The 115,343-nt window shown below is 36.5% G+C and carries 108 protein-coding genes, 1 other RNA gene and 1 pseudogene (1 of these 110 running past the window's edge); 86 read left to right on the forward strand and 24 right to left on the reverse strand.

Translation table 11 applies throughout. From position 1 onward, the window contains the following. The 27 genes and pseudogenes from ACSQ7D_RS04870 to ACSQ7D_RS05000 form a co-directional block, all read left to right on the forward strand. Positions 1 to 3,238, forward strand: a 3,238-nt coding sequence (locus tag ACSQ7D_RS04870) for a fibronectin type III domain-containing protein (protein WP_437135562.1), incomplete at its 5' end; no start/stop codon positions are given. A 5-nt stretch (positions 3,239 to 3,243) separates the two neighbouring features. Beyond that, the gene (locus ACSQ7D_RS04875; RefSeq protein ID WP_437135563.1) at positions 3,244 to 3,693 is read left to right on the forward strand and encodes a hypothetical protein; all 450 of its coding nucleotides are present in this window, start codon (positions 3,244 to 3,246) and stop codon (positions 3,691 to 3,693) included. Positions 3,694 to 3,830: 137 nt separating this feature from the next. Continuing rightward, the gene (locus ACSQ7D_RS04880; protein ID WP_437135564.1) at positions 3,831 to 4,172 is read left to right on the forward strand and encodes a hypothetical protein; all 342 of its coding nucleotides are present in this window, start codon (positions 3,831 to 3,833) and stop codon (positions 4,170 to 4,172) included. A 241-nt stretch (positions 4,173 to 4,413) separates the two neighbouring features. Beyond that, a complete protein-coding gene (locus ACSQ7D_RS04885; RefSeq protein ID WP_437135565.1) occupies positions 4,414 to 4,818 on the forward strand; it encodes a hypothetical protein in 405 nt (134 codons plus the stop codon). A 374-nt stretch (positions 4,819 to 5,192) separates the two neighbouring features. Then, on the forward strand, positions 5,193 to 5,591 hold the full coding sequence (locus tag ACSQ7D_RS04890; RefSeq protein ID WP_437135566.1) for a hypothetical protein: 399 nt from the start codon (positions 5,193 to 5,195) through the stop codon (positions 5,589 to 5,591). Positions 5,592 to 5,608: 17 nt separating this feature from the next. Beyond that, on the forward strand, positions 5,609 to 6,049 hold the full coding sequence (locus tag ACSQ7D_RS04895; protein WP_437135567.1) for a hypothetical protein: 441 nt from the start codon (positions 5,609 to 5,611) through the stop codon (positions 6,047 to 6,049). Positions 6,050 to 6,252: 203 nt separating this feature from the next. Beyond that, positions 6,253 to 6,450: a deaminase domain-containing protein gene (locus ACSQ7D_RS04900; RefSeq protein WP_437135568.1), complete on the forward strand. Its 198-nt coding sequence runs from the start codon at positions 6,253 to 6,255 to the stop codon at positions 6,448 to 6,450. Positions 6,451 to 6,461: 11 nt separating this feature from the next. Further along, positions 6,462 to 6,701 carry a hypothetical protein gene (locus ACSQ7D_RS04905; protein ID WP_437135569.1) on the forward strand — a complete coding sequence of 80 codons (240 nt, stop codon included), beginning with the start codon at positions 6,462 to 6,464 and terminating at the stop codon, positions 6,699 to 6,701. 28 nt (positions 6,702 to 6,729) lie between these two features. After that, positions 6,730 to 6,912: pseudogene (locus ACSQ7D_RS04910) on the forward strand (deaminase domain-containing protein); the annotation flags it as partial. 6 nt (positions 6,913 to 6,918) lie between these two features. Then, entirely contained in the window at positions 6,919 to 7,164 is a 246-nt protein-coding gene (locus tag ACSQ7D_RS04915) for a hypothetical protein (protein ID WP_437135570.1), read from the forward strand. Positions 7,165 to 7,553: 389 nt separating this feature from the next. Further along, complete coding sequence (locus ACSQ7D_RS04920; protein WP_437135571.1) at positions 7,554 to 8,264, forward strand: hypothetical protein; 711 nt, start codon at positions 7,554 to 7,556, stop codon at positions 8,262 to 8,264. Between the two features lie 350 nt (positions 8,265 to 8,614). Further along, a complete protein-coding gene (locus ACSQ7D_RS04925) occupies positions 8,615 to 9,841 on the forward strand; it encodes a hypothetical protein (RefSeq protein WP_437135572.1) in 1,227 nt (408 codons plus the stop codon). Positions 9,842 to 9,909: 68 nt separating this feature from the next. Further along, entirely contained in the window at positions 9,910 to 10,737 is an 828-nt protein-coding gene (locus tag ACSQ7D_RS04930) for an ADP-ribosyltransferase (RefSeq protein ID WP_437135573.1), read from the forward strand. A gap of 1 nt (position 10,738) precedes the next feature. Continuing rightward, on the forward strand, positions 10,739 to 11,002 hold the full coding sequence (locus tag ACSQ7D_RS04935) for a hypothetical protein (RefSeq protein WP_009421318.1): 264 nt from the start codon (positions 10,739 to 10,741) through the stop codon (positions 11,000 to 11,002). A gap of 317 nt (positions 11,003 to 11,319) precedes the next feature. Then, positions 11,320 to 11,520 carry a hypothetical protein gene (locus tag ACSQ7D_RS04940; RefSeq protein ID WP_437135574.1) on the forward strand — a complete coding sequence of 67 codons (201 nt, stop codon included), beginning with the start codon at positions 11,320 to 11,322 and terminating at the stop codon, positions 11,518 to 11,520. Positions 11,521 to 11,526: 6 nt separating this feature from the next. Then, entirely contained in the window at positions 11,527 to 12,081 is a 555-nt protein-coding gene (locus ACSQ7D_RS04945; RefSeq protein ID WP_437135575.1) for a hypothetical protein, read from the forward strand. 40 nt (positions 12,082 to 12,121) lie between these two features. Continuing rightward, complete coding sequence (locus tag ACSQ7D_RS04950) at positions 12,122 to 12,619, forward strand: ADP-ribosyltransferase (protein WP_437135639.1); 498 nt, start codon at positions 12,122 to 12,124, stop codon at positions 12,617 to 12,619. Beyond that, on the forward strand, positions 12,619 to 13,104 hold the full coding sequence (locus tag ACSQ7D_RS04955) for a hypothetical protein (protein WP_437135576.1): 486 nt from the start codon (positions 12,619 to 12,621) through the stop codon (positions 13,102 to 13,104). Before ACSQ7D_RS04950 ends, ACSQ7D_RS04955 begins: the two co-directional genes overlap by 1 nt. After that, positions 13,067 to 13,474: a transporter gene (locus tag ACSQ7D_RS04960; RefSeq protein WP_437135577.1), complete on the forward strand. Its 408-nt coding sequence runs from the start codon at positions 13,067 to 13,069 to the stop codon at positions 13,472 to 13,474. Before ACSQ7D_RS04955 ends, ACSQ7D_RS04960 begins: the two co-directional genes overlap by 38 nt. 42 nt (positions 13,475 to 13,516) lie before the next feature. Next, positions 13,517 to 13,924: a hypothetical protein gene (locus ACSQ7D_RS04965; RefSeq protein WP_178977516.1), complete on the forward strand. Its 408-nt coding sequence runs from the start codon at positions 13,517 to 13,519 to the stop codon at positions 13,922 to 13,924. Positions 13,925 to 14,009: 85 nt separating this feature from the next. After that, positions 14,010 to 14,384: a hypothetical protein gene (locus tag ACSQ7D_RS04970; RefSeq protein WP_437135578.1), complete on the forward strand. Its 375-nt coding sequence runs from the start codon at positions 14,010 to 14,012 to the stop codon at positions 14,382 to 14,384. Next, positions 14,384 to 14,932 carry a hypothetical protein gene (locus ACSQ7D_RS04975; RefSeq protein WP_437135579.1) on the forward strand — a complete coding sequence of 183 codons (549 nt, stop codon included), beginning with the start codon at positions 14,384 to 14,386 and terminating at the stop codon, positions 14,930 to 14,932. The genes ACSQ7D_RS04970 and ACSQ7D_RS04975 overlap by 1 nt, the downstream gene beginning before the upstream one ends. A gap of 83 nt (positions 14,933 to 15,015) precedes the next feature. Next, positions 15,016 to 15,357: a hypothetical protein gene (locus ACSQ7D_RS04980; RefSeq protein WP_437135580.1), complete on the forward strand. Its 342-nt coding sequence runs from the start codon at positions 15,016 to 15,018 to the stop codon at positions 15,355 to 15,357. Continuing rightward, complete coding sequence (locus ACSQ7D_RS04985; RefSeq protein ID WP_437135581.1) at positions 15,354 to 15,743, forward strand: hypothetical protein; 390 nt, start codon at positions 15,354 to 15,356, stop codon at positions 15,741 to 15,743. Before ACSQ7D_RS04980 ends, ACSQ7D_RS04985 begins: the two co-directional genes overlap by 4 nt. A gap of 226 nt (positions 15,744 to 15,969) precedes the next feature. Continuing rightward, positions 15,970 to 16,287: a hypothetical protein gene (locus ACSQ7D_RS04990; protein WP_437135582.1), complete on the forward strand. Its 318-nt coding sequence runs from the start codon at positions 15,970 to 15,972 to the stop codon at positions 16,285 to 16,287. A 7-nt stretch (positions 16,288 to 16,294) separates the two neighbouring features. Beyond that, positions 16,295 to 16,846 (forward strand): hypothetical protein, encoded by a 552-nt coding sequence (locus ACSQ7D_RS04995; protein WP_437135583.1) that lies wholly within the window; start codon positions 16,295 to 16,297, stop codon positions 16,844 to 16,846. A 106-nt stretch (positions 16,847 to 16,952) separates the two neighbouring features. Then, positions 16,953 to 17,522 carry a hypothetical protein gene (locus ACSQ7D_RS05000; RefSeq protein WP_437135584.1) on the forward strand — a complete coding sequence of 190 codons (570 nt, stop codon included), beginning with the start codon at positions 16,953 to 16,955 and terminating at the stop codon, positions 17,520 to 17,522. A gap of 125 nt (positions 17,523 to 17,647) precedes the next feature. Here ACSQ7D_RS05000 and porV read toward each other — a convergent pair whose 3' ends face one another. After that, the gene (gene porV, locus ACSQ7D_RS05005) at positions 17,648 to 18,751 is read right to left on the reverse strand and encodes a type IX secretion system outer membrane channel protein PorV (protein ID WP_437135585.1); all 1,104 of its coding nucleotides are present in this window, start codon (positions 18,749 to 18,751) and stop codon (positions 17,648 to 17,650) included. Between the two features lie 569 nt (positions 18,752 to 19,320). Here porV and ACSQ7D_RS05010 point away from each other — a divergent pair. Both ACSQ7D_RS05010 and ACSQ7D_RS05015 read left to right on the forward strand, forming a co-directional pair. Further along, positions 19,321 to 20,658 (forward strand): PKD domain-containing protein, encoded by a 1,338-nt coding sequence (locus tag ACSQ7D_RS05010; RefSeq protein ID WP_437135586.1) that lies wholly within the window; start codon positions 19,321 to 19,323, stop codon positions 20,656 to 20,658. 3 nt (positions 20,659 to 20,661) lie between these two features. After that, positions 20,662 to 23,106, forward strand: coding sequence for a TonB-dependent receptor (locus ACSQ7D_RS05015; RefSeq protein WP_437135587.1), 2,445 nt, complete (start codon positions 20,662 to 20,664; stop codon positions 23,104 to 23,106). A gap of 53 nt (positions 23,107 to 23,159) precedes the next feature. Here the strand turns inward: ACSQ7D_RS05015 and infB are convergent, their stop codons facing one another. From infB to rimP, 3 genes are all read right to left on the reverse strand, one after another. Further along, complete coding sequence (gene infB / locus ACSQ7D_RS05020; protein WP_437135588.1) at positions 23,160 to 25,994, reverse strand: translation initiation factor IF-2; 2,835 nt, start codon at positions 25,992 to 25,994, stop codon at positions 23,160 to 23,162. Between the two features lie 117 nt (positions 25,995 to 26,111). After that, a complete protein-coding gene (gene nusA, locus ACSQ7D_RS05025; RefSeq protein WP_437135589.1) occupies positions 26,112 to 27,344 on the reverse strand; it encodes a transcription termination factor NusA in 1,233 nt (410 codons plus the stop codon). Positions 27,345 to 27,354: 10 nt separating this feature from the next. Next, complete coding sequence (gene rimP / locus ACSQ7D_RS05030; RefSeq protein ID WP_437135590.1) at positions 27,355 to 27,822, reverse strand: ribosome assembly cofactor RimP; 468 nt, start codon at positions 27,820 to 27,822, stop codon at positions 27,355 to 27,357. Between the two features lie 448 nt (positions 27,823 to 28,270). On the opposite strand from rimP, the gene ACSQ7D_RS05035 reads away from it, so the two are divergent. Beyond that, entirely contained in the window at positions 28,271 to 29,098 is an 828-nt protein-coding gene (locus ACSQ7D_RS05035; protein ID WP_009422677.1) for a universal stress protein, read from the forward strand. Between the two features lie 70 nt (positions 29,099 to 29,168). On the opposite strand, the gene ACSQ7D_RS05040 is transcribed toward ACSQ7D_RS05035, so the two are convergent. Then, positions 29,169 to 29,705: an isochorismatase family protein gene (locus tag ACSQ7D_RS05040; protein WP_437135591.1), complete on the reverse strand. Its 537-nt coding sequence runs from the start codon at positions 29,703 to 29,705 to the stop codon at positions 29,169 to 29,171. A gap of 42 nt (positions 29,706 to 29,747) precedes the next feature. Beyond that, on the reverse strand, positions 29,748 to 31,763 hold the full coding sequence (locus ACSQ7D_RS05045) for a M3 family metallopeptidase (protein WP_437135592.1): 2,016 nt from the start codon (positions 31,761 to 31,763) through the stop codon (positions 29,748 to 29,750). Positions 31,764 to 32,116: 353 nt separating this feature from the next. On the opposite strand from ACSQ7D_RS05045, the gene ACSQ7D_RS05050 reads away from it, so the two are divergent. From ACSQ7D_RS05050 to ACSQ7D_RS05070, 5 genes are all read left to right on the forward strand, one after another. Beyond that, positions 32,117 to 32,644, forward strand: coding sequence for a YqiA/YcfP family alpha/beta fold hydrolase (locus tag ACSQ7D_RS05050; protein WP_437135593.1), 528 nt, complete (start codon positions 32,117 to 32,119; stop codon positions 32,642 to 32,644). A 59-nt stretch (positions 32,645 to 32,703) separates the two neighbouring features. Further along, positions 32,704 to 33,690 (forward strand): porphobilinogen synthase, encoded by a 987-nt coding sequence (gene hemB, locus ACSQ7D_RS05055; RefSeq protein WP_181831658.1) that lies wholly within the window; start codon positions 32,704 to 32,706, stop codon positions 33,688 to 33,690. A 182-nt stretch (positions 33,691 to 33,872) separates the two neighbouring features. Beyond that, positions 33,873 to 34,373: a c-type cytochrome gene (locus ACSQ7D_RS05060; RefSeq protein ID WP_437135594.1), complete on the forward strand. Its 501-nt coding sequence runs from the start codon at positions 33,873 to 33,875 to the stop codon at positions 34,371 to 34,373. 162 nt (positions 34,374 to 34,535) lie between these two features. Next, entirely contained in the window at positions 34,536 to 35,786 is a 1,251-nt protein-coding gene (locus ACSQ7D_RS05065) for a hemolysin family protein (protein WP_437135640.1), read from the forward strand. 1,281 nt (positions 35,787 to 37,067) lie between these two features. Beyond that, on the forward strand, positions 37,068 to 37,406 hold the full coding sequence (locus ACSQ7D_RS05070) for a transcriptional regulator (protein WP_437135595.1): 339 nt from the start codon (positions 37,068 to 37,070) through the stop codon (positions 37,404 to 37,406). 236 nt (positions 37,407 to 37,642) lie between these two features. Here ACSQ7D_RS05070 and purL read toward each other — a convergent pair whose 3' ends face one another. The 13 genes from purL to ACSQ7D_RS05135 all read right to left on the reverse strand — a co-directional run bounded on the left by purL (position 37,643) and on the right by ACSQ7D_RS05135 (position 56,442). Continuing rightward, positions 37,643 to 41,311 carry a phosphoribosylformylglycinamidine synthase gene (gene purL, locus ACSQ7D_RS05075; protein WP_437135596.1) on the reverse strand — a complete coding sequence of 1,223 codons (3,669 nt, stop codon included), beginning with the start codon at positions 41,309 to 41,311 and terminating at the stop codon, positions 37,643 to 37,645. 43 nt (positions 41,312 to 41,354) lie between these two features. Then, positions 41,355 to 42,152, reverse strand: coding sequence for a Fic family protein (locus ACSQ7D_RS05080; protein ID WP_009422679.1), 798 nt, complete (start codon positions 42,150 to 42,152; stop codon positions 41,355 to 41,357). Positions 42,153 to 42,653: 501 nt separating this feature from the next. After that, the gene (gene uvrC / locus ACSQ7D_RS05085) at positions 42,654 to 44,444 is read right to left on the reverse strand and encodes an excinuclease ABC subunit UvrC (protein ID WP_437135597.1); all 1,791 of its coding nucleotides are present in this window, start codon (positions 44,442 to 44,444) and stop codon (positions 42,654 to 42,656) included. 98 nt (positions 44,445 to 44,542) lie between these two features. Next, the gene (locus ACSQ7D_RS05090; protein ID WP_437135598.1) at positions 44,543 to 45,913 is read right to left on the reverse strand and encodes an OmpA family protein; all 1,371 of its coding nucleotides are present in this window, start codon (positions 45,911 to 45,913) and stop codon (positions 44,543 to 44,545) included. A 204-nt stretch (positions 45,914 to 46,117) separates the two neighbouring features. Continuing rightward, on the reverse strand, positions 46,118 to 50,359 hold the full coding sequence (gene glgP, locus ACSQ7D_RS05095) for an alpha-glucan family phosphorylase (RefSeq protein WP_437135599.1): 4,242 nt from the start codon (positions 50,357 to 50,359) through the stop codon (positions 46,118 to 46,120). Between the two features lie 484 nt (positions 50,360 to 50,843). Next, positions 50,844 to 51,170 (reverse strand): plasmid encoded toxin Txe, encoded by a 327-nt coding sequence (locus ACSQ7D_RS05100; RefSeq protein ID WP_437135600.1) that lies wholly within the window; start codon positions 51,168 to 51,170, stop codon positions 50,844 to 50,846. Next, a complete protein-coding gene (locus ACSQ7D_RS05105; protein ID WP_016478597.1) occupies positions 51,155 to 51,457 on the reverse strand; it encodes a hypothetical protein in 303 nt (100 codons plus the stop codon). Before ACSQ7D_RS05105 ends, ACSQ7D_RS05100 begins: the two co-directional genes overlap by 16 nt. Before the next feature lie 143 nt (positions 51,458 to 51,600). Continuing rightward, the gene (locus tag ACSQ7D_RS05110; RefSeq protein ID WP_053581648.1) at positions 51,601 to 52,665 is read right to left on the reverse strand and encodes a hypothetical protein; all 1,065 of its coding nucleotides are present in this window, start codon (positions 52,663 to 52,665) and stop codon (positions 51,601 to 51,603) included. A gap of 14 nt (positions 52,666 to 52,679) precedes the next feature. After that, a complete protein-coding gene (locus tag ACSQ7D_RS05115) occupies positions 52,680 to 53,366 on the reverse strand; it encodes an anti-sigma factor (protein WP_437135601.1) in 687 nt (228 codons plus the stop codon). A gap of 3 nt (positions 53,367 to 53,369) precedes the next feature. Continuing rightward, the gene (locus tag ACSQ7D_RS05120) at positions 53,370 to 53,909 is read right to left on the reverse strand and encodes an RNA polymerase sigma factor (protein WP_437135602.1); all 540 of its coding nucleotides are present in this window, start codon (positions 53,907 to 53,909) and stop codon (positions 53,370 to 53,372) included. Between the two features lie 87 nt (positions 53,910 to 53,996). Continuing rightward, a complete protein-coding gene (locus ACSQ7D_RS05125) occupies positions 53,997 to 54,464 on the reverse strand; it encodes a DUF192 domain-containing protein (protein WP_437135603.1) in 468 nt (155 codons plus the stop codon). A 157-nt stretch (positions 54,465 to 54,621) separates the two neighbouring features. Then, positions 54,622 to 55,443, reverse strand: coding sequence for a carboxypeptidase-like regulatory domain-containing protein (locus ACSQ7D_RS05130; RefSeq protein ID WP_437135604.1), 822 nt, complete (start codon positions 55,441 to 55,443; stop codon positions 54,622 to 54,624). Positions 55,444 to 55,449: 6 nt separating this feature from the next. Continuing rightward, positions 55,450 to 56,442, reverse strand: coding sequence for an outer membrane beta-barrel protein (locus ACSQ7D_RS05135; RefSeq protein WP_437135605.1), 993 nt, complete (start codon positions 56,440 to 56,442; stop codon positions 55,450 to 55,452). A 170-nt stretch (positions 56,443 to 56,612) separates the two neighbouring features. Between ACSQ7D_RS05135 and ACSQ7D_RS05140 the strand changes: the two genes are divergently transcribed. The 3 genes from ACSQ7D_RS05140 (at position 56,613) to ACSQ7D_RS05150 (ending at position 58,487) form a co-directional block, all read left to right on the forward strand. Beyond that, positions 56,613 to 57,575 carry a transporter gene (locus tag ACSQ7D_RS05140; protein WP_437135606.1) on the forward strand — a complete coding sequence of 321 codons (963 nt, stop codon included), beginning with the start codon at positions 56,613 to 56,615 and terminating at the stop codon, positions 57,573 to 57,575. A gap of 116 nt (positions 57,576 to 57,691) precedes the next feature. Next, on the forward strand, positions 57,692 to 57,823 hold the full coding sequence (locus ACSQ7D_RS05145; RefSeq protein WP_437135607.1) for a hypothetical protein: 132 nt from the start codon (positions 57,692 to 57,694) through the stop codon (positions 57,821 to 57,823). Between the two features lie 103 nt (positions 57,824 to 57,926). Next, a complete protein-coding gene (locus tag ACSQ7D_RS05150) occupies positions 57,927 to 58,487 on the forward strand; it encodes a hypothetical protein (protein WP_437135608.1) in 561 nt (186 codons plus the stop codon). A gap of 3 nt (positions 58,488 to 58,490) precedes the next feature. Here the strand turns inward: ACSQ7D_RS05150 and ACSQ7D_RS05155 are convergent, their stop codons facing one another. After that, positions 58,491 to 59,300, reverse strand: coding sequence for a helix-turn-helix domain-containing protein (locus tag ACSQ7D_RS05155; protein ID WP_437135609.1), 810 nt, complete (start codon positions 59,298 to 59,300; stop codon positions 58,491 to 58,493). Between the two features lie 262 nt (positions 59,301 to 59,562). Here ACSQ7D_RS05155 and ACSQ7D_RS05160 point away from each other — a divergent pair, with 262 nt between their 5' ends. Together ACSQ7D_RS05160 and ACSQ7D_RS05165 are read left to right on the forward strand one after the other, a co-directional pair. Continuing rightward, positions 59,563 to 60,405, forward strand: a complete 843-nt coding sequence (locus ACSQ7D_RS05160) for an aldo/keto reductase (RefSeq protein WP_437135610.1) — start codon at positions 59,563 to 59,565, stop codon at positions 60,403 to 60,405. A 133-nt stretch (positions 60,406 to 60,538) separates the two neighbouring features. After that, on the forward strand, positions 60,539 to 60,961 hold the full coding sequence (locus ACSQ7D_RS05165) for an organic hydroperoxide resistance protein (RefSeq protein WP_009417696.1): 423 nt from the start codon (positions 60,539 to 60,541) through the stop codon (positions 60,959 to 60,961). Between the two features lie 84 nt (positions 60,962 to 61,045). On the opposite strand, the gene ACSQ7D_RS05170 is transcribed toward ACSQ7D_RS05165, so the two are convergent. The 3 genes from ACSQ7D_RS05170 to ACSQ7D_RS05180 all read right to left on the reverse strand — a co-directional run bounded on the left by ACSQ7D_RS05170 (position 61,046) and on the right by ACSQ7D_RS05180 (position 62,952). Next, on the reverse strand, positions 61,046 to 61,465 hold the full coding sequence (locus ACSQ7D_RS05170; RefSeq protein ID WP_264860905.1) for a SlyB protein: 420 nt from the start codon (positions 61,463 to 61,465) through the stop codon (positions 61,046 to 61,048). A gap of 75 nt (positions 61,466 to 61,540) precedes the next feature. After that, positions 61,541 to 62,620 carry a winged helix DNA-binding domain-containing protein gene (locus ACSQ7D_RS05175; protein ID WP_437135611.1) on the reverse strand — a complete coding sequence of 360 codons (1,080 nt, stop codon included), beginning with the start codon at positions 62,618 to 62,620 and terminating at the stop codon, positions 61,541 to 61,543. After that, entirely contained in the window at positions 62,620 to 62,952 is a 333-nt protein-coding gene (locus ACSQ7D_RS05180; protein WP_048746967.1) for a MerR family transcriptional regulator, read from the reverse strand. The genes ACSQ7D_RS05175 and ACSQ7D_RS05180 overlap by 1 nt, the downstream gene beginning before the upstream one ends. A gap of 99 nt (positions 62,953 to 63,051) precedes the next feature. Here ACSQ7D_RS05180 and ACSQ7D_RS05185 point away from each other — a divergent pair, with 99 nt between their 5' ends. From ACSQ7D_RS05185 to ACSQ7D_RS05330, 30 genes are all read left to right on the forward strand, one after another. Further along, positions 63,052 to 63,279: a hypothetical protein gene (locus ACSQ7D_RS05185; protein ID WP_437135612.1), complete on the forward strand. Its 228-nt coding sequence runs from the start codon at positions 63,052 to 63,054 to the stop codon at positions 63,277 to 63,279. Then, positions 63,276 to 64,052, forward strand: coding sequence for an SDR family NAD(P)-dependent oxidoreductase (locus ACSQ7D_RS05190; protein ID WP_437135613.1), 777 nt, complete (start codon positions 63,276 to 63,278; stop codon positions 64,050 to 64,052). Before ACSQ7D_RS05185 ends, ACSQ7D_RS05190 begins: the two co-directional genes overlap by 4 nt. A gap of 960 nt (positions 64,053 to 65,012) precedes the next feature. Further along, positions 65,013 to 65,831, forward strand: coding sequence for a hypothetical protein (locus tag ACSQ7D_RS05195; protein ID WP_437135614.1), 819 nt, complete (start codon positions 65,013 to 65,015; stop codon positions 65,829 to 65,831). Between the two features lie 219 nt (positions 65,832 to 66,050). Beyond that, positions 66,051 to 66,453: a transfer-messenger RNA gene (gene ssrA / locus ACSQ7D_RS05200) on the forward strand. A 1,114-nt stretch (positions 66,454 to 67,567) separates the two neighbouring features. Beyond that, on the forward strand, positions 67,568 to 67,948 hold the full coding sequence (locus ACSQ7D_RS05205; protein WP_016478621.1) for a hypothetical protein: 381 nt from the start codon (positions 67,568 to 67,570) through the stop codon (positions 67,946 to 67,948). Then, positions 67,929 to 69,428 carry a relaxase/mobilization nuclease domain-containing protein gene (locus ACSQ7D_RS05210; RefSeq protein ID WP_278589942.1) on the forward strand — a complete coding sequence of 500 codons (1,500 nt, stop codon included), beginning with the start codon at positions 67,929 to 67,931 and terminating at the stop codon, positions 69,426 to 69,428. The genes ACSQ7D_RS05205 and ACSQ7D_RS05210 overlap by 20 nt, the downstream gene beginning before the upstream one ends. A gap of 1 nt (position 69,429) precedes the next feature. Beyond that, positions 69,430 to 70,068 carry a ParA family protein gene (locus ACSQ7D_RS05215; protein WP_278589941.1) on the forward strand — a complete coding sequence of 213 codons (639 nt, stop codon included), beginning with the start codon at positions 69,430 to 69,432 and terminating at the stop codon, positions 70,066 to 70,068. 9 nt (positions 70,069 to 70,077) lie between these two features. Beyond that, entirely contained in the window at positions 70,078 to 70,611 is a 534-nt protein-coding gene (locus ACSQ7D_RS05220) for a hypothetical protein (RefSeq protein ID WP_437135615.1), read from the forward strand. Between the two features lie 36 nt (positions 70,612 to 70,647). Further along, positions 70,648 to 70,971, forward strand: coding sequence for a DUF4134 family protein (locus ACSQ7D_RS05225; RefSeq protein ID WP_009419755.1), 324 nt, complete (start codon positions 70,648 to 70,650; stop codon positions 70,969 to 70,971). Positions 70,972 to 70,985: 14 nt separating this feature from the next. Further along, on the forward strand, positions 70,986 to 71,294 hold the full coding sequence (locus ACSQ7D_RS05230; protein WP_009419756.1) for a DUF4133 domain-containing protein: 309 nt from the start codon (positions 70,986 to 70,988) through the stop codon (positions 71,292 to 71,294). Positions 71,295 to 71,296: 2 nt separating this feature from the next. Beyond that, complete coding sequence (locus ACSQ7D_RS05235; RefSeq protein ID WP_203093437.1) at positions 71,297 to 71,737, forward strand: DUF3127 domain-containing protein; 441 nt, start codon at positions 71,297 to 71,299, stop codon at positions 71,735 to 71,737. A gap of 18 nt (positions 71,738 to 71,755) precedes the next feature. After that, the gene (locus tag ACSQ7D_RS05240) at positions 71,756 to 74,788 is read left to right on the forward strand and encodes a TraG family conjugative transposon ATPase (RefSeq protein WP_278589939.1); all 3,033 of its coding nucleotides are present in this window, start codon (positions 71,756 to 71,758) and stop codon (positions 74,786 to 74,788) included. Next, positions 74,769 to 75,434 (forward strand): hypothetical protein, encoded by a 666-nt coding sequence (locus ACSQ7D_RS05245; protein ID WP_278589938.1) that lies wholly within the window; start codon positions 74,769 to 74,771, stop codon positions 75,432 to 75,434. Before ACSQ7D_RS05240 ends, ACSQ7D_RS05245 begins: the two co-directional genes overlap by 20 nt. Next, positions 75,434 to 76,135 carry a hypothetical protein gene (locus ACSQ7D_RS05250; protein ID WP_016478629.1) on the forward strand — a complete coding sequence of 234 codons (702 nt, stop codon included), beginning with the start codon at positions 75,434 to 75,436 and terminating at the stop codon, positions 76,133 to 76,135. The genes ACSQ7D_RS05245 and ACSQ7D_RS05250 overlap by 1 nt, the downstream gene beginning before the upstream one ends. Then, a complete protein-coding gene (locus ACSQ7D_RS05255) occupies positions 76,132 to 76,812 on the forward strand; it encodes a hypothetical protein (protein WP_016478630.1) in 681 nt (226 codons plus the stop codon). Before ACSQ7D_RS05250 ends, ACSQ7D_RS05255 begins: the two co-directional genes overlap by 4 nt. 32 nt (positions 76,813 to 76,844) lie before the next feature. After that, on the forward strand, positions 76,845 to 77,687 hold the full coding sequence (locus ACSQ7D_RS05260) for a hypothetical protein (protein ID WP_016478631.1): 843 nt from the start codon (positions 76,845 to 76,847) through the stop codon (positions 77,685 to 77,687). A 4-nt stretch (positions 77,688 to 77,691) separates the two neighbouring features. Next, on the forward strand, positions 77,692 to 79,023 hold the full coding sequence (locus ACSQ7D_RS05265; RefSeq protein ID WP_016478632.1) for a hypothetical protein: 1,332 nt from the start codon (positions 77,692 to 77,694) through the stop codon (positions 79,021 to 79,023). A gap of 15 nt (positions 79,024 to 79,038) precedes the next feature. Further along, on the forward strand, positions 79,039 to 79,653 hold the full coding sequence (gene traK, locus ACSQ7D_RS05270; protein ID WP_009419764.1) for a conjugative transposon protein TraK: 615 nt from the start codon (positions 79,039 to 79,041) through the stop codon (positions 79,651 to 79,653). Position 79,654: 1 nt separating this feature from the next. Then, positions 79,655 to 80,092, forward strand: coding sequence for a hypothetical protein (locus ACSQ7D_RS05275; protein WP_278589937.1), 438 nt, complete (start codon positions 79,655 to 79,657; stop codon positions 80,090 to 80,092). Then, entirely contained in the window at positions 80,089 to 81,303 is a 1,215-nt protein-coding gene (gene traM / locus ACSQ7D_RS05280; RefSeq protein ID WP_016478633.1) for a conjugative transposon protein TraM, read from the forward strand. Before ACSQ7D_RS05275 ends, traM begins: the two co-directional genes overlap by 4 nt. Then, positions 81,293 to 82,174 (forward strand): conjugative transposon protein TraN, encoded by an 882-nt coding sequence (gene traN / locus ACSQ7D_RS05285; protein WP_016478634.1) that lies wholly within the window; start codon positions 81,293 to 81,295, stop codon positions 82,172 to 82,174. Before traM ends, traN begins: the two co-directional genes overlap by 11 nt. A 25-nt stretch (positions 82,175 to 82,199) precedes the next feature. Beyond that, the gene (locus tag ACSQ7D_RS05290) at positions 82,200 to 84,194 is read left to right on the forward strand and encodes a type IV secretion system DNA-binding domain-containing protein (protein ID WP_278589943.1); all 1,995 of its coding nucleotides are present in this window, start codon (positions 82,200 to 82,202) and stop codon (positions 84,192 to 84,194) included. A gap of 35 nt (positions 84,195 to 84,229) precedes the next feature. Then, positions 84,230 to 85,036, forward strand: a complete 807-nt coding sequence (locus ACSQ7D_RS05295) for a M23 family metallopeptidase (RefSeq protein WP_278589936.1) — start codon at positions 84,230 to 84,232, stop codon at positions 85,034 to 85,036. Between the two features lie 7 nt (positions 85,037 to 85,043). Beyond that, a complete protein-coding gene (locus tag ACSQ7D_RS05300; RefSeq protein ID WP_002678111.1) occupies positions 85,044 to 85,244 on the forward strand; it encodes a hypothetical protein in 201 nt (66 codons plus the stop codon). A gap of 6 nt (positions 85,245 to 85,250) precedes the next feature. After that, positions 85,251 to 87,383, forward strand: coding sequence for a type IA DNA topoisomerase (locus ACSQ7D_RS05305; RefSeq protein ID WP_437135616.1), 2,133 nt, complete (start codon positions 85,251 to 85,253; stop codon positions 87,381 to 87,383). Continuing rightward, entirely contained in the window at positions 87,380 to 87,670 is a 291-nt protein-coding gene (locus ACSQ7D_RS05310; protein ID WP_437135617.1) for a hypothetical protein, read from the forward strand. Before ACSQ7D_RS05305 ends, ACSQ7D_RS05310 begins: the two co-directional genes overlap by 4 nt. 12 nt (positions 87,671 to 87,682) lie before the next feature. After that, positions 87,683 to 88,381: a hypothetical protein gene (locus ACSQ7D_RS05315; protein WP_437135618.1), complete on the forward strand. Its 699-nt coding sequence runs from the start codon at positions 87,683 to 87,685 to the stop codon at positions 88,379 to 88,381. 20 nt (positions 88,382 to 88,401) lie between these two features. After that, complete coding sequence (locus ACSQ7D_RS05320; protein ID WP_437135619.1) at positions 88,402 to 90,159, forward strand: hypothetical protein; 1,758 nt, start codon at positions 88,402 to 88,404, stop codon at positions 90,157 to 90,159. Between the two features lie 15 nt (positions 90,160 to 90,174). Next, positions 90,175 to 90,843, forward strand: a complete 669-nt coding sequence (locus tag ACSQ7D_RS05325; RefSeq protein ID WP_437135620.1) for a hypothetical protein — start codon at positions 90,175 to 90,177, stop codon at positions 90,841 to 90,843. A 9-nt stretch (positions 90,844 to 90,852) separates the two neighbouring features. Next, positions 90,853 to 96,918 carry a toprim domain-containing protein gene (locus tag ACSQ7D_RS05330; RefSeq protein WP_437135621.1) on the forward strand — a complete coding sequence of 2,022 codons (6,066 nt, stop codon included), beginning with the start codon at positions 90,853 to 90,855 and terminating at the stop codon, positions 96,916 to 96,918. A gap of 49 nt (positions 96,919 to 96,967) precedes the next feature. Here ACSQ7D_RS05330 and ACSQ7D_RS05335 read toward each other — a convergent pair whose 3' ends face one another. Further along, on the reverse strand, positions 96,968 to 97,570 hold the full coding sequence (locus ACSQ7D_RS05335; protein WP_278589929.1) for a hypothetical protein: 603 nt from the start codon (positions 97,568 to 97,570) through the stop codon (positions 96,968 to 96,970). A 335-nt stretch (positions 97,571 to 97,905) separates the two neighbouring features. Here ACSQ7D_RS05335 and ACSQ7D_RS05340 point away from each other — a divergent pair, with 335 nt between their 5' ends. The 16 genes from ACSQ7D_RS05340 to ACSQ7D_RS05415 all read left to right on the forward strand — a co-directional run. Then, complete coding sequence (locus tag ACSQ7D_RS05340) at positions 97,906 to 98,973, forward strand: PKD domain-containing protein (protein WP_437135622.1); 1,068 nt, start codon at positions 97,906 to 97,908, stop codon at positions 98,971 to 98,973. Between the two features lie 25 nt (positions 98,974 to 98,998). Further along, the gene (locus tag ACSQ7D_RS05345; protein ID WP_437135623.1) at positions 98,999 to 101,464 is read left to right on the forward strand and encodes an AAA family ATPase; all 2,466 of its coding nucleotides are present in this window, start codon (positions 98,999 to 99,001) and stop codon (positions 101,462 to 101,464) included. A gap of 6 nt (positions 101,465 to 101,470) precedes the next feature. Further along, positions 101,471 to 102,955: a hypothetical protein gene (locus tag ACSQ7D_RS05350; protein WP_088595062.1), complete on the forward strand. Its 1,485-nt coding sequence runs from the start codon at positions 101,471 to 101,473 to the stop codon at positions 102,953 to 102,955. 16 nt (positions 102,956 to 102,971) lie between these two features. After that, positions 102,972 to 103,592 (forward strand): hypothetical protein, encoded by a 621-nt coding sequence (locus ACSQ7D_RS05355; RefSeq protein ID WP_437135624.1) that lies wholly within the window; start codon positions 102,972 to 102,974, stop codon positions 103,590 to 103,592. A gap of 38 nt (positions 103,593 to 103,630) precedes the next feature. Further along, positions 103,631 to 104,263 (forward strand): C40 family peptidase, encoded by a 633-nt coding sequence (locus ACSQ7D_RS05360; RefSeq protein WP_437135625.1) that lies wholly within the window; start codon positions 103,631 to 103,633, stop codon positions 104,261 to 104,263. Between the two features lie 61 nt (positions 104,264 to 104,324). Next, complete coding sequence (locus ACSQ7D_RS05365; protein WP_437135626.1) at positions 104,325 to 105,263, forward strand: type VI secretion system baseplate subunit TssG; 939 nt, start codon at positions 104,325 to 104,327, stop codon at positions 105,261 to 105,263. After that, entirely contained in the window at positions 105,260 to 106,228 is a 969-nt protein-coding gene (locus tag ACSQ7D_RS05370; RefSeq protein WP_203095042.1) for a TssN family type VI secretion system protein, read from the forward strand. Before ACSQ7D_RS05365 ends, ACSQ7D_RS05370 begins: the two co-directional genes overlap by 4 nt. A gap of 53 nt (positions 106,229 to 106,281) precedes the next feature. Continuing rightward, positions 106,282 to 107,433 carry a hypothetical protein gene (locus ACSQ7D_RS05375; RefSeq protein ID WP_437135627.1) on the forward strand — a complete coding sequence of 384 codons (1,152 nt, stop codon included), beginning with the start codon at positions 106,282 to 106,284 and terminating at the stop codon, positions 107,431 to 107,433. A gap of 30 nt (positions 107,434 to 107,463) precedes the next feature. Further along, on the forward strand, positions 107,464 to 107,985 hold the full coding sequence (tssO, locus tag ACSQ7D_RS05380; protein WP_198467762.1) for a type VI secretion system TssO: 522 nt from the start codon (positions 107,464 to 107,466) through the stop codon (positions 107,983 to 107,985). Positions 107,986 to 108,010: 25 nt separating this feature from the next. After that, positions 108,011 to 108,571 (forward strand): hypothetical protein, encoded by a 561-nt coding sequence (locus tag ACSQ7D_RS05385; RefSeq protein ID WP_002678166.1) that lies wholly within the window; start codon positions 108,011 to 108,013, stop codon positions 108,569 to 108,571. A 14-nt stretch (positions 108,572 to 108,585) separates the two neighbouring features. Next, entirely contained in the window at positions 108,586 to 109,284 is a 699-nt protein-coding gene (locus ACSQ7D_RS05390; protein WP_437135628.1) for a hypothetical protein, read from the forward strand. A 103-nt stretch (positions 109,285 to 109,387) separates the two neighbouring features. Continuing rightward, positions 109,388 to 112,945 (forward strand): type VI secretion system Vgr family protein, encoded by a 3,558-nt coding sequence (locus tag ACSQ7D_RS05395; RefSeq protein ID WP_437135629.1) that lies wholly within the window; start codon positions 109,388 to 109,390, stop codon positions 112,943 to 112,945. Between the two features lie 5 nt (positions 112,946 to 112,950). Continuing rightward, positions 112,951 to 113,469, forward strand: coding sequence for a hypothetical protein (locus ACSQ7D_RS05400; RefSeq protein ID WP_437135630.1), 519 nt, complete (start codon positions 112,951 to 112,953; stop codon positions 113,467 to 113,469). A gap of 36 nt (positions 113,470 to 113,505) precedes the next feature. After that, complete coding sequence (locus tag ACSQ7D_RS05405) at positions 113,506 to 114,021, forward strand: hypothetical protein (protein WP_437135631.1); 516 nt, start codon at positions 113,506 to 113,508, stop codon at positions 114,019 to 114,021. A 10-nt stretch (positions 114,022 to 114,031) separates the two neighbouring features. Continuing rightward, entirely contained in the window at positions 114,032 to 114,385 is a 354-nt protein-coding gene (locus tag ACSQ7D_RS05410; RefSeq protein ID WP_198467747.1) for a DUF4280 domain-containing protein, read from the forward strand. Positions 114,386 to 114,483: 98 nt separating this feature from the next. After that, positions 114,484 to 115,343: the 5' portion of a hypothetical protein gene (locus ACSQ7D_RS05415; RefSeq protein WP_437135632.1), read on the forward strand. Its footprint extends 43 nt past the window's final position; only the first 860 of its 903 coding nucleotides appear in the window; its start codon is at positions 114,484 to 114,486; its stop codon lies beyond the right edge, outside the window.

Below are 115,343 nucleotides of genomic sequence, written 5' to 3' on the forward strand. Positions count from 1 at the left end.
CAAAGGACGCGCGATGATACAAGTGCGACGCTATTCACCCCCTGTGCTTACAATGCCCCAAAAAGGAGAAGTGCTTACCAAAAAGAACGCTTTTCAGCATATTGTTTTCCAATGGATGCCTCGCGATATAGCCCCCTTTATGCAGTACGAGTTCACCCTCAAAGAAGTATGGGACTTGGCATTGGTGCCCGAAGAGGCGTTTATGACGGGACGATTGGTGTACCAAACTAAAACCTTTTCACCAGCCTTGGCATACACTAATATGATGCCTATACTGTTGGAAAACAAGCGCTACGTATGGCAGGTACGAGCTTTTACAAATAACCCCAATAACCCTAACGAACAGTCGTACTTTAAAAACAACGGCAATTCCGAGACATTTTACTTTGATTTAGTCTCTCATTGTGAAGCGCCGAAGTTTCTCACTGCGATAACTGAAAGCACCTCAGCACAATTGCGATGGAGTGCTCAGGCGATGATGCCTAATCAGGAATACCCGTACAAGGTGATGTACCGCGAGAAAGGCAAGACGTGGAAATCGCAAAAGGTGAGTATGCCCTATGCCAAGCTCACGAACCTCAAACGGGGACGTACTTACATCTACAAAGTGGGGGTAGCTTGTGGCTTAGAAACAGCCTATAGCACCTCAGTTTTTGGTGAAGAAAGCTATATGTATAGCACCGAACAGGAGTTCACTACCACTGAGCAGATAGACGAAAAGAGTCAAGTGCAATGTGGGGTAAAACCTGAGATACGCATCAAGAACACCGAGCCTTTGCAGGACAACCTCTATCCTAACACCACTTTTATGGCAGGTGATTTCCCAGTAACGGTGCTCAACGCTACAGGCAGCAATGGCGTATACTCAGGTGAAGGCTATGTGAAAGTACCTTATCTGCAAGACACTAAGATAAAGGTAGTGTTTAACGGCATCAAGCTCAACACCGAACGGCAACTCATAGACGGAAAACTCGTAACCACTTATGATGAGACCGAGAGGAATGTGGTGGAAGTGCCTATTATTAAAACACTTAATAAGTTATTTGATGTCAATTCTTCTATAGATGAAATATATAAAGATGGTGAATTAACTGCAAAAGAAAAAGATATTTTAAAGAAAAAAGTAGAAGAATTAGCAGAAATAAGAACTAAAATAGAGCAACAGCCCTCTTTAACAGAAGAGGAAAAAGATTTTGCCGAATCTCTAAAAGAAAACGAACAGAATATCAATAACTTTCTATCAGAAACACAATCTAATACAACGAAGGATACAAAAATACCAGACACTTTAATCACTTCACAAGAGAAAGTGAAAAACAATATTCAAGTAACAATTGTTAGTAGTGGTGGAGAAAGTTTAGAATTGGAAGAAAATGTTTTTGTTCCAAGTTATTCAGGTGTCCCTTTAAAAATAGCAAATGTAAATAGTATTGTACTAGATAATAGAGGTGCTATAACCACTATAGTAACTAAGGAAAATAAACATTATCAAGCTACTACTTATCAAGGTAGATTTTTTGGCTATTTTCCTAAAAAGGATTTGGATAGTCTAAGAAATGATAATAAACTGCTATTAACAAATGAATTGAATAAATTCTTAGACAAAGAGAAGTTTAAAGACTACTCAGTTGCTCAAAAAGGAGATAAAGTTTTTACTGTTTCTAAGCGAATTGAAGGAAAAGGAATAGCTTTAGACTGTTTGTGTGAGTTTCATTGGGAAGAACAAAATACACGTAACTCTCTTGAGATAAAAGTAAACACTGATAAGAGCGTCGTTCCTTTGGGGGCAAAGTCTCGAAACTGTAAAGGAGTAGCTTGTAAAACGGACGTGAAAAACGCATTAGGAAGTATTCTCTTCGTAGCATTAACAAATAATACAAATCTAAAAACATTATGGCAAGAGAAAGCTAATCTTAAAAAGTTAGAACAATTACAGCACTACTTAGATGATAAAACAGAAGGAAAAGAATACGCTTTGTATGATACAGATTATCTGAAACATATAGGAGCAAAAAGCAACTCACAATATATAAAATATTTTGAGAAAAATCGTATTTTTGATGTAGAAACATTTAAAAAACACTTTCCTTATGAGAATTATTCACGAGATGTTTCTATCATTCTGTCAGAAGTAGATTTACGTAAAGAAATTCCAAGCAATTACAATCAAAACAGCCAAGACTTTCATCGCAAAGGAAAGAAATATGAATATTCTTTCTCTGATTTAGTAATTAGATATGAGTACTTATACTTATTAGAAAAAGATAATGAAAAATCTATTTTTGATAGCAATACAATAACCCGTATCATATACAAAAATGAATCAGAAGGCACAGCAATGCCTATTAGTATTCCTGATGGATGTGAACAATATATCGCATTATATGGAACTAAAAGTGCTGTATTCTTTTGGATGGTTAATTTCTCGGAGATAGCATTAATGCCTCAAGCACAATATGCACAGAGGTTAGCTACTTCTGTATTCAATAATATAAAAGCATTGAAACGTTTTACAAAAGAAAGTATTCAAGTAAAACGAATATTGAGTGAAGCATTTAAGAAATGGAGCAAAAATAGTACTTCTTTTGACATAAGTCTTGCTAACAAACAAAGAAAACTTTGGGAAGAATTAGGCTTTTCTGTAGAAAATGCCAAGAAGCTCCCCACAGAAATTGACGATTTAAAGAATATAGGAAAAGAAACAAATATAGTACAAAGAGTAGCAAATTTTGCTAATAAAACATTAGACGGAAAGTTAAAAGAAATAGACGATGCTTGGAAAAAATATTATCCAAAGCATTTTGCTGAACGTGAATTTTTTGAAGACTTAATGGCAAACTATCGTTATAAAACAACAGAAGGTTGGAAGCGTACAAGAGAGATTGCTAAGAACTTTAAGGCTGTAGATTTTTATAAAGATTTCTTTGAGTTAGATAATGTTATCTCTACAAAAAAAGCAGTTTCAATGAAAACTACTAAAGTCAAAGATGTAAAACAATGGTTAATCTCTGAAGATATTAGAAAGAATATTCGCTTTTTGGAGGAAGGAAAAGGAGAGGGCTTTATATCAAATGGTAAGAGATTTAAGATAACAGAAGAAGCAAAAATAGATGTTTATATGCCTAAAGAAAATATAACTGATGATTTGTTGAAAACTTGGGGAAAAGAGCTCTCTAAAAAAACAAGAGAAACAGGAATCAAATTTGAAATTAAATCATTAGAAGATTTTATAAAGTAGAAAATATGAAAGAAGTAGAAAAACTAAGAGAGTTATACATAGCAAAAAATTGTTTTAACTCTATTGAAAGTAAAAGATTAAAAGAATTAGATAAAAACAAATGGGAACATTATATTAATATTAATACAGATTTTGTATGGTATGAAGATACAGAAAAAGGGAAAAATATCTTAAGGAATATAGATTCTATCCCAAATGATTTTAGAGATAGTTTTTTATCTTTATTTAATCATACAAGCTGTTTTTACAATTATAATAATAAAAAGAATTGTTATAATGTTGGTTTAATTTTCCATAAGGAACTAAAAAGGATTACGATCCATTTTGAAAGAAAAATAGAAAAATTAGATTTAGAAATACTTTTTTCTATGGCAAATTACTTAGATGCGCTATTATTAATAGATGGAAAAACAGTAATTGACCAGCAATTTATTGAAGAATTGGAGAGAAAATAATAAAATCTATTTATATGCCTAAGGAAAATAAAACGAATGATTTGTTAACATTTTGGCAAAAAGAGCTCTCTAAAAAACAAGAGAAACAGGAATTAAATTTGAAATTAGAGCATTAGAAGATTTTATAAAGTAAAAACATGAAAGAAGTAGAAAAACTAAGAGAGTTATACATAGCAAAAGAAAAAAATGATTTTTCTAAAAAAAATACAAATAGAGTAGACTATCAAAAATGGGTTGAATTTGTTGAAAAAAATAAAGAAACCTATACATGGTTTGAAGATACACAAAAAGGGAAAAATATCTTAAAGAATATAGATTCTATTCCAAATGATTTTAGAGATAGTTTCGTTAGCCTATTGAAAAAAGTTCGTTGTTTCTATAATTATAGAAATACAGAATATGACTATTCTATAGGGTTTTCTGAGCAAAGTGATAAAATTATGATATCTTTTGAAAAAAAATTACTCATAAAGAACTAAAGTCTTTTTTGGATATGGCAAATTACTTAGATGCGCTATTATTAATAGATGAAAAAACAGTGATTGACCAGCAATTTATTGAAGAATTGGAGAGAAAACAATAAAAGCTATTTATATGCCTAAAGAAAATATAACTGATGATTTATTGAAAACTTGGCAAAAAGAGCTTACCAAAAAATCAGGAGAGACAGGAATTAAATTTGAAATTAGAGCATTAGAAGATTTTGTGAAATAGTCTGATATGAGAATAGGTAGAAATAATTTTATTAATATTAAAGGAAACAATGAGCAAATAGATTTCCAAAAATGGATAGCTTTTATAGAAACCCATAAGGATTATTTCATCTGGTATGAAGATACAGAAGAAGGGAAAGAGGTGTTAAAAAATATAGATGAAATTCCTGAAGACTTTAAATCAAGAGTATCTTATTCTCTATCCAAAACAAATGCTTATTGTACAAAAAAACTTTCTAAAAACTTTGGGGATTGCATAGTTAAATATGCTATAAATGAAGTCTCTGTATCTTTAGAAAAAAAAATCACTAAACCAATAGCTGAAATTCTATTAGAAATGGCTAATTATTTAGAAGCTAAAATTATCATTGATGATAAGAAAGAGTTTATTAGCTTAGAACAATTAGAATGAAACTAAAGAACAATGCTCTCAACGAAGATATTATGGTTGCCGTAGCTAAAAAAAGCTGATAACGATGAGGTTGAGTTAGTTTACAAAAACATAAATGATATAGCCCCTAACAAGCTTTATATTGCCACAACTATCGACAACAAACCCAAGCCTTTTTAGATGAAACTAAAAAACAGTTAGACCTTCATTCTATAAACACTCAGTTAGATAACTTAGGAAAAGCTGGCGAAAAAGCTAAAGATTTAAACGAAATAGAAAAAAGAATAGCAATTTTTACCTCTAAGACATTAGACGGAAAGTTAAAAGAAATAGACGATGCTTGGAAGAAATATTACCCAGATGTTTTTGCAGAACGCAAATTTTTCGAAGACTTAATGGCAAACTATCGTTATAAAACAACAGATGGTTGGGCACGCACTAGTAATATTGTTGAAAACTTTAAGGGGGTGGATTTTTACAAAGATTTTACAGAAGTAGGAAATGACATATATGCAAAGGCAGCTGTATCTATGAAAACAACTATAGTTAAGAATGTAGAAAATTGGCTAAATTCGACCCCCATAAGAAATAACTTAAATAATTTAACTAAAGGGATTTCAAAAGGTATTAAATGGAATAGCAAAACTCTTTTTTATGAAAAAGCAGAATTACATATTTATATGAAAAAATCAGATATAACACCTCAATTAAAATCAGAGTGGTTAGAAAGATTAAATAAGGATTATCCTCAAATAAAATTTGAAATAAACTCTCTTGATGATTTTATTAACTAAAGAAAAGAATATTAGAAATGAAAAAGATAAAAGACCTTTATATTGCTAAAGAAAAATTTAATAATATAAATAAAATTGAAAAAAAAATAGACTATGAAAAATGGAAAAAATTTATTGACACACATAAGGATTATTATATTTGGAATGAGGACACAGAAGATGGTATTTTTAGAAAAAACAATATAGATAAAATTCCTGATTGGGCAAAGGAGGGAATCTTAAGAAGTTTGAATAAAACAGAGTCTTATGCCGAGTTCAATAGTGAAAAAAAATACTATGAAATTCGCATCTGTTTCATCGAAGAATTAAATGTTATATCAATAACTTCCCAGAAAAGAATAACTTTAAAACATCTTAAAATGCTTTTAAATATGGCAAATCACTTAGATGCGCTATTATTAATAGATGGAAAAACAGTAATTGACCAGCAATTTATTGAAGAATTGGAGAGAAAATAATAAAATCTATTTATATGTCTAAGGAAAATAAAACGAATGATTTGTTAACATTTTGGCAAAAAGAGCTCTCTAAAAAACAAGAGAAACAGGAATCAAATTTGAAATTAAATCATTAGAAGATTTTATAAAGTAGAAAATATGAAAAAAGTGGAAAAAAGAGAGCCTCAAATATTCAAAGCCATTGAAGTGGAGGAAGAAGCTGGTTGAGAAATACTGATAGTGAATACAAAATGCTCAATAAACTTGCAGAAGATTTAGGAGGTAAATATAATCCTGATATAAAAGGAGAAATTAAAATAATTTCTGAACTCCCTTATTGTAATTCTTGTACAGGGGTAATACAACAATTTAACAAAATGTTTCCAAATGTAAAAATAACTTTAATCGATGGTGTAAAATAAAAAGTATAGATATGAATTATAAAAAAGTGACTTTTAGTATTATTTGTGATGATGAAAAACATTTAGAAGAAGTTTTAAATTGGTACAATAAGACCTATGATACTGATTTTAAAATTGAAAACATAATTTATGATGAAGTAAATTTTGTTGATATTTCATCAACAAAATTTACTTTAACAGATATTTTTGATATCGGCTATCATTTTGGAATGGAAATACAAAAACTTCGAGAAAGACGAAAAATAGATTAGTAGTACTTGGCTATGAAATACTGATAGTGAATATAGAATGTTGAATAAACTAGCAGAAGATTTAGGAGGCAAATATAATCCCAATATAAAAGGAGAAATAAAAATAATATCAGAATTAGAGTATTGTAAATCTTGTACAGGTATAATAATACAACAATTCAATGAAATGTTTCCAAATATAAAGTTAATATTAGTAGATGGTGTAAAATAAAATATTATGGAAGAAAATAAAGAATTAAATTTTAGGATAATGGTTACATCACCAGATATATTGGAAAAAGAAATTAAAAATTATAATCTGTTTTTTGAAACAGATTTTAAAATTATCAATATAATTGATGATGATGTACCTTTTTGTGATATTAAGGAAACTAAATGGAAAATTCAAAATATATTTGGATTAGGATATAGCTTAGCTGTTTTAGAAGATAAACTTAGACAAAATGGAGAAATAGACTGGTAATTCTTGACTATGAGATATTGATAGCGAATATAAAATGCTTAATAGATTGGCTAATGAATTGGGCGCAGAAAAAGGAAGAGTATATGGAAAAAAATAAACTATACAGGAGAGATTAAGATAAAACCTAAAGAAGAATTTAATATATGCTGTGTCGAACTAAAAGCAGGTAATTTAACCTATAACGCAAAAGAGACAAACCAAATATGGTTCCTAAATGACAAAAATATTTATACAGCGAAATTAATTTTCAGTTCAAAAGATGATATTGATTTAGTTTGGAAATACTATTATATCAAAAACAAGAATGAGACTAAAGAGAATGTGATAAAAGAATATGATAAGATCCATAAAACTAATTTTTATAATCTAATCCTTAGGAAGGTAAAAAAATGAAAAAAAGAATAATTACATATAGCTCTATTATATTAATAATAGCTTTTTTCATAGTTAAATATATTGAATTCTTAGATGTACAATTCAATGTCATTTATATAGAAAATAGTTTATTATACAAAAATTATAATGATCTTTATGCAAGTCAAGGAGGCAATCCCTCATATGAAACTTTTTTAAAAGTAATGCAGAAAAAAGATAATAGGATTTACCATCTTTTAAAAGAAGGTAAACTTCGTTTGCAAAAAGATGATAAAGAAAATGTAACATTTATTTGGTTTAGAACTAATGAGGGTGAAACTGTAAGAAATAGTGACTTAACTTTTTTTAAATACTTATTTTTTAAAAAGAATATATTTATAAACTTTAATTTTAAAGAGTATTTTGATTACAAAGAAAATATAATTTATAAACTCAATGAGAACTCTTTTATAGCAACTGACCCCCTGAACACAAATAAAATTCAGTTACAATACGCTAATAAAATCAACTGCAAACCGTGTAAAATTTTTGTTGAGGACTATTTTGCACAACACACTTATTTACTAATCCAAGCTAACAATATAAAGTTTATTAATTCAACTTTTAGTAATTATAGTAAAGAAATTATCTACCAAACATTTAAGGATATGTATAAGAATAATAAAGATACCTTTCTAATAAATCTTTGTTATTACAATATAGAGGATTTAGAGTGTTTAGATTAATTTTTTTTCACGTTCTTTGACATATTGAACCTTTTGATATTAGCGACCAACTCAAAAACGGCACTTTGCCCACAGAAAACGAGTTTGGCGACCTTTCTACCTATAGCCCTGAACAAAATGCAGTCATCGCTAAATTTACAACCAGCAGAAAGCCAAAAGAGAACACTTATTACATCTTTTTGGTAAACGACGGCACAGGCAATCACGGCTATATGCGATTAGGTAGGCAATACGGCTTTGTTTACAGCACCAATGCACGCACTATAGCCCACGAACTGGGGCACGGTATCTTTAAACTCGAACACCCTTTCAAAGGTAAAAATACCGACAAAGGTAAAACTACCGCCCTAATGGATTACAATGAGGGGCAAGACTTTTTCTACCGTGACTGGAAGCAAATCAACGACCCTAAAGTAAAATTGTACGCTTTCCAAGGACAAGGGGAAGGAGAGTATTTAGTTTACTCATTACAACAAATATTAGATTTCCTTAGAAGCAATAAGAATAAAGAAGTAAATTTTCCTCCTGCTAAGCAAGATTATAACTTAGAAAAATATTCCTCAGAAACTCGTTTAGATGAATATTTTACAAATAAAGAAAATAAGAAAGTAAAAATAGTAGGACTTTATTGCAATGATAAAAAGGGAAAATTGAACTTATCTACTGTAGGGAATATTGTAGGAAGAACAGGATACTCTGTAGAATTTAACGAGTATAATGCTGTTTTCTCTATGTATGTTTACTATGCCCAAGGAAAAGAGCCTGCTATTACTATCAAAACAAAAGGATATCACGCATTAAAAGAAATCCTTAATTACATTGGCTTTGAAATTACAGGGGAAAGCAAAAGACATATAGCTAAACTATACAAAGAGGCATTTGGAAAAGCTGGTTATGATTATAACAAAATAGATGCTTTGCTTGAGGATATTCCAAGTTTTATTGTTTCTGAACTTTCAGATGAGACACTATGGAAATATTTGCAATCACTTTCTAAAGGAAGTATTGATAAGGCAGGAACGAACGAAGAAAGTGCTATCTTTAATGTTATCAATAGCTTTAAAGATGATAAGTATTTGTATAACCAATTGTATAATCATCAAGAAGTAGTCTATGATTTATATTCAGGAATAGATGGAGATAATGTAATGCGTTATCTCAATAAACTTCTTCAATTAACAGATAAGTATAGTAAAGCAGAAGAACAAAGTCTCAGACATTTTTGTTTTTTAGGGCTATTTAAGACAGGTGATTATAGATTCTTTACAGAGATCAAAAATATTAAAGAACATAATCGTTCTAAATTTATAAAATCTTGGAAAGTTACAGTATTAAATAAAGGAATCCCATCAGAATTAGACGTCTCTGACTTAAGTAATTTTTCAAAAGAAAATTTATTAGATGTTGCAACTGTTTATCTTTACAAAAATTCAACAACACCTAAAGTTGATGTTTTACCTATTATATATATTTATCATTTATCAAAGGAACAAAATCAGGAAGACCTTTTAAAAACAATAGAGATAGCATCTAACTTCTTAGGGGTATATGGAGCTTCAAGAGGAGACTATTTGTAAAGGGAGCAAGTGTAATACTGAAAACAGCAGCAACCATTGAAATAGTAAATTTGTCGTTAAATGCCTATATGCAAAATGAATCCCATAGAAAAGAAATAGAAAATATGGGAGCTGGAGGCAAGTGGTTTGTGGAGAATTGGAGTACTATAAGTACTCTTACTGATTTAGCGACCTTCTCAGTAGCTATATTAGATGATTTGCCTAAAGTAAGTGCTAAACTGCAAAAAGAAGGAGTAGACACCAAAGAACTAGATACTTTTGTTGAAAAAGCAAGACGAGAAGTAGGAAAAAGAACAGCAGAGTCTTCAAGAAGTCTTAAAAGACTTCTTACTAACGAAGATTATAAGAGAATATACAACGATTTTGTAAGTGGGAAAGTAACGAGAAAATTTACTAAGGAGCTTTCGTTAGAGGAAGAAGCTGTATTGAGATTTTATACAACCAAAGAGGGATATAAGAATTTTAATAGAGCTCTAAGAGGTGAAATACCTATGACTGATTTTTATATCTCTCAAAAAAAACTAATGAATCAGGCGTTGAAAAAGTTACCAACATCTAATCATAATAATAGTCTTTTATATAGAATTGAAGATTTATCTGAAGATAAAATTTCAGAATTATATGTTCAAGGTTCCATAATAAAAACAAAAGGATTTACTTCTGCAACATATTCAGAAGATGCTGTTATTGAAGCTATGAGGAATAGACCTTATACTGTGTTAATAAGAATAGAAGGAAAGGATGGAAAACTAATAGAAGGGCTTTCAACATTACCATCTGAAAAAGAAATATTATTTAAGTCTGAGACGATATTTAAAGTGGAAAAAGTAGGTTTTTCTCCTAACCCAGAAGATTATATGATTCCTATAAAAACAATTTGGTTAAAAGAATTATAATATGAAAGATTATCAAAAAGAACTTCTTTTATTAAAAGAGAGGAAAGACCAACTTATGAAAACAATTAATAGTCACTCATTTTCAAGTGAAAAAGAATATAATCTTTTTGTAAAGAAAAATGTAAATATGTTTGTTGAATTAATAAAGATAACTAAGGAAATAAAAGATATTCAATGGAAACTTATGAATGATATAGAGAGACAAAATTATTTAGATTATTTGAAAGAATTAAAAGAAAAATTTAATGAGACAGAATCTTATTGAATTTAGGTTATGCTAATTTTACGGAGGAGAATTATTGTTAGAAATGGCAATATAATTGAATATACTTATCCTGCACGAAAAATATTGAGATGGAGTGAACAAAGAACGAAGGATTAGAAGAATGCTATTCAAGTAGCAAAAAGATTAAATAACACTAATGTTAATAATATAGGTAAATAACAGAAGGTAAAGTAGGAGAGTTTGTTAAAAGTAGAAAAGAAGTATTAGGATTTGGACAAAAAATAGAACCAAACATCACAGATATAGACGTTTCTACATTAGATGAAATAATTGAGGTAAAAACATCTTTTAGTGCTGTGAAAGAAAATCAATTTGATAAATTCTTAAATAGTAAGTTGGATAATTTTTGTAATCCAGAACAAAAGAAAGTGATTTTATATATAGACAAACCTATGTCTGAAGCCACAAATACGCAATTAAATATGATTAATGGAATCAAACAGAAAAATGTAATCATAGTAAATTCATTAGATGAACTAGGAAAAATAATAAAGTAACTTGTTATGGGAACTCTTTCAAAAATTTATGTAAAAAATGATAATATAGATAATATTATTAATGAGTTTAAAACTTTCTATTCTATAAAAAGAATAGAATTTTTAGATACTCCAAAGTGGTGGCTCTATGCGCCCAAAGAGACTATTATTATTTCATCTGAATATGAGAATTGGATAGAAATAGAGGTGCAATTCAATTATTCACTATACATTTATGATGAGTTCTTGAGAAGGTTGTCAGAGAAGTATCTAACTATTATTTTATTAGTATATTATCAATCAACAACGGGAGAAGGTAGAGTGGCTACATTTCAAAGAGGTAGAATGAATTTATCTATTGTTCAAAATTATGTTAGAGAAGAGAATGTAGATAAAATTGTTTTGACAGATAATTTTGGTTTGTCTCTCTCTTTAAAAAAGAAATTTCAAATTCCTAATCTATATGATGAATGTTATATTTTTGACTATGATTTTATAAATTACTTTTTGGAAAAAGAAGGGGTCTTTTCTCTATTAAAAGAAAAAAAACATCATTATATACATATAGAGAAAATTAATTAAAAACAAAATATTACTAAATGGGAAAGTAACGAGGAAGTTTATTAAGGAGCTTTCGTTAGAGGAAGAAGCTGTATTGAGATTTTATACAACCAAAGAGGGATATAAGAATTTTAATAGAGCTCTAAGAGGTGAAATACCTATGACTGATTTTTATATCTCTCAAAAAAACTTAATGAATCAAGCATTAAATAAATTACCTAAGTATAATAAACCTGTATATAGAGGCTTAGGTAAAGAGGGATCTAAATATTTTTCATCATTAAAAAAGGGAGATAAAATTACAGAAAAAAGTTTTCTTTCTTCTTCATTAGATGAAGATGTTGCAGAATTATTTATGAATAGAAATAATGGGAATACAATCCTAATTATAGAGCATAAGTCTGGTGTTTCAATAGCTAATATTTCACAATCAGGTTTTGAAGGAGAGATATTATTAAAGTCAGATAGAACATTTATAATAGAGAATAAAACATTTAAGCCACGATTTGATGAATCAGATCCTTTGATTCAAGAAATTTATCTAAAAGAAATTGAATAATGAAGAATTTAGAGGAAAAAACAGAGTTTTTAAAGGAACAAAAAGTTCCTCTTGAAGAAATTAGACTCCTTGAAATTTTAAAAAAAGAAGAAGAGTGGAATTTATTGTCAAAAAAAGAGAAACAGAACAAACGAAAATTTGCAATATCTTTTTTAGAAAGAGAATCTCATAAAAATATCAATATAGAATATGAAAGAAATATTATTAAACTATATGATATAGGAGAGAATATTATTCATAATACAATGTATACAGATAAAATTTATCTGAAACGACTTTGTATATTAATTAATATACAACAAGATTTTATAGATGAAATGGATATAAATAATCTTTATAAAATAAGAAAAGTAGATATAAATATCATAGAAAATCTATTTAAAGAGATAAGACAAGAAGATTCTCAAGAATATCATAGTCTTAATCTCAATAACTATTTAATCCTATTTGAAAAAGTTTGGAAAAAGAAAGAATATTATATATAAAATAGTACTTATGTTTTTAAAATGTAATGATAAAAAAATTGAGTTGCACCCTATTGTGTGGGAATATTTATATCCCTATCTTCTAAGATTTTCGATAAAACACAATATTGATTGGACTATCTGGAAAACAAAAGATGTAGTGTATATACCAGAAGATAAGAAAGAAGAGTTAATATCTATGTTAGAATATATTTTTGAAGAACTTATGGCAGAATGTTATAAAGAACCTACACAAAGACAAAGAACAAAACATTCTACAAGGTTTGAAAAGGTGTTTTTTAAAAATAAGAAATATATCTTAAACTATGTAACAGATATTGTAGGAATCATTGGTTATTGGCTTATATATATGATAAACATTTTGTCTTAATACAACTTGTTATTATAAATTATTTAATATATAGTAAAGAATATGATTAAAATAGAAAGAAATACCAAACCTTTTTGTTTAATTAAAGAAAAAACGATGGATTGGGGCGAAAAATATGATGAATATTCTCCAATGTTTAATATCATATTAACATCTAATAATTATTCCCTTGAGGAATCTATTGTGTTCTTTGGGGAAAACAATTTTAAAAAGCAATTGTTTTCATTGTATAATGTTATAAATAACAAAGAGGAACAAGAGCGAATTATAAATTATAATAATGAAAGAATTGAGAATCGTCCATACATATTAGATTTAATAAAATTCTATATTGAAAAGAATAAAGACATTCTATCTCCTTGGGAAAAATATGATTTAGGACTTGAAGAACTTGACTTTATTAAAATAATTATTTATGAAATGGAGAAAGAGCTATATTATGTGAATTAATAAAGAAAAGAGTTCGTTTCTAAGTTAGTTAAAAAAATAGGTGATTACGAAGTTTACGAAAAAGGAGAAGTGTTTTTATAGGGTTATGACAAAAACAGATTTAGAAACACTAAAAAGTACAGGAAAATTAACAGCTTCTTCTGAAACATTCACTTCTCCAACTCTTACATATATTAAAAACACTGGTTATAATGGGACTATTGTAAAGTTTCAGATGAAAACAGGAACAATAGAGAAGCTAAAAAGAATAGGTACAGTAAAAAAATCAGATTCTGGAAGGGAATTAATGAAAGATTTTGGAGATTTATCGATAAATAAAAAAGACTGGATACAAGGAAGTACATTATTCAAAATAGAAGGTACTAGGTTAGGAACTCCTCAAGTAAATATTGGATTGGGAAAAGGTAAAGGAGTAGAAATATTTAATGAAAACATCATCAATTTTCAAATAGTAAAATAATGAAAGCATACACAAAAGAGCAGTTAGAAATTATAGAAAAGGTATTCATTAAGAGACTACCTGAAAGTGCTTTAATAAAAAACGACATTAAATTATTGGGTTATAAAGAATTGCAAGAAATATTAGACTGGTATATAGCTAAAAATGATTATATCTCATTTGAAACTATTTTTTGGTTTTTCTCGTTAAAGTTGGATATCAAAGAAAGGGAAAAGTTGTATCAAAAATATATTTTAGAACAATCTCATTATGCTCACGAAGAGATGGCAAGTGCCTTTCAGACTATTTTTAACAACAATACTGAAAACATTCCAATCCTATTAAAAGCATTAAAAAATATTCCTGAGTATTTAGAAGACGACGACTTCAAATATCCTTATGTACGAAAAATCATTTATGCTATAGGAGCTCAACCACAGCCTGAGAGTCTTTTAGCATTAGAAAAATTGGCATCTGAGACTAATGATATAAAAATAAAGGAATTGGCTTTACATCAGCTAGAAAAGCGAAAGGAATTAGGACGATGGGAGTATGAAAAGAATAGATGATTAGAGTTTAAACTATTGTATTTCTTGTCAAGGAGTTATTTTTATGAGTCAAAAAGTTTAAGATAAACTTTTGAACAAATAAAATGCGGGCTACAGGAGAGACTACTACCTCACCTAATATGGCTTTTTCAGAAGGCTATGAAGGAATATTAGTTCAGTTTAAGGTAAAAAGAGGTACTATTGATGAACTAAGAGAAATAGGTGTTACTGATGGTAACCCTTTAGTTGAAAGAAAATTTTGGAAAATGCCTACAGCAAAAGATATTGGTGGAAATTGGAATCAAACACGCACTCGTTTTAAAGTAGAAACATTAAGAAACTCAAATACAAAACAAATTAATATCGCTTTAGGTCAAGGAAAAGGTTTGAATCAATTCAATAATAATATAATTGAATTTCAACTTATAAAAATTATTAAAAAATGACACAAATAGAAAAAGATACTATCTTAGATTTTGCTTCCTCAGATATATCATTAAACGAATTTTATAAGAAATTGCCAAATTATCAAAATGATAATTTTATACTTCAAAAATATTTAGAAGCTATTAAACTGAAAAATAAGGAATATCTTAGTTATCTAAGACTTGTTCCTATAAATAATATTTCTCTATTTGAAGGTATTAATAGGGAATTATTATGTGAAAAATGGCATATAGAAAATGAAGATATAGTTACTCTATTTCAATTTACATGGAATAACAATATTGAGAATATACCTATTTTACTAAAAGCAATAAATAATATTCCTGAATATTTACAAGATGAGATTTCTAAATATTCATATATAAAAAAATCATTTATGCTATAGGGGCACAACCACAGCCTGAGAGTCTTTTAGCATTAGAAAAATTGGCATCTGAGACTAATGATATAAAAATAAAGGAATTGGCTTTACATCAGCTTGAAAAAAGAAAAGAATTGGGACGATGGGAGTATGAAAAGAATAGATGATTAGAGTTTAAACTATTGTATTTCTTGTCAAGGAGTTATTTTTATGAGTCAAAAAGTTTAAGATGAACTTTTGAACAAATAAAATGCGGGCTACTGGAGAGACTACTACCTCACCTAATATGGCTTTTTCAGAAGGCTATGAAGGAATATTAGTTCAGTTTAAGGTAAAAAGAGGTACTATTGAGAAATTAGAGAACATAGGTATAGCAAGTGGGAATCACGCTGATATATTAGAATTGCACGCTACTTTGAAGAAAGATATTTCTCCTTGGAATGAAAAATATGCAAGATTTAAACTTGAAAAAGGACAAGTGAATATTGCACTTGGAAAAGGAGAAGCATTGAAAATATTTAATGATAATATCTTAGAGTTTAAGTTTGTAAAAGAAATTAAAAAATAACAATGAAATGAGAAATATAAACAAGATTACAAATATATTCAATTTGTATTATTCAAAAAAAATTACAAGAGAAGAAAGATTAACAATGTTAAAAAACAGTATAAGTATTGAAGATTTTAACGAAGCTATTTTATTATTGGAAGATGGTAAAAGTTTGGAAGATGTTCGGAATGTTATCCTAACGGGGTGGTTGTTAAATTGTTTTAATCCCTCTAACGAAGAACCTTTAAGGAGATTGCTTTTATTGAATTTTCATAATTCCCACGAAGATATTGTTGATTTATTTCAAACAATGTGGAATAATAGTACCAAAAATATACCCATTCTATCAAAAGCGATAGATAGTATCCCTGAGTATTTAGAGCCAGAAGATTTCAAATATCCTTATGTACGAAAGATCATTTATGCTATAGGAGCTCAACCACAGCCTGAGAGTCTTTTAGCATTAGAAAAATTGGCATCTGAGACTAATGATACCGAAATAAAGAAGTTAGCCTTGCACCAGTTAGAAAAAAGAAAAGAATTGGGGCGATGGGAACAATCAATTGACAAAGTTTAAAACTATCCATTACCTTTGCCGTCACAAGTGTTGTTTTTGCATCATATTGTAGGGATGTTTTGCAAACGTCTACGACGAAAAACGACAATTTGTCATAACAAAACAAATGAAAAACATAAATCAAAAGGATTATGAGTTAATAAAAGATTTGTATCATTGGAAAATTGACACAAATGATTTTAAAAAAAAGACAGATTTTAAAGCCAATTTTCAAGAATTGAGATCTTTGTTATATAGTGTTAAAGATTGTATAGATGAAGAAGGATACAATCAATTTTTTAATTCTATACTATGGGAATTACCTAAAAAATTAAGTGAAAAGGATTATGAAGCTTTATACCAAGAGTTCTCGCTATGTAATTTTCATAATGAACACGAGAATATAGTAAGTGCTTTTCAATCTATTTATAACAATAATATAAAAAACATACCTATTCTATTAAAAGCATTAAAAAATATTCCTAAGTATTTAGAGCCAGAAGATTTCAAATATCCTTATATACGAAAAATCATTTATGCCATAGGGGCACAACCACAGCCTGAGAGTCTTTTAGCTTTAGAAAAATTGGCATCTGAGACTAATGATATAAAAATAAAGGAATTGGCTTTACATCAGCTTGAAAAAAGAAAAGAATTGGGACGATGGGAGTATGAAAAGAATCTTAAATCAAAATGATGTTTGATGTTTAGATAAATGTTCCTCCGCCTTATCATATTAATTCTCTGTTCATTACTTGGTTTTACACTTAAAGCTAAAAAACGGGAAGAGATGTGATGGTGCAGAAGATGATTGTAAAATAATCACTGTTGCCCAAAGCGGTAAATTAGGTTAATTTTAAAGGTGTTGAATGGATTGTTATAGGTGGAGAATGAAAAAGGATAAGCTATGTCCATTTGCCAATTGTTAAAAGCAAAACCTGCTCCTATGGATAGGAACTTTCGGTCGCCTTTGTCCTTGTGTTGGTAGAAGAATCCTGAGCGCAAGAAAAATGATTGGTTATACTTGTATTCCAAACCTACTGCCCAATTAATCTCGTGAAACTCTTCACGGAAACCATTAGGAGCATCGTAGAAAGAGGTTATTAAGGCTTCTATAATATCTTTGTCGGGGACGCCTTGCTCATTAGGGGTAGGCACAAGGTATTTCTGAGCTTCTATTGAGAGTTCCCACTCGTTATAACTATCGGTTTGCAATAAAAAACCTGCTCCTAATTTCAGTTGGGTGGGAAGATAGAAAGACCTGCCCAAGTCGTCGTACTTCACCTTTGTTCCCACATTAGAAAGTTGGAATCCCCAAGTGTATCGGTATAACAAACTACTAATAAAGTGCTCTTGTGAATAAAAATAGCCTGCTATATCAAAAGCTAATGCTCGGGCTACACTCTTCCCTTGCGAAGGAATAGATAGTTGTGAACTTAAAAAACGAGAGGTAACCCCCATAGCGAACGATTGACTTAATTGCAAACTATAAGAGCCCTCCAATGAAAGCTCAGTAGGCTTGAAAGTGCCTAACATATACGATTGTTGCCCTATGTCTTGGGTTAAGTTGACATCACCGATACTGAAATATGAGAAATTTGCCCCGAAAGCATCGCGTATTCTCTTTTTGTAAAAAGTAATCCCCCCTAAAAACACATCGCGCACAGCTCTATGAGTGAAGGGCATATAATTAATGGCTACTGCTGAAGAAGTAGGTAGAAAGATATATTTGGAAGCATTCACTCTTTGGGAAAACACATCGGGAGAGGAAGCTACCCCTACTTCTCCTTTTCCTGCTGATATAGCATCAGAATTAAGGATTAAGAACGGAAAAGCGGTAGAAATAGACTTTTCTTCTTGACAAAAGAGGGGTGTTTTCGCAAACAGAAACACACAGAGGAAACAAAATAACCGAGTGCAGTTCATTTTAATAGTATTTTTGCAAAGATACATCAAATAGTTGAATTATACAATTTTTTGTAAAAGAGGAGGAGAAAATTATAAAATTAGAGAATTAGAAAATGAGGAAATGAGGAAATTAGCAAAAGGGTAGTGATAAAAAAGGTTTTTTAATAGGTTTTACTTGTTGGACAAATTGGACTGGTCTGAGTTATCGGAGGAAAACGAAAAATATAAAAAGTGGATTGGGAGGTTTTTGGGAGAAAAAAGGCTGTGAGGAGGGTGGGGTTAGCTTATAGAGAGCTTATAGGAAGCTTATACGAATCTTGGACGATTGGTATAGAAAGGGTATATAAGTAATTGATTAATAATATAGTACAACAATGCAAAAAACGGTAAAAACCGGGTTTCGAGGCGAAAGAAAGAGAAAAGATAAGAGTCACACAGACAGGTGTGAATCATAGGGTAGGGGGGATTAGCAGATTTTTTAGTTCTTAGAGGGTTAAGAATGACATATTAGACTTAAAAAAGTAAATGTTTTTTAGGTTTATTCTGTAAAAAGTATTACTTTTGTAGCCGTTTTAGAATATGATACAATGCGTTTAGTTTTAAAGATAGTAATTTGTTTAGCACTATGGTTTTGCTTTGCTTGTGAGCAAGAGCAAAATATGCCTATTGAGGGTGATTTTAGCATTGCAATGGTAGATGATAATTACAATGTTCCAGCACAAGTGCGCATCATAAACAAAATCACAGGAGCTGATGCTTTTCAGTGGGAATTTCCTAATGGCAGTTATACTTCTTCTAATGCCTTTTATCCTGAGGATATTCGTTATACCGAGCCTGGTACTTATACTATTACAGCACATACCACCAATTTAGACGGTGAGGCGCGCACTTTCCAAAAATCGTTTACAGTTTACCCTGAGTTATCAGCTTTGTTTAGTTTTACTCAACAAGGGAGTGATATAGCACCTCTTACGCTTACTCTTAGCAACCAAAGTGAGGGAGCGACTACTTATCAATGGTCGTTTGAAGGAGGAACGCCTGCTTATAGTTCGGAGAAAAATCCTACGGTAACCTTTGAAAAAGGGGGAATATTTACATTGCGATTGGAAACGAGTAACCACTCTCAGCGTCGGGTAATGGAGAAAACAGTAGTAGTGCGTGCGCCTTTAGTTGTTGCTTTTGAAATGACGAATGAATACCCTCATAATACACAAGCTCCTGTACGTATATTTTTGAAAAACCAATCGGTAAATGCCACTGCTTATCGTTGGAAAGTAAGTAGCGGGGCTTTTCAGCAAGAGAGCACTGATGAAAATCCGTCGTTTATACTTCCTACTGCAGGAACGTATCAAATAGAGCTTACAGCTAATAACGACAAGCAAACTTTATCTGAAAGAAAGAACTTTACGGTAACAGCAGGTGATAATCTTATTACCTTTACAGATATAAAATTAGGCATCAATACTAATAAAACAGTAGGTTGCTATTTTTCTTCTTTTTTAGGGGAAGTACTAAAACCTAATGAAGTAACAGCGGAGAACGGCAGGCTTATTGATTTTGTGTATTTCGGGCAGAGCACTTCTTTTGCTTATAATGTATTCTTATCACCTGATGAAGCACAAACAGCTGTTTTTGACCCTATTCCCAATGCTACAAAAAGTTACTTTATCAACAAACAAGAGAATAAGGGGCAGGTGTTTTTCTCAGTAGCTGATTTTGATGCGCTTTCTTCGGGAGCTACTCTATCTTCTTTGTCTATTACATCTAATAGTAACAAAGCTCCCTTCAATAAGGAAATGACAAACAGAATTGTGCTTTTTGAGACAGCTAACGGGCGAAAAGGAGCTATTAAGATAAAGGAATACGTAAGCAATGGTGCAGAATCTTACTTAGTTGTTGATATTAAAATGCAAAAAAATCATTAATCAATGGCGCGAACTTACCTACTTGTATTCTTTGTATTACTTTCTCTACCTCTTTTAGCTCAGCAGGTAGATTTAGAGAATATAGATACTCAGCTGAAAGAAAAACTCAAGAAGAAACCTTTTTCTATCTCCGGGAGTGCTTCGGTAAGTGGTGTGTATAACCAGGCTTCTGATAGTGCTACTAATGAACCTTTCTTGTATTTCTTCAATGGTAATATTACTTTGGGCTTTTACGATTGGACGATGCCTATCAATTATCGATACACTAATCAAGGAGATGCTTTAGACTACCAAATTCCTTTTAAGTTTAATCGCCTAAGTCTGCACCCTAAATACAAATGGATTTTAGCCCATATAGGCGATGTGAGTATGAGCTTTTCTCCTTATACATTCAACGGTTTACAATTCACAGGAGGAGGCTTAGAGCTCACCCCTGAAAAATATCCTTTAAGAGCTTCGTTTATGGGAGGTAGACTTGCCAAAGCAACTGAATACGACGGTCGCCCTCAAACCATACCTACCTATGAGCGTTGGGGTTACGGCACGAAGCTCTCTTATAAAAAGGAAGATTTAGAAATAGGCGGAATTTTTTTCTTTGCTAACGATAAAGCTAATTCTCTATCGGTACCTATTCCTGATGAGAAGAAAATATATCCACTATCCAACCAAGTGTATTCAGGATTTGCTAAATATAAACCTCTGCATTTTGTAGAAGTGTTTGGTGAATATGCTTTAAGTCTTTTGGGCAATACTCAAAGCCAAAAGCAGGATTTTACAGCTTACAATGCAGGTATTAACTTTATTTTCACGAAGGCGAGTGTAGGGGTGCGTTACGAGAAAGTAGACCCCGATTACAAGACCTTAGGGGCTTACTATTTTGTAAACGATATGGAGAATATCACCCTAAACAGTTCGTTGAATTTATTTAATGGCAATGTGTCAATAGCTACTAGCATAGGACGACAACACGACAATTTAAATCAACAAAAGCCTAAACAGTCCAACCAGTGGGTAGGCTCAGCCAATGTAAATGCCAAGGTTACGTCTAAACTATCTCTTTCAGGAAGTTATAGCAACTTTACGATGTTTACTAATAAACTTATCAATCCTTTTGATAGAATTAATAATCCGCAACTCTATGAGCATCCACAAGACTCTATCAACTACCGACAAGTATCACAGAACACAAATGCCAACATAGTTTATGCTATAAATGAAAAACAGAATATAACTCTTTCATATTCTTTTAACGATGTGGTGAATAAACAAAATGATATAGTACGCAGAGGAGGTATTTCGCGCTTTCACAACGCGGGTGCGACTTATATACTACAATTCCCTGAAAGCAAACTAAGTTTGTCTCCTTCGTTCAACTACTCGTACAGTATTGTCTCAAGAGAAAAAACACAAGTGATGGGACCTTCGCTTACAGTAGGTAAAGGGTTTTTTGAAGACAAACTCAACACGACACTGTTAGGAAACTATAGTATTTCACAATCGGATACCTCCAAAGGTAGTACAGCTAATGTGCAACTAAATGTAAACTTCCTTCCTTGGAAAAACCACCAGTTTACCTTGAGTGCCTTACAGTCATTCCGCAATGCTGAAAGTGACACTCAAAACACTTCGGCACAAAGTACTAATGTGAGTGTAGGTTATACCTACCATTTTGAAAAGGTAGAATTGCCTTTCCCATCGTTTAAGTTTAAGAAAAAGGAAAAAACTCCTAAAGAGAAAAAGCCTCGTAAGGAGAAAAAGCAAAAAGTTGAAAAAGCAGAAGATCTTGAGAGAGCTAAGGATACTATTTCATTACAAGAGGAAAAAGTAATGCCAGAAGTTCCTGCAACTACCGAAGAGCCTATTGAACAAGCAACTCCAACTACTGAAGAAATGGTAGTTATAAAAGATATACCTGAGCTTTCAAATATCACTGATTTGAGTTTTATGGGAGAGCTGAATACTCAAATTGCAGAGGTACACCGTCAGTTGCAAGTAAGTGCTAAGAAAGATAAGAAACGTTTGTTACAAGAACAAAAGCTACTTGTAGAAAAAGCTAAGAAGCAACAAGCTGACTATCATTATTTTGTATTCCGTTGTTTAAAGAATTTGTATAAACAGGCATTGGAGAGTGATGACAAGTTTAAAGCAGACCTCTTTGCTAAGAAACAAGCCTATGACTCGAATAATACTGCTGAAAATCAAGAATTGCTATACAAAGCAGAGGAAGGCTATCAGGCACATCTTTGGATGCTTAATGAGCTGAAAGATATTACTATGGAACATTTGATTCAAGAAAAAGGACTGTTGAGCAACTTTGCTGAACAACATAAAGAAGAGATTTATCAAACCATTGCTCAAAAGCTATCCCCTCAGCAAAAAATGGATGCTATCTCAGTGTTATTAGCTGATTTTTACCACAAAGCTTTTTTCAATAACAGTAGTAATTAGTTCAGAGATATAAAAAAGCGCCTTTTAAGGCGCTTTTTTTATTATATCACTTTTTACAGTTTCTTCTTTACAGCTACTTCTTGGAAGGCTTCTATCACGTCTCCTTCGTGAATATCGTTGTAGTTCTTGATTTGCAAACCGCAATCATAACCTTTGCTCACCTCTTTTACATCGTCTTTGAAACGTTTAAGTGAAGAAAGTTCGCCCGTATAAATCACCACATTGTCACGCAATAGACGTATCTTAGAGTTGCGGTAGATTTTACCATCGGTTACCATACAGCCCGCAATGGTTCCTACTTTAGAAATCTTGAAGAGTTCGCGTATTTCTACAGTACCGGTAACCTCTTCTTTGAAGACAGGAGAAAGCATTCCTTCCATTGCGTCTTTGAGGTCGTTTATAGCGTCGTAGATGATAGAGTAGGTACGGATATCGATAGATTCTTTCTCTGCCAAGGCACGTGCGTTAGTCATTGGACGAACGTTGAAACCAATGATAATAGCATCGGAGGCAGAAGCCAATAATACATCAGACTCGGTAATTGCTCCCACGCCTTTATGAATGATAGACACTTGTATCTCTTCAGTAGAGAGCTTTTGGAAAGAGTCGGTAAGTGCTTCTACTGAGCCGTCTACGTCACCTTTAAGAATAATATTCAACTGTTTGAAGTCACCGAGAGCAATGCGTCGCCCTATCTCGTCGAGGGTGATGTGGCGTTGCGTACGTACTGATTGTTCGCGTTGTAATTGAGCGCGTTTAGCTACAATCTGTTTGGCTTCTTTTTCGTCTTCGAATACGTAGAATTTATCACCTGCTTGTGGAGCTCCGTCCAATCCTAAGATAGAAATAGGAGTAGAGGGGCCTGCTTCTTTTACCTTCTTACCTCGTTCGTCGTGCATAGCACGTATTTTACCAGAGTTGGTACCTGCCAGTACATAGTCGCCTACGTGCAACGTACCCGATTCTACCAATATAGTAGATACATATCCACGACCTTTGTCAAGAGCTGCTTCCACTACAGTACCTACCGCCGGTTTGTTTGGATTTGCTTTCAGTTCGAGGATTTCAGCTTCTAAGAGTACTTTTTCCAATAGTTCAGATACTCCAATACCTTGTTTTGCCGAAATATCCTGCGACTGTATTTTACCGCCCCATTCTTCTACGAGGAGGTTCATAGTCGCCAAGTGTTCTTTAATTTTATCGGGGTTCGCATTCGGTTTATCAATCTTGTTAATAGCGAAGATAATAGGTACTCCTGCGGCTTGTGCGTGACTAATAGCCTCTTTGGTTTGAGGCATTACATCGTCGTCGGCAGCCACCACAATAATAGCGATATCGGTTACCTTGGTACCACGAGCACGCATAGCAGTAAAGGCTTCGTGACCAGGAGTATCGAGGAAAGTGATACGTTCACCACTTTCTAATTTCACGCTGTAAGCCCCAATGTGCTGAGTTATACCTCCGCTTTCGCCTGCAATTACATTTTCTTTACGAATGTAGTCTAAGAGCGATGTTTTACCGTGGTCTACGTGACCCATTACAGTAACAATAGGTGCGCGAGGTACTAAATCTTCAGGTTGATCCTCTTCGGTATGGATAGCTTCTTCGATGTTAGCTGTTGCAAATTCCACTTCATAGCCAAACTCATCAGCTACTATCGAGAGGGTTTCGGCATCGAGACGCTGGTTCATTGTTACCATAATACCGAGAGACATACACGCACCAATCACCTTATTGATAGGTACGTCCATCATTGTAGCCAGTTCGTTTACTGTTACAAACTCGGTTACTTTTAGTATTTTCTCTTGTTGTTCTTGTTCAGCGAGCTCTTGTTCTACCTTTTGTCGGTGTGTTTCTCGTTTTTCTTTGCGGTATTTAGCCCCCTTAGATTTTGTACCTTTACCTTGCAAACGCTCGAGGGTCTCGCGCACTTGTTTTTGTACTTCTTCTTCGGAAGGTTCTATTTTCGCAATAATCTTGTTTTTCTTTTCTTTCTTCGTGTTGTCACCACCTTTAGCCACATTCACTTCATCTTTGCGAATGCGTTTGCGTTTGCGTTTTTCGCTGTCGCCGGTAGCATCAGTAGCGCTATTAGTAGTAATTTGAGTCTCTTTATCCTTGTCTTTGTGACGGTTGCGTTTGCGCTTTTTCTTCTTTTTCTCAAACTGACTGAGGTCTATTTTCTCACCCACTACTTTAGGACCTGTGAGCTTTTGGTACTGAGTTTCAATTACACCTGCAGGAATCTCAGAGGTGAGTTCTTCCTTAGAGTTATGGTTCTGTTGTTCCTTCTTCTTTTGCGTAGCAACGGTTTGTGCTAATGGATTTTGATAAGCAGATTTATTCTTTTGAGCGTCGGGTTTGTTGTTGTCTTTTTTCTTGTCCTTAGCAGGCTGAGATTGCACTGTTCCAGGAGTTGCTTCTTGCTTCGAGGTTGTTGTCTTTGTTTTAGAAGTAGTTACTTCCTGTTTTGAAGTAGTAATTTCTGGTTCTGGTGCTTCTTGAGTAGGAGCTGTCCCTTCTTTTTTATTACCTTCTTCAAGGTCTATTTTACCCACAGGTTTGAGCCCAGCCAGTTGAGCTTTAGCTTTTATTACTTCTTGCTCCTGCTGTTTGCGCTTTTCTTGGTTTTCTTTCTCTTGCTCTATGCGGATAGCCTCGCGCTCTTTGCGCTTGTCTTCCACTATCTCTTTTGAAACCTCACGCTTACTCTTGTCGGCGTTAAATTTGTTCGAAAGGAACTTTACAATATCTTCTGTAATAGAAGTATTAGGGTTAGATTCTATTTCTATCCCTTTCTCCTTCTTCAGATATTCTACGGCTGTTACCATAGAGATATTGAACTCCTTTAAAACTTTGCTTAATCTTATTTTTTTTCCCTCGCTCATATATGTTTATTAAAATCCATTCTCCTTTTAAGAAGAAAGGATACATTATTCTTTGTTTAAGTTGTAAGGAATCTACCTCCCTCATATACTCTGCTCTTGCAGATTTTTCCTTTTATCCTATTCAAACTCTTCTGCCAAAATGCGAAGCACTTCGTTTACGGTCTCTTCTTCGAGGTCAGTGCGTTGCATTAGTTCTTCGGCAGAAAGTTCCAATACACTCTTAGCTGTATCAAGTCCTGCTTTTTGCAGTTCTTCAATCACCCATTCTTCAATTTCGTCGTTGAACTCGCTAAGCTCGATATCTTCTTCGGTTACTCCTTCGCGATATACATCGATTTCATAACCTGAAAGCTGACTTGCCAAGCGAATGTTATAGCCCGATTTACCAATGGCTTTCGAAACTTCTTCATTTGCTAAATACACATCAGCACGTTTTTCTTCTTCGTTGATAACCACTGAAGATACACGCGCAGGAGCCAAAGCACGAGTGATAAGCAGTTGTGGGTTATTGGTGAATGGTAATACATCGATATTCTCATTGCCCAACTCGCGCACAATACCGTGAATACGAGACCCACGCACACCTACGCACGCACCTACCGCATCAATACGATCGTCGAATGAATCTACAGCCACTTTTGCTTTCTCTCCTGGGATACGTACCACCTTGTTAATAGTGATAAGCCCGTCGGCAATCTCGGGGATTTCTTGTTCGAACAAACGCTCCAAGAATAGAGGAGAGGTACGCGACATAATAATGGTAGGTTTGGTACTTTTCAACTCTACTGATTCGATAATTCCGCGCACGTGCTCGCCTTTCTTAAAAAAGTCCGATGGGATTTGTTTTTCCTTAGGAAGGATAATCTCATTGCCTTCGTCGTCTAACAAGATGATAGCTTTGTGACGGATATGGTGTATTTCGGCTACGTATAGCTGACCTATCAGGTCTTTGAAACGCTGATAAATAGTCATACTATCGTATTCGTGAATTTTAGAAATCAAGTTTTGGCGCAATGCCAATATAGCACGGCGACCCAAGTCATCAATTTTAATTTCTTCTGAAACGTCTTCCCCCACCTCAAAGTCGGGTTCAATTTTGCGAGCTACCGAAAGTTCAATTTGCTGATTGTCATTCGTTACTGCACCGTCTTCCACTACCACACGGTTACGGAAGATTTGTAGGTCGCCTTTATCGGGGTTGATAATAATATCGAAATTATCGTCAGAGCCATATTTCTTTTTTAGGGTATTGCGGAAAACCTCTTCCAAAATAGCCATCAAGGTTTCGCGGTTGATGAGTTTATCATCTTTAAACTCCGAGAATGATTCGATTAATTCAAGACTATTCATATACGTTTAATTAAAATTTAATGATTATTTTAGTTTCTTTTATATCGGTGAGCGCAAACAAGTGCTCTTTTTTTACAGTGATTTTACCTTTGCCTACGGGCTTCGGTTCACGAGTTTCAGTTTCTATAATCACATTGCCCTCAGCAATGCCTTTTAGTAAGCCTTCGTGCGTTTTACCGTCGAGTGTCGTGACTTGCACAGTTCTACCTGCATTTTTGGCGTATTGGCGTTCCATTACAAAAGGTTCAGTAGCGCCAAACGAAGTAACCTCCAAGGCAAAATCCACCGTCTCGCGGTCTAAAGAGTTTTCAATAGCACGGCTAAGCTCTATACAATCGTCAATGCCCACGCCCTTATCTCCGTCGATGGTCACGCGAATAGTATTGTCAGCTCCTACGCTTAAATCGGTTAGAAACAGTTCAGGGCGCTCGCTTAAAGCCTTATTAACTAACTCTTTAACTTGATCTTTGAAATTCATTTGCTATAAAAAGAGGGGACTTAAATGTCCCCTCAAGTATTACTTTTCGGTGCAAAGATACGACGATTTTTCTAAATAACAAGAAAAAAAGTAAAAAAAGTTTGGAAGTTATAAAAATAAGTAGTACCTTTACCACGTGAAATTTAACTAATATATAAAGCTATCAATATTTGTATAGATAGGCATCCGGCAGTCCATAAAGACATTTAAAGTGCTAATAAACGGATTGTTAAGAATAATAAAACAGTAATTTACTGCCGTTGTAACACCTTTTTTCTTGATTAAAAACACCTGATAAAAACCGTTGTGAATAAATGCTTTATATACCCTTTGTATAACAATCGTCCAAGGTTCGTATAAGCTTTGTATAAGCTAAACCTAATTATTTTAGAGTAGGTCGCTTTCATAACTCTAAACTCATAACTTTTAACTAAAAAAATAGATTCTTATGAAAAACATTTTAGTAACCACCGATTTTTCAGAAAAGTCAATCGCTTCACTACACGTTGCGATTAACTTAGCTAAGCAACACAATGCCAAAGTATATGTGTTGCACGCCATTGAACTTCCTATCCGCTTAATGACCGAAAGTCAAGTATCGGTACCCGAAGCAATGTATTTTCTCAACCTTACTAAACAGCGTTTCAACGACCTTAAAAAGGAAATTGATACCACTGTCGAAGTGATTGACCTTGTTGAAACTGCTCCGCTACCCGAAGCTGTGGAAGAAGTTGTAAAAAAATACCATATCGACCTCGTGTTTATGGGCTCTAATGGGGCTTCAGGCGCCAAAGAACTCTTTATAGGCTCTAATGCTGAAAAAGTAGTCCGCTCTGCCTCTGTGCCTGTATTGGTAATTAAAAATCCACACGAGAAGCTCAAAATTAAACATATGATGTTTGGTTGCGATTTCTCTAAACGATTTTTAAAACCTTTTGAAAAGGCACTGAAACTTGCTAAAGTATTTGGTGCTAAGGTTGATTTGGTGTATGTTAATACTCCTTACCAGTTCCTTACTACTTCCGAAATAAACAAACGTATGGAAGAGTTTCTTAAAGAAGCTGAACACTCTCATCAGCATTTTGAAACACACGTTTATAACGATATTCGTGTAGAAACAGGAATCTTAAACTATGTGAAGGAAAACAATATAGACCTTATCTGTATGTTCCCTAACGGACGTAAGGGTATTGCTCACTTCTTCAATGGAAGTATCAGTAGTGACCTTGTAAATCACTCCAGCACACCTGTGCTCACTATTAAATTAGAAAAGTAGGAGAATGTTAATGTAAAAAGGCTGTAAGAAAACTCTTACAGCCTTTTTATTAATCATTAGCCATTAATCATTATTTTACTAATCTTGCTATTTCCTTAAATCGCGGGTGCTCGGCAGTGCGCAAGAGAGCAAAGAGTGCAGCTTCGGTGCTTAATAGAGTAGCTCCTGCATCACGTAGCATTGTGAGCCCGATGTGCTTATTGCTTTCGGTACGCGAAGATACCGAATCAGCAATTACGGATACTTCATAACCTTCAGCGAGCAAATCGAGCGCAGTTTGGTAAATACAGATATGGGTTTCAATACCTATAAGCAATACGTACTTGCGATTGTTAGCCCTAAGCTCTTTGCGGAACTCAGCATTGCCCCAAGCTGAAAAGCTACTTTTCTTCACGGAGGTTTTGCCTTCTAATATTTCAGCAATCACAGGGTGAGTAGCACCCAACTTATCGGGTATTTGCTCCACCCAAATGATAGGAAGCTCTAAGAGCTTGCTTCCCTCAATAAGAATCCTGCTGTTGTGTAACACCTCTTCCGATTTATAAACGATTTGCGATAACTTTCCTTGAATATCAAGGATTACCAATTGTGTATTTTCTGTTGTCATAGTATTGATTATTATTAATTGATACTGATCTTCTATCTTATTTTATCTCTTATCTAAGTCGAATCCTGCTCTTCTCATTAAAGCATCTATAGAGGGTTCTTTTCCACGAAAGCGTTTGTAAAGGGTCATTTCCTTCTCACTACTGCCTTTGCTGAGCACTTCTCTACGGAAACGAGTAGCTACCTCAGTATTAAAAATACCTGCTTCCTTAAAAACTTCAAAAGCATCAGCATCTAACACTTCCGACCATTTGTAACTATAATACCCTGCGGCATAACCTCCACTAAAAATATGTGAAAAGGCGGGCGAAATACACATCGCTTCCACAGTTGGATAGAGTTGAGTTTCTTTGGTAACTGTTTGTTCAAAAGTGCGAACATTTTCAAGGCGTTCCAAATGAGGGTAGGTATGCCACGCCATATCTAAGAACCCAAAATTTAACTGACGCACACTTAAAAGTCCTTCCATAAAAACACCAGCTTCTTTTATTTTTTGTACCCATTCTATGGGCAAAGGCTCACCTGTTTGGTAATGTGTTGCAAAAAGGCGCAAGGTTTCTTTTTCGTAACACCAGTTCTCCATCAGCTGGCTGGGAAGCTCTACAAAGTCGCGGGCTACATTAGTACCGCTTAGAGAAGGATACGTAACCTTAGAAAGCATACCGTGAAGAGCGTGCCCAAACTCGTGAAAGAGAGTCGTCAGTTCGTTGAAGGTGAGCAAGGAAGGAGCCGAAGCAGTAGGGCGCGTGAAGTTACACACTATGGAAATGTGTGGACGCGAATCCTTCCCCTCAGTATCAGTGTATTGCTCTTTGTAAGAGGTCATCCACGCACCATTGCGTTTGCCTGTACGTGGAAAGAAATCGGTGTAGAAAAGGGCGAGATATTCTCCTTTATCATCGGTTACTTTGTAGGTTTGTACTTCGGGGTGATACTTTTCTACCTCATCGGTAAGGGTGAAGTGTAAACCATAGAGCTTATGTGCTACTGCAAACATTCCTTCCACTGCTTTATCCAAAGATAAGTAAGGTTTTAATAGAGAATCATCTATTTGATAGCGCTGTTGTTTCAGTTTTTCGGCATAATAAGCAAAATCCCATTGCTGAAAGTCATCAAGTCCTGAAAAGGCTTTTAGCTCTTCCAATTCTTTGATTGCTTGCGGTTTGGCTTTAGCTAAAAGTTTATTCAAGAAATCCATTACCTTTTCTGATGTTTCTGCCATACGCTCTTCTAATACCAAAGAGGCATAATCGGGATAGCCCAATAGTGAGGCACGTTGTGCACGTAACTCAGCGATACGCAACACATTGGCTTCGTTATTATAAGCACTATTACCTGCACAACGGCTGTGATAGTCAATAAAAAGTTTACGGCGCAACTCACGGTTATTAGCATATTTCATCACGGCGGTATAGACGGGCAGGTCGAGGGTAATCACCCAGCCTTCTTTATGATGCTTTTTGGCTTCGGTAGCGAGCATCTCTAATACAAAGTCGGGCAGACCGCTGAGCTCTTCTTTATGGGTAATCACCCATTGGTAATGCTGTGTTTCAGCCAATACATTTTCTGAAAACTTCAGTTTGAGGCGTGCTAATTCCTTGTCAATTCTGCGCAAATGCTCTTTATCATTCAATGATAAATTTGCACCATTGCGAGTAAAACTCTTATAAGTCTTTTCAAGGAGAGTATGTTGCTCTGGTGAAGCGGAAAGGTAATTGCGGGTTTTGTAAACTGTTTCTACACGTTTAAAAAGTGCTTCGTTCAAACGGATATCGTTACTGTAATCGGTGAGCAGAGGCGAGATGCGTTGAGCTTCTGCTTGCAGGGTTTCGTTAGTTTCGGCACTGTTCAAGTTGAAGAACATTGCCGTAAGTCGGTCGAGTTCTAAGCCCACATAAGCCAAAGGCTGTATTGTATTCATATAGGTAGGCACTTCTGGATTATGAGCAATGGTATCGATTTCTTTGAGGCTTTTGGCAATAGCTTTTTGGATGGCTGGTAGATAGTCGGTAGGAGCAAAGCGCGAAAAGGGCGCTGCGTTATAAGGTGTTTGGAACATATAGGTTGTCTTTTATTATGAGAGTGCAAATATATATCTTTATGCGGGAATTAGCAAATTAGCAGAAGAGAAAACAGATAGATGATGCTAAATTTTTCAGTGAAAAGAAAAATATTGAAATATAAAGGTAGAAAAAGGAAAATGATTTTTGAAGCCTTCTGAGACGAACCTAAAGCGAACCTAAGGCGAAGGTAAGGCGAAGCTAAGACGAAGAAAAGGTGCTTTTAAGTTGATTTTGAGGTGGTAAGAAGAGGGTTTTAAGTTGAATGAAGTTTTAAATTTTGTTAAAGTCAATTTTCTAAACGAAACATTTCTGACTATAGCCAACAGAAGACAAATTTGTCAATTAAAAAATGTTTTGTACCTTTGCACTCATTATGAAAATACTCTATTTACACGGTCTCGATAGCTACTTACAAGACGATAGGCGCGCAGTGCTCACCCCTTACGGTGAAATCTTCGCCCCTACGATTGACTATCGGAATGCGCCTAACCTCTTTGCTGAGTTACAAAAAGAGTATGCTGAGGTTGATGTGCTTATAGGTTCGAGTCTTGGAGGGCTCATTGTATATTACCTCGCTCAAAAGCTTGAAAAACCTTGCTTGTTATTCAATCCTGCGCTTACCTATCGACACGAAGTGCCTTTTAACACCCAACCCAACCCTAATTACCGCGCTTATATGCAGATAGTTATCGGTTTGCAGGACGACGTCATTACACCGTGGGAGTCGCTATCAGTTCTCCGAGGAGATATGAGTCCTCAGCAAAATATAGAAATTCACCTCTTGAATACTATGGCACACACTTACCCCATAGAGATTTTTGAAAAAGAAGTGAAGGAGTTTTTTGAGGTAAAAGGAGGGAGCCACACTGGCAGATAGTAGGTAAAAAGATAAATAAGGACTAAATATTAATCATTAAAAATTAATAACTAAATATAATGTATCCACTCAGAAGAAACCGCCGTTTGCGCGTAAGCGATACGGTACGTAGTTTGGTAAAAGAAACGATTGTTACCCCTGATGATTTTCTTGTACCTCTCTTTGTAGTTGAAGGTACTGGCGTAAAAGAAGAAATAGCCTCTATGCCGGGTTATTACCGTTATAGCCTCGACCTATTGGCAAAAGAAGTAAAAGAGCTCTGGAGCTTAGGACTCAAATCGGTATTACTGTTTGTGAAAGTGCCTGACGCTCTCAAAGACAACAAAGGCGTAGAAGCAGCCAACCCCAATGGTTTGATGCAACGCGCTATTAAAACTGTGAAAGAAGCAGTACCCCAAATGCTCGTAATGACTGATGTAGCGCTCGACCCTTATTCTATTTATGGTCACGATGGTATTGTGGAAAACGGGCGCATTGTGAACGATGCTACTGTAAATGCTCTTTGTACAATGGCACTCTCACACGCTCAGGCAGGTGCTGATTTCATTGCGCCCAGCGATATGATGGACGGGCGTATCCTCGCCTTGCGCGAGACCCTTGAAGACAATAGCTTTGAGCACGTAGGTATAATGGCTTATAGTGCCAAATACGCCTCAGCTTTCTACGGACCTTTCCGCGATGCACTCGACAGTGCTCCCGTAGACCAACAGGATATCCCTAAGGATAAGAAAACTTACCAAATGGACTATCACAACCGCCTCGAAGCCTTGCGCGAAACCCGTATGGATATAGAGGAAGGCGCTGATATTGTGATGGTAAAACCAGGGCTTTGCTATTTAGACATCGTTCGCGAGGTGAAGAATATGAGCGAAGTGCCCGTAGCTGTTTACCAAGTATCGGGTGAATACGCGATGCTGAAAGCTGCTGCTGCCAACGGTTGGCTCGATCACGATGCTGTAATGATGGAACAAATTGTGAGCATCAAGCGTGCTGGTGCCGACCTTATCGCTAGCTATTTTGCTAAGGAAGTCGTAAAACTTTTATAGGCAACAGTCTCCCTGAGGGAGATAAATTGAACAAATCACACCAAATCAAACAGGGAATCTATATCTTTGTTTAATTTTCTTATTGGTTTTTGTTTAATTTCTATGACTTTAGTCATACCTCTTTACAAAACAAGAATACTTAATTAATTTTCATAGCGCAAGCTATATTTCTTTATACACTAATGAAAAAACACTTTTTAACATTCGCCACTATGGCACTTTTAACCGCTTGTGGTGGCGGAACGAACAACAATAACACCACCACCGATAGTACTACCCAAGAGGCAACAACTACTGTACCTGCCTCTTCAAACAGTGCACCAGAGCCCGATTTTCCCGATTGGCAAAACAACAAAGGGATAGGTCCTGTGAAGACCATCACCCCACCCTTAGCCGATACCCCCGATGCAGCAATGGCAGCTAAAGGGGAAGAAACTTTCAATACCTATTGCACCGTGTGCCATCGTCCTAAAAAGCGACTCACAGGGCCTGCGATGATAGGTTTGCTCGACCGCCGTACGCCAGAGTGGGTGATGAATATGATTCTCAATCCCGATGTGATGGAGAAGCAAGACCCTATCGCCAAGAAGTTGGTAGAAGAGTACAACACCTTAATGCTCAACCAGCGCTTGAACGAACAGCAAGCTCGTGAACTTTTGGAGTACATCAGAACAATAAAATAAGAAATAATTGTTCATTATTTATTTTTTTGTACCTTTGCCGAGTGAATAACTTAAAATAAGAATCACTAATGAAGAAGCTTGCACTCAGCTTAGCTATTATAACAAGTGTTACACTTATATAAAAGGCAGTTGGTAGCAACTGCCTTTTTCTATTATACCCTTATGGAACCTATTTCTGTAATAATTATTCTTACTACACTCGTGCTTTCAGCCTTCTTTTCGGGGTTTGAAATCGCTTACGTGTCGTCTAACAAAGTACACTTAGAAATCCTTAAAAAGCAAGAAGGAATGATTGCTAATGTGCTTACCAAACTCACCCGAAAGCCATCTAAACTACTGGCTACTATGCTTGTGGGCAATAACGTAGCCCTTGTAGTGTATGGGTTTGAAATGGGAAAGGTAATGACAGTTCTTTTGCCTCCTTTCTTCCAAAATGTCCTTTGGCATACCATTATCTCTACCCTCATAATTCTCATCACGGCAGAGTTTATGCCCAAAGTGTTCTTCCAGATTTATGCAAACCAACTCCTAAAAGTATTTGCTATTCCTGCGTACTTTTTCTATCTGCTGTTCTATCCGTTTTCCAGTTTTGTGATGTGGATATCCGATTTTGTCTTACGCGTATTCTTCAAAACGAAAGGCGATTATGTGCCTCTTTCGTTCTCTAAAGTAGAGCTGGTAGATTATATCTCCGAACAGATGGAAAACGCTCCTAAAAAAGAAGAGGTAGATAGTGAGGTGCAGATGTTCCAAAACGCCTTGGAGTTCTCGGGCGTAAAAGCACGTGAAATAATGATTCCGCGTACTGAAATAGTAGCCGTGGAGCTCAATGAATCTATTGAAAATCTTATTGCTACCTTTGTATCATCAGGGTTTTCCAAAATATTAATATACAACGAAAATATAGATGATATTTTGGGCTACGTGCACTCTTTCGATATGTTCAAGAAACCAAAAACTATCAAAGAAGTGCTCATTCCTATTGTGAACATCCCTGAGACTATCCAGATAAACGAAGTGCTAAACATTCTCACCCGCAAACGCAAGAGTATGGCAGTAGTGCTCGATGAGTATGGAGGTACTTCGGGCATTGTAACCTTAGAAGATATCGTAGAAGAACTCTTTGGCGAAATAGAAGACGAGCACGACAAAGATAAGTTTATAGAAGAACAAATATCCGATACTGAATACCTTTTTTCAGCGCGTTTGGAGGTCGAATACCTCAATGAAACTTATCATTTGGATATCCCAGAAAGCGAGGAATACGAAACGCTTGGCGGTTTTATAGTGCTTCACAACGAAGGAATTCCTACTCAAGACGAAGTGATAGTGATTCCTCCTTTTACCTTCACTATCGAAGCCTGCTCACAGACTAAAATAGAAACCGTAAGACTTACCGTGAATAACGAATAGCGAAAAGAGATTAATCCCCTTTAAAAATAGTGTATTGACCCCTGTTAAAGAATTAAGGTACAGGGTCGCAAAAGGATTACTGCAATACCTTATTAACTATTAATCACTAATCATTAACCATTAAAAAAAGACCCTCCCTTTCGGAAGAGTCTTTTTTCACAATGCATATAAATACTACTACTAACTCCAAAATGAATACTTTTAAGTTGATAAAATTTTATGAACTTAAAAGTATTTGTTTTTTCTCATAAAATTTTGTCTTTAAATAGCCTAATAAATGACTTTGTAATTTAGTTTTTTCAGTCTTTGCTTCAATGATTCAATGTTTCTTATAGTAATTTTGATTAACAATGTTTATTTTAGCAATCTCTGTGTCTTCTCAAAATCTTGTTTCAATGAATAATTTTTATCTAACAATGTTTCTTATAGCAATTTTTCAGTAATTTTGTTTAATTCAGTTTTTTCAAGCAATTTTTAGTGTCATCATTTATTATGATTTAAATGCACTTGCAAGTTTTACTAACATCCCGTCTGTCAAACTTACATTATCTATATTGAAAATAGCGTGCCAAAAATGATAAAGTAGCCTTTTTTATACTCAAATAGCTTATTATCAATATCTAATACTATTTTAGATTCTTTGCTTCAATATCCCTAAAATCTCTATTTTGTGTATACGCTACACGATTAACCTGTATAATATTCTCATTTTACACGGCTCATTTTCAGTTTTCTCTTGCACGAAAAAGAAGCAGTATCAAAATTCTCACTAAACAAGATAATTGATATTATTCTATTTCTTCAGTTCTTAATACCATCGTCTTACCGCCCTCTTAACTTTCCTTATTTGTCGATTTATTTCCCTCAAAAATCCATTTTATTCTTCATTTTTAGCTATTCATTATCAACTGTTTATATAGCCTTTCTATAGCAATCTTCCAAGATTCGTATAAGCTTCCTATAAGCTCTCTATAAGCTAAGCATACCCATTTTACCCTTCATCTTTCACCTTTTACCTAACTCACCTCCTTCGAACTTCTTCGTTATCTTCCGGAAGTCCAAATCCATTTCTGATATCTCAAAGTTTTTCTCATATTTTCTAAGTCTCTCTGAGATTCTTCAAGTCTAAAATTTAAAAATCTTCTTGCTTTTCAGGAAAAAATCAGTATCTTTGTAAAAAAAATAATAGAATTATGAACATTGCAGTATGAACATAGAATCCAAATATCCAGTTTATAACCGACCGATAGTACGGGAAACTATAAAATAGTTTAAGACATAATGAACACCTTACTTTTTACTTCTGAAGAAATCAACCTCAACCCTCGTGCATATTGGGGAGAGCTTTTGCAAATAACTTTTGTAAATAAGGAGCAATATTTTTCTATAAGCAAATTGGCTTATGAGGAAGAACTCTATTTTGAATACAATGAGCAAACTCATTATATTTATGCCTTGTGCCAAGATGTAGTTTTTAATTTGAAAGCCAATGTCTTGCATATTCATATCACAAAGAAGCTAAAAGGTAATTGCCCTTTCAGTACTATTACAATACAATTACCTTCTTTTTCTGTTGATTTAGAAGAAGTGTTGCAAGAATTAAAAAAGAAAGTCCGATAATTCTTTTATCGGACTTCTTCATTAACCAACCAAAACTTTAAATTATGAAAACTATTATTTGAAGTTTACAATGAGCTACCACCCTCATTGCGATGCAAAGGTACGAATAAAACAGTACCTGTCAAGTGTATTTTTAAGTTTAACAAAAGTTTAATATAAAAGGGGCTTATAGAGCCCCTTTTTAGCGTAATTTTAATACTTACGACACTTATTCTTTAAGATTTTATTTACCATTTTTATTTGGCATTACGCGCTTCAATCCACTTGCGAGCATTGATAAATGCCTCTAACCAAGGACTAACTGCTGTTTTTTCACTCGGATAGTATGCCCATTGCCAAGGAAAAACTGAACGCTCTATGTGAGGCATCGTTACCAAATGGCGCCCTGTTTTGTCGCATAACATAGCCGTGTTGTAATCAGAGCCGTTAGGGTTGGCAGGGTACTCCTGATAAGCGTATTTACCTACGATATTGTACTGATTTTCTGCCAATGGCAAGTGGAATTTCCCTTCGCCGTGTGATATCCATACCCCTAAAGTACTACCGGCAAGGGTGGAGAGCATCACCGAGTTGTTCTCTGGAATAGTTACTGATACAAAACCACTTTCGTGCTTGCCACTATCATTATGCCACATCTTGCCGTGCTCAGTGTGCTCAGGATTGATGACTTCTAATTCCATAAACAACTGACAGCCATTGCAGATACCTACTGAAAGGGTATCGGGGCGAGCAAAGAAGTTATCCAATGCTTTTTTAGCCTGCTCGTTGTAGAGCAAAGCCCCTGCCCAACCTTTGGCACTGCCTAACACATCCGAGTTAGAGAAACCGCCTACAGCTCCTATAAATTGTACATCTTCTAAGGTTTCGCGTCCGCTGATAAGGTCGGTGGTATGCACGTCTTTCACATCAAAGCCTGCCAAGTAAAGGGCATTTGCCATTTCGCGCTCGGAGTTGCTACCCTTTTCGCGTATCACTGCGGCTGTAGGGCGTTTGCCTGCGGGGCGTACGGGTTTTTCACCCGTGAAATGCGCTGGGAAAGTGTATTGTAAAGGCTGTTCGGAGTAGTTTTGATAACGCTCGGTCGCCTTGTTGTTTTGCGTTTGTTGTTTGTCTAACAGGTAAGAAGTGAGGTACCACACATCGCGCAATTCGTGGATGTTGAAATGGTACGATTTTCCGAAATGGTGAATAGTAAGTTCTTGTGAAGTAGTTACTTCGCCTATATTAGCCCATTCTAAGAAGTTTTCTTCTAAAGTAGCTTCAATGCTGCTATCGGCTTGAATTACTACCCCTGCGTTTTCGGCAAAGAGGGTTTTGATAAGGTCTTCATCGGCTGAGAGTCCGCTCAAATCGATGGTAGCTCCTAAGTCGTTTTCGGCAAAGCACATCTCTAAAAGCGTTGTGATAAGTCCGCCACTACCAATGTCGTGCCCTGCTTGTATTTTACCTTCTTTTATGAGTGATTGAACAACATTGAAAGCTGTTTTAAAACCTTCGGCATCTGTTACGGTAGGGGCTTTATCGCCTATTTTGTTTAATACTTGGGCAAAAGCCGAACCTCCTAATTCAAAATGAGCACCCGAGAAGTTGATATAATAAATGTTGCCTCCATTGCGTTTGAGTACAGGTTCAACTACTTTTTGCACGTCAGTACAATGGGCAGCCGCCGAAATAATCACCGTACCTGGGGCAATCACATCACCTCCTTCGGGGTATTTTTGTTTCATTGATAGGGAATCTTTACCGGTAGGGATATTGATACCCAATTCAATCGCAAAATCAGAAGCCGCTTCTACAGCTTCGTACAAACGCGCATCTTCTCCTTTATTACGGCACGCCCACATCCAGTTGGCGGATAGCGATACACTTTGTAAGCCGTCTTCCAGTGGCGCCCAAACAATGTTAGTCAGTGCTTCGGCAATAGCATTGCGGCTGCCTGCGGTAGGGTTGATGAGTGCTGTAAGAGGCGAATGACCTATGCTGGTAGCGATTCCTTCTTTACCATTGTAGTCCAAAGCCATCACCCCTACGTTGTTCAAGGGGAGTTGTAGTGCGCCTGCACATTGCTGTTTGGCGACTTTGCCCCCTACACAACGGTCTACCTTGTTAGTAAGCCAGTCTTTACAAGCCACACTTTCTAATTGTAGCACCTGTGTTAAATAGTTCTGTAACTGACTTGCATAGTAGTGTAGCTCTTCGTAGTTAGTAATTACTGTTTCATCGGTCATTACGGTTTTTGGTGAACTACCAAAGAGCGCGCTAAGGTCTAAATCCATTGGGCGGGTACCTTTCTTTGCAGAGGCAATGCTGAAATGCTTGTCATCGGTAACTACGCCCACCTCGTACATAGGCGCACGCTCGCGGTCGGCAATGGTTTTTAGTTTGGCAATAGCCGAATTGGGCAATACCAATCCCATACGCTCTTGAGATTCATTACCTATAATTTCCTTATCCGATAGGGTAGGGTCGCCTACGGGCAGTTTGTCTAAGTCGATTTTACCACCGGTTTCTTCTATGAGTTCTGAAAGGCAGTTGAGGTGTCCGCCAGCCCCGTGGTCGTGTATAGAAACGATAGGATTCTCGTCCGATTCTACCATTGCGCGAATTGCATTGGCAGCGCGTTTTTGCATTTCGGGGTTAGAACGCTGTACTGCATTGAGCTCGATACCTGCGCCAAAAGCGCCAGTATTGGCAGATGATACCGCAGCACCTCCCATACCTATGCGGTAGTTTTCACCGCCTAAGATAACTATTTTGTCACCTTCTTGTGGGGTGTGCTTTATGGCTTGTGAGGCTTTGGCATAACCTACGCCTCCTGCTTGCATAATCACTTTGTCGAAGCCTAATTTGCGTCCGCCCTCTTCGTGTTCAAAGGTGAAAAGTGAACCCGTAATGAGTGGTTGACCGAATTTATTACCGAAATCGGTGGCTCCGTTAGAGGCTTTGATGAGGATATCCATTGGTGTTTGGTAGAGCCATTGGCGTTCTGCCATTCCTTTTTCCCAAGGGCGGTCTTCTTCTAATCGGGGGTAAGCCGTCATATATACCGCCGTACCTGCCAAAGGCAAAGAACCTTGTCCGCCCGCCAAGCGGTCGCGTATTTCACCTCCCGAACCTGTAGCCGCCCCGTTGAAAGGCTCTACCGTAGTGGGGAAGTTGTGGGTTTCGGCTTTGAGTGAGAGTACAGCCTCAAAAGGTTTTACCTCGTAGAAATCGGGTTTATCGGCACTTTTTGGTGCAAACTGGTCGACGGTAGTCCCTCTGATGAAAGCCACATTGTCCTTATAAGCCGAAACAATGCTATTAGGGTGTTCTTGTGATGTCTTTTTAATGAGTTTGAAGAGAGTAGAAGGTTTTTCCTCACCGTCGATAACAAAAGTACCATTGAAGATTTTGTGTCGGCAGTGTTCGGAGTTGATTTGCGAGAAGCCAAACACTTCCGAGTCGGTGAGTTTGCGCCCCAGTTGTTGAGAGAGATTTTGCAAATAGGCAACTTCTTCGGCGCTTAGCGCAAGTCCTTCTTGCTGGTTATATGCCTCGATATCATCGATTTCGAGTGTTGTTTGCGGTTGAATGTCGATAGTAAAACTATCTTGAGTAAGACCGTTGTATCGCTCAAAGAGCATAGGGTCAAAAGACGTATTGGGGTCGGTTACCTCGTGAAACTCCTCAATGCGGGTAATCCCGTGAATGTCCATATTTTGGGTAATTTCCACCGCATTGGTACTCCAAGGGGTAATCATTGCCGCACGGGGTCCGATGAAAGTACCGTTAAGGGTAGGGGAGGGGAGTTGCTGGGCATTGCCAAACAGCCATTTCAGTTTGTTGAGGTCGGTCTCAGTAAGGGCAACTTTGGTAGCTACCACATAGATAGTTTTTTTTTGGTTTTTAAAGAAAAGAAGCATTATTATCCAATTAACGATTAGCAATTAACAATTAATAATTCAGTTATTGAGTAGTATTTTTCAAAAAGTTAGGTAGCATTAGTAAGAAAGGTATGCTGTTATTATAATTCAGTTTTTCGTAAAAGAACCCTAACAGAGCTATATTCTTGTAGTAAGTTTCACGCTGTTCCCAATAATTGATTTCAGAGGGTATAAACCAAGCATTTTTACCTATTTTTTCAGCTAAGAACCATTTTTCGAGTAAGCGTGCTGTACGCCCGTTACCATCGTCAAAAGGGTGTATCTTTACTAAAAATAAGTGCAATAATGAGGCATAGAAGAACGTTTCCTGTACAGATAATGTTCGTTTTATGAGCTCTTCTAAGAAATTACAAAAAGCGTCAAACTCACTTTTCACTTCTTCCTTAGCGCAGGCTTCATAGATAACGATTCCTTTTGCCACATCGCGTATAATCATATCCGAAGTACGCACTTTTCCTTGTGAACTGGCGGTTAGCAAATTCTTTGTAATAATTTTATGTGCTTTCAGTAAGTTAGCAACAGTAAGGGGAGAGTTCTGAGCAAAAGTGTAGGCAGCAAACACATCGTTAGGTTTCTCAACTAAGTTTTTTTGATAAATTACTCCATTTAATTTATGTTTCAAATAGCTATCGATGTCTAATACTTCTCCTTCAATTTTCGAAGAAGCCATAGAAGAAACAGCCGTATAGAACTGAAAACTCTCCTTTGTAAGAGGTATTTCTTTTATTTTTGAGAGAAATAGAGGAATGTTTACCTCTATCTTTTTTTTGTAGAGCTCAAATAATTTATCTGTGATACTAATTGCTTCAGAGACTTTCATAGTTATTCATTCTTTCCCTTTATCCGCTACTTTATCATATAATAATAGAGGTTTCTTTTTCAGTGCTTTGCGTTGCGTTGGTGCTGTTGTTGCAAGCTACCATCACCATTGCTAAAAGAGCTACCATACCTAGTTTTTTCATAGGTATTTTTTCTAAGATGAAACTTGCGACAAAGATACAAAATAATTATGAATAATATATTAAAAACTTTCTAATTAAAAGAATAAATTATTTTTATAGCAGAAGTACTCATTATACACCTCTAAGAACCCAGATTTGTACCACTGTTCTTCATCTTTTGTTCGTTGTTTCTTCGTCTTTTCTTCGTCTTTTGTTCGTTGTTTGTTCGTTGTTTGTTCGTCTTAGCTTCGAATAACATTTGATTATAAATCTATTACAGCTGAGCTACCTACTGCTTTCGCCATAGATTATTTCTATAATAGAACTTGCTCCAAAGGTATGAAACAAATTGTAATTAGCAACAAATAAAGCTTTCGTTTTTATTTATGACTCTGGAAATATTCATACACTTTCTTACCTCTAAAGCCTGCTACTTGGGTAAGCTCCTCTAAAGTAGCTTCTCTTATGCGTTTTACCGATTTAAAATGTTGTAAGAGTACTTCTTTAGTCTTTTCTCCTATACCCTCTACGCCATCAAGCTCCGATACAATAGCCGATTTACTCCGTTTTTGCCGGTGGAATGTAATTCCAAAACGGTGAGCTTCATCACGTAACTGCTGTATCACTCGCAAGGTTTCCGAACGCTTGTCTAAATACAATGGAATACTATCCTCAGGGAAATATATTTCTTCCAAACGCTTCGCAATACCTATAATAGCTATCTTTCCGCGCAGTTCTAATTGTTCTAAGGCTTTTAATGCCGAAGACAATTGTCCTTTTCCGCCGTCTATTACAATCAGTTGTGGCAGAGGTTGTTCCTCGTCCAACAATCTTCGATAACGTCTATACACGGCTTCTTCCATCGAGGCAAAATCGTTAGGCCCTTCTACGGTTTTCACGTTAAAATGGCGATAGTCTTTTTTGCTCGGCTTCGCATTCTTAAATACTACACACGCCGATACGGGGTTCGTACCCTGAATATTCGAGTTGTCAAAGCACTCTATATGTACCGGTGGGACACAGAGGTGCAAGTCGCGTTGCATCTGGGTGAGAATACGGTTCGTATGGCGTTCGGGGTCTACTATTTTCTCCTGTTTGAATCTATCTTGACGGAAGTGTTTGGCATTGCGCATCGATAGGTCTAAGAGTTGTTTTTTCTCACCTGCCTTAGGAATGGTCGCTTGTAATCCTTCTGAAAGAGTAACCTCAAAAGGCACAATAATCTCTTTGGAATTAGAGAAGAAACGTTCACGAATATCAATAATAGCGTATTCCAAGAGCTCCCTATCGGTTTCTTCCAATTTCTTTTTAATCTCCAAAGTATGAGCTCTCACAATCGCTCCGTAGGCTACTTGTAGGAAATTTACATAACCGTACTCTTCGTCCGAAACGATAGAAAATACATCTACATTGCTAATTTTACTACTTACGATGGTCGATTTTGCCTGATAGTTCTCTAAACTCTGTATCTTTTGCTTAATGAGTTCTGCTTCTTCAAACCGCATTTCCGAAGCCAGTGCCATCATCTCCTCCCTAAACTGATGCAATGCATTTTTGAAATTCCCTTTAAGGATTTCTACAATCTGCTGAATATTCTGGTTGTAATCTGCTTCGTTTTGGTATCCTTCACAAGGCCCTTTACAATTTTTCAGATGATATTCCAAGCACACTTTAAATTTTTGGTTAGCGATGTTTTGCGGAGATAAATCGTAATTACAATTGCGCAAAGCGAAGAGCTCTTTTATCAAATCTAAAAGTGTGTGTACGGTTTTCATACTGGTATAAGGGCCAAAGTACAGCGAACCGTCTTTTACTACTCTACGCGTAGAGAATACGCGTGGAAATCGTTCTTTCTTCACACATATCCACGGATAGCTCTTGTCGTCTTTTAAGAGAATGTTATAGCGCGGTTGGTATTTCTTGATAAGGTTGTTTTCGAGTAGTAATGCATCACTCTCGGTAGCTACAACTATGTGTTCTATACGCACAATTTTCCTCACTAAAATACGTGTTTTGGCATTGTCGTGTTCCTTTTGAAAATAAGAAGAAACGCGCTTTTTCAAATTGACGGCTTTCCCTACATAAATAAGCGTGTCCGTAGCATCGTAAAACTGATAGACACCAGGGTTAGTAGGTAAGGTTTGCAATTGAATTTCGATAGAAGGAAACATAAACAATTAGTAATTAATAACTGATAATTAATAATTAAAAAGAGGTTGTCCTTACGGGCAACCTCTTTTTATGTGTAACAAAAGGGTTAGAGAAACAACTATTTTACTAAGTTGATTTCAACACGACGGTTGAGCTCTCTACCTTTCTTAGTTTTGTTAGAAGCGATTGGTTTATCAGGACCGAAACCTTTTGCAGTCAAACGACCTTCATCGATACCTTTTTCAATCAAATAAGCTTTAACAGAGTAAGCTCTATCTTCTGATAATTTTTGGTTCTTATCTCTCTTACCACTGATATCAGTGTAACCCTCAATAGAGAATTTAGCGTTCTTGTATTGGTTCAATACGTCAACGATTTGGTTCAATACAGTTGCTGATTGAGGTTTGATAGTAGCTTTGTTTACGTCAAACAAGATAGTGCGTGCAAAGTCGTTCAATTTCTTTTGAACTTCTTGAGTTACTTCAGGGCAACCATTGTTAGAAGCAGGTCCAGGTACATCTACGCATTCGTCGTCTTTGTCAAGTACACCATCGCCATCAGTATCAGGCCAAGGGCAACCGTTGTTTTCTTTAGGACCAGCTACGTCTTTACATTGGTCTACGTTATCTGGCACACCATCACCATCGGTATCAGGGCAACCGTTAAATTCAGCTGGACCAGCTTCATCTGGACAAGCATCATCTTTATCAGCGATACCATCATTGTCTCTGTCTGGGCAACCTTTCAATTCTGGTTTACCAGCTTCATCAGGACAAGCGTCGTCTTTATCAGCTATACCGTCATTATCACGGTCTGGGCAACCTTTCAATTCTGGTTTACCTGGTTCATCTGGACAAAGGTCATCTTTGTCAGCTACACCATCTTTATCGCGGTCTTTTTTACCAAATTTAATGGTAATACCGGCAGCGTGTTGGAAGTAGTCCACTTCTGAATCAGATTGGAAAGTAGGGTGGTAAGCTGTCTGCAAGTTAATACCGATGTTTTCAGTAAACCAAAAGTTCACACCACCACCACCTAAGGCGCGGAATTTACCTTCGTTGTCAATAGCGGCATAACCACCACCTACTTGTAAGAATGGGTCAAACCATTTTACTTTCTCTTTGTTCCAAAGAGATTTAAAGTGGTATTGCAACGCTAAGTCTGCAGACCAGAAAGATAAATCTACTTTGTTATCAAGATCTTTGTTATAACCGAATCCTTTTTCGATTTTGTTTAAAGAACCTGATAATTCAGCAGAAAAACCAGCTCCGATATATCTACCTACTGAAAGACGAGAAACTGCTGGAAGGATATTGATATCGCTTGGCCCTCCCCAGTCTTTCATTAAGTCCCCGAATGCATCAGGGGTACGAATATCAACGGAGTTCACTCCAAATCCTATTTGCCAAGGACTGTCTTCATCTTGTGCTTGAACTGCTACCGAAAAAGCAGCAGCCAAAGCAAATAAAGTTACTTTGATTTTCTTCATACTTAAAAAATGAATTTTGATTACTATTTTAATTTTGGTGCAAATATAAGTATTATTTTAATACAAAATCATTTTAGAGATATTTTTTTATTAATTTTAACATTTCTTATTCTTTTTAATCTCTCCAAAATAGTGGTTTTTTAACCTTTATATATTTGCTTATTTTCTTCGTATACACTTTAAAATGAAATACTTATTTATTAGTTATAACCATTTTACCAAAGCGAAATCTTGGCGGTGTGGCAATAAATTATTTTTTGGGAAAATTCTTATTGCTAAGTGCAAAGCACCTGGATATTCTGAGGCAATTTCCAATTGATAGGTAGCTTTGTTGCCTTCTTGAGCCACTACTGTAAACTCACTTGTCGAGAGTACTTTAAACTTATCGTCTTTATGTTGGGCTACTACCAATTCTACTCCTACGTCTTCAGGACGTAATTCTCCTAATTCTAAGGTAATTTCACCTTTGTATATCTTGCCAATAGAAATGAGTTGCTCATTGCGATTAGGCACTTTAAAGCTCACTACCTTTATGTTATCCCATTCTTGAGTTACTTTGCGTTTCCAGTTCGAAAGTTCAATAGCGATTGCAAAGTGATTGTCTTTAATCTTGGTTACGCGCTCAGTCATTGGGTAATAGTATTGCTTTTCGTAATCAGTGAGCATACGAGTAGTGGTAAAGTTTACCGCTACTTTGGCAATCGTATTCTTGATGAGTGCACACCAGCGTGATGAGATACCATCTTTATTCTTATCATAGAATATAGGAGCTATCTCGTCTTCAATAATGTTGTAAATCGTCTCTGCATCCATTTCGTCTTGATACTGCTGGTTTTCGTAGGAGCGTTCCATAGGGAGAGCCCAACCGGCATCTTCCCGATAACCTTCTACCCACCAACCATCAAGTACGCTGAAGTGCATTACTCCGTTCATTGCAGCTTTTTCACCACTGGTTCCTGAGGCTTCTAGCGGACGTGTAGGGGTGTTCATCCATACATCTACCCCTTGTACCATATGGCGCGCGAGCTCCATATCGTAGTTAGGAACGAATAATATCTTGCCTAAGAACTGTGGTAATTTCGAAATTTCCACAATATTCTTAATCAAATCCTGTCCTGCTTTATCAGCAGGGTGGGCTTTACCGGCAAAGATGAACTGTACAGGACGCTCAGGATTGTTCACTATTTTATCCAAACGCTCTATATTGGTAAAGAGCAAATGAGCGCGTTTATAGGTTGCAAAACGACGCGCAAAACCAATGGTAAGGATATCTTCGCGTAAGTTCTCTTTGATTTCCACTAACTGACGTGGAGAGAAATAAGGGGTGTTCTTCTCTAAACGTAGCTTTTGTTCTACACGGCGCAAGAGCTTAGAACGAAGAGCCGTTTTGATTTCCCACACGCGTTGGTCAGATACCTTATAGATGCCCTCAAAACTCTTAGGGTCGTAGTGGTGTGTTTTGTAGTCTTTGCCAAACACCTCGTTTTCTACTTCTTTCCACAAGCCAGCTGTCCACGTAGGTTGGTGTACCCCATTGGTTACATAGCTGATGTGAAGTTCTTCAGGCATATAACCTGGCCACAAGTCTTTGAGGATTTCTTTACTTACCTCACCGTGTAACCAGCTCACACCGTTTACTTCTTGCGAAAGGTTTGCTGCAAGGTTACTCATCGAGAATTTCTCGTGTGGGTTTTGCAAGTTTATTTTACCCAAAGCGAGTATTTGTTCCCAATTCACGTGCAATATATCGGCGTAATTTCCTAAATAAGCGCGTAATAAGCCTTCTTCAAAAGCATCGTGACCTGCGGGTACTGGGGTGTGAGTAGTAAAGAGCGATGAAGCGCGCACCACTTCCATCGCTTCCGAGAAAGTAAGGTTCTCGTTTTGTATATACTCGCTGAGGCGTTCCAACCCTATAAAGGCAGCGTGCCCTTCGTTGCAGTGGTAAATATCACTGTCGATACCTAGCTTGCGCAACATCTTAATACCTCCCAAACCTAATAACATTTCTTGTTTAAGACGGTTTTCCCAGTCGCCTCCATATAAGTGGTGGGTGATAGAACGGTCGTCTTCGCGGTTGTTCTCAAAGTCGGTGTCGAGAAGATAAAGCTCTATACGACCTACATCCACACGCCATACACGTGCATATAGGGTTCTACCTGGTAAATCTATTGATATAATCAACCATTTTCCACTCTCATCTGTTACAGGCGTTACAGGTATCTTCGAGAAATCTTGTGCTTCGTAGTCGGCTTCTTGGTTACCTGCTGAAGATAGTTTTTGAGTGAAATAACCATAGCGGTATAACAAACCTACCCCAGTGATTTTGGTTGCCTTGTCGCTGGCTTCTTTTAGGTAATCGCCTGCCAAGATACCCAAACCTCCTGAATAAATCTTCAAGGAAGAATGTAAGCCGTATTCCATACTAAAATAAGAGATAGACGGACTTACCATCTCCGATTTCTTAGCCATATAGGCTTGGAAATCGCCATATACTTTCGAAAGATTGCGCATAAATACCGCATCTTGCTCCAATTCTTTATAACGAGTAAGTGAGATGCTGTCTAGCAATGCAATAGGGTTCTTACGCACTTCTATCCATTGGGCTTTATCGATGTATTTAAAAACTTCGTAAGCCTCGTCATTCCAGCACCACCAAAGGTTTTTAGCGAGTTCTTCGAGCGGTTGCAAGGCTTCGGGAATTGCACGGTGGATAATCACACTGCGCCAGTTAGGCGTGTTCACCACCTTCGATTTCTCTAAATATGCCACTCCATCAGTTTCTACCGGAGGCAGACTCTCCACCCTGTCCTCTATATTTTCAAGAGTGAGTTCATAGCATTTTATGTAGTATTGTACTAAATTCTTCCACAGAGCGATTTCTGATACTTTCCCTGCTGTTTCGCGAAGCTCTTGGAAGTCTTGTTCTTTCCTGTCTAATAAATTCTGAATATTCTTAGCAATTGCGCCTACTACTTCACCGTAGTTGCTATCAGTGCGCGGTACTACTTCTATGGCTTTTTGTTTTTCGGGGTAATAATCGTTCACCCACTTGCCAAAGCCTGCCAAAGTAGTGGTAATGGTAGGCACTTTAAAAGCTAAACTTTCAAGCGGTGTATAGCCCCAAGGCTCGTAGTACGATGGGAAAGCGGTGCCGTCTAACCCGATGAGCAAGTCGTAATAAGAAAGGTTGAACACCCCGTCGTTGCCATTGAGATAACTTGGACAGAAAATCACTTTTACCTTATCTTCCTTCCTATTGAAGAGCTGTTGCTCATAAATACGAGTCATTATCGCATCGTGATACACATCAGGGAGAATATGGGTAAGGTGCTTTTGTTCGTTTTCGGTAGTTTGCTGAGGGTTGTGCAAATTGTTTAGCAATCCTTGGTTAGCCGCATCGTGAGCTGTAGGAATTAAGATGTAAGCCAAAAGCTCTTTCTTGTTATTAGAATTCCTATTCAGTGCTCCCAAGGCATCAATAAAGGCATCGATACCCTTGTTGCGGAACTCATATCTACCGCTGATAGCTACAATTTTGGTATCCTTGCTAATAGGTTGGGTTACCAAAGCCTGTGCCACGCTGATAAGACGCTGTTTAGCTTCTGTGCGCTTCTTTTCAAAATCTTTTTCAGCTGGTACTATGGCGTCGTTGAAGCCATTAGGCGTGATGATATCAGTTTTTCTACTGAGGAAGTGCAACGCTTCTTGGGCAGTAATTTCGCTTACCGTAGTGAAGCAATCGGCTACTTTGGTAGTTTCTTTTTCGAGGAAGTGTTTGTGTTGTACCCCAAACCGATAGGCCATTTCTTCGGGTTTGTAGTTCTTCATATCGTTGTAGAGCGGATAACCATTGCCGGCAATCGCACGACCTACTACGGTAGCGTGAGTAGTGAATACCGAACCTATTTTAGGCATTTCTTCTTCCAAATAGAGTAGCGCACTACCGGTCATCCATTCGTGGAAATGGCAAATCACGTTTTCGCGTGAAGCAGTGTTGAACTTCACAAAGCTCTCAATCACCTTCCCTACTGCATAACCAAAAAGCACCGACTCTACGTAATCCCACGGACTATTGTAAGAATCGAGCTTGTAGTTATCCCAATAATAACGCAAAATCTCGTTTTTGGCACTTACATAATGAGAAAAATCTACCAGAATTACTATGGGGCTGCCTTCTATATTCCAATTCCCCACACGCACGCGCAAGCCCTCAGAAGTAGCTTTAGCACGCCACGATTTGAAGAGTTCGGGATTTTCTACAAATTCTTTATTTTCGTTGTGTTGCCAAATATCGGGACCAATCAGAATGTATTTCCTTCTGAATTGTTTCGCAATACTCGGAGCTTTTGTGGTAATCACTGTGTGAATACCTCCTACTTTGTTACATACTTCCCAACTGGTTTCAAACACATAGTCAGGATTAATTTTCTTTGTATTACTCATTATATTTAGTGTTTAGTCGTTAGTTGTCAATTTTTAGATGTTTTATGTATCATTAGTTTCAAACAATACCATTTTTCAATCGCTTTCCCCTCATTTCAGTTCCCCCTTATAATATTATCTTCTTCATCTGTTATTTGTCATTCGTCAATCGTCACTCGTCCCTATTCCCCCTCTCCTTGGGAGAGGGACGGGGTGAGGATTCTCTTTCTTTCGTCTCGAAACCCCGTTTTTAACATTTTTAGCACTGTTGTATTGTATTATGAGTCAATTACTTATATACCCTTTCTATACCAATCGTCCAAGATTCGTATAAGCTTCCTATAAGCTCCCTATAAGCTAAGTACACCCTTCCAATACCCTTTTTTCATCAAAAATCCTCTCACACCACTTCTGAAATCCTCCGTTATCTTTCGCTCTCCCGACTCTTCTGCTGTCCACCGTACTACGGTTACTTATACGGCTCGTACTGTCGTCGTACTACGACTTATTTGTCAAAATAATGCCCTAATAATCGAGAAACAAGTACTGTTTTCTCATCTTCAAAAACTTCATACACTACTCTATCCTTTTTACTTAACTCTCTGCTCCAAATCTCATTATTAGGGAAATGTTTTAATTTCTCAGCAGAAGCAAAACCATTACTATCCATAGGATTAATTGCTATTTCTGCAAAAATCCTCTCTAAGCGTTTCTTTACAGAGGGTAGCCCATTTTTCTTTATCTCTTTTAGTTGTTTAAAAGCCTCTTGAGTTAATTCGATTGTATAAGTTGAGCTTGAGCTTTCTTCAGTTTCAGTTAAAGATTTTCCCATATATCAAACGGGTTTATTTGGGTAGTTTTACCCGCTTTATATTCCGCTCTTGCTTCTCTTACAAGATTTTCTAAGTTGGTAATATTTTCTTCTTTATCCTGATAGTTAGCTGAGGCATATTCATTGTTTTCTTCTAAATCAGTCGCATTATGAAACCTCTCTTTAAGCTTTTTTGAAATCCACAACTTATAACCAGCAGACTCTTCGGCACTCATCGTCTCGAGTGCCTCCATAAGCTTCTGTTTATCTTGAGTGTCTATGTCTTTTTCTTCTAAGATTGTATTCATATTTTTATCATTTAAAAAGACTGCTTTTATACCAAACAAAAAAAGTACCTTTACAAGCAACGTTGCAAAGGTACAAAGTTTTTTTGATTATAATACTATTTTTAGAAAAATAAATTTTAGCTAAGAGATATAAAACAAATCTTTTAATCTCCAAAACGTATCCCTATAGAAAAAGGATACTCGTTTACAGGATTGTTGCGGAAAAGAGGAGCAAGGCTATATCGAGCGTAAAGCACACAACTTTTATATCCTAAATGCGCCGAAAGTCCATATACCCAAGGGCTGATATTTAAGTCCTCTCTTATAACATTTTTATGAATAGAACCATCGTCATATCTTATTTTCTGACTGTTGCCTATAGATACCCCTACATAACCCCCAAAACCTACTCTGAAACTGTCGTGAACAGGGTAAATGGTCACTCCGTTCTTAGTTTTAGGAGGTGTAAAATCAAATTCGAAGTCCACAGGCACGATGAGGTAATTGGTACGCAATTTCGATTTGTTAAGTTTATTAGCAGTATACTCCACCGATTTTGTTACGCCGTTTTCTCTTACAAAGTACTCGCTCTCTTTGAATTTGAGTCCGTCGTGCATCCAGGCAATTCCATAGTTGATATGCAACAAATTGTTCGTTTTAAGCAAGCGAAACCCTGATGTAAAACCCAATTCAAACGATTTAGAACCTAAGGGTTTAAAACGATTATCACCAAAACCATTGCTACTGTTTAGGTTGTGAAACCCTATTGCCATATAAAGCCCTATTTCGTCTAAGGCACGATTGGTATTCACTTTTTTCTCTTCCTTCTTGCGGAAAATATTTTCTAATTCTTCCATTGCGCGCTTATACGCATCCGATTTAGCTGTGGTAACCGTATTGGTTTGGGTTTCTGTGGAGGCTGATGTCGCTCCTTCACGTATGAGTTTCGCTAAATGTTCGGCTTCAGCAGCTGTCTTTTCTTTGATATTCTTCTCGGTAGTAGCCGTGAGCTCTTCTTTCATCTGCTGACTCAGTTCTTCACTGATTTTCTTCTCTTTAAGCAACTGATTTACGGCTGAAAGTTTCTTTTTGAGTGTTTCTTTTTCTGCAAAAACAATAGAGTCTATCGTGTATTTCGATTTTTTGATAGCTTCTTTGGAATGGTCTTGTGCGAAGGTGACGCTTGTCGCCAACAAGCAAATCACCCATAAAAAGTGTAATGTTCTCATTTTGATATTTATTTTTAGTTTTTATTGTTTAAAACAACGCGTGTTCCTACTTCTTTTAGTAGCCTTTCAGCTAATAGTTTTACCCTGTTTCTAAGCAAGTCCCTTTCAATGGTGTTAAAAGTAGCATCTTGCTCGTATTTTTGAGTTACATATTGGTTGAGTTGAGCTTGAGTAGTAGCGATAAGAGCTAAATCTTCTGCTGATAGTTGCTGTAAATCCCCTGTTATTTGCTTTTCCATCTGTTTTGTAATTCTGGTTTCAATAGCATCGGCAGTGTACTGGGCAAAAAGAGTATCTACCTCGTTGATATCGAGGAGGACAGGAGAAGCTATGGAACTCTTAGCAGCTGGCAAAGTTGTAAGAGTCCTGTGGACTATGGGAGCTTTGGGAGTTTCGGTTATCGTAGTAGGGGTGAAAGTAGTATCAACAGATGATACGTTTTCTTTTTCAGTGGTTACAACTACTACTTTCTGCGATTGATATTCAGGGTTTGTATTGGTTTGTTGCTGTTGTAACAAATACCCTATCCCGAGGCACAATAGCAAGCAGGCAGCTATGGCGTAATACCACATTTTTCGACTTTTCTGCTTTGCCTGTTGGGCTTCACTCTCGGCTAATTGAGCCTCTAACTGTTCCCATAGAGTAGGCGAGGGGGTGATTTTCCGATACCTAAATAGGCGTTGTATGCTATCTTTCCACATTTTTTAAGCTCTTTTTTTATAGTTTGTAACGTATTGTTGTAAAAGTTTTTTGGCATAAGCCAATTGCGATTTAGAAGTGCCTTCACTAATACCTAACTTCTCTGCTATCTGCTTGTGAGATTCATTTTCAAACACATAAAGATTGAAAACGGTACGACAGGCAGAAGGAAGTTTATCTATGAAGGCTTGTATCTGCTCATCGTTAAAAGATTCATTGTCTAACTCACTCTCGTCGATAGTGTCGTAAGTATCGCTCCAATCGGCGAAGGATAGCTTTTGGGCTTTGCTTTTGAGAAAATCTATACATTCATTTACAGTAATCCTGCGTATCCACGCATAGAAGTGCTCTTGTTCTTCATATTTAGAGAGACTGGTAAATATCTTGAAGAAGGCTTTCAGTAGGGCATCTTCGGCGAATTGCAAATCACTAATGTACAGCCTGCACACACTCAGCAAGACAGGAGCATACTGGTCGTACAGTTGCTTTTGCGCTAAGCGGTCGTTGCGCTGAGCTTTCTCGATGAGACGATGGTCGATTTGCATTTTTCTTTAAATGATGAATGATTTATTCTTTTTAAGGTTCAAATTAAGTACGATGTAGAAAAACAGGAGATTGTTCAACTTCATCGGTTACGGCAGTTTGATTGTACAGCCCTTTCCTATGTTGTTTTTTTCAAACCATCCTTGAGGCACTTCAAGAGCATAACGCACAGGTTCCGATGAGTCCACACTTTGATGGCTGAACGGTGTCATATCGCGTGTTTCGCGAATTTCGCCATTCGAGTTAATGAACGCAATCGAAAGGGGGGTAGGCGTATCTTTCATCCAAAAGCTTAACTTTTCGTCTCTTTTAAAGATAAAAAGCATACCCGTTCCTTCGGGAATATTCTCACGCCCCATATAACCTTTTGACATCTCTCGTATGGAGCGAGCAAGCTCAACTCTTATGGGAATGGTCTTGCCGTCAAGATTGGTAATGGTCAAGTCCCTCTCTTCAAACTCAAGCGTGAGAGCTGAACAAGCGCTAAAAACAAGGTAGCACAATGGGATAACTCCCATCAGCAATAGTTTAACAGATGTAAATATTTTCTTTTTCATAAGTCTTCCAAAATTAAAAGTTCAGAAAATAAATATATGAATTTTGACATCTCAATTATCCTTTTTGCCCTTATAAACGAAGAAAAAATAAAAAGGTTGGAAAATAATTAGAAAATTTGTCAATTAGCAAATTATTTAGTTTTGGCAAAGTTGGCTTTTATTGTTTGATAATGTCGTAGCCTTTTACAGTAAACGGAATTCCGAAGCCTCCATTCACTTGCCTGATTGTATTATCAGGGAAGCGTAACCAGCACTTGTTGGTAGTGGCGTTGAAGGTAATAGTAGCATCATCTTTACCTCTCACTTCCACAAACTGTACACCTACCCACATTTCGCCTTTGGGTACTAATACTGATAGCTTATGAGTGAAAGTTTGTGGGTTATCAGAAGGGAATAAATGAATGTAAATAGGTTCTTTGATAAGCGGAGTGAAGCTTTTGTGTTCCTTATCGGTTTGGTACACTACCACACGCAAGACTGCCATATAAAAGGTACTTTTCCTAATCTCAATACTGAATTCGGTAAGCTGAGTGTCGTTAGAAAGCGAAATGAAATCGCCTAATTCTGAGAGGACGCCACCGTGTTGCTGAAAATACCGCTTCATTTCGCCATAAAGAGTAAAAAAGGTAGTTACTCCTTTACTTTTTACATAGCGTATTTTAGGTGTTTTCATTGTTAGGGTAGTAGTGGGAAGGTTAATTACTGCTTCGGTGAGTTGCACTTCTTTTTTGATATCACGATAAGCTAATACTTTATGTTGATAGCTCAAATGTGAAAAATAAATGCTATCAGTGGGCTTTGCTCCGAGTTTTTCGAGCGAAAAGTAACCATTTTCATCGCTAATAATACCTTTATTGGTACCTACTATGCCTATATTCACATATTCAACAGACTCGTGATGCTTGTTTACCACTCTTTGTTGAGCAAAACAAGGGAGCGCAAAAAGTATCAGCTGGAAAAGGAGGAAACGTTTTGTCATATACTACTAAAATTTTATACCTATTGAAAAAGGGTGTATATTGTTAGGGCTATTTTCGAATAAGGGAGCTAAACTGTATTTAGCATAAATCGAAAACCATTTATTGCCCACTTGAGCTGATAGTCCGTAGGTGAATTTATTTACTTTCAAACCATTGCGAAGAAATAGTTTTAGATGGTCGTCTCCCTCAGTGTATTTTATCTTTTGGTTTACATCGATGAGTGCGCCAAAGTAAGCGCCTCCTCCTATATGTATTTTTGACTTAAAATTCTTTTGTAATTCAATAGGCAAGATGAGGTAATTAACACGCAGTTTAGCTCGGTCTAAAGGCTTAGAAAAAGGTACTAATTTTGTGTCCCCATTTTCTGAAATAAGATAATTATTACCTTTTATGTTCAGTCTATTGCTTTGCCACACTAAGCCGTAATTGAGGGAAAGTTGTTTCTTTTTATACAATTGAGAGGTAAAAGCAAGTCCTAATTCTGTATTTAAATAGGGGTTAAAGTAAGTTTTATCATTGGTTACAGACTGTAATCCGATAGCCAAATGAATAGCTACTGTAACTCCGTGTTTATTTTCATTATATTTATTGGGCAATGAATCTAACTGTTGAACAGTTTGTATATAGTTCTCTTTCGGCTCAGTAGATATGAGACTATCGAGCGTTGCGTTTTTTTGCAGGGTGTCCATACTGAGTTCAGTAGCCTTTTGCTGGATAAGAGCAGATAGACGTAAGCCTTCTTTATAGGTTTTCTGTTTAGTGCTCAGTTCGCTTGCTTCCTTAATCTCTTTGAGCATTTTTGCACTTTGCTCTTTGGTAATCTTACCCTCTTTTAGCAACTGCTGAACGGCTGCTTCTTTCTTGTAAAGAAGTAGTTTTTCGGTAGCTACTATAGAATCGATAGTATACTTAGATTGCAAGATTTCTTTTTCAAAAGGATTTTGAGCCAAAAGAGCTGATACAGAAAGGAAAGCAATAAGTGATAAAAGCTGTTTCATAGAAATGTCTTAATTTGTTCATTAACAATCGGTAAATTGAGGGCAAAGATAGAGAGAAATCAGCAAATTGACAAATTAGAAATTTTAAATACGAGTTGTACAAGCAGTTTGATTAGCAAATTATTTGTACTTTTGTAGCCTTAAATCATTAGCTCATCGGTAAATTTAAAATGCTTACACTCATTCGTTTTATAAAGAATTGGACACTGCCTATTTCTATGGGCATAGGCGCTTTGGTATATCTCATATTTTACTACGTGCCTGCGCTGGATACTCTCTCACAAAAACTTGCTCCTACGTTCGACACTATACTGCCTCTGTTTATGTTCCTGATACTGTACGTTACTTTCTGCAAGGTAAACTTTAAGAAGTTGTTGCCTGTACGATGGCACTTTTGGGCAAGTCTCTTCCAAATTGTTTTGGTAGCAGCGATTGTAGGGGTGATTCTTTATTTTCGGATTGGTGGGAAGGAGTTGATACTCTTGGAGAGCATTCTTGCTTGTGTGATAGCCCCTTGTGCCGCAGCTGCAGCCGTAGTAACCTTAAAACTTGGGGGCAATTTGGAACAGATGACCACTTACACTTTCCTCTCTAATCTGCTTTGCGCCCTACTGATTCCGATTTGTTTCCCGCTGATAGAACCTGCATCGGAGTTTACTTTTTGGACTGCTTTCTCGCTCATAATGCAGAAAGTGTGTTTGGTGTTGGTTGTGCCTATGCTCTTAGCACTACTCACCAAGAGCGTGCCACAACTTCACCGCTTTCACCAATGGCTGATACACATTCCCGACCTCTCCTTCTACCTTTGGGGTTGTTCACTGATGATTGTTACCGGTACGACTCTTAAAAATATTTTCCACGCACAATCGGGGATAGGTTTTTTATTGCTCATTGCTTTTTTGGGGTTACTATTATGCCTAATGCAATACGCTATTGGGCGGTATATAGGTCGGTTTTTTGAAGCTTCGATTGAGGCAGGACAAGCCTTAGGACAAAAGAATACGGCTTTTGCCATTTGGATAGCTACCACCTACCTACACCCTCTTTCCACCGTAGGTCCTGGCTGTTATATTTTGTGGCAGAATATTATCAACTCAATAGAAATTTGGAAAAGAGGAAAGTATAAGGCTTAACCCTTTGAAATAAGGTTAAGTAAACGTCTTATAAAAATGAAATTTCGAATATTTATCTATTAAAACCATACAGAGAACTTTATTGCTATCTACACCGAAGCTACACCGAACCCACAGTGGGTCTACAGTGGGTCTACAGTGGCTCTACAGTGGGTCTACAGTGGCTCTACAGTGGGTCTACAGTGGCTCTACAGTGGCTCTACAGTGGGTCTACAGTGGGTCTACAGTGGGTCTACACCGAACGATAAACAGTCTTAAACCGGAGAGCAGATGGGCACATTTGCTAATTCAGAAAATGTTTTATAATTTTGCAGTACTAATTAACAAATAGATAAATTAACTAATAAACCTATGGCTAAAATAAAAGACAACTTAGCAATGCAAGGCATCTCAGGGAAACTCGGTAACCAAGTGGTATACCGCAGAGTAGGCGATAAGATTATTGTTGTTGCAAAACCCCGCCGAAAGCCTACTACTCACCCTACTCTCATCTCGCAAAATAACCGATTTAGGCTTGCTAGCACCTATGCCAAAAACGCTTTGCAAGACCCTGTTCTGAAAGACTTATATACGGCAGAGGCTAAACAACGTGGTGTTATCAACGCTTATAATATGGCAGTGTCCGACTATCTCAAAGCTCCTGAAATCAGACACATCAACGCCGAAGCCTATACAGGTACCCAAAAAGGAGAGCTTATAACCATTGAAGTAAGTGATAATTTTAAGGTTGTTCAGGTGAAAGTAACGATATCGCACGGTGAGGAAACCGTTGAAGAAGGCAATGCCATACTTACCGCTGACATTTGGCAATACGCTACTACTGCCCTGAACCCTGCCCTTTCAGGTAGTAAGATAGTAGTTACAGTGCTCGATAGACCCAATAATAGAGTTACCAAAGAGATTGCTTTATAACATTTACTGATAAAATTCACTCGGACTTACCCCTAAATGTTGTTGTACAAAGCGAGAAAAATAGGCAGAAGACGAAAAGCCAAAAAGGTCGGTGAGCTCGGTGATAGAGTGTGTTTTTTGTTGCAACAGTTTGCGTATATGTATGGTAGTAAATCGGTTAATCCAAAAGAGGGCGTTGCGCCCGCTCACCTGCTTGCATACTTCCGATAGATGCTTAGGCGAGACAAAAAGCTTATCGGCATAATAGCCCACTTCGCGATGTTGCACATATTCTTCTTGTTCTAACAATGCCATAAAACGCACCATAAGATCGTTGTTCTGAAAGGTTATTTTCTGCTGACCAAACAAAGAGGTATGAATATCAAAATAATCTAAAATAAGCATTTGCACCGCACTGTGTAGCACTTCCTCTTGAAAATCGTGAGTGGTATCTGTCAGTCGGTGTTTTATTTGCAGAAAATCGTATTGCAATTGGGTAAATTGCTTTTCGGTGAGAGGCATAATAGGGTTAGCAAACAGCGCCAACGCTCCTCGTATACTGTAATTGCTACGCGGACTACAATATTCGGCATATTCAGGGGTGAGGTAGATACAAGTAGCTTGCAAGTAGGGTGAGGGCACAACAGCCTCTATAAACTGCTGATAAGGGATAATCATCGTTTGTCCAGCTTCAAGCGCAAAATTTTCTCCGTTATACTTAAAAACATAACTACCCGCCTCGCACAGCACGTGGGCTATACAATGTCGCAACTCCTCACTACCCAAGCGGTGAAGGCTGTCTTCAATAATGATATTTTTATTATCAATACTCATAATGCGACAAAGATAGAAAAATTTGTAAAAACTACCGACTTTTGTGTAACAATCTGTTCAAAATACCGCTGTACCTTTGCCTCGTAATTAGTTAATGAACAAATAATAAAAACATTCGGGTCACGACAAAAGCAAAAACACACCCTACTATAAAAATTGGTTTGCTCATTTGGCTATAATGGATGTGCAAAAAGCTAAAACCGAATGGAAAGAACCTGTAACTGAAAAAGAATATACTCAATTAACAAAATAAGAATTACAAATGAAAAACATCCAATTAAACAACGGGGTACAAATGCCCCTATTGGGTTACGGTGTATACCAAGTAGACCCCGAAGAATGTGAGCGTTGCGTAAGCGATGCTATCGCGGTAGGCTACCGAATGATTGATACCGCTCAAATCTACAAAAATGAAGAGGGCGTAGGCAATGCTATTAAGAAAAGTGGTATCGACCGCAAAGAGTTCTTTATCGTTACCAAAGTGTGGATAAGCAATGCAGGCTATGAAAAGGCAAAAGCCTCTATCGAAACCTCTTTGCGCAAACTCCAAACTGATTATATCGATTTACTCCTTATTCACCAACCTTTTGGCGATTATTACGGCTCTTATCGCGCTATGGAAGAAGCCTACAAAGGGGGTAAAGTGCGTGCTATTGGTGTGAGCAACTTCTATGCTGATAGATACCTCGATTTGGCATACCACTGCGAGATAAAACCTGCTGTAAACCAAATGGAAACACACGTATTCTACCAACAGCAAGACCTCCAAGAGCTAATGAAGAAATACGACACCAAACTAATGTCGTGGGGACCTTTTGCAGAGGGTAGAAACGATTTCTTTGCCAATCCTACTCTCAATGCTATTGGCGAAAAGTATCACAAAAGTGCTGCCCAAGTAGCTTTGCGCTATCTCTTGCAGCGCGATATTATCTGCATTCCTAAGTCGGTACGCAAGGAGCGTATGGAACAAAACCTTAATGTATTTGACTTCCAACTCTCAGCAGAGGATATGAGCCAAATAGCTACTCTCGATACCAAGCAAACGCTCTTCTCTTCTCACCGAGACCCTGCTTTTGTAGAGATGATACTACAATATGGTAATTAGGTCGTAGCACGAATCGTAGCACGACAAGCGATAAAAAAAAACTTCCCGTGTGAAGAACACCCCTAAGTGAGGAATAGCTCGAAACACTTAGGACATTAGTAAACAAATTATTAATCATAAATAAAAAAGACAGATGACAGCAATGTACACAGCAGTGGCCACCGCAACAGGTGGTCGCAACAGAAAAGTAACTTCTGACAATGGCGTATTAAGCCTAGAAATACGTTCTCCTAAAGCCTTAGGCGGAGCTAACGACGATTATACCAATCCTGAGCAGATTTTTGCCGCTGGCTATGCTGCTTGTTTCGACAGCGCACTGAATTTGGTTATTAGACAAACTAAAATAACCACTGGTGAGACCGCTGTAACAGCACACGTATCTATTGGAAAGCTGAACAACGGCGGTTTTATTTTCGGCGTAACCTTACAAGTGAATATACCTAATGTGTCGCTTGAACAAGCTAAGGAACTTGTAGCAAAAGCCGACCAAGTTTGTCCGTATTCTAACTCTACTCGTGGGAATATAGAAGTAACCTTTGAAGTAAGTAATAATTAGGTCGTAGCACGACAAGCTATAAATAAAAATCCTTGTGTGGTATATACCATACAAGGATTTTTTAATAAAACATCTAACTTGCATCTATTTGCTAAATTCTACTTCAGCATTTAGTTTAGTTATCTTTTCTTGCAATTTAGTGATGTCTTTTTGCAATTTCTCAATACGGCGATTACTTTTGGCTAATTGCTTATTAGCTTTACTAGCTTTGCGCAAAGCCTTTTCAGCTTTGTTCGCTTTTTTAGCACTTGCCGAAGCCGAACTCGCATCACTAAAAGCATCCGTACGATCAGTAGCTTCTTCATTAGCTTGTGCAGCCTCAGTTTGCAACGACTGATTATTGGTTTGCTCTTGAGTGAGTTTCATTTGCAATTCGTTGAGCTCGGTATTGAGTTTCAAGGCTTGTTGTTGTTTTTCCAAGCGTTTCATCTCTGGTGATTTAGCTGTACCACAGCTCGCTAGCATAAAGGAAGCTAACACTCCCATTAAAAGTACTTTTTTCATAATTATATTATTAATATTTTAATGCTGCAAAGGTAATATATAATTAACAAATGAGCAAATTTTTTAAGTAGAAAATTAGTTATCTTTTTTACAAAACCTTACAAGTTGCTCAGTAGCCTCTTGCAAACTCCGTTTCCTTACTTTGGTTTTCTCAGTAAAAAGGTCGGTAGTTAAGTTAGTTGCTTGTTTATCAATACTCGCTTTCCAATTGCCTACAACTCTGCCTTCGTGCAGAATAACCGGTTTGAATATCCCAAACTTATTGTGTGCCTTTGCTTCGTGCTTTTTATCAAGAGCTACCCAACGGCTTTTATAGCCTATCAGATACTCATCGTACGGCGGAAGCAAATGCATTGTTTTTGCGTAATCGGTAGCTTCAAAGTTATTGCGATACAGATACATTGGAGTACTTTCTACCAAAACTTCTTCTAATTCAGAGGCAATTCCTTCAATAGCTTTTTTACATTGCATTTTAGGCAATCCCGACCACCACGTGAAATCCTCTAACGAGGCAGGCGAATGACTCCTGAAATACTTCTGTGCCAGTCGTTTCAAAGCTTCATCAAGGGTAATAATAGCTGTTGTAGGTACTCTTTCGGACAATAGAGCCCAAGTAGCTTCCTTGCCTTGCATTACCCCCGAACACAAAAGCCCTTCAATCTCAGCACGCAATAATAAGGGGTTGAGCAGTTTGTCATCAGATAAAAGCCCCAAAGTTCTAAGTCTGTTAGCAATAGTTTTTTTAGACAATGACTTACCACCAACGAACAATTCACATAGAGCGTGAGTTACCTCCTGAAAGTAATTTTGGACAAACGCTGTATTGATACTCTTTTGCCAAGATTGCAAAGTACTCAGATTGCGTTCCTTGCATAAAGGAAGTAACCAGCCTATATCCGTTTTGCTCACCACTTGCACCGTACAGCGCAAAAGATGAAGACGTAAAAGTTCAGCCTTAGCAAAAGCCTCTTGGAGTTGAGCCAATTGCGGGACACTCTGCCGTATACCTATCGCCCAACGGAAATAATTATAATCCTGTGCCTGCATAGCTCCTTGCCACACTACGATATCCTCAGGTTTTTCATATTGAGGAGAAAGCAGTTGCTGGTGCAACAATCTCAGTGTAATAGCCTCTTGCCTACTTATTGTTCTCATCAACTCATCTGCTTATTAACTAATTGATTCATCTTGGAGAGTGTTTCCTCTATCATCGCCATACGCTTCTTTACTTTCTCTACTGAAGCATCTAACGTGTACCCCTCATCAAGGAGTTCTTTGATGAGGAGTATTTTTTTGATATTAAGGTAATCATATCGGCGGTTTTTTCCTTCCTCTTCTGTCAAACTGCTGATAATTCCTTTCTCTTCCCAATAGCGTATTTGTCGGGTAGGGATACCAGTGATTTGTGATACTTCCCCTATGCCCACTACCAATTTCCTCAGAAAATCAAAGTCTAACAAGAGTTCTTTTTGTACTTCTTTTGCCATAAATTGTAAATAAATTACGAAATAAGTTGCAAATATACAAATAAATACTTTACCTTTGCATTTTGTAAATAATCTACAATTAAAGAAGATAATTAACAAATGAATACAGAACTTAAACAAACTCTGCAATTTGTCTTTTTTATAGCAACACCGCTTTGCTTGGTAAACAGCTTTATTACAAGCGATAAGTTTAATCTTTGGAATGATTGGGGACTGAAGTTTTTAACCTCTTACGCAATATCATTTCCTCAGGCAGTACTTTATGTTTCCTTAGTAAAATGGTATAAAAGAAAAAAATGTAAAATCAATAAACAAATATCAAAATGAAAAACTTAAACAACAAGAATGCCGTAATTACTGGCGGAAGTGATGGTATTGGCTTAGGAATAGCCAAAGCCTTTGCCCGTGAGGGTGCTAACCTATTGCTCATAGGCAAAGACCCTGAGAAACTACAAAGAGCCCAACAAGAGCTACTAAATGAGTTTGGCGTGCAAGTACACACCCTCTCTGCTGATTTATCAAAAACAGAGACAGTAACTGAGGTAGTGAAAGACATTGAGCGACTGCTATCTACGGTAGATATTTTAGTAAACAACGCCGGTTTAGGCAAGTTCGTGCCTTTTGAGCAAGTGGACGATGCCTTATACGATGCCCACTTCAACCTCAATGTAAAAGCACCTTATTTCCTTACCCAAAGTCTGCTTCCTGCTTTGGTGAAAAGCAAGGGGAATGTCATTAATATCTCGTCGTATTTTGCCCATAGAATGCTTCCTAACCGCGCGACCACCGTCTATTCGGCTACTAAGGGAGCGTTAAACTCTTTTACCAAGGCGTTGGCTTTTGAGGTGGGACATTTGGGCGTACGCGTAAATGGTGTGGCCCCTGGGAGTATCTCTACCCCGCAATTCAACCGCAATTTGCAAGCTCTTACCCCCGAAAAACAAGTCGCTTTTGAGACTATGGTAAAGGAAATTTACCCTTTACAACACATTGGTACGCCTGAAGATATAGCCAAAGCTTGTGTATTCTTAGCCAGCGACAATGCTTCGTGGATTACAGGCACTGTGCTTGCTGTAGATGGCGGACTCACTACAAATTAGTTGTGCACGACGCGCAGTGTGAACCACACAGGCAGAGGGAAAATTAGCGAATTTGGAAATTAGAAAATGAGGTACAGGCTACAAGAAAAGCACCAGCGGAGGGGGAGTAGAGAAACTTGGAAAGGCTCGGAGTTATCGGAGGAAAACGAAAAATATCAAAAGAAGGTTGAAGGGAATTTTGGAGAGAAAAGGCTGTTAGGAGGGTACGCTTAGCTTATAGAGAGCTTATAGGAAGCTTATACGAATCTTGGAAGATTGGTATAGAAAGGGTATATAAATAGTTAAGAATGAGGAGTTAAGAGAGGGGAGTAAGAAGTGATTTTGAGGATAATAAATCGAAAGTAAAGAGAAGTGAATACGTTGGTGTATTGAATGTCAATAGGAGAAAAGTGTTTTTTAATTATTGAAGAGAAAGTGATAAAAAGCGTTTTTTTGCCCGAAAAAATAATAGATAGAAAAGCATCTGACGGGGTGGAAATTGAAGCAAATTAACAGATAGCTTTGCTATCAGAATTCTGCGTGAGATTTCACTGAGAGCTAAAAAAGAACTAAATTTGTTAATTAGTGAATTAGCAAATTAGTTGTATCTTTGCATAACCGTACTACATACATTTCTTATGAAAAACGAAAAAAAATCGACAGAATGGTAGAACGGGAGTTGAAGAATTTAAGGATTACATTATATGTGACTTTATGGCTAAATTCTTAAATGGTATGTCTATCAACAAGGATAACTATGTAATACACGATGGGGCTCACGGTGAGTATTTTGGTATGTATTTCTATCGATAGCTATGTGCTCAATAAGTTTGTTCCTTATCTTAAAGAAGTTTCATATACCCTTTCACCCTCTGTTGAGAAGGCAAAAAATGATATGTATCAACTATTGAGTAAACAGTAAAGTAAATCAACCATAAAGGAGATATAAAAAGCGAACAACTAAAAAAATGGAGGCACACAATGGCAATAGACGGAGTAAAGATTATCGATAGCGATAGCGGTTACGATATTTATAACAATATCACAGAACGCTACAAAGACGGTGAAGATATTGAAAAAATCAGACAAGATTGGTTGAACGAGGAAGACAATTTCTGTATTGACGAATTATTTACGGAAATATACTGGACGGCATTCGCCTACTCGCTTTGGAAAATCGGGTACAAGGAAGATGAAGTCCGCCGGAAAGCATTGAAAATAATAGAAGGCGGAGCCAGTGCATTGTGGGACGAGATTCATACCCAAGCCCGACGACAAAGGCAGAAGGCTCTCGAGAAATTAAAATTACAACTCTCGTCGGATAATCCGAAGCCGCTTCGCAAACCGACGATAAAAAAACCGAAAGAATCATATTTCCAAAAAGGCGATGTATTAGCCGTTGCGATGAAAGAAGGGTATGGGATTTGTTTTATTTCGGCAGTGGACAGTTCGCCGAGAAAGGTAGAATATCATATCGCCTGTACAAGATATTTAAGCGATAAGTATCCTACAATGAACGATTTTCTGGAGAGTAAGATTGCCTGTGGGAAACATAATCAAGATTTCGCGTTAAGAACCGACTGCTGGTTTAACAATAAAGATTTGGGGGCAATACTACCCTATATTAAAAAGCTTGGTTCCGTTCGATTTAGACCATATCTTTTATGGGTGCTGGCACCTGCACACAACTTAGACGATATTTATAAGGAGATAGTACAAGACAAAAAATACTTCGGCGGCAAAATAAAAGAAGTATCCGAATTGGTCGAGACAGTGATAGAGGACACCGAGGAGATGTGATAACAGAATAATTCAAGATAATTAAAATACGAATAATAAACAAAACAGGCTGATAAAAGAAAAAGAACGTTGTATGCACTTTTTTTTTCTTTGTTTTGGTAGGCGTATGCTAGTGGAAGGTAGGAGAATAAAGAGGGATTATGAAATAAAAAAGAGGGTAATTGTTGTGAGTATGATTATTTTTTGTACCTTTGCACCGAATTACAGAAATGAACACTTGGGGTCGACCGGTTTTGACAGTAAGTGGCATTAAATAGTAAGCATACCGAGCTGTGAAATGAATGCTCGATAATCTCTATTTCAAAATTTTAAATGGCGAGAATAACTACGCTCTTGCTGCCTAATCTGAAGTTTAGTAAGATTGCTGGCTAAGTCCCTACAAGGTAGGGAAGCGAGATGTCTCTGAAAAGCCCTTGTTGACGGCGTTTCGTACAGAGGCACCATAAAAGTCAACATCGAACCTGCGGTACGCTTCTGCTAACGGTTCTTAAGCAAAAGAAGCTAAGCGCAAAATGGGCGGTGCTCGGTCAGTTTTGCGACGAAAATCAAACGAGGACTAAGTATGTAGAAAGCTTTTTGATGACTTATTTGGACGAGAGTTCGATTCTCTCCGACTCCACAAATACCATTGTTTTTCAATATGTTATATTATAACAGGGACTAAAATAGGGACTATCCTTATTTTTAGTCCTTGCTTCATTAAGAGACTGTAAGTAGATTAAAATAATACCTATTTACTGACTTAGGTAGGATAAAATAAAACCCACTTTCCAACAAGATAGGTTAAAATAATACCTACTTACTGACTTAGGTAAGATAAAATAAAACCCACTTTCCAACAAGATAGGTTAAAATAATACCTACTTACCGACTTAGGTAGGATAAAATAAAACCCACTTTCCAACAAGATAGGTTAAAATAATACCTACTTACTGACTTAGGTAGGATAAAATAAAACCCACTTTCCAACAAGATAGGTTAAAATAATACCTACTTACCGACTTAGGTAGGATAAAATAAAACCCATTTTCCAACAAGATAGGTTAAAATAATACCTACTTACCGACTTAGGTAGGATAAAATAAAACCCACTTTCCAACAAGGTAGATTAAAATAATACCTACTTATATTTTGTAAATAATTGATTTACAGTTAAATATAGTATTTCTTCAAAGAATAAACAAATATACCTATATAATATATGTATGTAAATTAGAAAATATATAACGGACAGCTCATTTCTTCTTTTTCTGCAACTAAAATCTTCTAAATCTGTAATTCATTATTAATCAATTATATTCTTCAGTTTTGTATTCGGTCGCGGTTTTAGGGGCAAGATGTGTCTTTGTATATACACAGTTTTGAAAAAACCGGTATACAAAGACTCATCTTGCCTTTTAGCTTCTTTGAAAAATTTGCCTATCGTCTGCATTTTACAAAGAAGCTAAAAGGGTAGAAAAACTGCGGAACTTGTTTTTCTTTCTGCAACGAAAATAACAATCATACGTTTAAAATTCTTCAAAAATCTAGTATTTCACATACCAATAGAGTCTAATAGAGTTCAATAAACGCCAATACTATCTATTTACGTCTATTTATGTATAAAATAGTCTATTTTTCAAATTCTAATGTCCTTTTATGTTGTTTATAGTCTATCATAGTCTACACCCCCTCTTCACCTATTGCGCACCTAAAAAAACCTCTCTTACTTTGCCAAAAATTTAAACCTAAAGACGTTGGAAAAGAAAGCTCTTAACAAATCAAAATACCTTATTCTTAGAATTACTGAAAGTCAGAAAGAACGGTGGAAAAGGTTAAGTGCAGAAAGAAAAACTACCCTCACCGATTTGATAATATCAGCAGTGGAAGGTAATATGAATACACAAGAACGACGTGAGGTTTTAAAGTTCATTGAAAAGCAAGACAACATCTTTGCTAAGATTGAAAACAATATCAATCAGTTCGCTTATGTAGCCAACGCCAAGAAGGAGGTACACCGAGCAGAGCTCATTGCCTTTACTCAGCGTTTAGACGAGATTGTAAAGCTCAAGGCTGAACAAAACCAAATCTTTAGGCAGATATATAAACTCATTGCGAATGATAGTAAAAATTCTTAGCTCAGCAAGCAGGGACTTTCACGGAGTAAAGTATAACGACAAGAAAGTACATAACGAGAAGGGCGAGCTAATGCTGATGAAAAACTTTCCTTCATTTATCAATGAGAGCAGCTCTCAAGAGGAGGTAAGAGATTACTTTAAAACCATCTCAGCAAGTGAACGCACCCGAAAACCACAATTTCACGCTGTAATATCGACAAAGTACCAAGAACACAGTAAGGAGCAGCTCACTGAGATAGCCGATAATTTTATGCAAGAGATGGGCTATGGGCAGCAACCTTATCTTGTAGTCTTTCACAAGGACACCGAAAACAACCACGTGCATATTGTTTCTACCCGTGTAGATAAAAACACAGGCAAGAAGATAAACGACAGCTTCGAGCGACTTAAATCCCAACAAGCCTTAGCAAAGGCAATGAGAAAGGTATTAGGCACAAATCACCAAGAAGCTATAGAGAAGCTTTTGCAATATAGGTTTAGCAACCTTCAGCAGTTAGAAATGCTACTCACACGTAATGGTTTTAAAGTAGTAAAAAGTGAGAACACCCCTAATCAATTGGATATATTGCATAATGGCGTTGTTCAGAAAACACTTTTCAGTGATAAACTCCATTACCAAGAGAAGCAAAAAGGCGACAAGCGCATTAGGCAAATCAAAGCCTTTATAGATAAATACAAGGACTTGTACAGCAATAAAGTTTTTAAGGTGATAGATGATAGAGTTCAACAGGGACTATACGAACGAAACATTCTACCGCAAGAGCCTATCCCACCACAGATAGAATATGTAAGCGAGTTACAAGAAAAACTGCACCAAATCTTTGGAATAGACATCGTTTTTCACTCTAAAGACGATAAACAGCCTTTTGGTTATACGCTTATTGACAATAAAAACCAACAAGTATATAAAGGCAGTGAGATAGCTAAGATGAAAGACATCTTTGACTTTACGGAAGATAGTATTGACAAAAAAGAGTTTGAACGCCTAAAGGACTACAATCTGAGAAGCGATAAAGAAAAGCAAATCCTTATACAGTACTTGCTCAAAGAAGGAGTAAAACTTAAAGATTTTATGTTGTTTGAAAACAAACGCTTTAAAAGCAAAGAGAGCAATCCTGATTTTCAGCAGCTCAAAGAAGATGTAAGACAACATATTCATAATGCACAGAATGATGATTTTGTCATTTTAGAGCAAGACGATAACGGAGCGTATTACACTATACACGAGCGTTATCACCAAATACACAAGCTATCCTTTCTTTTAGATAAAGAGGAATACCAAGCATTTATCGTAGGAACATCCATACACAATACCTCTGAGATTAGAAGCCAAACTGACCTCAAACACAGCCCAAGCGGAAAAATCTCAGAGGTTTTAAACGATGTAGCAGACATCTTTAAAGCTTTGGGTAAAAGTACTTATGCTCCACGCGATACCACAGAAGACGAACTAAAGAAACGACGTAAAAAACGAAAATAAAATGGTTATAACATTTGCTACCCAAAAAGGAGGGGTAGGCAAGACTACCTTAGCGGTTGCTTTTGCTAACTACCTCACCTTAGTAAAGGAGAAAAAAGTAAAAGCTTTTGACTTTGACTTTCAGAAATCTTTCCATCAAAAATGGGAAGAAGATAAAATGCTTTCTATCCCCCAGCTCTATGAGGTAGAGGTGATAGGCGACGACAACCAAGAGAGTCTTTTAGATTTTCAGACCCTAATGGATATGAAAAAAGAAGAGACAATATACCTCTTTGACTTAGCAGGAACGTTAGACGAGCGTTATATTGATTTGCTCATATACAGCGACTTTATCATCATTCCTTTTGAGTATTCTGATGTATCGGTAAAATCTACAATGGTATTTATCAATCTATTGGGAATGATAGAAAGCCAAGCTAATAGGGTATTTGTGCGTTCTAAGTACGACAAAGGGTATTTTTACCGCAATCAGCAAGTAATGGACGAGGAGATTGGCAAGTATGGTAGATTATTACCTACACCCATCTACAAGTGTAATGAATTGCAAAGCATTAACACTCGTCGCCTTTCGTATAGACAAAAGAAAGCTGTTAAACAAACCTTTGAAGAATTAACCCAATACATCAATGAAACCCTCTAAATTATACCAATGACAACATTTTTTCAAATAGTAATTATTGTTTACATCCTTTATTATGCAGGGAATATCCTATACGACTTGTACTTCAAAAAAGAAAAACTCCCTATAGAGGAGGAAGACAAACAAGAGTTTTCTCTATCGGGGATAGGACAGGAAACAAAAGTCACTAATATAGACTTTAGCGATGTAGAAGAGATGGCTACAAGCAGTAGTACAGAAATAGATGAGAATGATTTATTTCCTTCTACCGCTAACGAAACTGCCACAGCTCCTGACGAAGTGTTGAAAGCGATGATGAGAAAACACCAAGAGGAAGAACAACTCAACACTAACGAGGCTGATAATACTGACACCCATACAACTCCAGAAAATACTGGAGGAGAAAGTACAGAGCTTACCAAAGAACAGAAGCAAGAGTATTTAAAAGCTAATAGAGAGCGATTTAAAGACATTTTAAACATGGCAGAGACCAGTGTACAAGTCGTGGTTAGTGGAGAGGGAGACGATGGTATTAAGGTATACAAAGCCTCTGTACAACCCTAGTAAGCAAATAAAACAAAAAACCTAATTTAATTCATTATGTTAAACATTCAAAAATCTGTAACGAGGAAGCAACTACTACTCTTGTTACTTTTAGGAATCTGTGTCACGACTCCTATACTTGCACAAGGTGCAGGTGCTATTACTGATGCTGCCAATAGTATTAAGACCTATTGGGGGCCTTTGAAAACGCTCATTATGATGATTGGAGGTATTGTAGGTCTCATTGGAGGGCTGCGTATCTACAATAAGTGGACAAATGGTGATCAAGACATCAACAAAGAAATCCTCGGATGGGGAGGTGCTTGTTTGTTCCTCATCTTAGTGCCTATTTTCGTAGGAGCATTCTTTGGTCTCAACTAAAAAAGTATCAACCTATGGGCTTCTATCTGTACAAGGGGCTTAAAAAACCCCTTGTCTTTTTCGGACTCAAAGATAAGTACATCTATTACGCTTTAGGCTCAGCCTTAGGAGGACTTATCTGTTTGGCTTCTTTACCTTCTTTCATTGGCTTTTTTGGCGCTCTTATAGGAGCAGGGATAGGCATTGGAGGGGTATGGTACACCTTTCACAATCAGAAGACGAAAGGTCTATATAACAAGATGAGAAACAATGATGAAATACACATCTTTCCTAAAAGATTTAGAAAATCATCACAAAAGAAACAACAAATTAAATCATTATAACTATGGAAATACAAGGACGTATTAAAGAAATTTTTTCCTTGGAGACAGTTGGTAACAATGGCTTCCAAAAAAGAGATTTAGTTATCACTACAGAAGAGCAATATCCTAATGATATTGTCATTCAGTTCACACAAGGGCGTTGTGCACTTTTAGACAATTTACAAAAAGGACAGTTAGTAAAAGTACATTATAACCTTAGAGGGCGTGAATGGGTATCTCCTCAAGGAGAGGTAAAATATTTCAACACAGTAGAAGGCTGGAAAATAGACCTTATACAAATGCAACAAGTGTCTTATAACCCAAGTCAAGGACAATTCGTTCCTGCACAAACGCAAGCACAGACAACACCTTCTCCAATGAATCAACAAGCACAGCAGGGAGAGTTTTTTAACGCTTTTGGACAAGCACCTGCAAATCAATCTGATGATAACGTTCCTTTTTAACAAGAAAAGAATATCAAAATGAAGACAAAGGCTTTTGAATTTCCTTTTATAGGGTACGACTATGGCAGTAAGCACGGTTGGAAGTACGATGTGCTCATTGGGCAATATGGCAATCCTGTGATAGGCATTCGTATTAAAAATATAGTAGAACAATACTCAGCCGACCCTGAACGTTACGAGCAGTTTCACACTATTCTCAATCAAGTAATTGCTATTGTAGGAGAAGGACACATCGTGCAGAAAGTAGATATTTTTGCCAAAAAGCGATATGTATCTGAAAAAGAAAATACCTATTTGCAACAGAAATACTCTGACCATTTCAACGGACGCATTTATAAGACCATAGACACTTTACTACTTTTTACTGATTTATTGGATAAGAAGAAAAGCAAATATAAATTTTCAGAAAGGGCTTACAAGGAGCTACGAGACAAGTGCGAAAAGGTCTATATGCTGTTAGAGCAAAGTGAATGTGACCCCGATTGGTTATTTGAGAAAGATTTTGAGTATTACATCGGAGGTACTCTCACAATGCAGTTTGCTGAAGTACCCGTGTTTGACAATATCAAATCTACCAATGAGTATTTGCGCATAGGCAGCTCATTTGTCAAAACAGTCTCTTTCGTGGATGTAGAAAACATAGAATTGCCTAATGAAATAGAAACCTATTCACGCTTAGGCGGTAGCAGTACAGTAGCCGATTTAGCAGTAGATAATTTTTCTTTTCTCAACGAGTTAGAAGCATATCAAACAATTGTCTACAACCAAGTGATCGCTATTCCTCCCCAAGTATCACGCCAACGAGAGTTAGAAAAGAAAATGAAAAAACACGATGGAGTAGCTAAAAACGCCCCTTCCAATGCTATAGTAGCCCAAGAAATTCAAGAGCTTTTGCACGATATAGCTGTCAATGGGCAGTTGATAGTAGACGCTCACTTTTCGTTAGTTTTTGCTTGTGATACCTTGGAGAAAATGGAGAAAACACAATCTACTATTGAGAGCAAACTCTTTACCAAGGGAATCATCATCTCTAAGAATGCTTACAACCAAATGGAACTATTTCGTTCGGCTATTATAGGCAATGCAGTAGAGTTGCAGGACTACGATTTGTTTACTACAACGAGCGAAGCAGGCTTGTGTTTTTTTTTTAAAGAGAGCTACCCAATAAGTGAAAAATCTAATTTTTACTTGCGTTTTGCTGATAGACAAGGAGTACCATTAAAGGTAGACACTTCAGATTTACCTTACCAAACAGGACGAATCAACAATCGCAACAAGTTTGTTTTAGGACCTTCGGGAAGTGGTAAATCGTTCTTGATGAACAATATTGTAGAGCAATATCTCACCTACAATTACGATGTGGTAATCGTAGATACGGGTGATTCTTATTCAGGTTCTTGTTCCTATAAAGGAGGGCGTTACGTACAATATACAGAAGAAAAGCCTATTACAATGAATCCGTTTGCGGTAGGTAAAGAAGAGTTTAACATTGAAAAAACTGAATTCCTCACCAATCTCATTTTCTTAATATGGCAAGGAGCTGATGCAACAATGTCCCCCGCTCAGAAATCCATTATAGATAATGCCCTCCTTGCCTATTATCACCAACATTTTGAGGGCGACACCCAGTGGTATAAAGCCAAAACAAATGAGGAATTATTGCTCTACCTCAATAAGTTCAACATCTATGAAGAAGATTTAGACAGTAACGAGGAAGAGACTTTCTATGATATACTGGGACTGCCTTTAGATGCGAGTACTGAAGAGATAAAGGACAGAGGTCGCAAACTTTTAAAGGAATACCACCCCGACAAACGCAAGGACGAGTATAACGCCAATATGGCAGATATGTTCTATAAGATATACGAAGCTTACGAAACCCTTTCTGATGAAAAAAGGCGTAAAGTCTATAATGAAAGTGCCGCACTCATTGCTGTAAAACGAGAAATAATTCCCTTAGATGATGAAGATTTAGAGACTGATAGACAAAGACAAGCAATTGTAAAACGAGTTAAAAAGGTAGCAGAAGAATTTAAAGTACAAGAGTTGTCGTTTAATACCTTCTATGACTTTTGTGAAAAGTTCCTACCCGTGTATATGAACAACAAACATCACCGCATTACGGAACAAGAGTTTAACCTGCGTACTTTTCTCTTTGTGCTCAAAGATTTTTACAGAGGTGGACGCTATGGTACTACACTCAATGAAAATGCCGACAGTTCTTTGTTTTACGAGCCTTTCATTGTCTTTGAGATAGATAACGTGAAAGACAATCCAAAGCTGTTTCCCATAGTAACGCTCATTATTATGGATACGTTCATTCAAAAAATGCGTTTGCGTAGTGATAGGCGTAAAGCTCTCATTATTGAGGAAGCGTGGAAAGCCATCGCCTCTAAACTGATGGGAGGTTATATACTCTATCTGTACAAAACAGTGCGCAAGTTTTGGGGTGAAGCAGTAGTAGTTACCCAAGAGTTAGATGATATCATTGGTAATACGGTAGTGAAGGACTCAATCATCAATAATTCTGATACGTTCATACTACTTGACCAAACCAAGTTTAAGGACAATTTCGACCGTATAGCAGCTTTATTGTCGCTCAACAAAGTAGAGCAAAACAAAATCTTTACGATTAATAACCTAAACAACAAAACAGGTAGAGGGCGTTTTAAAGAGTTTTATCTAAAGCGAGGGGCTAAAGGAGAGGTATATGGTAACGAAGTATCTATGGAACAATACCTTACCTATACTACTGAAAAGCCTGAAAAATCAGCTATTCTGTACTATGTAAAAGCATTAGGTAATTACGACAAAGCCTTAGACGCTTTTGTAGCCGATGTAAAAAAGTACAAAGAAAAGACAGATGCCATATTTGCCTTGGTAAACCTCTATAAAAAGCCTTTAGATGAAAAAGTAGTAGCTTTCTTTAAGGATTTCAAGAAGGAGCACCCTAAAGATACCTTAAAGAAATTCGACCAATATGTAAAAGACAGAGAGTTACCTTTATCTGAACTTATAAACACACAACAATATGAAAAACAAGCTATTTAAATTATTACTTACCACAATGCTGTTGCCTGCGATAGGAGAGGCACAAACCATTTATTTTGATCCAGCTGTTACAGGCTCAATGGCAGGTTATGCTATTTCGCTTAAAAATGGTCAGAACAAAATTGCCGATGAGCAAACCAAATTGCAAAAAGCGCAAACCTTTATAAATGGTCAAATGGCATTGGTTAATCAGGTACAAGAAAAAGTATATAAAGGACTTACAGAAGTCTCTACTACCATTACCAACGGAATGCAACTCAAAAATATATGGGAGCAACTCAAGCAATGCCAAGAGTATTCTTCTAATGTACTCACCCTTGCTAAGAAACATCCTCAGTATGCTGTCTTTGGAGTAAAAGCAAGTGAAAAGGCTTACGAGGAAATACTCAAGCTCACGGCAGAGATTAACAGCGTGATTGATAGTAAGGGTAAAAACCTAATGACCGCTGGTGACCGTTATAGGTTATTAGATTCTATAGAGAGCAAAATACGTTCCTTTAAACTATGGCTTTTAACCATTCAAATAGGAATGGAAAACGCTCAGCGTATTGGCTTTTGGAGGGCTATCAGTCCTTTCGACCAATATATCAATACCGATAAGGATATAGTAGAAAACATAATGCGAAAATTCAAACACACTTTCTAATGAAAAAGGTTATTTATCTCATCGGAGTATGTACTCTAGGTTTTTGGCTCAGCTCTTCAGGAGGGCGAAGTAGAGCTCCTTTGGAAAAAGAATCGTTATCCCCCGTAATGATTAACAACGAGGTAGAGCGGTCAGTAGATGAAAACGAGCGACAAAAAACGCTGAACAACAAACAAACGCTCAATACTACTACTGAAGCACTTAATAGAAGTCAATGGGAGAAGTATAAGGAAACGGGTCGAAAGATACAAGACCGCTTGCGGATAGTAGATTTTACCCTACAAGCAATTCCTACGGGTTATGTAATAAGTGAACGTGCTAAAGAAATAAAACAGGTACAACAGAAGATTTACAGAGAAATGCGCAATGCACCTGATGTTTTTAGAGAAGCTTTCCCTATTATCCTGCCCAAGCAAATCAATTTTATAGACGATTTGCAAATGGTTACCCGATTTTTAGTAGGTATAGTGCTCTCTTATGGAGCCATCAATCAAATGGAGCGTGCTGAACGCCAAATATTACTTGACTATGCTCTCAGTGAAGTTGATAGACTCTACAATGATTCTTATGCTACTCTCACAGTCATTCGTGAGACAAGTTATGCTATACAGCGCAGAAGAAGCTTATTTCAGTACTATATAGACCGAGATAAGGAGTTAGCACAAGATATTTTAAAAAATGTTAAAAGCCTTGGCATATGAAACAACTTATCCAACTATCTGTATTGCTTTTCTTTTCTGCAGTGACTACACTGCAAGCCCAAAGCTACTATGAGACGGTGATCAATAGTTCTTTATTGGCGCATATCACTGCCAATCACGTAACAAGGGAAGCGAGTTTAGCGAACTTTAATAGTATTTTTAAAAAACAGAAAGAATTCTATGAAGAGTCTAATAAAAAAATAGTACAAGTAGTAGCTATCCACGAGAAAATTTACCAAAATCTGTACAATATCAATTCTTTGTTCAAACAGAGCAAGCAAATCAAATATATAAAAGATTATGTTTTTAGTATTATAGGGAATCTTAAAAAGATGAACAAATTAGCAGTAGAAAACCCTCAATATAGTTTTTGGCTCAAAAAAGAAACAGACCAAGTGTATTCTAAAGTATTGTCAATTATTGAAGAGCGGAAAGCTTTCTTAACAGAAGATAGAAAACGATTGATGGACTCAGCCGATAGAGATGCACTTCTTGACCGTATATATATGAAGTTACGTTTGCTCAATGTTTCTATTTTAAACGTTATCAATATCATAGAGTTTAATAAGAGCCGTGCTTATATCTATTCTATACCTGTATTCAACAACTTTGTAGAACACGACAAACAACTTGTTGAAGAGATTATGCAAAAGTACAGACGTTATAAACATTATTAATGCAATGAAACAAACTATTCTTTATTAATGCAATGAAACAAACTATTCTTTATGTGTGTCTATTAGCCTCTATGGTGGTCTCTGCTCAGTATAAAATTACCAAAGTAAAAGATGAAGCCCTCAATGCACAAGAAAAACGGCAGGTATTTCAACAGTGGGGAGATTTTAAGCCCGAAGCAGAGTATTATACAATATTTGGGACGAAGGTTGGTCCTCAATTGAGCAAGAACCATTCAATGGTATGGGGATGGCTTTCTTACAACGGGCGCAAGTATAATCACCGTTATATGGACGGTGAGGATATCCGTCCGCTCAGTGCTACAGGTTTAGAGACACAACGGCAACTCAAAGCTATGGTAATGCAAAGAGAAGCTGAAACCATCAAAAAGCACGTAGATAGTATCTATAAACGCAGTCTCAGTGATATGGCACATTGGACATCCTTAACCGTCAATGCCGACCCACTATTCTTGTTGTACTATAAAAGAATGCTCACCCCTCTTAAAAATTTTCCTGACAGACCTGAGACTTATTCACAATGGGGTTTTAAAGATGAAAAAGCGTTTGAGAATGCTAAACGCACAGGACAATTACAGCCTTTGCAAGAGAAGTTAGACATCATCAAAGGAATTTACGAAAAGGCAACTACATTGGATATGCCACGAGGCAAGCGATTTTTAATGTATCACAAAGCACTGATAGGCTGGAGAGAATTTAAACGTATGCTACAGAACACGGGGAACATCAATCAGTGGTTTTTAGAAACGGAACGACTCCTCAATGATTCTTATAAAGCTACCGATGAAATAGCTCCTTATGTTGAAGATGTACAAATAATGGAAAGTATAATGCGACAATACAAACATAAATTCTAAGTATATGAACTTAAAGAAAATTACAATCATTATAGCAAGTTTGCTCTTTATATTGGCAACTCCTGCTTCTTTAGCACAACCCAGACCTCCTTATTCAGGGGCGGGCTCATCTATAATAGGCCCGCCACCACCTAGTATGGAGCAAGGAGATAAAACCGTAAAGTTTATGAAAGGTAGTGGTGACTTTGAAGAGTGGTTTATGGAAGCCTTTACGCACTTGGATACTTTTATAGAAAGTTACGCCTACCAAGCCTCTATACTGGGAAAAGCTATCGGAGCACTCGGAATGCTTATTTACTTTTCAATCATAGGTTTTAGAATGCAAAGCGGAAGTGCCGAATGGGACGTAGAGCCAATGATTAAACCCGTTATCATAGGACTTATACTCATCTACTGGGTACCTTTCACCCAAATGGTACAATATCCTTTTCTAAGACTTGCTGAAATGCCCAAGGGAGTTTTCCAAGAGATAGAGAAGACAACCAATAATCTTCGGACAACTCGCTATACCAAACAAATGCAAGTATTAGATGCTACTATCAAAGAAAGAGCAGCTCTTATGGCTAAAAGGCAGGACTTTTGGACAAAAGTAGGCAATGGTGATGTAGGAGAAGCTTTTGGCGACCAATGGGATAAACTTACAGCTCCTATTGAAGATGGATTGGAGAGACTCAATTACAAAATGCAAAAAATCATAGGAGAAGCTATTGAGTTAGTATGTTTAATGATTTTAAGAGTGGGGGTCTATCTCATCTTCTTTATACAAAAGGTATGGTCGTATATACTGATAATTTTAGGGCCTATAGCCGTCGGAATGTCGCTCATACCAGGTTTTGAAAGTTCGCTGACGAATTGGATCTCTAAGTTTATCAATATCAATCTATACACTTTTATAGCCTATACGATTATCAATATAGGGCAACAGATTATAATGGCAGGCTACACTATGGATATTACACGTCTTTCAACGATAGTCGATGCCAATGGTAATGTAATCAATCAAGGACTTCTAATGGCATATACCACCTATAGTGGAATGATGAACTCTGTGATTTTCCCTTGTGTAGGCTATGTAATAACTGGATTAGCCGTACTAATGACACCTACTATTGCCGATTCAGTAGTTTCAGCTGGAGGAGCTAGCATAATGACCAAAGCCAAAGGAGCCGCAAGCAAAGCAGCTAGTGTAGTTTCAGCAGGTGGTAAGGCTGTAGGAGGTACTGTAAACGCGGGACGTTCCTTAGCAAATAGCGTGAAAAACTCAGTGGCAAATAGCACTTTTGATGCTGTTAGCAAGAATATCAACAGAATGCCTGACGTACCTAAATCTAGATAACAAATTCAATTCACAATGATAGTAAAAAACATAGAAAAACGTATCAAAATCAACAAAACAATGGCTATAGCTACCGTGATATTTGCTATTGTTATCGTGATCGTAGGGTTTAGCTATTCCTACAAAATTGTACAGGACTCTCGAAAGTCTATCTATATCTTAGACAATGGAGTACCCGTGCTGGTCAAACAAACTGATGAGCTCCTAAATCGCCCCGTAGAGTACAAGGCACAAGTGGAACTTTTCCACCGCTTATTTTTCACCTTAGCTCCTGATGATGAGTATATCAATAAGAATATTGATAAAGCACTCTACCTTATGGATGATTCAGCCAAAAAAGAGCGAAGTAACTTAACCGAAAAAGGTTGGTATAACCAAATTATCTCCTCTAATGCAACTGTGTCTATACAAACAGACTCTATCAATATTGATTTGAACAGCAAAAGGTTTATGTACTATGGTACACAGATGATTAATAGAAAGACGAGCCTTATCATACGAAAGCTCATTACACAAGGTACTTTTAGGGATATACCCAGAACGCCTAACAATGCACACGGAGTGCTTTTAGAAAACTGGAATATCTTAGATAATACAGAACTATCTGTCAAACAAAAATACAGCTATTAGAATGGAAAAAGAAGTAGAACAAAACACCTCAATAGAGCCTCAAACAGAGGAACAAGAACAGCAACCTAATAAAAAGCTCAAAGAAAGACTTAAAGAGAGATTTAAAGAAACCTCAGTAGGTAAATGGTTGTATGCCAATCCTAAAAAGTTTTATTTCTATGCGATGACTTTCTTAGTGCTGTCGTTTATAGGAAGTACTATTTGGGATATACGTTTGTCTCAGCAAGCTAACAATGGTATGATACCAATGCTTTATGAGCAAAGTAGCAAAATCATCAAGCAAAACGAGAACAGACAAGAGCAAATGCAAAACATTACTGAGGAACTAAAGGGATATAAAGCTAAACGCGAATTAGGAGAGCTCACCCCTTCTGATAGCCTTAGAATTGAGTTTTTATACCAACAGTATCAAATCCTACAAAACCAAAGTCAGCAATGAAAAAAATCAACTTTAAGCAACCCAAGTATATCTTTCCTCTCATTGCTTTACCTTTTGTGTGCTTCATAGGCTATCAAGTAATAGACCTATTTGGCAAAGACGATAAAAAAGAGCAAGCACAGAAAGACCTGAGTACCTCTTTAGGAAAAGTGGAAACGCCCATAATGAACAAAAACGACGCTTACGACAAGATGTTTGAGAATACGAACGACAGTCGTTCTATGATTCAAGATTTTGAGAAGGAAAGTGATAGCCTTTACAACTACTCCGACAATTTAAATGATGCTCAAAAGCGTTATTTGGATTCTTTGGAATATGAGCGCAAGCGCAATGCTAATAGCAAGGTTACAAAGATAGGAGATAACACCTATTACCGCCCCAACAATAGTGCTTTTTCTCAATCCTCATCGCAATCGCAAGATGATAAAGATTATGAACGTTCTAAAGAGATGATTCGTATGCTTAATGAGTCGCAACAGCCTACAGCGAGTAGCAAGCAAGAAAAAGAGGAGAAAGAGTACAACCCTGTAAAAGGCTTACGAGAGCAGATGTTATTCTTAGACTCATTGGAGAAATCTAAAGACCCTGAAGCAATAAGGCAGAAAGCAGCTTCAGAGCGTTTAAAAGCCAATAAAGAAAAACGCGAAGCCTTTCTCAATCGCAGTTTAGAGGTTACCAAAGCAAATAACTTAGGGAATTTTAATCATATCTCTAAAGAGAAAGAGGGTAACAACATCAAAGCGGTAATAGATGAAAACATCAAAGGCTATTTAGGAAGTCGCATTCGTATACGTCTTTTAGAAGATATCTTCATAGGTAAAAAGCAGAAGAGGTTGGTGAGAAAAGGTAGCTTCCTATATGCTGAGATTGCAGGATTTTCACAACAGCGCGTTTACCTGAGTATCGTATCAGTAATGACCAATAATGAGATTTACCCTATCAATCTTTCCATTTACGATATGGACGGGCTCAAAGGGCTATACGTGCCTGCGAGTGCCTTTAGAGAAATGATTCGAGAGTTAGGGGCGAGCTCCGTACAAGGGGTGAATGTAGAAACAGGTCAAGGTTTCTTTACCAGCCTTGCCTCTAATCTATTCCGATCTACCTCCGAAGCTGTATCAGCTATCATTCGCAAGAATAAAGTAAAACTCAAGTACAACTCTTACATCTATTTAATTAACGAACAAGATTTAAACAAAAATGAAGAATAATATCATTACAAAACTCTCTATAGCGTTATTTGCCATTCTTGGGGGCAGACAAGCACAAGCACAAACCCTTGTCAATCAAATTAATGTAGATAACCTCCCCATTATCTTTATGGGTAAAGAGGTAAATATTCACATCATCGCCCCCGAACCTATTCAGTTTGTAGACCTCTCTACAAATTACCTTATAGGCGATTTGCCTTCCGAAAATATTGCCCGCATTAAAGTAGAACAAAGCGGAGACGAATTAATGGAGAATGCAACCCCAAAAAAGGAATTGCGTTCAGGAATGGACATCGGTATTATCACAGTAGTAGGGCAATCGTTTTTAGCGCAATACCGCGCCATTTACCAAGAGCAAGAGCACAATTGGTTAGCCTCTAATATTCATATCAAAGCCGAAGATATGCAACCATTAGAATATCCTAAACTCAAATACTCTAATTACGAGCTCAAACGCTTTGCCTTGGATATTCAAGCAAAGAAAATCAAGAAGCCTATTCGCAAGAAAAAGAATCTGAAACTCAAAATGCTACTGAACAATGTTTATGTGATAGATGATTACATCTTCTTAGACATCAGTATCGAAAACCTTACTAACCTACCTTGCAATATCGACGCTATGAAGTTCAGTATCGAGGATAAAAAGATTTATAAAGCTACCAACAACCAGAGTATTTTGCTAACGCCTTTATATGCACTCAATAATCAAACTAAAATACGCAAGAACTATCGCAATATTTTTGTGTTTGAGAAATTTACCTTCCCCAATAGCAAAATACTAAAAATACGCCTTATCGAGGAACAAATCTCAGGGCGTGTGATTGATATGAAAGTCAATTACTCCGATGTACTCCAAGCTGATACTTTCTAACCTCTAAAACCTGAAACCTATGAGTATGCAAGAACAACAAAACCAAATCAAAATATACGACTTCTTCCAAAAAATGGTCTATGGAGTCGTAACCTTGGATTGCCTAATTCTTTTCTTTCAAAATGCCGAGATACCTGTGCTATCTAATATCTTGCAAAGCTTTGCAAAGATGGGCGTATTCTTTCCTCCTATCAATGCTAAGCTGAGCACCCTTGTGCTAATTACCTTGGTAGCTATAGGCACACGAGCTAAAAAGAAACGCGACTTAGATGCAACCAAAGAAATCTTTTTGCCCATATCTGTGGGACTGATAATGATCATAAGCTCTTTAGCCCTTGTATGGGGAGCGGGCAATCCCAATTTACCTTATGTAGTGCCTTATCTCAATGGTTATCAATTAGGCTACCTCCTACTCTCTTATGCAGGGACGATGATCACTCAAAAAGGTGCTGATAGTATTTCTAAACTAATGCAAACTAAAATGGATAAAGACCGTTGGAATACCGAAGAGGAGAGTTTCGACCAAAATAGGGAACTTGTAGAAACACCTACCTCTGTAAACATCCCTTACAAGTTCCGCTACCAAAAACAAACACACCAAGGCTGGATGAATATCGATCCCTTTCGTGGTTCAATGGTCATTGGAGTCCCTGGTTCTGGTAAGTCCTTTGGGGTGATTAACCCCGCTATCCGTCAGTTAGTAAGCAAAGGTTTTTGCTTGTGTATCTACGACTTTAAGTTTCCAAGCTTAGGCGAAATTGCCTATTACCACCACTTGCTAAAGAAGAAAACCGACCCTAACTACAAGCACAAATTTCACGTGGTAAACCTTGATGAGGTAGAGTACTCCCGAAGAGTAAATCCTTTTAAAAAGGAGTATATCAACACCTTAGCACAAGCCCAAGAAATGGCTGAATCTATGGTAAGTGCCTTGCAAAAAGGTGGTAGCTCTGGCGGGGGTGGCTCTGAACAGTTCTTTACGCAGTCAGCGGTGAATTTTCTTGCCTCTACTATCTATTACTTTGCTACCTATGAGAATGGCAAATACTCTGACCTACCTCATATACTAGCCTTTATGAATCGCAGTTACGAAGAGATATTCGATACTCTCTTTACTAATGAAGAGTTAGTATCACTTATGTCACCTTTCAAATCAGCTTATGAGAACAAAGCCTTTGACCAGCTCGAAGGACAGATAGGTACTATAAAGATTTTCCTATCTCGCTTGGCAACCAAAGAAAGCTTTTGGGTATTTAGTGGCGACGAAGTGCAACTCAAAATATCTGACCCTGAAAATCCCTCTATCCTCATTCTCGCCTCCAATCCGCGCACACAGGACATCAATTCAGCTTTGTATTCAGCAGTGCTCAATAGAGTGATAAGTCAGATAAACGACAAAGGTAATCTCTACAGCGGACTTATCGCCGATGAGTTCCCTACTATCTATATTCACAAGATAGACAACCTCGTCGCTACTGCACGTAGTAACAAAGTAGCGGTAATGCTCGGTTTGCAGGAACAACCGCAATTGCGCCAATTCTACAAAAAAGAAGTAGCCGAAACAATTTCAGCTATTATGGGGAATATCCTCTCAGGAGCTGTGCGCGACAAGGGTACCCTTGATTGGCTTGAAAAACTCTTTGGTAAAATCAAACAAAAAAGCTACTCGGAATCTATCTCCAACCAAGGTACCAATATGACCATCAGCGAAAAGATGGATGTAATGATACCCGCGGGCAAGATTGCAGGACAACGCACAGGTGAAATGGTAGGTATGGTCGTACAAGGCGAAGACAACGCCACCGAAGAGTTTAAAACATCAGCTATTTCAGGCAAGATCAACCTTGATATGAAAGCTATCAAACACGAGGAAGCTAATTATGTGAAAATGCCTACCTACTATTCATTCAAAGACAGTGCAGGCAATGACCGTAAAAATGAAATCCTTATGACCAATTTCCGTCGTATCAACAAAGAAGTTGAAATAATGATTAGAGAAATCAAAGAAGCAGTAGCCTAACTGACACCTAAATCCTAAGACCTAACACCTGAAAAATGCAACCCAATAAAAAACATATCAAAACAATAGTTCTATACCTTTTCTTTTCTGCAATAGGTAGCACCTATGCACAGTTCAATACACTCACTCCAAAAGTAGCTCCCGAAAAAGAGTACCAAAAATTTAGAGTAGTAGAGAATAATGAGCTAAGTAATAGCAATGTAAGTGCAGAAAAAAAAGGCAGTGGCGTGTGGAAGCGATTGTTTCGCAGTGAAAAGGCAGCCCTTCGCAAAGAGGTAGATTCACTGAAAACGATTATCCATCAATCGCAACCTACCGCACCTAATATCCTCAAACAGGTGCAAGATTCTATCATCTTATCCCTTGCTAAAAAGGCAGTGACTGAAGCACATACCAAACAGCAGGATAAACAACAACCTACTCCTACCAAAGAAGCTGTACGGCTCTCACTGCCTCTGAAGGGAGAATTGCACGTTACCTCTCATTTTGGAGAGCGTTTTCACCCCATTTTAAAGCAAGAGCGTATGCACAACGGCATTGATTTACGGGCTAACTACCAACACATATACGCTGTTTTAGACGGGGTAATTAGCGCAGTAGGCTGGGATAGCAAAGGCGGAGGCGTATATATCAAAGTCAAACATCAGAATTTTGAAACAACCTACTGTCACCTCTCCGAAGTCTATTACCGACAAGGGGAATCTGTAAAAGCGGGGTTTATCATAGGAAAAAGTGGTAATACCGGACTCTCTACCGCACCTCATTTGCACTTTTCTGTAAAGCAGAATAATGAATATATCAACCCCGTAACATTTCTTAACAATTTAATATCTCTAAAATAACAAAACTATGAACGAAGAACAAAAAGAATATTTAGACAATCTTAAGCAAGAGGCGTTAGATGCCGTAAAAAATCTATTGGGATATCTAAAATCAATGCGCCCTAATGGTTTTATCTCTACAGAAGGAGAAATAGACGCAAGAGATGTATATGTAGATATAATGTATCATTTACGTGATTTTATCTACAAAAGAAACTCTATAAAATAATTGATTATGTCTAAAACCCTAATCATAGCCGAAAAATCAACACAAATGCGTGAGTACGCCCGTGCATTAGGTTTTACCCTCAAAGGAGACCATTACGAGAAAGGCGATACTATCCTTTCCTGTGCAGCTGGACACTTGTTAGAACTTGCTGAAGATACCGCCTATCGAGGGGAAGGAAAATGGGATAAATCCTATTTGCCACTGCTTCTGCAGATAAAAGATTATAAGTACGAACCTAAGAAAGAGGAGAACCGCCAAGCTCAACTCAATAAGTTAGGCAGCTTACTAAACAACCCAGAAATCGGTAATATCATTGTTGCCACCGACCCCGACCGTGAGGGGGAACTCATTTTTAGATACATCTATAACTATTTTAAATGTAAAAAGCCTTTCATTCGTGTGTGGAACTCGGCTTTAGTTGATGAGGGTATTCGCAAAGCTTTTGCACACCCTACCTACAAGCAGGGTGACCCATTTTTGGAAAACCTTTGTAAAAGTGGCTACGCCCGCGCTTTTACCGATTGGCTCATTGGCGTAAACGCCACCCAAGCAGCCACCCTCCAATTAGGGCAAGGTAAATTGTTATCGATAGGAAGAGTACAGAGTACTATTTTAAAGATTATTTGCGATAGATACATCAAGAATAAGGGGCACGAAAAAACCTATACTTACAAGATTATCACCAATCATTCTTACAATGGCACTACCTATACGACCGAGAGCCCCATATATGAGAACAAAGAACAAGCTCAAGCCGTTTTTAACGGACTTTTGCCCGCACATAGCTTTGTGTCTCACGAGGTGAAAAAAGTTTCTAAAAACCCGCCTCTGTTGCATACATTGGACAGTTTGACGATTGTAGCTAACAAACTCTATAAGTACACGCCCGACCAAGTGTTGGCGTCTGCTCAAAAGCTGTATGAAGGTAAATATTTGTCCTACCCGCGTACTGAAGACCCTTATATCACTGAAGAAGGGTATTACAACCTCCAAAAGTTCTTTGTCGGTTTGTGTAGAGATTTTTTGGGCGTTACCGACTTTGCTTTTATGAGCAAGCCGAAATCGGTAGACGATAGTAAAATAACAGGTTCTCACGATGCTTTAATACCTACAGGTTACACCAATGGTTTAGAGAGCTTAGCCGAGCAGGAACGCCGTGTATTTGAACTTATCCTATATCGCTGTTTAGAAAGCTTTTCCGACAGCTCTCAATATGAAAAAGGCATATATCTTTTTGACAATCAAGGAACGACTTTTAAAACCAATACTAACAAACTGTTATATGCAGGTTGGGAGCGTTATACGCCTAAAAATAAAACAGCAGCTACTGATGAAGAGGGTGAAGCAGATGATGAAAAAATTACTGTTTTGGATCTGCCTTACAGGCAGGGCGACGCGGTCGCTATCGAGGCGAAAAACGTTCGTGAAATTGAGAGCAGACCTCCCGCTATATACACACCTGCAACCCTTACCGATGATTTATGTAACTTGGACAAATTCCTACAAGAACAATCGCCCGAAGTACACAAGGAATTATCATCGCAAATTGATTTAAAGGGCTTGCAAATTGGCACAAAAGGTACTCGCCCTGGCATACTTGATACGCTTATTCAAAAAAGGCAGTTTATCACCTTGCAGAAGAACAAGTATTTGCCTACAGAGTTGGGGCTACAGTTTTACAATGCTATCAAAGATTTAGAAGTGGTGAATGTAGCCCAAACTGCCCGCCTTGAGTATCAGCTAAAGCAGATAACAGAAGGAAAGTTATTAGTAACACAGTATTACAATAACTTATTGCAATACGTGCAGAATATGGTACATAACATCTTTAGCATTGAGGCTACTGTTAAGGTGGAACGTCCTACCTTGGGAACTTGTCCCAAATGTAAACAAGGGCAAATCGTGGAGGGTAAAAAAGCCTTTGGCTGCACCAACTACAAAAACGGTTGCGACTTTACCATTTGGAAAGAGGTAGCCCATAAAACCATCACCGCCAAGCAAGTAGCCGACCTTATTGCCAAAGGCAAAACAAGTCTGCTAAAGGGCTTTAAAAGCAAGGCGGGTAAAGACTTTGAAGCGTACTTAGTACTCAAAAATTGTAAGGTAGATTTTGAATTTAAAAACAATAAGAAAAAATGACAAAACAACAAAAATTAGAAATTATTTGCAACGTTATACTACTATTGCTTTTTATAGGTATTATCGTAGTAGTAGTTTATTTTAATAGCTTGGTTGTAGGCACTTTACAATCTATCGACAATTCGTCTCTCATTACCTCTAAAGAAGCTCAAATGGCTAATGAGTTAGCTATTCTTATTAAAAAATGTATAGCTCCTGTTAATCTAATGTTGGGAGTATGTATAGGGCTATTAGCTCCTGAATTAATCAAAATGGTGAAACAGTTAAGCAAATTTAAAAACAAATAAATCAGTAACAATATGAACGAACAATTACCCACATCCCGCCTTAAAGAATATGGTATTATGAGTGAAGATAATACTTTCTCTAAGAAACTGTCCAACAAGGATATTGAAAACTTTCTCAAAGGACACGCTATGATTGCCGACAATGGTAAAGACCGTTTGATTTTCCTCCTGACGGATAACAATACTCGTCTAAATGTGAATCTCTATCAGCGCGACAAAACCATTGACGAGATTGTAAAACAAAGCCAAAAGGAAATTGTCTATAGCCAGTTAAACGAACTCACCAATAGCAAGTCCATAGATATTGAGAAAAAAGCCTTTATCTACGACCAGAAAACACAACAAGTAACTGAGTATGACCTGCTCAAGGATACTGAGAAAATCGCCCAAGTGGTTGCAGAAAAAAAAGATATTCAGGAAAGCAACCGTTTCAAAAATGAGCTTCTCAAACTCAAAGGCTATTTGCAGGATAAAATTGACAAGTTCCCTGAGATTGGCAAAGAAATCACCAATAATCTAAACATTGTATCCAAAACCATCAGTACCATAGACGATGCTACGCCTAATGAAAGCCAATCACAAAAACAACAGCAGTCTAAACTCCGTTTAGATGTGAATGACGACGACCTCTATCAAGATGCTAATCGTCACCGTGAACGAGAAGAGCAACAAGAACAAGAACAACACCGCCATCGTGGTTTTAGAAGATAATAACCTAAAAAACTAATCAAATGCAAGACATACAAATCAGTATCGGACAGCAATTCTATTCCAAAGATTACGATGAAACACTACAAGTGCATAGTATCCGTGAGCAACCCAACCCTAAAATCTATCTAAGTGGTACCTCTTCTGATAGAGAAGTTACTCTTTATAAGTCTGACATTGTGCGACTTCTTAATGAAGAGAGATTAAAAGAGGTGAATACACCTAAAAAATCCTTAAATACCGATATTCTCAATAGCTTTATTGGTGATTTAGCTTGGGGGAATGATACTGAAATGAACAGACTCAAGCAAGTCTACCTATCATTTTCTCCTCAAGAGAGAGATTTTGTAGATAAAAACGCTGTGAGAGAAGGTGCGAACTCTATTGAAGAAGTCTTTGAAAAAGTACTATCAAAGGACGAAAAAGAGAAATTAGAAAACAAGATTAATAACTTTTTAAACACTGTAAAAAAAATGGAAACAACAGAACAAAAGGAAGTAAACCAAAAGCCTACAATTGACTTGCAAATAGGTCAAAAACTCCATTACAAAGAGGATGTTTTTGAAGTAACAAGATTTGCTAAAGATAAAAATGGCCAAGATATGGTTATTCTAAAAGACCCTTTTATTGGAACTGGTGTAGAAATCCCTTGGTATCGGTCAAATTTAGAAGAGGTCATAAGCAGCGGTCAATACCAACTTGCTAAACCTAACAATATTGAACAGCAACAAAATCAAGATGTTAATCAATCAACAGCTCAAACAAACGAGGTAAGCATAGGTCAAAAATTTCAATTCAAAGAGAGTAACTCAGTTTTAGAAGTTGTTAAGATTGACAAAAATGCTCACCGAGATGGTAGCGATGAACTAACAATGAAACCTGTAGGCGTAAATGTAGGTAACCAAGAGTTCAACTGGAGCAAGTTAGCTTTAGATACTGCCATTAAGGAAGGAAAAGTTGTAGAAGTTGCTCAACAACAGCAACAACAAACTCAATCATCTCTTCAACTTTCACAACAACAATTCACTCAGCTAAACTACCTAAAAAACCAAGTAAAATATCTTGGATTAGGCGAAGATACTAAACTGCACAAGGACTTAGAAAATGCCATACTATCACCTGAAACTAAAGTAACTGTTCGTGCTGAGTACAACTACCCCGACCGCTTGATGAAAGGCAATACTGCTACTTTTGATTTGAACCTCACTAAAACCGAACAAGGAGGCGTATTTTTAAACTCTTATCGCGCCAACCTCACTACTAAAAATGGCGAGGAACGTTCCCAAACTTTTAAGGTACAGAAAGAAAACAGTGTCACTGCAAAAGAAGCGATTAACTTGCTTGAAGGACGCTTGGTAAAAATAGAGCACGATGTAGTAGACAAGAAAACTGGAGAGCTTTCACGTACAGAGAGCTTTATCAAACTCAATATGAAAGAGCCTAAAACAGACTATGGCAACTACAAATACGAGTGGTATAACAAAAATGCCTATGGTGTGGATATAGATAACATTATGCAAAAATCCAACTTAACATTTGCTAATGATATTGAAAGAGAACGCACTAAAAAACATTTGGAAAAAGGCAATATCACTCAGGTAACTTTCCAACACGAAAACCGTCAAATACAAGGTTTTGCGGTGTTAAACCCTCAGTGGAAAATGCTCAATTTGTACGACAACGCTATGAATAGGGTAACTATCCAAAATCAATTGGTAAAACCCGAAGTTACACAGTCTCAACAAAAGAACAACGTTCCAGAACATAGTATTTCACGATAAAACCTAACTTGAACAATGAAAAAAACTCTTTTTCTCTTTTCTGCATTGCTGTGCTTTTCTTGTAGTAAAAAGGAGATTAAAGCTGAAAAGGGAGGCATTGATATAGTGTCCAACATCTATTTCAATGCCTCCAAAGGCTTAGATGATATGAAAAGCGTTGTTATCTCTAAACTCAATTACAAAGGAGACACCCTTGTAGAGCTTGTTCCTTATGTTGATGAACCTGAACTCACTGAAAAAATCTTTATCATTACCGACTCACTTGCCTTTGATATCACCGACAAAAACCCTCAGCAGTTCATATTTTCAACGCTTTCTAATGTTTCTTCTATCCCTAAACACAAAAAAGAACAAGGAGCAGTATTCAAATCGCAACACCTTTTGAATTTCGATTACCGAAAAGACCTCAATGATACTATTCTTTTTAAAAAAGAATACAAGCGTTTTAGGATAATTACTCCTGAGAATTACACAACTTATTATGTTCATCCAACTGATACCCTTTTACCTTACACACTATATAAAAAAGAGGGTGATAAATATGGAGGGCGTATAGAGCGTATAGATTTATACAACAAACAAAACGATGTGTTTATATCCTTACAACTTCTCCCTCGTAAAGAGTGGGATAGTGAGGCTAAAAATATCTTTGAATTTAACGATTTTTACAAAAAACGCAAATAAATTTATCCTATGGCTACATTTTCACCACAAGATATTGAAAATATTGTCAAAAACACTTCTACTGTTGATTATTTCTTCTACCTTGAAAGACAAGGTAGAGTGAAATTCGACCGCCAACGCGGACACGACTACTATTTTCTTACGGATAACGAAAAATTTTCAGTAGATGAAAAAGGCTATTATGACTTTAAAGCGGGTAAAGGCGGACAAATTTTCAAAGCTGTAATGGAGCTCGAAAAGAAAACTTGGAAAGAAGCTGTTGAGTTTCTGAAAGACTTTTCTAATACTACTATTAGCCAAAGTGTTAAAAATCAAAAAGCAGAAAATAAAAGACTTACTCCCACTCAGCATTACACAGAAAAAGCCCCCAGCACTAAGATTACTCAAGTGACTGTACCTAACAATGATAAGTTGTTAGAATACTTCGCAGAGCGTGGTATTTCAAAAGAAATTTTACAACAATACGCTCAACAGGTACATTACCGCAATAATAGTGATGGTAAGAACTATTTTGGTATTGGTTTACGCAATCAATCAGGAGGTTATGATGTACGTAATCCTTATGTCAAAGCCAAAGTAGGAGCAAGTGATATAAGCATTATAACTGGTACTCGCAACGAAACGGTTGTCTTTGAGGGAATGACCGATATGTTTTCTTATCTGCAAATGGCTAAAGATAATGGCAAACCTAACGACCGTACATTGGTAGTACTAAACTCTATTACCAACACAGGTACTTTTATTGAGCAATTTCAAAACTATACAGGTAAAATACATTTGTTTTTAGATGGAGATAAAGCAGGTAACGATGCTACTCAAAACATACTCAACAATCTGAAGAACAGTATAGACCAAAGAGGGGCTTATGGAATAGGTAAAAGTGAAGTAAAAGACTTGAACGACTATCATTTAAAAGTTTTTAACTACAAGAAAAACATAGAGCAAAGTAATGCCCCTGAAGAAATAAAATTACAAAAAGGAATGAGAGCGGTAAACAAAAGTACGAATGAGACTTTTGTCATTAGCTATACAGCTGATAATTATATAGATTTGAAACGTGAATACGATAGTCATATCGCCAAAGTGAATAGCGTTCATTTCAATCGTCTCAGTGAACTATTTAGCGACTATGATTTTTTTGATTTTAGCGATAAAAAATTGCAACTTTCTTCCAAAAACACTATCTTTGCCGATAATAATAACATACAAATTCATACACAAAATGGAAGCACTACAATTGAACCCAACAGAGTATCCTCATCTGAGCAAGTGGGAAAGCAGTCACCTAAACCAAACCTTAGAAAACCTCTCTCAACAAGCCAATCCAAGCAAGAAGGAGATAACCCAAGCCGACAAGCAGTGGGCAGCAACAATGTTAGAAATGGACTTAGCAGCTCAGAGCGGAGCGATTTGGGAGGACGAACAGGAAGACCCCAAATGGGCAGCAACAACCAAGCACAACCGCAAATTCTACCTAATCAAAGATCTCTTTCAACAGAAGAACATCAAAGCTCTGGAAGAGATATTCCAAACGGAGACCGACCCCGACCTCAAGGAGATGGCGAACAATTACTTAAAGAATCTGTACGACCTACCCTTTTAAACAAACCTAACAACACGAAAGTCAGCAATGAGGAAATAACTACCTTAGTCAATTCGCTGACTTTCGTTGCTGATGATAATGCTATCCAACTCAATGAAGGTATACAAATCACTGATGAGATAAAAAACACCATTAGCCAATACAAAAGTGGTGGTATTACCAAAGATAATCGCGGGGTATTAGATGAATACTACACCGATGAAAAGTTAGTGAATGCTGTATGCAACCTTATCAAAAACAATTTTTCTCAAAAACAGTCCATTAACGTATTAGAACCCAGTGTAGGTACGGGTAACTTCTTACACGCTACCGATAATTTAGGACTAAAAACCAATGTCTCTGCCTTTGAAATCAATGAAACTACTGCCAAAATAGCCAAACTTCTGCACCCCCAAGCTACTATTAATCTGCGTTCCTTTGAAACCGAATTTATTACCGACAATGGTACCAAAAAAGACTTTACCCCTCGGTACGATTTGGTTATTGGAAATCCTCCTTATGGTAGCCACAGAGGACTTTATTTAGGTTTAGGTGAAGAAACTAAACTCCCCCGCTACGAAGATTATTTTGTAAAACGTTCCCTCGATGTAATGAACGAAGGGGCTACCCTCGCAATGGTACTTCCTTCAGGTTGGCTAAATAGACAGGATAAACTCTCAGGTGCTGAACTCTCTGAGGCGTATCGTCTGCCTAACGGAGCTTTCAAAGCCACCGATGTAGGTACTGATATTGTAATTCTCAGAAAGAATAGTCAGGCGCAAACCCAAAATATCAGCAACTATTTTAAGGAACACCCTCAACAGATATTAGGTGATACTTTACAGCGCAAAAACCGCTTTGGTCGTGAGGAGGACTACGTGAAAGGCAACTTAGATGATGCCCTTACACGCCTACAAGAGTTTGCTACCAAAAAAGTTATACAACCTGAACAAACTCAAACAACACAAGGGGTACAACTTGATATGTTTTCAACTTTTGAGAGTACTCCTGCCAAAGAACCTATTGCAGAAAAAGAAGAAGATGTTGTTGTGCCTACTATCCCTAATGAAGAGTATAACAATTTACTTGTTGAAGCTAAAGAAAAAGTAGGACAAGCAATTAATATCTTTAGGAATATCAAGTTTAAATCATTAGCAGTCATTACTGAATGGGATAATTATGCTGCCTTACTGAGAAAACTCGATAGAAAAAATACTAAATTTACCAAAGAAGAGCTTTCGGATATTAGCAAGAAAGCGGATAGCATTATTCAAGAGCATACCCCAAAAACCAAAAAAACACAAGAAGCTACCAATATTGAAGTTACAACCCAAAACTCTAAAAGCAAAAAACAAGTCATAGAAAATACTGGTGAGTACAAAATACAATCTACTCCAGAGATTAGTAAAAAGACACTCAAATACCACTTTGTAAAAGAAGATACAGTGGTAGATACTGCTTTGCAGAATAGTCATAACATCACTCCTGAGCAAGTAAAAGCCTTTGCTGATACCAATTACAATGGCGAAATAGCCAATCCTGAAATACACGCCCAGTATGCTAATTATTACAGAGGAAAGTACATTCACGATTTTTACTATGCCGAAGGAGATATTTACGAAAAATTAGAACGTCTAACGGTTGATTTTGCAGGTAGATTAGATGATGAAAAACTAAAAGCACAATATAATAAGCAAAAATCACTCTTGCAAAGCGTTTTACCTCCTAAAAAACAGTTGGAAGATATTATCATTTCACCTAATCACGAGTTTGTGCATAATTTTGACTTAGGAAAGGTGGAAAAAGAGGTCTATAACAGCTATATGAGGCGCTATGATATGGTCAAAGTAGATTATAATTTAGCAGATATGTTTAAAGACTTCGTTTTAAAATTACCAAGCCAAGCTCTTGAGCCCTCTTCTTCTTGGGAGGTCAGAGAATTTGTAGATAATCAAACGGTAACGGGTAGTGATAAAGAGCGTAATGCTTTGATACGTGAACGCCGTAAAGAAGTAGCTAATAACCTCTTTCAAAAGTTCCTACGTGAGGAACTTCCTAATGACCTTAAAGAGCGTTTTGTAAACGAGTTCAACCGCAAATACAATAACCTCCACATTCCTGACTATTCTCAGTTCCCTTTGTTCTCTAAAATAAACCAAAACTTCAAAGGCAAACCTTTAGAGCTAACAGAAGTTCAAAAAGCGGGTATCGGTCGCCTTACAACCAAAGGGGTTGGGCTATTGGCGCACGAAGTAGGATTTGGTAAGACACTTTCAGGAGTGCTCTCTATGCACGAGGCGATGGAACGTGGTAATGCCAAACGCCCTCTTATTGTTGTGCCTAATGATAGCATCTTAAAACAGTGGGTAGAAACTATTTTTGAAGCTATTCCTAATGCCAAAGTGAATGTATTAGGCAACCTTGGTAAAGATTACGATTTGTCTCATTTTGACAATAAAGACGATGAAATAACCTTAGTAACTTACGAGGGTTTTCAAAATATTGGCTTTAGTGATGAAATTACCCAACGATTGGCTGAAAAATTTTCTTATATCAACAAAAAGGATGTTGATAGCTTAGAAAATCCTATTACGGGAGGCGTTTCCGATGAAACAATGCGTGAGATAGAATTAGCCCACGCCAAAGAAAAGAAAATGCAGGGAATAATGAAACGAGGCAAAGTATACGATTGGGAAGATTTTGGTTTTGACCACCTTACTTTTGACGAGGTGCATAACGCCAATCATATCGTGGATAAAGTGCGTATAGAGGACAGGCGTTTTGCCTCCGATTTCCGCAGTCAGAACCAACGCCCCTCAAAATTGGGACTCAACACTTGGGTAGCTTCTCAGTATATACAAGAAAATTACGATGGGCGTAATGTTACTTTACTTTCTGCAACTCCTTTCACTAACAAGCCATTGGAGTATTATTCTGTGCTATCCCTTATTGCCAATCAGCGATTAGAAAAATCGGGCTATTTCAATGTAAATAACTTCTTTGAGACCTTTATGGAAGCCGACAACGATATGGAAATTGATGCCAAAGGTGATGTAAAGTTTAAAACTAATGTACGCAGGTTTAAGAACAACGCTCTATTTCAACAACTCTTATCCGAGTTTATTGATATTAAAGGCGAAGAGGACAACCCGCAATTGGTACGCCCTAACCGTATCAATAAGGAATACAAGATTGAACAAAATGAGTTTACAAAAAAAGAATACGACACCCTAAACCTCCTTTTTGACGAAAGTGAAGAAGGGGCTATTCTTTCTCATATCCTCAATGCAAGACTCATCGCTTTTTCTCCTTACCTCTCTAAAAATTACGAAGGTGATATAGACAAAGTAAGTACTAAAGATTTTATAGAGAACTCTCCAAAACTCAAAACCACAATGGACTTAATTTGTCAGAATAAAACCGACAAGCCCGAAGCGGGGCAAATCATCTATTCTGAGTTAGCAGTACAACAATTTTCTCGTCTCAAAGAGTATTTGGTAGACCAAGTAGGCTACAAAGCCGATGAAGTAGGTATCATCACTGGGGCTACCAACAAAAACCAGCGTTTGAGTATTCAAGAACAATTCAACAAGGGAAAAATAAAAGTTATCATCGGTTCAGAAGCCATTCAGGAGGGAATGAATTTGCAAGAAAAAACCTCTGATATGTATCTTCTTACTTTGCCTTATAATTTTACTTCTTTGCGACAAGTAGAGGGTAGGATGTGGAGACAAGGTAATCAATGGGAAAATGTACGTGTGAATTATATGCTTACTAATGATAGTATTGATGTGTTTATGCTCCAAAAACTGCAAGCTAAACAATCTCGTTATATGGAGGCGATAAAAAAAGGGGCAAACATCATTGATGTGTCTGATGTAGATACACAGGAACTCAAAACTGCTATCATCACCAACCCCGAAACACGTGCTGAAATTGAAGTAGAGTTGATGAAAAAACGCTATGAGAATGAGAAAACCAAACACGCAGCTGATTTAGGTTTTATCTCTCGCAAATTCGAAGATTATACTAACGTATATGATGAATATTTAAAAGAGAAAAAAAGCTATGAAGATATCCAGGAATGGGCTAAAACAGATGATTATTGGAAAGAGAAACTACCATATAGAGCTCAACAAGTAGAAAGAGCTAAAAAAGAAGTTGAGCGAGTAATTGAAAAACTGGCGAAAAAGGGTGTCAATATAGCCGATTTTCAACATCAGCAAGAGATTACAGAAAATAAAATAGCCTCTATAGACAAAGCAATCAATGAAGAATTACCCATTATCCGTGAGAGACTTATTACGCAGTACAAACAAGAAAAACAAGAGCGCCTCAATGCCCCACAAATAGACTTTATACAAGAACGGGCTGAAGAGAATAAAACATTCTTTAAACTTCGTCCAACTGCTGAAAAGTCTGAGAATAAGGTTGCAGAAAATAAAACATCTCAAGATGAGGGGCAACGCACTTACAAGGCTTTTAAACGATAATAAAATACCCCTGATAAATTGACTTACTTATCAGGGGCTGTTTCCATATTCATTGGCGTACGAGATTGTACTTGTACTTATACTTGTAGGCTAAACCATATTTTAATTGTAATTCTATTAGCTTTTCAGCATAACCAGGAACAGTTGTATCTAATTGTGAAAATTCTTTTAGATATGCCTCTGCTTTTTCATTTTCTAAATTATCTAAGTTAGTATCTGTTACTAAATAGAAAAAATCAGTATTTTCAGCTAATAATTTGTTATTTTCAATAGAATAAGTAGCTAAAGGCAACTTATTTTCTTCATTAACTATTTTGTCGCCTAAAGTTGAGTATTTTATTTCTTGAAAAGAATACTGCCCTGTTTTATCGGTGATTTTTAGTCTCTTTTCATTGTCAAAAACTACTTTAACTGTATAAGTTTGATAATTACTTTCAGGACTACCTAATAAAGCTCCATACGATTTTTTAAAAAGTTCTGATACTTTACTTTGTTGTGCAGGTTTTTCTGCAATAACTTCTGCTGTACCTACCCAAGTTCCTAGCAGCTTATTGTTATCTCCATTATTAGTATTAGTAGGAGTGTCGTCAGACTTAGAGCAGGCAGTCATTCTAATTGCCATAAAGGTGAGTAAAAATATTTTCTTTACCATTGTTGTTAAGTTTAAAATGTTAATGTTAAGTTACTAATTTGATTGTGCAAAGATACACATTTAATTAGTAATTTCAAAAAATATTCTTTTAGATTACATATAATCAGAGATAAAACAAAAAATATTAGAAAAATCATCTTAAAAAGAATGTACTTATAGGACATCTATAAGTAAAAAATACTTCAATTATATTATTTCCTATTTGACTAATATTCAGTATTTTAAAATTTAATTATCTGAAAAACTGAAAAATATTTTCCTTTTTGTTGGTTGTTTCGTCAAAAATTACTAATTTGCGCCTCTAAATTACTATTGTTTCTTTAACAAGAAGATATATGAATTATAATTTCACTGGTTTTTTTCCTAAATTTGACCCTAAAATCTATTGGAGTTTTGGAGTACTCCTTTGTCTTGGTATTTTCTTATTCATTTTTCAATGCTCTCGTCATGTAGATTGCGAGGAGGCTAACTTCTATGTCTTTGCCGATAACTATGCTGTGAAGGAAGTCATTGAGTTTGGTGATAAAACAAAAAATGCTAAATCGTGGAAATGGGATTTTGGTGATGGTTCTCCTGCCGATTTTAGACAACGTACTTTCCACACCTATGAAAAGACTGGAGAATATGTGGTAACTCTTACTATCAACGGCTCTTGTACTTCTCAAAAGGTGCTTACCATTACCTCTCTCAATCAACAAGTAGGCTACCTGCCTACCATCAAAGCTCCTGATGTGGTCTTTTTAGGTGAAACCACTAAATTCATAGGACAAAAACAAGGAGGTATCTCATTTGAGTGGAGTTTTGGAGAAACTTCCTCTACTGATGCTGTGGGTGATTCTGTAACCTATAAGTTCAAACGCGTAGGGCAAAAGAAGATAACCCTTATCGTCAATGGCGATTTAGATCATATCGCTACCAAAACTATCTATGTAGCCCCTAAACACGTAGTGGCTAAAGAGCCTATAGATATGGAGAGTTATGTATATGAACAACCTCATAGCAATTTTTCGCTGCCTATGGGGAAAGCACAGAAAGACCCCTTGGTGGATATGCTTACCAATATTCCCGTAGCTCCAAAGGCTCCTAAAAAGGAAGACACTCCTTCTTCTGCAAAAAAAGTCCCTGATATTTCTAATGAACAGTTTATCCTACTTCTCAATGGGGTAGCCTCTCAAGCTAAGACAAAAGATGATTTCAAAGACTATCTTTGTGAGAACTACCAAGTCCCTGTAATTATTAATGATGATAAAATTGTGCCTTTTGCACAGTTTTGCAAAGAAATTTCTGGAAAGAAAGTAAAAATAGAAAACCTACGCTTGCAAAAAGACACTGATAATGCTTGTATTCAAAATATTTATGTCTACTACAAAGTAAAAGGAAAAATATTCTGGAAGAAAGGATAATAACAATCATAAAAAATACAAAACAATGGAAGAGAAGAAATTGAGCTATGCCCCAGAGGTTACTAAAGCATTGGAGATAGCACAGAAAATAGCTCGTGAAAATATGAACGCTCGTTACTCTGGCGGACACTTATTGAAAGCCGTTCTCAACAGAGATTTACCACTCTTAAAGCTCTTGGAATCTAAAGGAGTCGATGTGTTCTATTTAGAAGAATGGGCTGAAGTGCGCATTGAGGAAGCTCTAAAAGCTACTAACACTTATTCCTGCGACCCCGATGAAGTGATAGACACTATTTTCACTGAAGCAGAAGCTATTCGGGAAATTTTAGATGAGGAGGAAATTTCCTTATGGGATGTATTTGTAGCATTGAGTACTCAGGGAGTAGCTTTCAATTTCGACCAAATGAAAACCTATCCTGTAACTCGTGCCGAACTCTTAGAAACGACCCCTCTTCCTGCTACCTCTGCCGAAAAACCTTTCTCTTCTGCTCCTCTTTCTTCCACAGCTAAAGGTTTTTTGCAAAAATACTGTGTCAATAAAAAAGATGTCCTCAAAGCTAAAGCCTCAAAAGAAATACCTGTTGGCAGAGTTGCCGAAACTCAAAAAATCACCGAAATACTGTGCAGATTTAGCAAACAAAATGTGCTTATCATAGGCGATTCAGGTATAGGAAAAACTACCCTTATCAATAGTTTTGTACAGAAGGTTATAGCAGGTCAAGTCCCCGATGTGTTGTCTAACTTAGCTGTATTTGAATTGGATATGGGAGCCCTCATAGCAGGAGCCTCCTATAAAGGTGAAATAGAAGACCGTATCAAGAACATAGCCCAAGAACTCAAGCAATATCCTAAATCAGTACTTATCATCGAGGAATTACACGCACTTTTAGGTAACTCTTTTGATTCCTCTATGGCAAATCTACTTAAAAGTGAACTTACTAAAGGACTCACTGTTATAGGCACTTCTACTATCGATGAATTTACCAAGAAAATAGAAAAATCAGGTTTAGAACCTTTGTTTGAAAAGGTAGAATTGCAAGAAAGTGATGATGAAACCCATTTTAGAATGTTGCGTCAAACCCTTTCAGCTTATGAGACCCACCATCATATAGCCATAACCGATGAGGCAATTTGGGAAGCCATACGCCTTTCTAAAAGGTATTTAAAAGAGAAAAGTCTGCCTGCCTCAGCGATAGACCTCATAGACCATACAATGTCTGTTGTGAAAACAGCAGGAGCATCTTTCTTAAAAGAAAAAAATGCCTTGCTTACACAAATAATTCACTTGGAGGATAATACACAAGGTTTTACAGAAGAGCAACGCAAAAAGAACGCTACTTGGTTATTGAATGATATCAAACAGCGTATTCCCTTTTTGTTAGATGCCTCTACCCTTTTAGAAGAGGAACAAACTACTACTTTTGAAACTGCTGATAGCCTATTGAGCTATGGACGCAAACTCATTACCGAAGCTGAAAAAGTAGCTCAAGAAAAACGTTCTCACATCACCGAATGGGACTTAGCCGTACTCATCTCTCAAAAAACGAATATTCCTATAGGCAAACTCAAAGAAGAAGAAAAACAGCGTTTGAGTGATATGGATGCTATTCTTTCCGAGCGGGTAGTAGGGCAAGACCACGCTATTGCTATTATCAGTGAGGCTGTACTCGAAAATCGCTCCGGATTGAGCAAAGCAGGACAACCGATAGGTTCTTTCTTCTTTTTAGGACCTACGGGAACAGGGAAAACAGAATTGGCTAAATCTTTAGCAGAATTTCTTTTCCAAGATGAAAACGCTATTATCCGTTTCGATATGTCGGAGTTCAAAGAAGAGCACTCGGCAGCCTTACTCTATGGGGCTCCTCCAGGGTATGTAGGCTATGAGGAAGGTGGCTTATTAGTGAATAAAATCCGACAAAAGCCCTACTCTATCGTACTTTTTGATGAGATAGAAAAAGCCCATACTTCAGTATTTGATGTATTCCTACAAATAATGGACGAAGGGAAGTTGCACGACCGTTTGGGTAAAGAAGGTGATTTTTCTAATGCCATTATCCTCTTTACTTCCAATATAGGCTCTGACTTTATTGTCAAATCCTTTACTGAGGGGAATATTCCTTCCTCATCTACTCTTTTAGAGATAATGAGTCGTTATTTCCGACCAGAATTTTTGGGACGTCTTACCGAGATAGTACCTTTTGCACCTATTAGCAAAGAAAATGCTCTAAAAATCTTTGAAATACATTTGAAAAAAGAGCTTTTGAACCTAACAGAGGGTATAAACATCTCACTCAATATTGCTCAAGAAGTAAAAGAACATTTAGCAGAACAAGGCTATGATGCCACCTATGGAGCTCGTCCTTTAAAAGGTATCATTCGTGCCAAATTACGCCGTCCTTTGGCTAAGAAACTTGTAGCAGGTGAATTTAAAGAAGGAGATATTATAGAGGTACTCTGGGAAAATAATGAAGTTGTTTGGATTAAAAAATAATAAATTATGGCAGTAGAATTTGGAAAATGGCAGGAAATAAAAAGAAATCCCATAGTACCTTTTACAATAAAAAAAGGTGTTTTTATAAAAGGATGGTGGAGTGCTGATAAAGAAGGAAAAAGTGTTATCACAAATGCTTCTTTAGAAGATACTGTGTATTTTCATATAGAGATAATGGGAGCTCTTATACAAGATGGGGATAAACTTAGCTTACAATTATATGAATATGATACTTTTATATGGGTTGATAGTTTTAATTTGGATGATAAAATAGAAAACCCTAAAGAATGTATTATAAAAAATGGTAAAGCTCTACTTGAAGTCTTTTTGAAACCTGATTGGAATAAGTACATAGAAGAAGATACAGGCTATGAGATTGAACTTTATTGGGAAGTGAAATATAATAAAAGAGATATTACAATTAACCTTCCAGATAAAAGTGAAAATTACTTAAATGTTAAAAATGAACGTAATATATTCATAAAACCAGTAATGGAAGAGAATGGCTATAGTTATGGCGTGCCAGAAATGTATGCTTATGATGGTAGTCCTTTGCTTTTTACAACTATTGATGAAATCAGCTATTTGGATAATTCTGTAATAGATGAAAAGAATCCTTTAACTACTACAGAGGATAAATTAAAATTCTTAGATGAATTAACTAAAATAAAACCCTCTAATAAACAAAATAACAATATAAATACTTATGTAAATGATTTTATGATTGTAGGAACTACAGTTGCTTTAGAAGAAAAATCTAAACTAATTTCTGAAAAGATGGCCATTGCTAAATTAGAAAAAGGTTTTTTAGTTACTAATAAAGGGAATATTATTCAAGGAAATATAAAAACCTTAAAAGAATATAAAGAATTGCTAAACAATAAACTAGTAACCTTTAAGAGAGTACGAAATAAAGGTTTTTTTATGAAAGGAGAAACGACAAAAGGGATTAATCAGTTAGAAGCAATGAGAGGAAAACTAACGATTCCTAAGAATTTGTATTTCGTAAAAAATGCAGCAAGTTTATATTTTAATTTTTCTAGTTTAGTAGATTTAGCAGGAGGAGGTAATGATGTGAATGCATTTGCAAGAGATGTTGTTACATTTTCAAAATCTTTTGAACGTCTCGGAAAAGCTACATTTAGAGCTATAGGGATTGTTGCTCTTCATTTAACGTTGATGAAAAAAACGTTGGATATTGTTTTTTCGCCAATGGAAGAATTTATGGAAGAAGGTAGACAGTTAGATAAGAAGAAGTTAGATAAATCTAAGTACGAGGGAGTAATGGAGTTCACAAAAGAACTTCATCGTTCTACATTTTTGGTAAAAGGATATAAAACTGCAGAAATTAGTTATAATACATTAGAAGGTTTGTTCAATGGTAAAATTAAAAAGATAGAAGAGCTTGAAGGAGGACACAATGAGGTTACTATATTTTACAAAAAAGTAGAAGAAGGTATTTTAATTGATTGTTTTTTTATAAATTTATAAAAATTGTTTTGTGTGTATGAATAAATGTGTATTTATAGTTGCAATGCTATTTATTATAGGTTGTAATACAAGCAAAAAAATTCAAATAGTAGAGTTGAGTAATAATGTTATTGAAGTAAATTTTATTAAATATAGCGACAAGAAAGTGTCTTTATATTTGAATAAAAAAATAAAATTGAGAAACCCTTATTTTTCATCTGCAAAAGTAAAACTAAACTATTTTGTTCAAGGAGAACAAATAGATGATATCTATGCTTATGCGTTAGATTACGATAGATATGGAAATTTATCTTTTATTGGTAGTGATAAAGGGGAAGTATGGGGCGAAATAAAAATATCACCTTTAGGAGAAAGAGAAATTATATATGAGAGATATATTCCTATTGAACCTTTTGAATTTGTGGGAATATACAAGAGTTTAGAGCAATATATACCCTTGGCAAAACACCCTATAAGAAAGAGTGACCTAACAGGGGAAACTTATGAAGATACAATTGTTCTTGTCTATAAAGAACTGCTTTCTGAGTTCAAACGAAAGAACCCAGAACTTGTAGAGACCCTAACCAAGGGAGATACTATAGAATTAGAGATATTAAGCCCTGAGAAAGAAAAATATCGTTATAATGCAGAATGGTAAATTGTATATTTTTTTTAACAAATAACTAAGAATTATTTATGTTTGGAAAGTTTATTTACTTAATAAGTAGTGCTTTACTACTATCCTGCTCATCAAGCCGTTATCTTGCTGAGCTTCCTTATCATTACCCTACCGATGCTTTCTACAAAGCAGTGTTAGCCCAAAAGAAACAAATCAATGAGCAATATACCTTGGTAGATGATAAGGGAGAAAACCTATCCGATAAGGAATTAGCCTTAAGAGAGAAATACTCTATTATTTTGGCTGTACCTCCTAAAAAAATCACTAATTATAAGCTCTATGCTTTTATAGATGAGTGGATAGGAACACCTTATAAGGAAAAGACCTTAGAAAAACAAGAAGGAGCAGATGCTTCTTACTTTATACAGGCATTGTTTAGTGAAGTGTATGAAACTACTTTTCCCAAGACTCCCGATGGCATTTTCCGCTCTAAGGATTTACAACTTTTCACAGGGCGTACTTACTTAAAAGAAGGTGATATTTTGTTCTTTAGATACGATAAGTTCAAACCTATTTCCGATGTAGGATTGTATTTAGGAAATGGCAGGATATTAGCTTGTACCACACAAGGGCTAAACATCTATGATTTCAATGATGAGTACTTCCAAAAACGCTATACAAGTGCTGGAAGGCTCAAAGAGAAAAAATAAAAACAAAAATTTGCACTTTTGTATTTTTTTTGTACATTTGCAACGTTGAAAAACTATCAAAATGGAACACCTAACAGGAGTTATAAATGAGATAAATCGGTTACCTTATGATATAAGGGCAGAAGTGCTATTAAACCACTTGTTAGACAAAGGAATCATCTCTGACAATGAGTATGTAGTAAAACACCAAGGGCAGTTTGTACGCGGTTATCGCGCCGATGTACTAAGTGCAAAACTTACTGATTTCAACTACGATCCTACCCAACTGATAGAGGTAAGCCTTTCTCGTGATAGTTTGTACGATATACTCCCCGAAAGTGTCGCTCATCATACCAAGAATGAAACTCAAGGCAAGGGAGTAGAAACGATGCTCAAAGATTACAGAGAGAGGAAACAAGAAGAAAAAGCAGCTCGTACCTTTTTTAGTCCTTTTGAGAATGAGATTTTTAAGTTAGGAGTAGAAATAGAATCCTTTGAACAAGATAGCTTTAAAGAGCTTAATGCCAACGAAATTTCTACATTATTCTATGAACTTTGGGGCATTTCAAAAGATTTTCCTACGCTCTTAGTCTCTAAATTCATAAGGTTGTTACCTTATAGCTACAAAATAGTAGGCAATATTCCTCTTACAGTGCAAATACTCTCAAAACTTTTAGGTGAAGAAGTACATATCAAAGAAAAAGAGTTTGCCACTTATTTTGATGAATCACAAGGTTTTTGCTTGGGAGAAGACATCTACTTAGGAGTAGATATGATCACAGGTACAGCCTATGAAGATTATACCAAACACCTGACCCTTGAGATAGGTCCTTTAAAGCATTCTGCTTTCACCAATTACATTCTTGGGGGCAATAAAGAAAAATTCGTTATAATGTTCTGTGAGCATTTTTTTCCTTTGGAAGTAGAAATCCAGTTAAGTGTATTGCTCTCAGAAGAAGAAAGCCAATTTGAATTAAAAGAAAACAACGACCCTATTTTAGGTTATAACACTTGTATATGAAAGAGTTAAAGAATTACTTCATCAATTTGTTCGACCCTCGTCTATTGGTAATATTATTGTTTTTAGTAGCTATGTGTATAGCTATTACCATCATTTTTTCAAAGAAAGTACCTGAGTTCAAACAGTATAAAACTAACATCTACATCTATCTGTTCTTAACAGTATTGGTGTATGCAGTCATTGCCTTTTTAGGATATAGCCGCCTCTTTGAAGGGAAAACCCTAAGTGAATTTGTCTTCTATCAAATTTGCACCTTAACACTTGGCTTCTTTCATTGTTATTTTTATCGTTTGTTTTTCAACAAATTCAAACTGGAGGACGATGTGTTCAAAGAACTATTTTTTGCCTTATTAGTTGTGCTATATGCCGCAGTACCTTTTTTGTTAATTTACACTTTTTTAAACGGAATGTACTATATGCCCCTAATGATGGGCAATTTTATAGTCTTTTTCATACCTACTTTAGTAAATGCGAGCTTCAACCATTCTCTAAAGATACCACCTAAAATCTACACCACTTGGCAATTCCCCGAAAACTACAAAGAATTAGTAGGTGTGAGCGATGATGAGATGCGCGATTTAGTAGTATTCACACTAATGATAAAAAAAGAAGAAAAGGATAAAGACTATACTTTATATCGTGCCAAAGGGCCTACCCGAATAGATTTTGGGCGCTTGTTCTACAATTTTGTAGAAGATTACAACGAGCGTTTTGCCGATGCTCCTATTGAGATACAAAATGAGGATGGCTTTTATAATTGGGTATTCTTCAAACAACCTAAATGGTACGAATCCACTAAATATATAGACCCTAAGTTTACCCTATATATGAATGGAATAGAAGAGAATAGCTACATCATTTGTATGCGAACACTCGTTTCCGACACCGCAATCAATAATAGTGACCAAGAAACAGATTTTGAATACAGTAAAGAAAAGGACAATGAACGAGTTCAAGCTTATTAGTCTCACTTTACTTAAGATAATAACTCAACAGATATAAAATAAATAGAATAACAATGACAGAAAAACTCACCCATTTGCCAGTGAACTTTATTGATGGAATGAAAATCAATAAAAGGTATTTTATAGATATTCAAAACTTCGTCATCGATTCGGTACGCGATGCCATAGGGGTACACACCTCAATGCTTACCTATGGATTGTTGCCCGTCAACGACCCACTGAGAATGAATCTGTCAGTAGACACCCATAAAAACCTCCGACTCCGTATAGAAGAATGCCACGCAATTACCCCTAATGGCTCTCGAATAGACATCAGTTCTAACACGGAACAGAGTACGCTCTCTTTTTCATATCCCGAAATTATCAAAGAGATAAAAGAAGATGAGGTTGCGTTATTAGCTTGTATTTCTGTCAATCCATTCAAGCGTGTCCCTTGTGGAGACCCTGACCCTGAGGAAAATCCACCTCGCGACCCTTATACCGAGCCTGAATACTACCTTTCTTTAGTGAAGGAAGAGGAACTCAGAAAGGATATGGGCGTAGGAGGGCATTATCTCATTGTGGGAAAAATATGGGTAAGTGGTGGTAATACCAATCTTGATAGTTCTTATATTCCACCTTGTGTACTGGTAGCTTCTCACCAAAAACTACAGCAGCTATACAACGAAATTGACCGTTTCTATGGTCAGATGGAAATTTATGCTATCCAAATCGCTCAAAAAATACATACTAAAAACCAGACCAATAAATTAGCTGCTATCATAGAGCAAATGACCGATAGAATGCTCTACTACTTAGCTACTGAAATCAATCATTTTCGCTGGCTTACACTCTATAGTACCCCTGCCGAAATGTTAGTGTCAGTAGTAGGTTTTGCAAGAGTGCTTAAGAACTTTATCGATGCTCGTTCAGGAGTGGGTAAAGAGGAATTGCTCAATTACTTTGCCGATTGGTGTAACGTAAGTCAAGGAGAGTTTGAAACAGTCTTCTCTGAGGTAATCAATACAGAATACAACCACAATCAAATAAGCGATGCTGTGGTGAAAGTTGAACGTTTTATGAAAACCTTAGAAGATTTATTTGCTATTCTAAACCGCTTAGACTTCATTGGTAAGAAACGTGATGGCAGCATTTTCGTATCTGAAATTACAAATGAAAAAAGCTCTCTACAACCTGAGAGAAGCAAGACTTTCTTAGCCGATTAATAGAAATTAACAACAAAAAAATAAACCTATATGGAAATATTAAATCAAAAAGAACGCACAAAAGCATTAGGCTTTTTCGTGTTATTTTTCGCTCTTGCTGTATTTGTTATAATTTTAGCACTCGTTGTCAATATCTACTTTCCTTTCAAGGAAAATGATTTGCTCAAGCAAGAAAATGCTCGCATACAACGAGAAATGAAATTTCAAGATGGCTTTTCTTTTCAGTTAGAAAAAGTAAAAGTGGCTGTAGATTCTATAGGAACACCTCAAGGGGGCTATAAAAACGATTTTTTCAACGAAAAATTAGCCCTTTCTATCCTTGCCGATATGTACAAGCAAATCCCTAAAGATTCTCTTAGAAATAAAAATATGTACAACAATACTATTTTGGTATACAAAGAGCTCATTGATGCTAAGAAACAAATAAAACAACTTACCATCAATCAAAAAACCTTAGATAGCCTTAGTACTATCAACAAAACTTTAAAAGAGGAATATGATAAGATGAAAGTAGATTTAGAAGTTTGCAAACAACTATACCAACAGGAATAAAGTAACTATAAAAGACAAATTGGATATGTTAAAAATATATTTACTTTCATTCATAAGTTTTATATGCTTTTCTTCTATCACTTTTGCTCAAGAAGAAAAAAAGCAAGATAGCTTGCAAATCATCTCAAAGAACCCCAAAGAGCCTGTTACTATCAATTGCAAGATAGTACAAGGTCATAAAAAACTAAAAGGAAGACATTTTGCAAGTGCACAACCTTTATATCTGCGTGCTAATAAAGATACACTCACTTATGGAGTGTTTCAGTTTGGCAGAAGAGGAAAAGATTTATTCCTATATGTCAAAATATTAGACGAATCTGTTTGCTTGAAAAAAGAAGAAGATTTTGATATGTTTTTTGCTTCAGGAGAAAAGATAACCCTAAAAAATCAATTTCCCATCAATTGTGAAGGGGCTTTTGCGCATAAGCTAAATGCCAAAGAAATAGATGAGATTATTTTTAAAGAAATAACCAAAGTCAGTATTTATACCTATCATAAAAACTATGAGTTTTTAATAAGTCCTAAACAAAGTGATGACATCATTACCCTAATACAATGTCTAAGAAGGTATAAACAGTTGAAATAACAAAAAAAAATACTATGCCACTACCCGAAATAAAACTAACACTACAATATGAAGACCGCTATCTCTCAGAAAAATGGGAAGATAGAAACGAAAATAAAGTAGTGGTACGTACTGATACCCATTTTCAAAAACATACCATTAGTATTCTCATCTCAGAACAACCCATAGGAAGCGTTCAACTAAAAATAGACGACCATTGGGTAGAACTTCCTACCTACAAACTTACGGTTACAGACGACAAAACCGAAGAAATAAAAACTTTCCAAGTAACTCGAGACTTCCTTACCTTTAAAAAAGAAACTACCCAAAAGAGCTTTTTTTCATTCTTAGGTATCAAACGCTTTGATAAAACCTCTTTCCTGTATGAAAACATAGCCTTTGAACCCGAAAAAGACAGTATAGAGAGTTTCGAACTATCGCGTTATCGTAAATTGTCAGATAATTCCTTGTCCTATCAATTCCAAAGTGGAGACAAAAAACTCCTTATCTACGCAGGAAATTTAGAGAGCTTTGTAAAACCTTCCGATATAGATAGCTACTTCATTATTGTAGACAAAAGCGAAGGACAAAGTTTTATAGGAGATATTTCTTATCGAGAAAAAATGCTAAAGCTCACCCCTAAAGTAACATTGCAAGTTGTCAAACGCACCAAAATAGCCAAAGAATTCTCTTTTGATAACAAAGGAAAAGTTCAAAAACTCATTTATTTGTAAACTCCTAATCTCCTAAAATTCAAAAGATTTTTTTATTCAAAAACTTGTCTTTTTTAAAAAAACTCCGTACATTTGTCCGCAGCAATACAAAAGCTATCTAACAATGAAAAATAATAACAATAACACCTCATCTGTCCCTGGTCGTGTAAACGACCCAAAAACCTTTGCAAAATTTGCTTCGGTGAAAAGTTTTCAAGATTTTTTGAAAGATAAAGATAATCCTGTAGTGATGATTACCCTTTCCCTCAAAGGAGAAGGTTTTTTAGATAGAGCTACTTTTTCTTTACAACTTTCCCAACATACCAATGCCCACGACGAATTTACCATCGTAGTCAATGATACAGCTATCGACGACTTCACAGGGCAAGTGATGAAAAACTCCAAAAATCTTCTGGGAGAAAATATCACCATTCATTTCCATCATCACGGAAGTATTGTACAGTCATTCAAAGGGATTATAGCCAATATCCGCAACCGCAAAGACGAAGGAGGCGGACACGGCAGGCTCTATATCTCTGGCTATGCACCAAGTATCATTTTAGAAAATGGTAAAGACTGTCAGTCGTATGAAAACAAAACCCTCCCCGAAATCATCGCTCAAGCCACCACTGAATACCCTCAAGAAGCCAAGGTAAATACCGAAGGAATGATCAATACCAAGTATAAAATTCCTTATGCGGTACAATACAAAGAATCCGATTATCACTTTATCAGTAGGTTAGCCCGCCGTTATGGCGAGTTTTTCTACTACAATGGCACCCAGCTTATTTTCAGCAACGAAGCACAGAACACAGTAGAGCTTTTTGAAGGAGATGATATGATCGATGTAGAGTTTGAACTAATGATCAAGCCTCAAAACTTCACCTATTTGTCCTATGATGCCGAAACAGCAGGTACAGAACAAAAAAAGACTCAAGAGGTACGAGTGCAGGACAAAGTGAATCCTTTTCAGTTTGCAGCTATCAAAGCCTCAAACAAAGTCTTTACCAAAGTGCCCGAGATGCCTTATGTAGCCATACCCGAACAGTTTAGAGGTGATTATTTAAAAGATGTAGTACGCCGAGAGAAAGAAAGCCGAGAACAGCTGATGCAAGTGCGAGGTAAAAGTCGCAACCCCCACGTGCGCATCGGAGGCTTTGTAAAACTCAAAGACATCAATGGCAAGCCAATGGAAACCTACCGAGTGATAGATATCAAACACTATCAATCAGGTCAAGACTACTACAACGAGTTTATCGCCATCCCCGATGTGTATATCGCTTACTATTACGATGAAGAAGCCCTCCCACGAGCCGAACAGCAAATAGCCCGAGTTACCGATAACAACGATCCTAAGGGCTTAGGACGCGTGCGAGTACAGTTTATTTGGCAAGTAGCCAAGAAATTACAGACCCCTTGGATACGCGTAGTACAACCCCACGCAGGATCCGACAAAGGCTTTTACTTCATCCCCGAAATAGGCGAGGAAGTATTAGTTGATTTTGAAGACCAAAATGCCGAACGCCCTTATGTAATAGGCAGCAACTACAACGGCAAGGAGTACAGTCCTTTCCACAACACAAACAACGATATCAAAGCCATACAAACCCGTAGCGGAGTAAAAATCAAAATCAATGATGCAGAGGGAAGTATTTATTTAGAGGATAAAGGAGGAAATAAAGTGTTTTTAGATGGATCTGGGAATATAAAATTGTCCTCTTTAACTTCTGTGAGTATAGATTCTAAAGAAATAAATTTAAAATCTGATACTTTAAACATAGAAACAACACAATTATTAAAAGCTAAATCACAACAAAACTTTATTCTCTCATCTCTTCAAAGAATAGATATTGAAGAAACAAAGAACTTTAATGTGAATGTTACTAATGTAGCAATGAGTGCACACCAAAATATTAAAACTACAGCTCAACAAGTACAGTTGGGAGCTGAAAAGCAAATGATTGTAGCTTCTGAAAATATGGAGTTGCACGGTACTCAAGCAATGGCACTCAAGTCTCCTAAAATGGACAAAGTAACTAAGGCAAAAAAAGTAAGCCAAAATGATGAAAATAAAGAGGGAGTACAAGTAATAGCAACTATAAGACCCCGTGATTATAAGGGAGAATATGGTATTGACTATTGTGAAATGGATAGTGATTTTCAAAATATTAAAAGATTTCAAAGAACAAGAGTTAAAGATATTAATTATATCTTTGATAAAAATACAAACCAGTTCAAGTCTGCAACTTCTTTTGCCGAAAAACAAGCTGCAGTAAAAGAACAATATTACAAAAAAACCCTTTTTGGTAAGGAGTATTATGCCACTTGGATACTTCTTCCTAAGGGTAAGACTGCAAAACTAACATTAACAACGTTTTTCATTAGTGAAAAGAAAAAAGTGAATAAACCTAAAGAAGGTGAAATGGCTAAAGAGTTCTTATGTTTTAGTGAAAATACTAATTTTTTAATAAAAGGTAAAGGAGTAACTAATGGAGGAATCATTGAATTGAAAAAACATAAAAAGGAATACGACATAGAAATTGAATCCTTAAATACGTTTTCAGACACACAATATATTAAAATTGAAGATGAAGAGGGAAATATTGCAGGGATAATAGAAATGGCTCCTAATATAATAGAGGAATTAGAAATAAAAATAATACCTGTAATATTTTATGACAAGAATAATCATCCTCTTTCATTTATTGAAAATGAAGCTAAGAAACTTTACAATAAAGTTAAACAGAATGATCTAATAGACAAACTTAATAATCATTCTTTAAATCAAGCAGGTATTAAGTGTACAATAGTTCCCAATCCTAATGGAATTCAATACATTTGTTTTTCAGAAATACCTAATAAAGATAAATTTTTGGACGGAGATAAGGTTAAAGATTGGAATTTTGAAAAAGCAGATAGAGGTATTTTTCCTATCCTTTGGACAGATGAAGATGGGGAAAGACCCTTTGTAGAAAAACTAACACAAACCTTCTTTTTATCTGATGCCTTAGAAGATTACTATTTCTCAAAATATGACTTAAATAGAGTGTTCAAAGGAATTGTTATCTTTATAATGATGAAAGAATATAAAGGAGACCTCCTTGCATATTCACAAAATATTCCTATCCGAAATCAAGGCGTTGTTGTATTTGAAGGTGGAATAACTAAGCTAAATACTTATCCACACGAAATAGGACACGTATTAGGTTTAGAACATACTTTTTTTGAAAATGAAACCGAAAAAAACTCCGCAAATAAAAGATTAATAGATTGGTATCATGAAATGCAAAAAAAACAAGATGAGTTGAAGAATTCAAAGATAGAATTAGGAAATATAAACAACAGTATTGAAACTAATAAAAAAGAAATAAAAAAACTAAATGAAGAATACAATACTTTTTCTCCTAATTCTACTGAATGTCAAAGGATAAATATTCAAATTGAAAAAGAAAAAGACTTACTTAATACAAATATAAGTGAAAGAAATATAAAAGAAAGGGAAATTGAAATATTAAAAGAAAAAATAGATCTGTATAAAACCAAAATCTCTATATTAAGTTATGCTTATAAGGTTGATAAAAGTATAACTCAAAATTATATGGACTATACTTATAATAGTAATTATTTTACAAAATCACAAATAGCCATAATGCAAAAAGAATTAAAGCAATATTATATCTAAAACGTATGAAAAAACTCCTATTTATACTCTGTTTATTTCCGCTCCTTATACAAGCACAAGATAAGGAAGAGGCTATAATGATCTTGCCCGATTTACTTGTGAAAGGAGAAGTTATCAATGAACGACAGCAAAAAGATACCTTAATTGTAACCAACTATCTTAATGGTTCCTTACTCTCTAAAGGAAGTAAAACACCTGCTGTTTTTTGTAAAGACCTTAATGAATATAAAAATCATTTTCAAAAAATTTTATATGATATTACTCATTTAAAAGGACACGTACAAGATTGCTTTTTTATAGAATTTGTCATTTCTAAAAAAGGAAAAGTAATCATCAATTACATAGAAGGGTTTGATTACTTGATAAAAGAAAGAATAGAATCAATTTTTAGGTGGACTAAAATCGTTTCTCCTGCACGTGATGAAAAAGGAGAGCCCATAGATACAAAGGGATTTTTATTAATACGTTTTGATGTGCAATGTCTATTACCTGAAGGTTTTGAAGAGACAGTAATCTTGCCTTAAATTCAATATTATAAACATTGTAAAACGGATATCATTATGAAAAAACTCCTATTTATACTCTTTTTATTTCCGCTCCTTATACAAGCACAAGATAAGGAAGAGGCTATAATGGTATTGCCCGATTTACTCGTAAAAGGAGAAGTTGTTAACGAACAACAAAAAGATACCTTAATTGTAACCAACTATCTCAATGGCTCTTTACTCTCAAAAGGAAGCCCAACACCTGCTGTTTTCTGTAAAGATAGTGATGAGTACAAACACTATTTTAAAGACCTTTTATATTGTGTAGTTCATTTAAAAGGACACGTACAAGGTTGTTTTTTTGTAGATTTTGTAATCAAAAAAAGGAAAATAACCATTAGTTATATACAAGGATTTGACGAAGATGTTATAAAAGAAGAAATAGCCTCTATTTTTAAAAAAATTAAAATCATTTCACCTGCGCGTAATGAAAAAGGGAAGGCTATAAAAACAAAAGGATTTTTGTTAATACGGTATGACGTGCAAACGGCATTACCTGAAGATTCTAAAGAGATAGAAATCACGCCTTAATTTTAGTAAAATGAATACAATCACAGATACTGCAAAGATGAAATGTACGGCAGGAACTATAGAGACCTCTCTTGTCGTTACTTCTCAAACGCACGATAGCGTAAATAATAAGCTCCAAGCCACAGAGGAAGATAAACAAGCCAATGTGAATATAATGCCTTTTGGTCAGTGCAAGCTAAAGCCTACCACAAGTGGTTATTTGCCTTGTATGCCTGCTCCTACAAAATGGGAGAACACCTCTTTTTCTACTATCGATGGTAAAAAGGAACTCAATAGTGCTTCCTGCATACAGTGCGCTGTAGGAGGTAAAATAACTTTTACTGATACAGGAGGTAATGACTTTGTCTCATCTGAAGTAGAATAATTGAAACACTCATCACCCATAGCCAGCTCGCTAAGGACGACCCCTCTCACCCACTACACTCCTTAGCCGGTAAATTAGCACGACATTGTATAGAAGAAATGATAGGTATTTTTAGAGCTTTAGCTTCTGCTGAAAACAAATATGAAACTGAAAAAATGGGGGAGATCATTCTTTCTCCAGATGATATAGCTGAAATGTTTATAGAAAAAGCCTTGAGCTTTATGCAACATCCTTGCCAAACCAATTGGGCTGATGATATCGCTTTGGAATGGTTATACTCTTCCGCCGATAATATCCAAGCCTTGCACCAGCACGAATATGAGTTTAGAAATGCTAAACACACGGGAAAAAAAGCCGAAGAGGATCTAAAAAAATTACAAGCTTCTCTCAATTCAGCTATAGAAAAAATAAAAATAACCGCTGAATTTGTTCAAGATACTTGTAAAACAATAACCGAATTTATAGAAAAAACAGAAAATTTAATTGATAAAGTAGGTAAAGAAGCAGTTGAAGAATTTAACAATGCTTTAAGAACATTAGAAAAGGCAAGAGATGAAATACAGAAAAAATTCAAATTACTCTTTGAGGATGAACCAAACGATGACCAAATCCTTATCAAGCATAATTTGGAGATAAACATTAGGGATGCCAATGAGAGAATTGCTTATATATTAAATGAATTGTCCCCCTACACTCATTCCAATAATTTTTCACCTACCCTGCAAGGAATGCAAAAAGCTTTTTGCGAACAGGAAAGCCTAAAAAATTATAACAAACGATTGGGAATGAATGATTTCGAATCAAAAATGTATGATTACTTAAAAGTAACCGACGACAAGCAATACGCTAAAAGCAGTGGAAGTGAAGAACAATACCAGCAGTATTGCAAAAACATTTTCCAAAAAGAACAGCAATACATCGCTCAAACTGCCGATTATTATATCAATCGTATTTACCG

Source organism: Capnocytophaga sp. G1920 (assembly GCF_051417515.1).

Coding starts and splice junctions, on each gene's coding strand:
- ACSQ7D_RS04875 (WP_437135563.1), top strand. CDS start 3,244: ATGAAAGAAGTAGAAAAACTAAGAGAGTTATACATAGCAAAAAATTGT.
- ACSQ7D_RS04880 (WP_437135564.1), top strand. CDS start 3,831: ATGAAAGAAGTAGAAAAACTAAGAGAGTTATACATAGCAAAAGAAAAA.
- ACSQ7D_RS04885 (WP_437135565.1), top strand. CDS start 4,414: ATGAGAATAGGTAGAAATAATTTTATTAATATTAAAGGAAACAATGAG.
- ACSQ7D_RS04890 (WP_437135566.1), top strand. CDS start 5,193: ATGGCAAACTATCGTTATAAAACAACAGATGGTTGGGCACGCACTAGT.
- ACSQ7D_RS04895 (WP_437135567.1), top strand. CDS start 5,609: ATGAAAAAGATAAAAGACCTTTATATTGCTAAAGAAAAATTTAATAAT.
- ACSQ7D_RS04905 (WP_437135569.1), top strand. CDS start 6,462: ATGAATTATAAAAAAGTGACTTTTAGTATTATTTGTGATGATGAAAAA.
- ACSQ7D_RS04915 (WP_437135570.1), top strand. CDS start 6,919: ATGGAAGAAAATAAAGAATTAAATTTTAGGATAATGGTTACATCACCA.
- ACSQ7D_RS04920 (WP_437135571.1), top strand. CDS start 7,554: ATGAAAAAAAGAATAATTACATATAGCTCTATTATATTAATAATAGCT.
- ACSQ7D_RS04925 (WP_437135572.1), top strand. CDS start 8,615: ATGGATTACAATGAGGGGCAAGACTTTTTCTACCGTGACTGGAAGCAA.
- ACSQ7D_RS04930 (WP_437135573.1), top strand. CDS start 9,910: ATGCAAAATGAATCCCATAGAAAAGAAATAGAAAATATGGGAGCTGGA.
- ACSQ7D_RS04935 (WP_009421318.1), top strand. CDS start 10,739: ATGAAAGATTATCAAAAAGAACTTCTTTTATTAAAAGAGAGGAAAGAC.
- ACSQ7D_RS04945 (WP_437135575.1), top strand. CDS start 11,527: ATGGGAACTCTTTCAAAAATTTATGTAAAAAATGATAATATAGATAAT.
- ACSQ7D_RS04955 (WP_437135576.1), top strand. CDS start 12,619: ATGAAGAATTTAGAGGAAAAAACAGAGTTTTTAAAGGAACAAAAAGTT.
- ACSQ7D_RS04965 (WP_178977516.1), top strand. CDS start 13,517: ATGATTAAAATAGAAAGAAATACCAAACCTTTTTGTTTAATTAAAGAA.
- ACSQ7D_RS04970 (WP_437135578.1), top strand. CDS start 14,010: ATGACAAAAACAGATTTAGAAACACTAAAAAGTACAGGAAAATTAACA.
- ACSQ7D_RS04975 (WP_437135579.1), top strand. CDS start 14,384: ATGAAAGCATACACAAAAGAGCAGTTAGAAATTATAGAAAAGGTATTC.
- ACSQ7D_RS04980 (WP_437135580.1), top strand. CDS start 15,016: ATGCGGGCTACAGGAGAGACTACTACCTCACCTAATATGGCTTTTTCA.
- ACSQ7D_RS04985 (WP_437135581.1), top strand. CDS start 15,354: ATGACACAAATAGAAAAAGATACTATCTTAGATTTTGCTTCCTCAGAT.
- ACSQ7D_RS04990 (WP_437135582.1), top strand. CDS start 15,970: ATGCGGGCTACTGGAGAGACTACTACCTCACCTAATATGGCTTTTTCA.
- ACSQ7D_RS04995 (WP_437135583.1), top strand. CDS start 16,295: ATGAGAAATATAAACAAGATTACAAATATATTCAATTTGTATTATTCA.
- ACSQ7D_RS05000 (WP_437135584.1), top strand. CDS start 16,953: ATGAAAAACATAAATCAAAAGGATTATGAGTTAATAAAAGATTTGTAT.
- porV (WP_437135585.1), bottom strand. CDS start 18,751: ATGAACTGCACTCGGTTATTTTGTTTCCTCTGTGTGTTTCTGTTTGCG.
- ACSQ7D_RS05010 (WP_437135586.1), top strand. CDS start 19,321: ATGCGTTTAGTTTTAAAGATAGTAATTTGTTTAGCACTATGGTTTTGC.
- ACSQ7D_RS05015 (WP_437135587.1), top strand. CDS start 20,662: ATGGCGCGAACTTACCTACTTGTATTCTTTGTATTACTTTCTCTACCT.
- infB (WP_437135588.1), bottom strand. CDS start 25,994: ATGAGCGAGGGAAAAAAAATAAGATTAAGCAAAGTTTTAAAGGAGTTC.
- nusA (WP_437135589.1), bottom strand. CDS start 27,344: ATGAATAGTCTTGAATTAATCGAATCATTCTCGGAGTTTAAAGATGAT.
- rimP (WP_437135590.1), bottom strand. CDS start 27,822: ATGAATTTCAAAGATCAAGTTAAAGAGTTAGTTAATAAGGCTTTAAGC.
- ACSQ7D_RS05035 (WP_009422677.1), top strand. CDS start 28,271: ATGAAAAACATTTTAGTAACCACCGATTTTTCAGAAAAGTCAATCGCT.
- ACSQ7D_RS05040 (WP_437135591.1), bottom strand. CDS start 29,705: ATGACAACAGAAAATACACAATTGGTAATCCTTGATATTCAAGGAAAG.
- ACSQ7D_RS05045 (WP_437135592.1), bottom strand. CDS start 31,763: ATGTTCCAAACACCTTATAACGCAGCGCCCTTTTCGCGCTTTGCTCCT.
- ACSQ7D_RS05050 (WP_437135593.1), top strand. CDS start 32,117: ATGTTTTGTACCTTTGCACTCATTATGAAAATACTCTATTTACACGGT.
- hemB (WP_181831658.1), top strand. CDS start 32,704: ATGTATCCACTCAGAAGAAACCGCCGTTTGCGCGTAAGCGATACGGTA.
- ACSQ7D_RS05060 (WP_437135594.1), top strand. CDS start 33,873: ATGAAAAAACACTTTTTAACATTCGCCACTATGGCACTTTTAACCGCT.
- ACSQ7D_RS05065 (WP_437135640.1), top strand. CDS start 34,536: ATGGAACCTATTTCTGTAATAATTATTCTTACTACACTCGTGCTTTCA.
- ACSQ7D_RS05070 (WP_437135595.1), top strand. CDS start 37,068: ATGAACACCTTACTTTTTACTTCTGAAGAAATCAACCTCAACCCTCGT.
- purL (WP_437135596.1), bottom strand. CDS start 41,311: ATGCTTCTTTTCTTTAAAAACCAAAAAAAAACTATCTATGTGGTAGCT.
- ACSQ7D_RS05080 (WP_009422679.1), bottom strand. CDS start 42,152: ATGAAAGTCTCTGAAGCAATTAGTATCACAGATAAATTATTTGAGCTC.
- uvrC (WP_437135597.1), bottom strand. CDS start 44,444: ATGTTTCCTTCTATCGAAATTCAATTGCAAACCTTACCTACTAACCCT.
- ACSQ7D_RS05090 (WP_437135598.1), bottom strand. CDS start 45,913: ATGAAGAAAATCAAAGTAACTTTATTTGCTTTGGCTGCTGCTTTTTCG.
- glgP (WP_437135599.1), bottom strand. CDS start 50,359: ATGAGTAATACAAAGAAAATTAATCCTGACTATGTGTTTGAAACCAGT.
- ACSQ7D_RS05100 (WP_437135600.1), bottom strand. CDS start 51,170: ATGGGAAAATCTTTAACTGAAACTGAAGAAAGCTCAAGCTCAACTTAT.
- ACSQ7D_RS05105 (WP_016478597.1), bottom strand. CDS start 51,457: ATGAATACAATCTTAGAAGAAAAAGACATAGACACTCAAGATAAACAG.
- ACSQ7D_RS05110 (WP_053581648.1), bottom strand. CDS start 52,665: ATGAGAACATTACACTTTTTATGGGTGATTTGCTTGTTGGCGACAAGC.
- ACSQ7D_RS05115 (WP_437135601.1), bottom strand. CDS start 53,366: ATGTGGAAAGATAGCATACAACGCCTATTTAGGTATCGGAAAATCACC.
- ACSQ7D_RS05120 (WP_437135602.1), bottom strand. CDS start 53,909: ATGCAAATCGACCATCGTCTCATCGAGAAAGCTCAGCGCAACGACCGC.
- ACSQ7D_RS05125 (WP_437135603.1), bottom strand. CDS start 54,464: ATGAAAAAGAAAATATTTACATCTGTTAAACTATTGCTGATGGGAGTT.
- ACSQ7D_RS05130 (WP_437135604.1), bottom strand. CDS start 55,443: ATGACAAAACGTTTCCTCCTTTTCCAGCTGATACTTTTTGCGCTCCCT.
- ACSQ7D_RS05135 (WP_437135605.1), bottom strand. CDS start 56,442: ATGAAACAGCTTTTATCACTTATTGCTTTCCTTTCTGTATCAGCTCTT.
- ACSQ7D_RS05140 (WP_437135606.1), top strand. CDS start 56,613: ATGCTTACACTCATTCGTTTTATAAAGAATTGGACACTGCCTATTTCT.
- ACSQ7D_RS05150 (WP_437135608.1), top strand. CDS start 57,927: ATGGCTAAAATAAAAGACAACTTAGCAATGCAAGGCATCTCAGGGAAA.
- ACSQ7D_RS05155 (WP_437135609.1), bottom strand. CDS start 59,300: ATGAGTATTGATAATAAAAATATCATTATTGAAGACAGCCTTCACCGC.
- ACSQ7D_RS05160 (WP_437135610.1), top strand. CDS start 59,563: ATGAAAAACATCCAATTAAACAACGGGGTACAAATGCCCCTATTGGGT.
- ACSQ7D_RS05165 (WP_009417696.1), top strand. CDS start 60,539: ATGACAGCAATGTACACAGCAGTGGCCACCGCAACAGGTGGTCGCAAC.
- ACSQ7D_RS05170 (WP_264860905.1), bottom strand. CDS start 61,465: ATGAAAAAAGTACTTTTAATGGGAGTGTTAGCTTCCTTTATGCTAGCG.
- ACSQ7D_RS05175 (WP_437135611.1), bottom strand. CDS start 62,620: ATGAGAACAATAAGTAGGCAAGAGGCTATTACACTGAGATTGTTGCAC.
- ACSQ7D_RS05180 (WP_048746967.1), bottom strand. CDS start 62,952: ATGGCAAAAGAAGTACAAAAAGAACTCTTGTTAGACTTTGATTTTCTG.
- ACSQ7D_RS05185 (WP_437135612.1), top strand. CDS start 63,052: ATGAATACAGAACTTAAACAAACTCTGCAATTTGTCTTTTTTATAGCA.
- ACSQ7D_RS05190 (WP_437135613.1), top strand. CDS start 63,276: ATGAAAAACTTAAACAACAAGAATGCCGTAATTACTGGCGGAAGTGAT.
- ACSQ7D_RS05195 (WP_437135614.1), top strand. CDS start 65,013: ATGGCAATAGACGGAGTAAAGATTATCGATAGCGATAGCGGTTACGAT.
- ACSQ7D_RS05210 (WP_278589942.1), top strand. CDS start 67,929: ATGATAGTAAAAATTCTTAGCTCAGCAAGCAGGGACTTTCACGGAGTA.
- ACSQ7D_RS05215 (WP_278589941.1), top strand. CDS start 69,430: ATGGTTATAACATTTGCTACCCAAAAAGGAGGGGTAGGCAAGACTACC.
- ACSQ7D_RS05220 (WP_437135615.1), top strand. CDS start 70,078: ATGACAACATTTTTTCAAATAGTAATTATTGTTTACATCCTTTATTAT.
- ACSQ7D_RS05225 (WP_009419755.1), top strand. CDS start 70,648: ATGTTAAACATTCAAAAATCTGTAACGAGGAAGCAACTACTACTCTTG.
- ACSQ7D_RS05230 (WP_009419756.1), top strand. CDS start 70,986: ATGGGCTTCTATCTGTACAAGGGGCTTAAAAAACCCCTTGTCTTTTTC.
- ACSQ7D_RS05235 (WP_203093437.1), top strand. CDS start 71,297: ATGGAAATACAAGGACGTATTAAAGAAATTTTTTCCTTGGAGACAGTT.
- ACSQ7D_RS05240 (WP_278589939.1), top strand. CDS start 71,756: ATGAAGACAAAGGCTTTTGAATTTCCTTTTATAGGGTACGACTATGGC.
- ACSQ7D_RS05245 (WP_278589938.1), top strand. CDS start 74,769: ATGAAAAACAAGCTATTTAAATTATTACTTACCACAATGCTGTTGCCT.
- ACSQ7D_RS05250 (WP_016478629.1), top strand. CDS start 75,434: ATGAAAAAGGTTATTTATCTCATCGGAGTATGTACTCTAGGTTTTTGG.
- ACSQ7D_RS05255 (WP_016478630.1), top strand. CDS start 76,132: ATGAAACAACTTATCCAACTATCTGTATTGCTTTTCTTTTCTGCAGTG.
- ACSQ7D_RS05260 (WP_016478631.1), top strand. CDS start 76,845: ATGAAACAAACTATTCTTTATGTGTGTCTATTAGCCTCTATGGTGGTC.
- ACSQ7D_RS05265 (WP_016478632.1), top strand. CDS start 77,692: ATGAACTTAAAGAAAATTACAATCATTATAGCAAGTTTGCTCTTTATA.
- traK (WP_009419764.1), top strand. CDS start 79,039: ATGATAGTAAAAAACATAGAAAAACGTATCAAAATCAACAAAACAATG.
- ACSQ7D_RS05275 (WP_278589937.1), top strand. CDS start 79,655: ATGGAAAAAGAAGTAGAACAAAACACCTCAATAGAGCCTCAAACAGAG.
- traM (WP_016478633.1), top strand. CDS start 80,089: ATGAAAAAAATCAACTTTAAGCAACCCAAGTATATCTTTCCTCTCATT.
- traN (WP_016478634.1), top strand. CDS start 81,293: ATGAAGAATAATATCATTACAAAACTCTCTATAGCGTTATTTGCCATT.
- ACSQ7D_RS05290 (WP_278589943.1), top strand. CDS start 82,200: ATGCAAGAACAACAAAACCAAATCAAAATATACGACTTCTTCCAAAAA.
- ACSQ7D_RS05295 (WP_278589936.1), top strand. CDS start 84,230: ATGCAACCCAATAAAAAACATATCAAAACAATAGTTCTATACCTTTTC.
- ACSQ7D_RS05300 (WP_002678111.1), top strand. CDS start 85,044: ATGAACGAAGAACAAAAAGAATATTTAGACAATCTTAAGCAAGAGGCG.
- ACSQ7D_RS05305 (WP_437135616.1), top strand. CDS start 85,251: ATGTCTAAAACCCTAATCATAGCCGAAAAATCAACACAAATGCGTGAG.
- ACSQ7D_RS05310 (WP_437135617.1), top strand. CDS start 87,380: ATGACAAAACAACAAAAATTAGAAATTATTTGCAACGTTATACTACTA.
- ACSQ7D_RS05315 (WP_437135618.1), top strand. CDS start 87,683: ATGAACGAACAATTACCCACATCCCGCCTTAAAGAATATGGTATTATG.
- ACSQ7D_RS05320 (WP_437135619.1), top strand. CDS start 88,402: ATGCAAGACATACAAATCAGTATCGGACAGCAATTCTATTCCAAAGAT.
- ACSQ7D_RS05325 (WP_437135620.1), top strand. CDS start 90,175: ATGAAAAAAACTCTTTTTCTCTTTTCTGCATTGCTGTGCTTTTCTTGT.
- ACSQ7D_RS05330 (WP_437135621.1), top strand. CDS start 90,853: ATGGCTACATTTTCACCACAAGATATTGAAAATATTGTCAAAAACACT.
- ACSQ7D_RS05335 (WP_278589929.1), bottom strand. CDS start 97,570: ATGGTAAAGAAAATATTTTTACTCACCTTTATGGCAATTAGAATGACT.
- ACSQ7D_RS05340 (WP_437135622.1), top strand. CDS start 97,906: ATGAATTATAATTTCACTGGTTTTTTTCCTAAATTTGACCCTAAAATC.
- ACSQ7D_RS05345 (WP_437135623.1), top strand. CDS start 98,999: ATGGAAGAGAAGAAATTGAGCTATGCCCCAGAGGTTACTAAAGCATTG.
- ACSQ7D_RS05350 (WP_088595062.1), top strand. CDS start 101,471: ATGGCAGTAGAATTTGGAAAATGGCAGGAAATAAAAAGAAATCCCATA.
- ACSQ7D_RS05355 (WP_437135624.1), top strand. CDS start 102,972: ATGAATAAATGTGTATTTATAGTTGCAATGCTATTTATTATAGGTTGT.
- ACSQ7D_RS05360 (WP_437135625.1), top strand. CDS start 103,631: ATGTTTGGAAAGTTTATTTACTTAATAAGTAGTGCTTTACTACTATCC.
- ACSQ7D_RS05365 (WP_437135626.1), top strand. CDS start 104,325: ATGGAACACCTAACAGGAGTTATAAATGAGATAAATCGGTTACCTTAT.
- ACSQ7D_RS05370 (WP_203095042.1), top strand. CDS start 105,260: ATGAAAGAGTTAAAGAATTACTTCATCAATTTGTTCGACCCTCGTCTA.
- ACSQ7D_RS05375 (WP_437135627.1), top strand. CDS start 106,282: ATGACAGAAAAACTCACCCATTTGCCAGTGAACTTTATTGATGGAATG.
- tssO (WP_198467762.1), top strand. CDS start 107,464: ATGGAAATATTAAATCAAAAAGAACGCACAAAAGCATTAGGCTTTTTC.
- ACSQ7D_RS05385 (WP_002678166.1), top strand. CDS start 108,011: ATGTTAAAAATATATTTACTTTCATTCATAAGTTTTATATGCTTTTCT.
- ACSQ7D_RS05390 (WP_437135628.1), top strand. CDS start 108,586: ATGCCACTACCCGAAATAAAACTAACACTACAATATGAAGACCGCTAT.
- ACSQ7D_RS05395 (WP_437135629.1), top strand. CDS start 109,388: ATGAAAAATAATAACAATAACACCTCATCTGTCCCTGGTCGTGTAAAC.
- ACSQ7D_RS05400 (WP_437135630.1), top strand. CDS start 112,951: ATGAAAAAACTCCTATTTATACTCTGTTTATTTCCGCTCCTTATACAA.
- ACSQ7D_RS05405 (WP_437135631.1), top strand. CDS start 113,506: ATGAAAAAACTCCTATTTATACTCTTTTTATTTCCGCTCCTTATACAA.
- ACSQ7D_RS05410 (WP_198467747.1), top strand. CDS start 114,032: ATGAATACAATCACAGATACTGCAAAGATGAAATGTACGGCAGGAACT.